71 protein-coding genes and 5 pseudogenes (1 of these 76 running past the window's edge) are annotated in these 115,343 nt (G+C 60.1%); 26 read left to right on the top strand and 50 right to left on the bottom strand.

Annotated elements, in window-relative coordinates; genetic code table 11:
• Positions 1 to 41: 41 nt before the first annotated feature.
• Positions 42 to 896 (top strand): helix-turn-helix transcriptional regulator, encoded by an 855-nt coding sequence (locus tag V476_RS24260; protein ID WP_024959052.1) that lies wholly within the window; start codon positions 42 to 44, stop codon positions 894 to 896.
• Positions 897 to 1,325: 429 nt separating this feature from the next.
• On the opposite strand, the gene V476_RS24255 is transcribed toward V476_RS24260, so the two are convergent.
• Positions 1,326 to 2,348: a zinc-dependent alcohol dehydrogenase family protein gene (locus tag V476_RS24255; RefSeq protein ID WP_024682903.1), complete on the bottom strand. Its 1,023-nt coding sequence runs from the start codon at positions 2,346 to 2,348 to the stop codon at positions 1,326 to 1,328.
• A gap of 235 nt (positions 2,349 to 2,583) precedes the next feature.
• A complete protein-coding gene (locus V476_RS24250) occupies positions 2,584 to 3,261 on the bottom strand; it encodes an RraA family protein (RefSeq protein ID WP_003346862.1) in 678 nt (225 codons plus the stop codon).
• A 245-nt stretch (positions 3,262 to 3,506) separates the two neighbouring features.
• Here V476_RS24250 and V476_RS24245 point away from each other — a divergent pair, with 245 nt between their 5' ends.
• Both V476_RS24245 and V476_RS24240 read left to right on the top strand, forming a co-directional pair.
• A complete protein-coding gene (locus V476_RS24245; protein ID WP_003318744.1) occupies positions 3,507 to 4,484 on the top strand; it encodes a hydroxyacid dehydrogenase in 978 nt (325 codons plus the stop codon).
• A gap of 78 nt (positions 4,485 to 4,562) precedes the next feature.
• Positions 4,563 to 5,897 carry an MFS transporter gene (locus tag V476_RS24240; protein ID WP_051128936.1) on the top strand — a complete coding sequence of 445 codons (1,335 nt, stop codon included), beginning with the start codon at positions 4,563 to 4,565 and terminating at the stop codon, positions 5,895 to 5,897.
• Positions 5,898 to 5,981: 84 nt separating this feature from the next.
• Here the strand turns inward: V476_RS24240 and V476_RS24235 are convergent, their stop codons facing one another.
• Positions 5,982 to 6,722, bottom strand: coding sequence for an IclR family transcriptional regulator (locus V476_RS24235; RefSeq protein ID WP_024960920.1), 741 nt, complete (start codon positions 6,720 to 6,722; stop codon positions 5,982 to 5,984).
• A gap of 418 nt (positions 6,723 to 7,140) precedes the next feature.
• Here V476_RS24235 and V476_RS24230 point away from each other — a divergent pair, with 418 nt between their 5' ends.
• The gene (locus V476_RS24230) at positions 7,141 to 8,259 is read left to right on the top strand and encodes a metallophosphoesterase (RefSeq protein WP_024960919.1); all 1,119 of its coding nucleotides are present in this window, start codon (positions 7,141 to 7,143) and stop codon (positions 8,257 to 8,259) included.
• Between the two features lie 25 nt (positions 8,260 to 8,284).
• On the opposite strand, the gene proA is transcribed toward V476_RS24230, so the two are convergent.
• On the bottom strand, positions 8,285 to 14,122 hold the full coding sequence (proA, locus tag V476_RS24225) for an anti-phage protein ProA (protein ID WP_024960918.1): 5,838 nt from the start codon (positions 14,120 to 14,122) through the stop codon (positions 8,285 to 8,287).
• Between the two features lie 183 nt (positions 14,123 to 14,305).
• On the opposite strand from proA, the pseudogene V476_RS24220 reads away from it, so the two are divergent.
• Positions 14,306 to 14,482 (top strand): annotated as a pseudogene (locus V476_RS24220) (IS66 family transposase); the annotation flags it as partial.
• A 157-nt stretch (positions 14,483 to 14,639) separates the two neighbouring features.
• On the opposite strand, the gene V476_RS24215 reads toward V476_RS24220, so the two are convergent.
• The 19 genes and pseudogenes from V476_RS24215 to V476_RS24130 all read right to left on the bottom strand — a co-directional run bounded on the left by V476_RS24215 (position 14,640) and on the right by V476_RS24130 (position 36,846).
• Complete coding sequence (locus tag V476_RS24215; protein WP_024960917.1) at positions 14,640 to 15,266, bottom strand: LysE family translocator; 627 nt, start codon at positions 15,264 to 15,266, stop codon at positions 14,640 to 14,642.
• Positions 15,267 to 15,465: 199 nt separating this feature from the next.
• Positions 15,466 to 15,894 (bottom strand): annotated as a pseudogene (locus tag V476_RS29500) (methyl-accepting chemotaxis protein); the annotation flags it as partial.
• A 111-nt stretch (positions 15,895 to 16,005) separates the two neighbouring features.
• Positions 16,006 to 16,728 (bottom strand): annotated as a pseudogene (locus V476_RS29495) (PAS domain-containing protein); the annotation flags it as partial.
• A 201-nt stretch (positions 16,729 to 16,929) separates the two neighbouring features.
• On the bottom strand, positions 16,930 to 17,574 hold the full coding sequence (locus V476_RS24205; protein ID WP_024960915.1) for an RraA family protein: 645 nt from the start codon (positions 17,572 to 17,574) through the stop codon (positions 16,930 to 16,932).
• On the bottom strand, positions 17,565 to 18,344 hold the full coding sequence (locus tag V476_RS24200) for an IucA/IucC family C-terminal-domain containing protein (protein WP_003420535.1): 780 nt from the start codon (positions 18,342 to 18,344) through the stop codon (positions 17,565 to 17,567). Before V476_RS24200 ends, V476_RS24205 begins: the two co-directional genes overlap by 10 nt.
• On the bottom strand, positions 18,341 to 19,132 hold the full coding sequence (locus V476_RS24195; RefSeq protein WP_024960914.1) for an ABC transporter ATP-binding protein: 792 nt from the start codon (positions 19,130 to 19,132) through the stop codon (positions 18,341 to 18,343). The genes V476_RS24200 and V476_RS24195 overlap by 4 nt, the downstream gene beginning before the upstream one ends.
• 10 nt (positions 19,133 to 19,142) lie before the next feature.
• On the bottom strand, positions 19,143 to 20,174 hold the full coding sequence (locus V476_RS24190) for a FecCD family ABC transporter permease (RefSeq protein WP_024960913.1): 1,032 nt from the start codon (positions 20,172 to 20,174) through the stop codon (positions 19,143 to 19,145).
• Positions 20,167 to 21,156, bottom strand: a complete 990-nt coding sequence (locus V476_RS24185) for a FecCD family ABC transporter permease (protein WP_024960912.1) — start codon at positions 21,154 to 21,156, stop codon at positions 20,167 to 20,169. Before V476_RS24185 ends, V476_RS24190 begins: the two co-directional genes overlap by 8 nt.
• The gene (locus V476_RS24180; RefSeq protein ID WP_016568151.1) at positions 21,153 to 22,058 is read right to left on the bottom strand and encodes an ABC transporter substrate-binding protein; all 906 of its coding nucleotides are present in this window, start codon (positions 22,056 to 22,058) and stop codon (positions 21,153 to 21,155) included. Before V476_RS24180 ends, V476_RS24185 begins: the two co-directional genes overlap by 4 nt.
• A complete protein-coding gene (locus tag V476_RS24175; RefSeq protein WP_024960911.1) occupies positions 22,048 to 23,931 on the bottom strand; it encodes an IucA/IucC family protein in 1,884 nt (627 codons plus the stop codon). The genes V476_RS24180 and V476_RS24175 overlap by 11 nt, the downstream gene beginning before the upstream one ends.
• Positions 23,932 to 23,934: 3 nt before the next feature.
• On the bottom strand, positions 23,935 to 24,708 hold the full coding sequence (locus tag V476_RS24170; RefSeq protein ID WP_024960910.1) for an HpcH/HpaI aldolase family protein: 774 nt from the start codon (positions 24,706 to 24,708) through the stop codon (positions 23,935 to 23,937).
• Complete coding sequence (locus V476_RS24165; RefSeq protein WP_024960909.1) at positions 24,708 to 26,567, bottom strand: IucA/IucC family protein; 1,860 nt, start codon at positions 26,565 to 26,567, stop codon at positions 24,708 to 24,710. Before V476_RS24165 ends, V476_RS24170 begins: the two co-directional genes overlap by 1 nt.
• Positions 26,568 to 26,588: 21 nt before the next feature.
• Entirely contained in the window at positions 26,589 to 27,995 is a 1,407-nt protein-coding gene (locus tag V476_RS24160) for a DHA2 family efflux MFS transporter permease subunit (RefSeq protein ID WP_004417748.1), read from the bottom strand.
• Positions 27,992 to 29,200 (bottom strand): type III PLP-dependent enzyme, encoded by a 1,209-nt coding sequence (locus V476_RS24155; protein ID WP_024960908.1) that lies wholly within the window; start codon positions 29,198 to 29,200, stop codon positions 27,992 to 27,994. The genes V476_RS24160 and V476_RS24155 overlap by 4 nt, the downstream gene beginning before the upstream one ends.
• Complete coding sequence (locus V476_RS24150) at positions 29,193 to 30,977, bottom strand: IucA/IucC family protein (protein WP_024960907.1); 1,785 nt, start codon at positions 30,975 to 30,977, stop codon at positions 29,193 to 29,195. The genes V476_RS24155 and V476_RS24150 overlap by 8 nt, the downstream gene beginning before the upstream one ends.
• A 197-nt stretch (positions 30,978 to 31,174) precedes the next feature.
• Positions 31,175 to 32,551 (bottom strand): diaminobutyrate--2-oxoglutarate transaminase, encoded by a 1,377-nt coding sequence (locus tag V476_RS24145; protein WP_016568145.1) that lies wholly within the window; start codon positions 32,549 to 32,551, stop codon positions 31,175 to 31,177.
• Positions 32,552 to 32,896: 345 nt separating this feature from the next.
• Complete coding sequence (locus V476_RS24140; RefSeq protein WP_024665123.1) at positions 32,897 to 35,305, bottom strand: TonB-dependent receptor; 2,409 nt, start codon at positions 35,303 to 35,305, stop codon at positions 32,897 to 32,899.
• Between the two features lie 69 nt (positions 35,306 to 35,374).
• A complete protein-coding gene (locus V476_RS24135; RefSeq protein ID WP_003318944.1) occupies positions 35,375 to 36,340 on the bottom strand; it encodes a FecR domain-containing protein in 966 nt (321 codons plus the stop codon).
• Complete coding sequence (locus V476_RS24130) at positions 36,337 to 36,846, bottom strand: sigma-70 family RNA polymerase sigma factor (protein WP_003318943.1); 510 nt, start codon at positions 36,844 to 36,846, stop codon at positions 36,337 to 36,339. Before V476_RS24130 ends, V476_RS24135 begins: the two co-directional genes overlap by 4 nt.
• A 952-nt stretch (positions 36,847 to 37,798) precedes the next feature.
• Here V476_RS24130 and V476_RS28390 point away from each other — a divergent pair.
• From V476_RS28390 to V476_RS24115, 3 genes are read left to right on the top strand one after another with little or no spacing between them, the layout of a single operon-like run.
• On the top strand, positions 37,799 to 39,019 hold the full coding sequence (locus V476_RS28390; protein WP_122220441.1) for a dTDP-4-dehydrorhamnose 3,5-epimerase family protein: 1,221 nt from the start codon (positions 37,799 to 37,801) through the stop codon (positions 39,017 to 39,019).
• Between the two features lie 47 nt (positions 39,020 to 39,066).
• Complete coding sequence (locus V476_RS24120; protein ID WP_010412379.1) at positions 39,067 to 39,342, top strand: hypothetical protein; 276 nt, start codon at positions 39,067 to 39,069, stop codon at positions 39,340 to 39,342.
• 22 nt (positions 39,343 to 39,364) lie between these two features.
• On the top strand, positions 39,365 to 40,618 hold the full coding sequence (locus tag V476_RS24115; protein WP_024661777.1) for an MFS transporter: 1,254 nt from the start codon (positions 39,365 to 39,367) through the stop codon (positions 40,616 to 40,618).
• 47 nt (positions 40,619 to 40,665) lie between these two features.
• Here V476_RS24115 and V476_RS24110 read toward each other — a convergent pair whose 3' ends face one another.
• The 7 genes and pseudogenes from V476_RS24110 to V476_RS24080 all read right to left on the bottom strand — a co-directional run bounded on the left by V476_RS24110 (position 40,666) and on the right by V476_RS24080 (position 47,626).
• On the bottom strand, positions 40,666 to 41,841 hold the full coding sequence (locus tag V476_RS24110) for an MFS transporter (RefSeq protein WP_024960905.1): 1,176 nt from the start codon (positions 41,839 to 41,841) through the stop codon (positions 40,666 to 40,668).
• Positions 41,842 to 41,863: 22 nt separating this feature from the next.
• Positions 41,864 to 42,484, bottom strand: coding sequence for a hypothetical protein (locus V476_RS24105; protein ID WP_024960904.1), 621 nt, complete (start codon positions 42,482 to 42,484; stop codon positions 41,864 to 41,866).
• Positions 42,485 to 42,494: 10 nt separating this feature from the next.
• Positions 42,495 to 43,976 carry an aspartate aminotransferase family protein gene (locus V476_RS24100; protein ID WP_024960903.1) on the bottom strand — a complete coding sequence of 494 codons (1,482 nt, stop codon included), beginning with the start codon at positions 43,974 to 43,976 and terminating at the stop codon, positions 42,495 to 42,497.
• On the bottom strand, positions 43,973 to 44,656 hold the full coding sequence (locus tag V476_RS24095; RefSeq protein WP_024665120.1) for a class II aldolase/adducin family protein: 684 nt from the start codon (positions 44,654 to 44,656) through the stop codon (positions 43,973 to 43,975). Before V476_RS24095 ends, V476_RS24100 begins: the two co-directional genes overlap by 4 nt.
• Positions 44,653 to 46,280 (bottom strand): annotated as a pseudogene (locus tag V476_RS24090) (xylulokinase). The gene V476_RS24095 and the pseudogene V476_RS24090 overlap by 4 nt, the downstream one beginning before the upstream one ends.
• A 10-nt stretch (positions 46,281 to 46,290) precedes the next feature.
• Entirely contained in the window at positions 46,291 to 47,172 is an 882-nt protein-coding gene (locus V476_RS24085; protein ID WP_024960902.1) for a TorF family putative porin, read from the bottom strand.
• Positions 47,173 to 47,200: 28 nt separating this feature from the next.
• Positions 47,201 to 47,626: a DUF2147 domain-containing protein gene (locus V476_RS24080; protein ID WP_004404540.1), complete on the bottom strand. Its 426-nt coding sequence runs from the start codon at positions 47,624 to 47,626 to the stop codon at positions 47,201 to 47,203.
• Between the two features lie 160 nt (positions 47,627 to 47,786).
• On the opposite strand from V476_RS24080, the gene V476_RS24075 reads away from it, so the two are divergent.
• The 3 genes from V476_RS24075 (at position 47,787) to V476_RS24065 (ending at position 51,119) form a co-directional block, all read left to right on the top strand.
• A complete protein-coding gene (locus V476_RS24075; RefSeq protein ID WP_024665117.1) occupies positions 47,787 to 48,470 on the top strand; it encodes a TetR/AcrR family transcriptional regulator in 684 nt (227 codons plus the stop codon).
• 186 nt (positions 48,471 to 48,656) lie between these two features.
• The gene (locus tag V476_RS24070) at positions 48,657 to 50,093 is read left to right on the top strand and encodes a coniferyl aldehyde dehydrogenase (protein ID WP_024960901.1); all 1,437 of its coding nucleotides are present in this window, start codon (positions 48,657 to 48,659) and stop codon (positions 50,091 to 50,093) included.
• Positions 50,094 to 50,450: 357 nt separating this feature from the next.
• A complete protein-coding gene (locus V476_RS24065) occupies positions 50,451 to 51,119 on the top strand; it encodes a helix-turn-helix transcriptional regulator (RefSeq protein WP_024648407.1) in 669 nt (222 codons plus the stop codon).
• Between the two features lie 117 nt (positions 51,120 to 51,236).
• Here V476_RS24065 and V476_RS24060 read toward each other — a convergent pair whose 3' ends face one another.
• Both V476_RS24060 and V476_RS24055 read right to left on the bottom strand, forming a co-directional pair.
• The gene (locus V476_RS24060; RefSeq protein WP_024960900.1) at positions 51,237 to 69,017 is read right to left on the bottom strand and encodes a non-ribosomal peptide synthetase; all 17,781 of its coding nucleotides are present in this window, start codon (positions 69,015 to 69,017) and stop codon (positions 51,237 to 51,239) included.
• The gene (locus V476_RS24055; protein WP_024960899.1) at positions 69,014 to 78,511 is read right to left on the bottom strand and encodes a non-ribosomal peptide synthetase; all 9,498 of its coding nucleotides are present in this window, start codon (positions 78,509 to 78,511) and stop codon (positions 69,014 to 69,016) included. Before V476_RS24055 ends, V476_RS24060 begins: the two co-directional genes overlap by 4 nt.
• A 289-nt stretch (positions 78,512 to 78,800) precedes the next feature.
• Between V476_RS24055 and V476_RS24050 the strand changes: the two genes are divergently transcribed.
• Complete coding sequence (locus V476_RS24050) at positions 78,801 to 79,574, top strand: helix-turn-helix transcriptional regulator (RefSeq protein WP_024960898.1); 774 nt, start codon at positions 78,801 to 78,803, stop codon at positions 79,572 to 79,574.
• Between the two features lie 88 nt (positions 79,575 to 79,662).
• Here V476_RS24050 and V476_RS24045 read toward each other — a convergent pair whose 3' ends face one another.
• The 3 genes from V476_RS24045 to rpiB all read right to left on the bottom strand — a co-directional run bounded on the left by V476_RS24045 (position 79,663) and on the right by rpiB (position 83,617).
• Entirely contained in the window at positions 79,663 to 82,038 is a 2,376-nt protein-coding gene (locus tag V476_RS24045) for a glucose/quinate/shikimate family membrane-bound PQQ-dependent dehydrogenase (RefSeq protein ID WP_024960897.1), read from the bottom strand.
• A 69-nt stretch (positions 82,039 to 82,107) separates the two neighbouring features.
• The gene (locus tag V476_RS24040; protein ID WP_024960896.1) at positions 82,108 to 83,088 is read right to left on the bottom strand and encodes a sugar-binding transcriptional regulator; all 981 of its coding nucleotides are present in this window, start codon (positions 83,086 to 83,088) and stop codon (positions 82,108 to 82,110) included.
• A gap of 67 nt (positions 83,089 to 83,155) precedes the next feature.
• Positions 83,156 to 83,617, bottom strand: a complete 462-nt coding sequence (gene rpiB / locus V476_RS24035; RefSeq protein ID WP_003317697.1) for a ribose 5-phosphate isomerase B — start codon at positions 83,615 to 83,617, stop codon at positions 83,156 to 83,158.
• 278 nt (positions 83,618 to 83,895) lie between these two features.
• On the opposite strand from rpiB, the gene V476_RS24030 reads away from it, so the two are divergent.
• The 8 genes and pseudogenes from V476_RS24030 to V476_RS27715 all read left to right on the top strand — a co-directional run.
• Positions 83,896 to 85,383, top strand: a complete 1,488-nt coding sequence (locus V476_RS24030) for a sugar ABC transporter ATP-binding protein (RefSeq protein ID WP_024960895.1) — start codon at positions 83,896 to 83,898, stop codon at positions 85,381 to 85,383.
• On the top strand, positions 85,380 to 86,357 hold the full coding sequence (locus V476_RS24025; protein ID WP_003317694.1) for an ABC transporter permease: 978 nt from the start codon (positions 85,380 to 85,382) through the stop codon (positions 86,355 to 86,357). The genes V476_RS24030 and V476_RS24025 overlap by 4 nt, the downstream gene beginning before the upstream one ends.
• Positions 86,358 to 86,400: 43 nt before the next feature.
• A complete protein-coding gene (locus V476_RS24020) occupies positions 86,401 to 87,411 on the top strand; it encodes a substrate-binding domain-containing protein (RefSeq protein ID WP_003317693.1) in 1,011 nt (336 codons plus the stop codon).
• A 208-nt stretch (positions 87,412 to 87,619) separates the two neighbouring features.
• Positions 87,620 to 88,375: an SDR family oxidoreductase gene (locus tag V476_RS24015; protein WP_024960894.1), complete on the top strand. Its 756-nt coding sequence runs from the start codon at positions 87,620 to 87,622 to the stop codon at positions 88,373 to 88,375.
• A gap of 29 nt (positions 88,376 to 88,404) precedes the next feature.
• Positions 88,405 to 89,520: an MDR/zinc-dependent alcohol dehydrogenase-like family protein gene (locus tag V476_RS24010; RefSeq protein WP_024960893.1), complete on the top strand. Its 1,116-nt coding sequence runs from the start codon at positions 88,405 to 88,407 to the stop codon at positions 89,518 to 89,520.
• A 40-nt stretch (positions 89,521 to 89,560) separates the two neighbouring features.
• Positions 89,561 to 90,562 (top strand): dihydroxyacetone kinase subunit DhaK, encoded by a 1,002-nt coding sequence (locus tag V476_RS24005; RefSeq protein WP_003402617.1) that lies wholly within the window; start codon positions 89,561 to 89,563, stop codon positions 90,560 to 90,562.
• Positions 90,563 to 90,565: 3 nt separating this feature from the next.
• Positions 90,566 to 91,228, top strand: coding sequence for a dihydroxyacetone kinase subunit DhaL (gene dhaL / locus V476_RS24000; protein ID WP_024960892.1), 663 nt, complete (start codon positions 90,566 to 90,568; stop codon positions 91,226 to 91,228).
• Positions 91,229 to 91,252: 24 nt separating this feature from the next.
• Positions 91,253 to 91,468 (top strand): annotated as a pseudogene (locus V476_RS27715) (fatty acid desaturase); the annotation flags it as partial.
• A 191-nt stretch (positions 91,469 to 91,659) separates the two neighbouring features.
• Here the strand turns inward: V476_RS27715 and V476_RS29565 are convergent.
• From V476_RS29565 to V476_RS23945, 12 genes are all read right to left on the bottom strand, one after another.
• A complete protein-coding gene (locus tag V476_RS29565) occupies positions 91,660 to 92,070 on the bottom strand; it encodes a metallophosphoesterase family protein (protein WP_258043934.1) in 411 nt (136 codons plus the stop codon).
• Positions 92,067 to 92,456 carry a metallophosphoesterase gene (locus V476_RS29560; protein ID WP_258043933.1) on the bottom strand — a complete coding sequence of 130 codons (390 nt, stop codon included), beginning with the start codon at positions 92,454 to 92,456 and terminating at the stop codon, positions 92,067 to 92,069. The genes V476_RS29565 and V476_RS29560 overlap by 4 nt, the downstream gene beginning before the upstream one ends.
• Before the next feature lie 104 nt (positions 92,457 to 92,560).
• Positions 92,561 to 93,148, bottom strand: a complete 588-nt coding sequence (locus V476_RS23990; RefSeq protein ID WP_003346746.1) for a peroxidase-related enzyme — start codon at positions 93,146 to 93,148, stop codon at positions 92,561 to 92,563.
• Positions 93,148 to 93,675 carry a CMD domain-containing protein gene (locus tag V476_RS23985; RefSeq protein ID WP_024960891.1) on the bottom strand — a complete coding sequence of 176 codons (528 nt, stop codon included), beginning with the start codon at positions 93,673 to 93,675 and terminating at the stop codon, positions 93,148 to 93,150. Before V476_RS23985 ends, V476_RS23990 begins: the two co-directional genes overlap by 1 nt.
• A 70-nt stretch (positions 93,676 to 93,745) precedes the next feature.
• Positions 93,746 to 95,311 (bottom strand): ABC transporter substrate-binding protein, encoded by a 1,566-nt coding sequence (locus V476_RS23980; RefSeq protein WP_024960890.1) that lies wholly within the window; start codon positions 95,309 to 95,311, stop codon positions 93,746 to 93,748.
• A 51-nt stretch (positions 95,312 to 95,362) separates the two neighbouring features.
• Positions 95,363 to 96,376 carry an ABC transporter ATP-binding protein gene (locus tag V476_RS23975; protein ID WP_024960889.1) on the bottom strand — a complete coding sequence of 338 codons (1,014 nt, stop codon included), beginning with the start codon at positions 96,374 to 96,376 and terminating at the stop codon, positions 95,363 to 95,365.
• Positions 96,366 to 97,379, bottom strand: a complete 1,014-nt coding sequence (locus V476_RS23970) for an ABC transporter ATP-binding protein (RefSeq protein WP_024960888.1) — start codon at positions 97,377 to 97,379, stop codon at positions 96,366 to 96,368. The genes V476_RS23975 and V476_RS23970 overlap by 11 nt, the downstream gene beginning before the upstream one ends.
• Positions 97,376 to 98,296, bottom strand: coding sequence for an ABC transporter permease (locus V476_RS23965; protein WP_024960887.1), 921 nt, complete (start codon positions 98,294 to 98,296; stop codon positions 97,376 to 97,378). The genes V476_RS23970 and V476_RS23965 overlap by 4 nt, the downstream gene beginning before the upstream one ends.
• The gene (locus V476_RS23960; protein WP_017279784.1) at positions 98,293 to 99,267 is read right to left on the bottom strand and encodes an ABC transporter permease; all 975 of its coding nucleotides are present in this window, start codon (positions 99,265 to 99,267) and stop codon (positions 98,293 to 98,295) included. The genes V476_RS23965 and V476_RS23960 overlap by 4 nt, the downstream gene beginning before the upstream one ends.
• Positions 99,264 to 100,724, bottom strand: coding sequence for an NAD(P)-binding domain-containing protein (locus V476_RS23955; RefSeq protein WP_024960886.1), 1,461 nt, complete (start codon positions 100,722 to 100,724; stop codon positions 99,264 to 99,266). Before V476_RS23955 ends, V476_RS23960 begins: the two co-directional genes overlap by 4 nt.
• 319 nt (positions 100,725 to 101,043) lie before the next feature.
• Positions 101,044 to 101,994: a LysR family transcriptional regulator gene (locus tag V476_RS23950; protein ID WP_003346732.1), complete on the bottom strand. Its 951-nt coding sequence runs from the start codon at positions 101,992 to 101,994 to the stop codon at positions 101,044 to 101,046.
• A gap of 107 nt (positions 101,995 to 102,101) precedes the next feature.
• Positions 102,102 to 103,157, bottom strand: a complete 1,056-nt coding sequence (locus V476_RS23945; protein WP_024960885.1) for a GGDEF domain-containing protein — start codon at positions 103,155 to 103,157, stop codon at positions 102,102 to 102,104.
• Between the two features lie 403 nt (positions 103,158 to 103,560).
• On the opposite strand from V476_RS23945, the gene yghX reads away from it, so the two are divergent.
• Positions 103,561 to 104,448 carry a YghX family hydrolase gene (gene yghX, locus V476_RS23940; protein ID WP_003346726.1) on the top strand — a complete coding sequence of 296 codons (888 nt, stop codon included), beginning with the start codon at positions 103,561 to 103,563 and terminating at the stop codon, positions 104,446 to 104,448.
• Positions 104,449 to 104,576: 128 nt separating this feature from the next.
• Here the strand turns inward: yghX and ydiJ are convergent, their stop codons facing one another.
• Positions 104,577 to 107,624: a D-2-hydroxyglutarate dehydrogenase YdiJ gene (gene ydiJ / locus V476_RS23935; RefSeq protein WP_024960884.1), complete on the bottom strand. Its 3,048-nt coding sequence runs from the start codon at positions 107,622 to 107,624 to the stop codon at positions 104,577 to 104,579.
• 150 nt (positions 107,625 to 107,774) lie between these two features.
• Here ydiJ and V476_RS23930 point away from each other — a divergent pair, with 150 nt between their 5' ends.
• The 4 genes from V476_RS23930 (at position 107,775) to V476_RS23915 (ending at position 112,371) form a co-directional block, all read left to right on the top strand.
• Entirely contained in the window at positions 107,775 to 108,680 is a 906-nt protein-coding gene (locus V476_RS23930) for a LysR substrate-binding domain-containing protein (protein ID WP_024960883.1), read from the top strand.
• A gap of 24 nt (positions 108,681 to 108,704) precedes the next feature.
• On the top strand, positions 108,705 to 109,616 hold the full coding sequence (locus V476_RS23925) for a LysR substrate-binding domain-containing protein (protein ID WP_024960882.1): 912 nt from the start codon (positions 108,705 to 108,707) through the stop codon (positions 109,614 to 109,616).
• 188 nt (positions 109,617 to 109,804) lie between these two features.
• Positions 109,805 to 111,115, top strand: a complete 1,311-nt coding sequence (locus V476_RS23920; RefSeq protein ID WP_024665519.1) for an MFS transporter — start codon at positions 109,805 to 109,807, stop codon at positions 111,113 to 111,115.
• Complete coding sequence (locus V476_RS23915; RefSeq protein ID WP_024960881.1) at positions 111,112 to 112,371, top strand: metal-dependent hydrolase family protein; 1,260 nt, start codon at positions 111,112 to 111,114, stop codon at positions 112,369 to 112,371. Before V476_RS23920 ends, V476_RS23915 begins: the two co-directional genes overlap by 4 nt.
• Before the next feature lie 20 nt (positions 112,372 to 112,391).
• On the opposite strand, the gene V476_RS23910 is transcribed toward V476_RS23915, so the two are convergent.
• Positions 112,392 to 113,294 carry a polysaccharide deacetylase family protein gene (locus V476_RS23910; protein ID WP_024960880.1) on the bottom strand — a complete coding sequence of 301 codons (903 nt, stop codon included), beginning with the start codon at positions 113,292 to 113,294 and terminating at the stop codon, positions 112,392 to 112,394.
• A complete protein-coding gene (locus V476_RS23905; protein ID WP_024960879.1) occupies positions 113,291 to 114,439 on the bottom strand; it encodes a GNAT family N-acetyltransferase/peptidase C39 family protein in 1,149 nt (382 codons plus the stop codon). Before V476_RS23905 ends, V476_RS23910 begins: the two co-directional genes overlap by 4 nt.
• A gap of 93 nt (positions 114,440 to 114,532) precedes the next feature.
• Here V476_RS23905 and V476_RS23900 point away from each other — a divergent pair, with 93 nt between their 5' ends.
• Positions 114,533 to 115,343, top strand: the 5' portion of a protein-coding gene (locus V476_RS23900; RefSeq protein WP_003420659.1) for a RimK family alpha-L-glutamate ligase. Its footprint extends 776 nt past the window's final position; 811 of the gene's 1,587 nt are visible here — the first part of the coding sequence; the start codon lies at positions 114,533 to 114,535; its stop codon lies off the right edge, out of view.

The following is a 115,343-nucleotide window of genomic DNA, read 5'->3' as shown; positions in this document are numbered from 1 at the left end:
CGCCTTGGCGTGTCTCTTTATAAACGGAAAAAGGAACCCCGATGAACATGCAACAGCTTTTCCCGCATCTCGGCAAAGTGATCTCCGGTATTGGAAGCCGTCAGTTCGCTCGCTTGCTCCACGAGATGATTACCGCTTCATTGCCCGTGGATGCGACCCATGTCATTCAGGGACTCAGTCGATCTACGAATGAAGTCACCGGCGCTCACGGCATAGGTGCATTTGGCGGAAACCTACGCCAGGTGCTCACTCCCGGGGTCGATAGCAGACGTCTGGAGCCTGTTCTGTTGAGCCCGACAGAGCTGGCAGATACGCGCATCGACAGATCCATCAGGTTCGAGTCGCCCACCTACAGCGCGCAAGAGAAGCCAGGTCATGTGCCCCCCTACGCTTCTCTCCCCCAAGTACACCTCGCTTACCCGGGAAAGGGGGAATATGTGCTGTCGGTTTATCGATCACCCTCTGCCAAGGCATTCACCAGTCAAGAGCGCGCCCGACTCAAAGACCTGTCCTGGGTCGTATTGCCCATCGTGAAGCAACACATTGCGACCGTGACACCTACCCTCGTTTCGACAAACCTCTTGCCTGTCACAAAAAGCCTGAAAAACAAAGATGCCATGGAAGGTCTGCGCCAGCGTTTCCTGGGCCGCCTCGAGGCATCGGCGCTAAGCCTGTCTTCGCGCGAAACCGAAGTGTGCGTCGGCCTGCTGGCTGGTCTCACGGTGCCTCAACTGGCAGAAAGGCTTGATCTGAAAGTCAGCACAGTGGAGAGCTACTTCAAGCGCGCGGCGGTAAAAATGGGCATCGCGGGTCGCAGTGCGCTACTTCGCTGGTTGCATGCAGAGCAGCGCATGCAGCATCCAATCCCAGTAGAGATGTTTCAGGCGGCTGTCTGAGCAGAGTGCGGTTTTATGGTCGTTCCACGTTAAATGATTCTTCCACCGTGCAGCGGTACGGTCTGTAGACCAGTTGACACCCGTCTCGACCGCGACCGCCGCGCCATCCGGCGTATGCCGGACGTCATTGCCGTCCCCTCGACTGATCAATGTCGAGGGTAAACGACAATACTGTGCAGGTTTATGCGTATAGCGCTATTCCTCTAGCGCATAAAAAAACCCGCCGAAGCGGGTCGTTTTTCTATCAATACCATTCCGACATCCTGTCAGTAGCCGTCCCGGCAATGGTGATCATCCTTGACCTCCGAAGCGCCTCCTGCGCAACGGTTGATGGATATAGATTGCTACTTCGCGAGCACGTCGTACAGGGCTGATCCACTCCAGCGCGTGTAAGCCTTTCGCTATAGGTTCAACTATGGCGCAGCGAGATCACCCCTGTTCAAACTCGATCAACACCTTGCCGATGTGCTGTGCTGCGGCGAAATACGCGTAGGCTTCGGGGGCCTCGGCGAATTTGAATGTCCTGGCGACTACCGTTTCAATTCCATTCGCTTCGATGGCTCGTATAAGGTCGACAAACATCTCGCGGCTGCCGTTGGCAATGCCTCTGATTGTGACGTTTTTGAGGATCAGCGACAGGTAGTCGGGAATCGGCGAGTGCTGACCTGGCGTCACGCCTATTACTGCAATACGTCCGTTGACGGCAGCCGCCGCGATCGATTGCCCCAGGGTGTCCTGGCCTCCTGTCTCGATAATAATGTCGGCACCTGCGTTATCACTGAGCGCCATGACTTGCGCTGCCCAGTCCGGGTGCGTGCGGTAATTGATCGTGATGTCGGCGCCAAGCTGACGCGCGATTTCAAGCTTCTCGTCACTCGATGAGGTGATCGCCACGCGTGCGCCGTGAAGCCTGGCCAGTTTCAACGCGGCCAGCGCCACTCCGCCGGTCCCCAGGCACAGAACGAGTTCACCCGGTTTGACCTTGCACACCTCCATCAGCGCGTTCCAGGCGGTCAGGCCTGCAGATGCCAGTGCGGCAACGTCCTTGTCAGCCAACGCGTCCGGTACGTGAATCAATGCAGCGGCGGGCAATACGACTTTTTCAGCCAGCCAGCCGTCATGGGTGACACCGACATCGTGGGCGAACACACTGCTGCGAAATTCGCCTTGCAGCCAGCTGGGAAAGTGACCGCAGATGACCCGGTCGCCCGGTTTGACCTGGCTGACGCCCTCGCCTACCGCGATGACTTCACCCACGCCTTCGGACATGGGAATGCGCTCTGGTAATTGTCTGGGACCGTACGTGCCACGCAGGATTTGCACATCCCGGCTGATGAGGCTCACCAGGCGCGGCGCCACTATGGCCTGCCCCGGCCCGGCGATCGGCTCGGGCCGAGTGGTCGCGGTCAAAGCGTCCAGGCCTTGTTGAGATCCGATCTGAAAAGCTTTCATGAACATAATCCTTGTGCAGTCAGCGCGAAGAGGTGTCTGTATCGCGCCTTGAAAAATATCGTGTGGCCCTTTTCAGAGCCGCGTGTTTTTCAATGTGTCGCCTACACGATACCTGCTCAACGCTGAGCATCAAGTCCGACACTCACATCCCGGCCGCCCTTTTCAACCGCCTGGCGTGGCGTAACGGCACGGCGCAGCGTTGCGCCACGCTCGTGCTTACGCCATGTGCACCAGGTTACTGCGGTAGCTGGCAGCCCTTTTTCTTCAAAGACTCCAGGACCCAGGAGCGATCGTTTTCTCCGCTGGCGATCTGTTCCAGTTGCTTTTGTTCGGCATGGTGTTTGGCTGAGGCGCGATCATAGACGTCGGCGACTTGGTCGTAGGGTACGCACAGCAAGCCATCCTCATCGCCTATGACCAGATCACCCGGTTCGATCACCATCCCGTCGATTGCAATGGCCACGTTGATCTCACCCGGTCCGTCCTTGTAGGGGCCACGGTGGGAAATGCCCGCCGCGAACATCGGGAATGTCCCGGCAGCAATGCTCCCTGCGTCCCGAATCGCGCCGTTGATGACGATGCCTGCCACGCCACGCTTCACCGCATAAGCCACCATCATCTCGCCGATGAGCGCGTTGCTCAGATCTCCCCCCGCATCCACCACGATCACATCGCCAGGCTCGGCGATATCAATGGCGTAATGGAGCATGAGGTTGTCACCGGGCCGCGCTTTCACAGTCAATGCCGGCCCCGCCAGCACACCTTCACGGTGCATCGGACGCAGGCGAGCGCCGCCTGCGGTCATTCGATTCATCGAATCGCTGACATTCGCGACGGGTACGTCGCGATAACGTGACACCCACTCGGCGCTGACTTTGCGGGCTGCTTCGAGGACTCGGAATCCTATCGTCATGGGGCATATCTCTCTTGAAATTATGGGGTGCCGCCGAAAAGCTGCGTAATGCTAATTTCAGAATCACATTTCATTTAGAATCAATCAAGCAGTAAAAAAGAATTCATAACCCTTTTTAGATCGATAAAAATCAATATAGTGAAATGGCATTTCATTATGGTAGGGTTTAGGCATCGGGCTGAAGTTGCTGCCCGGTCGCACACCAAACGCGAACGCGAACGCAAACAAGAACAAGGTACGCATCCATGACCCGCAAGATTCTGCTGACAGGCCCCGCCCTGGCACACGACGCGATGAGCTATGCGAATGATCTGGGCATTCAGATTTTCCCCTCCACCCCCTACCTGCCGGCTGAAGAGCTCACCTCGCTCATTCGCGACGTACAGCCCGACGCGATCATCGTCAGGCAAGGCAAGCTCACGCGAGAAATGATCGAAGCATCCCCCAGGCTCAAGGCGGTCGCCAAGCATGGGGTCGGCTACGACACCATCGATATTCAGGCGGCGGCAGAGAAAGGAGTCCCTGTCATGATCGCTCTCGGGGCGAATGCGCAATCCGTGGCCGAACATGCCTTTGCACTCATGTTCAGCGTGGCTCGACAAATTGCCTGGCTGGATGCCCGTACACGTCAGGGGCATTGGGACAAGGCCACCGCCAACGGCATCGAGCTGTTCGGCAAGACATTGGGGCTGGTTGGCTTGGGGGCGATCGGCAGCGTCCTGATGGATCTGGTTGCGCCTTTGCAGATGAAGGTCAAGGTCTTCGACCCTTACCTCAAAACGCTACCCGAACGTTCACACGTCGAGCGCGAAACCGACTTTGACCGCCTGATCGAATCCAGCGATATCATCAGCCTGCATTGCCCGCTGACCGACGAAAATCGCAACTTGATCAGTACCGCGCAACTGAACCGCATGCGCTCCAATTGCATCTTGATCAATACTGCTCGCGGCGAACTGGTCGATACTCAGGCGCTTATCCAGGCGCTGCAAACCAACAGGATCGCAGGCGCGGGGCTGGACACGTTCAATCCGGAGCCGCCTGCTGCCGACAGTCCGCTGTGGCAACTGCCGAATCTTGTTGCCACCCCGCATACGGGTGCCAATACCACCGAATCCCGTGATCGCGTGGGGCTGCTGGCTGTTCAACAGATCGTCAAAGTATGGGACGGCGACGCGCTTGATCCTCGCTGTATCGTGAATCGCCAATTGCTCGATAGCTGATCCAGCTTGCGCCCTGCTGCCGAGCTGGCGGGGCAAACATCTACCGTTTCTCCACAAAAATAAACACAGGAGAGCACCATGGCCCGCACCCAACCGACGCAACCGGTCACCGAACTCGAGCGCACCACCATGCGCCGAGTCGCATGGCGACTGCTTCCCTTCCTTATCCTCTGTTACCTGATAGCGATCATCGACCGGGGCAATATCGGCATGGCATCGCTGCAGATGAATCATGACCTTGGCCTTAGCCCGGCGATCTTCGGTTTCGCGAGCAGCCTGTTCTTTGTCTCGTACTTTTTGGTCGAGGTGCCGAGCAACCTGGCCCTGCAGAAATTCGGCGCGCGCATCTGGATTGCACGCATCATGATCACCTGGGGGCTGATTTCCGCAGGTACGGCTTTTGTGCAGGGCGCTAACTCGCTGTACGTCATGCGCTTTCTGCTGGGTGCTGCCGAAGCAGGTTTCTTCCCGGGCGTGCTGCTGTACATGACTTACTGGTTGCCGTCGGCCTATCGCGCACGCATGGTGGCGATCTTCATGGTCGCTATTCCAGGTGCAAACTTTCTGGGCTCCCCCCTTTCGGGTTACCTGCTGACACTGGACGGCTGGATGGGCATGAGGGGCTGGCATTGGCTGTTCATTCTTGAGGGTATCCCCGCCGTACTGCTGGGAATCGCCTGCCTTTTCATTTTGACGGATCGTCCCGCTCAGGCTCGTTGGCTGGATGACGAGCAGCGCACCTGGCTGGTCAACAAGCTGGACGAGGAGCGCAAGCTCAAGACCAACATCGGCTATATATCGCTGTGGAAGCTGCTCAAGCACAAGGACATATGGGTCATGGCGCTTATCTATTCAGGCGCTTCTGCAGCAGGCAGCACCATGAGCGTGTGGGCACCGCAGCTGTTGAAAAGCTTTGGCCTGAGCAATCTGGAGATCGGCTTCGTCAATGCCATCCCCTACGGTATTGCGTCGGTTGCGATGATCATCTGGGGGCGCAGTTCGGACCGCAGCAATGAACGTCGCTGGCACACCTCCGCCACCCTGTTTTTGATCACGGCGGGGCTGTTGCTGGCGCTGGTCACGTCCTCTCTACCCGCCACTGTCGTGATGCTGACCATGGTGCTGATCGGCGCCTACTCGATGAAAGGTCCGTTCTGGGCACTGGTGTCCAACTGGCTTTCGAGCAGCACGGCCGCCGCCGGACTGGCGGCTATCGGCGCCCTGGCGAATCTGATCGGTGGCGGGATCATGGTCAACGCTTATGGCGCTATCCATCAGGCCACGGGGAGTTATGCGATCGCTCTGCTGCCTCTGGCCGCGCTGTGCACGGCTGGTGCAATCGCCGTGGTTGTGATGGGCAGAAGCCGCAAGCGTGAGGCGCATGAGGACGCCAAATCTGTAGAGGTCAACTGAGAAACTGGCGATAACGGTTTGAAACGCTGCCTTGTGCAGCGCTTCAAGTCGGCTGTTTATGGAAACTCCGCGCTGCCTCCGGACTCAGACCGCTTCGTCAACTGCCGGCGCACGGTGTGCCACCTTCTCCTCGCCAAAGCTCTTCCCCCCAAGGCTGCGCGTCAGGTCGTCAGCCACCTCGATGAAGATGGAGCGGATCGCTTTTGCGTAGTCGGCGGTCAGCCGCATCGACGGGCCTGAAAGCACCAACGCTCCGATGTTTTCATGCAGCGGACCAAAAATGGGCAACGCCATTGAGGCCGCATGTGGATCCGTCGCACCGCTCGAGTAAAAAGGCTCCAGCCCATCCTTTGCACGTGCATACGGTGTACGCAATGCTTCGGCACTCGCCGCACCGTCCATGGGGCGCATGTCTCCAGGCTGCATGTGCAATCGCAGACGGTGAGGAGAGTTGACCCGGTACTGACACAACCGATAGGCACCGTGTTTCACATAAAAAGAGGCGGTCTCGCCGGTTTCTCCGCTCAGCTTGTGCAACCTTGGCAACACATGCCGCTCAAGATCCAGGGCATCCTGATAGACCGCATTGAGGCGCATGACTTCGCTCGCGAGCATGTAGCGACCGTCTGCAAGGCGATTGACGAAACCATAGGTTTCCAGGGAAACCATCAAACGCATGATCGTGCTTTTGATCAGTCCGGTGCGCTCTACCAGTTCCACAAGGCTCAAGGCCGAGTCTCCGATCTGAAACGAAGAAAGAACGGTGAGCACCCTATCCGCTGATGCGACTCCATTCACGGCGGGACGTGGACGCGTTTTGACCATCATTAACTCCTGTGCGGCAGATTGCAGCATGAACCTCGAACTCGCACATTATCCGTTAGCTGAAAACGGATAGCCATGAAACCCTTGGTATCAGCCACGCTGCCCAGGTCAAAAAAACGCCGCCGGCGCAACGTCAGGTCTACAGTTTCATGTCCAGCCATGGACAGAAGCACCTGGCATGCGGCATCGATGTCGGCGGCTACCGATATTCGCTACGTTCAAGCATGGCTCGACAAGCGCCGCCCATTACAAGAAACTTGGCATCACGGTTGTGCTTGTGTCGAAGTTCTGCCTCGGCACGAAGATCTTTGGCACCTCGGCCCGGCAACACGCTGCAGCATGACGAGGTCGACCTCATTACTGCCCGTGCCCTTGACGCAGTTATCCACCTCATCAATACGGCCAACGGAGCACGTTAATGTTTCATGTCATGTTCAGCATGCCCTGCCTGTACGTCATCGCCCGGTTCCTGTGGCCGATGCCTTGGGCGCTATCGGCGAAAATCGCCGTTGCCGTAGTGCTTGTCCTTGCCTCGCAATACCATTTGTATTGCCGGTTTTCTTCCGGCAGCGTGTTCTCGCCGGAGTTTCCTCGCTACGTCGTGATGCTGTTCAACTGGGCGTTCGGCGCAATCCTGTTGCTTGCGGTACTGCAAATCATCGTCGACATCGGCACATTGCTGACGATGTTGGTGCGCCGGCAGACGCTGAGCATTCCGGCCAATCTGCGTTACTTCATCGGTGTGGCAGCTCTACTGCTGGCAGCAGTCGGCGTCCAGCAGGCTGTGCGCGTGCCGCCGGTGAAAGACATCCAGATCGCGATTAAAAACCTGCCTCCGCAATTCGAGGGCTACCAAGTATTGCAACTGACCGACATGCACATCAGTCGCCTGTTCGATGCGCCTTGGACCCAGGCGGTGGTACAGCAGTCAAATGCGCTGGGGGTGAATCTGATCGTCATCACCGGCGATCTGATTGATGGATCGCTAAGCAACCGGAAACAGGATATCGAGGCCCTGCGCGATTTGCGTGCACCGGACGGCGTGTACGTCATCCCCGGCAACCACGAGTACTTTTTCGACAATCAGGCGTGGATGCAGCACTTCGTGTCTCTGGGAATGATCCCTCTCGCCAACAGCCACACGATGATCGAGCACGACGGTGCACGCATTGCTCTGGCCGGCGTCACCGACGTCACTGCGCCGAAAACCGGCTTCCCTGCGCCAGACCTGCAAAAAGCCATAGCAGGCATCGCGAAAGACACGCCGATCATCCTGCTCGACCACCAACCCAGAAACGCGAAGGAAACAGCTACCCACGGCGTAGCGCTGCAACTCTCCGGGCATACCCATGGCGGCATGATCTTCGGTCTTCACTGGTTGCTGGCCCTGGCCAACGGCGGATTTGTGTCAGGGCTTTATGATGTGGGCGGAATGCAACTGTACGTCAACAACGGCACCGCCCTCTGGCCCGGGTTTGCCATTCGCCTCGGCAAACCTTCGGAATTGACCCGGATTACGCTCCGGCGGGCGCATTAGCGCCCCATCAGTGGGGCGCTAGCTCTTATGTACTGAAGATTCGCCCCATCCGTTCACGCGCAGGTCCTGTGAGGCGCTTTATACCGAACAATCGAGCAACCTCCAGGGCCTTGTCTTCGGCATCGACACCCGTCGCCGCAATGCGCAATTCTTCAGCAGCAACCTCTTCTATGGCTCGTGTATCCTCGCTTGAGGCCGGAATCCGGTACGTCGTCCACCCGGCCACATCGCCTTCCGAGTGCCAGACGAATACCTCTTCAAACCCTGCTTGTTGAACATAATGGTGCTGCTCCGCCAATTCCAGCACTCTGTCTCTGATAAGCCGTCCTGATCGTTGGAAGCCATGTGCACGCGCAATACGCTGGATTAAAGCTGAGTCGCGAATCGGCGCTTCCTGGCGCAGCACTTCCTCAATGAGCTGACGAAGTACCGGAGTGTAACCAGGCAGGTGAAACTGGTCAGCCTGGATCAGTGGTGCGAGAGAAGAAAGGTCGGCTATGCGATAGATACCCTTCTGCCCCGCGGCGGCAGGTGTAAGGTCATGAGACAGCGCGATGCGGCTCTCACCCATCTCTGCTGGCAACTCACTGATGGAAGCAACCCGCTCATCAGGCGACTCTCCACTGATGCGGGGTACGGTGGAGAAGTCTATGACGATGGGCTCGGCCGTTGGCTGTTCGGTTATCTGTTGACCTGCTGTCTCCTCCCTGGATTGCACCAAAAGATCATTCAACGCTGCGTTCAGTCTCTGCAATGCACCTTCCTTGTCTACCCACCACTCAGTGGACCATAGCCGCACCAGGTTCCAGCCGAGGCCACTGAGAATTGCTCCGCGGACCTTGTCCCGATCCCGAGCGGTGGCGGCGCTGTGATAGGTAGCGCCATCGCATTCGACGCCGGCCAGATAGTCACCCGGGCGGTCAGGGTGAACGATTCCCAAGTCAATGCGGAAACGCGAAACACCAATCTGCGGCACCACTTGCCAACCGAGGCGCCGTAGCCCTTGAGCGACTGCCTCCTCGAACGGCGAGTCATAACCACCGACCGAGCCCTGTACCGCCTCGGCCAAAGCTTTTGGTCCGCGTTGGGCGAACTCTATGAAATGCTTCAGATCCCGGACTGCACGGGCATTGGTGCGGTTCAGGTCGATCATTGACGGATCAAAGGATGAGAACACCAACATTTCCCGGCGAGACCGTGTGATCGCGACGTTAAGCCTGCGCCAGCCGCCGTCTTTGTTGAGGGGGCCGAAGTTCATCGACATGACCTGCGAACCCGGCTCGGTTGGACCGTAGCCTATCCCGAGCATGATCAGATCGCGCTCATCACCCTGGACTGTTTCCAGACTCTTGACGACAACCGGCTCGGTCTGTGTGTCCTGAAAAAACGGCTCGATCTGCGGATACTGCTTGCGGGCGCTGTCCAACAGATCATTAATCAGTTTTTGCTGATCAGAGTTGAGCGTGATAATACCGATCGAGTGGCCAGCAGCCACGAACGCTGGATCGGTAAGGCGCTTGACTGTCTCGCTGACGATAGCTTCGGCTTCAGCCTGGTTGTAACGCCCTTTGCCCTTTGCATAAACACCGTCAACCCGGCGCCACTCCACAGCACTTGCACGGGTCTCTGCTGCCGGGAAGGTGATGAGATTACTGTCGTAGTAACGGTGATTGGAGAACGCAATCAGGCTTTCATGTCGACTCCGGTAGTGCCAGCTCAGACTGTGACTTGGCACCCCTGCTCCCAGGCATTCGTCCAGAATGCTTTCCATGTCTTCAGCGGTATCGTCGTCGCTGGCATTCGGGCCACGGTTGAAAAAGTTCGTCGGCGGCATTTGACGCGGGTCACCTGCGATAACGACTTGTCTGCCTCGAGCTATCGAACCGATTGCGTCCCATGGAGCAATCTGCGAAGCCTCGTCGAAGATGACCAGATCGAAGGGCGGTTGATCGGCGGGCAGGAATTGCGCAATCGACAGCGGACTCATCAGCATGCAGGGGGCCAGGCGATTGAGTGCGTCGCCCATTTCAACAGCCAGTTGCCTGACAGGTTTATGCCGGCGGGACTTCTGCAATTCATGTTTGAGAATGGCAAAGCCGCTGCTCTTGGGGATGTCATTTTTGGAGGGGATCAAGCCACACAGTTTAGCCCGGATGTAACGCACTGTCAGTTTGGCCATTTCGTCGTCCAGACGCACGAAAGCCGCGATATCACTCATGTGCTCGGCAGCCACGAAATTCCTCAACAGCGGTTCGCCGTCTATACCTTGCGTGGCGAACCAATGGGCATAGGCCGTGATGAAGGTTTCCTCGCTTGCTGCAGGTGACAGCCCCCCTGCTTCGAGCGCACGGGCCAGACTTGCCAAACCAGCCTCACCCGCCTGTTCGCGAACCCGGCACCAATCGCACCATGCCTTGAGTTGCTCCTCCTGTTGCTGGATCGACAGCGAAGTAGCCCGCAAGGCAGTAGCGCTCAGTTGTTTATCTGTACCGGCTACAGACAATTCGGCAAACAGTCGAGCGGCGTCTTCATAGCGTGACAAAGCCTGTTGCAAGGCTGATAACGCTACGCCGATTTGCCCGCCCGGCGCCAACATTTCATTTGCCTCAACGACCAGCCGCGCGACGGCGCCGCGCAATGAAACGAGGTGGTCCGGTGATTCGGCCAAGCCGCTCATCAGTCCGCGCAGGTTTTCAGCCATTGAGGCTGCACGAAATATCTGTGACACGTCACTGCTCAGGCCCTGCCAGCCCGGGATCGACTGCAGGCCAACGGCTAATGTATCCAGTTCGTTCAGTTGCGCGAGCAGGCGCTCGAAAATCGCCAGGTCGCCAAGCGTGTCCGGCAGGCCTGCTGCGCCACCTGAAGAGGCCAGTTTCTTCGCGACCTTTTTCTTGGCGAAAGTCGCCAGGAACCAGAACTTTCCTTCGGCATCTCGCCATTCGCTGCGCATCGCCTCAACGGGAACGCGACGGCAGGCTTCGTCTGCATAATCCAGCGACAGACCTTCCTCAAGCTCTCGATAGCTTTCGATTAACTGGCACGCGCGCCGGGCTGCTTCGATACGCGCGACAGCATCGGGTACAAAAGCGAATGAGAGGTTCAGTCCATAGGACTCCACGACCAGAGTCGCCAATTCGTTAAGGTGCTGAACCTGCGCCGGTTCAGATACAGGCAAGTCAAGGTGCGTCAGGCCAAGAAGTCTTTCACTCGTGGCACTCAGCGCGTCAAGGGCCTGGGGCAGCTCACGTGAGGCATTTGCAATTTGTGCCTGCCAGGCGTTCGACCACTGGGTCTGCGCCAGAGCGCCGAACTTGCCTGACAGATTACGTGCGGCATCACCGTTCAAGCCTAAGCGACGCGCAAGATCGAGCAACTGGCTGTACTCGGCGGCATCATGTTGCGTGTCTGATGGCCAGGTCAGCCTGGGTGTTTGAGGGCCATGATCACGAACCACACGACCGATCGCCTGATGCAAGGAGAGCCCGTTGCTCCAGCGTCGGTGCAGTACCTCGACCAGTTCGTTGAGTCGCGAGCGCAGCGTCTGCAAACGAGTGGCTTCACGTTCCCACGCCTCCGGGCTCAACGCATCGCTGACATCCCAGGCGCGGTCCAGTTGTTTGAGTACTTCAACTTTAGAGGCCTTGCTTGAATGCAGTTCCAGGCAAAACTCGCCAAGCCCCTTCTCTGCCAGGCGACGGTAAACGACGTCCAGGGCTGCGCGCTTCTCTGCCACGAACAGCACGCGACGTCCCAGAGCAAGGTTGTGAGCAATCATGTTGGCAATGGTTTGCGACTTGCCGGTTCCCGGTGGCCCGTCCATGACAAAGCTGTGAGTACCTGCAGATGCCACCACGGCAGATAACTGCGAGGAGTCGGCGGGCAACGGGGTAAAAAGCTCAGCGGGTGTTATCGACGAGTCCAAACGTTCAGGTCGGGGAAACTCGTCTGAACCGGAGAACCCTTCACGGGCGCCACCGGGTTCCAGTAAATGTTTGACCAAAGGGCTTTGCAATAGCTGCGCGGCGTTGGCATTCAGGTCTTTCCACATGAGGTATTTGGCAAATGAGAATGTACCCAACACAAGTTCGGTGCTCACCTCGAAACCCGGTACGTCACGCACTGCTCGCCGCACTACGTTCCAGATACCCGTCACATCAATGCCACTTTCATCACTGGGTAGTTCGCCGTCCAGTCCGGGAATCACCAACTCGAAATCATGGCGCAGCAATTCAAGCAGCGTCAGATTGAAACGCGGTTCTTCATCAAGAAGGCTTAGCGTCACCCCGGACAAAGCACTTTTACGTTCAAGTTTTACTGGCAGCAAAATCAGGGGCGCGGAGTAGGTTTTCGGGTCGTCGGCAGTTTTCTTCCACTTGAGAAAGCCGATGGCCAGAAACAGTGTATTTGCACCGCCCTCTTCCAGATCGCTACGCGCCTTTCGGAACAAATCGATCAGGGTTGCTTCAAGTTTCACCTTCTCCAGACTGGCGAGCACTTCACCTCGAGCCAGCGCCTGACGAGCAACTTCGTCGACCAGGTTCTCATTATTCTGCTGCTCGTACAGGGCCACATCCCGGCCACTGCTTTTCAAGTCAGGTACTGACAGGATGCGAATGCGCTGGCCACTGGAAAGCAGATCTTCAAGCACGGCCGGATCCGGGCATATCAGGCGCACGCCCTTTGCGCTGTCCGGAAGGTGCAGGAGACGATTGCGAGTCGTCAGATCCAGAAGTTTGCGTTGCCACAACGTCAGTTTTCCGGCTGGACCTTCGCTATCCGTATTTAATTCGACATCGAACCCCGGGAGTGCCGGAGCCTCCTCCAGCCCTTCAATAGTGGGTGGAGCATCGGCTGTCTCATCCGATCCCTCGGTTACTGAGACGAGCGCCATCGGACGAATCTTCTGCATTCGGGCGCGGTGCAAATCGATGGCCATGATGAACTGCTCATCATCTAGCTGACGCTCGGCGACTGTAATCGCCTGGGAGAAGCCCGGCGCAGGTGTCTGTGTGGCAAGCGTGGTTTCGAATACCACCATTTCCTTCAGATCCAGACGTTTGCGTACTGCCGACGCCTCATCGGTCAACAATTGAGAAAACTCTTGAGGCTGCAACCATACGCCTGCAAATGCGTGTCCCTTAGTCATGATAAGCAGGGCATTCAAGCCCGCCTGCTCCAAAGCTGCAGCAAACAGCAATGCAGTATCCAGGCAGGTCGCCACGCCGTTTTCCAGAACCACACTCGGAGGCCGGACCTTCTGCCCCTGTTGCTCAAAACTGGCCGGGGGCAATGCATAGCTCAACTGAAAGCTGCACACTCCGGACCAAATAGCAGAGGCAAGCTCCCAGGTTCGCGTGCGCGACTTGCTTTCATAGCCGTCGATGCCATCTTTCTTGCCTGCGCGCCGCAAAACCTGTGAGGCCGCTTTGAGTACCCGATCTACTGCGGGATCATTGGGCATGCAAAAAGCCGCAAGCAACTCCGGCATGGCGCTCAAGCCGCCCCACTCTGTGCGCGCCAGCAGTTCTGTCGGGAAGCGTTGCTCGACGAGTACGTCATCGCCCTGGGACAGGCGCATCACCACCTCAGCGCTGAGGCTTTCAGTCAGCCCGGACAAATAACCTGCGTTAAGCTTGATATCACGCTCGGAAATGTTGAGGCGATCACCTGCATGAATGCGGTCTATACGCCAAGTGCGGCTCTCTACGAAATCCGGGTCGGTGCTTAAAGTCAGGGTCAGGTTTTCAAAATCGCTTTCTTCCTGGTTCCAGATACTCAATTCACGTACGAGCGGTACGGCGTTCTGGTGGGAGGCGAAACCGATCTTCCGGGCGATCAGTGCCTCAATCTTGATGTTCATTCACGGGCTCCTGCAGATGCGAGCGCTTGCCTCAGAGAGGCAGCCAAATGGGCATATAGTCCATGAGTCATCGACAATAAGGAATGCTTATATCTGAATCAGGCACCTTACCCCGCCGATGGATTCCACTCGGCCGCCTTGGAGACCTGATCTGGGCGCGGTGCTTCGGTGGCAGCGCAACACGTTGTACCGGTCAAACGCTGTGGTAAACGCAAAACCCTGTTGGCTGAATTGCTACGTATCGAAGTCATCCACGAACTACCCGAGCACGAACTGACCTGCGGTTGCCGCAAGCATTTCATTGGCAAGCAGTTGGACATCGTGCGGATGCAAATCCGTGTGATCAAAAACATCCGCAAAGCCTAAGGGGGCCGGGGTTGCGATGGGTATCTGGTTTACGGCCGGGGCCCTATGGAATTTCTATACATAAAATGGCGGTACTGATTTTTATCCATTCACACCTGAGGTGCAGCAGCCGACAGCTAATGCCGACTATTAGCCACTGTCCATCGTGCGATCATTGTGGGCGAAAGCGAAGAAGCAGAACACCGAAGCCTGCAAAGAGCACCCCGGTAAAATGATCGAACGCTCGGCGCATAGCAGGGCGAGTTAAATATCGGCGGAGTTGAGTTCCGCCTAGCGCATACGCCATGTACCAGAACATCTCGCACGCAGCAAAAGTCAGAACCAGAATAATGAGCTGGGTCATTTGCGGCTGGCTGGGAGCAATGAACTGAGGCAGGAATGCAGCTGCGAAGAGCAGGAGTTTAGGGTTTCCAAATCCTACAATGAGTCCGTTGATGAACACGCGCCAGCTCGACACCGCTGGGCCAGACACAGGTGCGTCTTGTGGTGATTGCGCTGAACCGCGCCATGCCTTGTAGCCCAGCCAGAAAAGGTAAGCTACGCCGAGATAACGTAGCGCTTCAAATGCCCTTGGGGATGCGGCAAGCAGCGCGCCAAGGCCGGCAGCCGAAATACTGAGTACCGCAACAACAGCAACCAGGCAGCCGATCATCGCGGGAATACTTCTTGCGAAACCTAACGAAACGGCTCTGGAAAGCACATGCAACATATTAGGCCCCGGCGTCCCTGACAGCAGGAAAACAGTAACCGCAAATACCCACCACGTGTGCCAGTTCATAGCGTCTCTCTTACGTGCCACGAAGTGTTCAAAGAGTGTTTTCTAATAGCTCCTCTGTCTCGGCCAGATTGTTGATTCTGGCCAAGGCTGCCATTCATCCTACCTGATAGCTCAGTTGGAGGTCGCGGAAAAATTTCGTCCTCCTGTCGCGACCTCCGATTCAAACGCCTCGCCTGAGTCGACTCGACTGCTCACGCACTTAGCTGGAGCGCTGGTTCACAAATCGGCTGACGGCCCGCACTACAGTGTTTGCGCCGTGCTGGATTTCCTGAATCACACGGTCTGCGTCGTTGGCCAATACCAGCGCCTCGGACGCCTGTTCGGTACTGCGCACAATCACGCCCACTGCATCTGAGGCCAGGCTTTGGTTGGTCTTCACGACGCTTACAATTTCTTCCGCCGCTTTTGTTGTGCGAGAGGCCAACTGGCGCACCTCATCGGCCACCACTGCGAAGCCCCTGCCCTGTTCGCCGGCCCTGGCGGCCTCAATCGCTGCGTTCAACGCGAGCAGGTTGGTTTGTTCGGCGATGCCGCTGATGGTTTTGATGATTGTTCCAATCACCTGACTTTGTGAGTCCAGTGCTTCGATGCCTCGTGTGGCTTCTTCCATTGAAATAGTCAGTTGGCCGAGCATCTGCAGCGTGTCCTTGATGACTTTGCGGCCTTGCTGTGCGCTGCTGTCAGTATCGATAGAAGTTTGATACGCCATTTCAGATGCTTCAGCGACGGCTTTCTCGCGCTCAACCTGTTCAGTGATAACCGTTGCGAACTTGGCAATTTTATAGAGTTTGCCGTTGGCGTCGGTAATAGGGTTGTAAGACGCTTCCAGCCATACATCACGACCGCCTTTGTCAATTCGGCGGAAACGATCGACGATAAACTCCCCCCGACGCAGTCTTTCCCAGAATCGGGTATATGCGTCAGAGGCAGACTCTTCAGGCACGCAAAACATCTTGTGATGTTTGCCCTTTATCTGATTCAACTCGTACCCCATCGCCCTCAGAAAGTTGTCATTGGCGCCGATGACAATGCCATCGAGGGTGAAATCGATAACGGCGGTGGAGCGTTGCAGTGCATTGACCAGCGCCTCGTTCTCGCGAGAGGCTTCAATCGTTCGCGTCAGAACACTCGAGTACAGGGTGATCTGTTCGACGCCGCCGGTTTCATTTTTATAGGGTACGACCACGGTTCTCAGCCACACCCTGGACCCGGTCTTGCTGACCAGGCGCAACGTACCGCTGAAGTGCTTGCCGTCTCGAATCGCGGTCAATGCGCGCTTCTGGTGAACGTCACCGTTCAGTTCCGGCGGGCTCAGATCAGACAGGTTACGTCCGACGAGTTCTGCTTGTGCGTAGCTCATCTCCGTCTCGAACAACGCGTTGACGGTCTGTATTTTGCCCGTGCCATCCAGCACGACGGCAACTGTCTCCAGATTGAGGATTTGCCCTGCTTGCTCAAGCATGGCGAGGCGGCGCTCCAATGCCTTATTGGTGTTTTTCAAATGCGAATTGAACATTGCGGCTATCCGGGACAGTTTGGGTTTCCAATCTGCATCGGTCATGGAATCGCAATCTTGAGCAGGGCTAGCAAACTTAATACATAAAAGACGCGCCTATTGTCTAATTGTGGATATAGGATCCAAATATTAAACATCGTGTCAATGTTAACTTCCGATTTCCGGCTGGCGCCCATTCAGTCTGTCGATAAGTTCTTCCCTTCTTTTTCGGTCCGCACTCTCCTTGCCCAGCAACTCGGGTAACAGTTCGTTCGCCTGCTGCGGACTCAGGATAAATACGCCGTCATCATCCCCGACTGCAATGTCCCCTGGCCTCACCTCCACGCCGCCTATATGGATCAGTCCATTGAGCTCGCCGCTTTCCCCGAGACTGCGCGTTGTCATTGCGCTGACTCCCCGGCTGAACACGGGAAGACGATGTTCGCGCAAGGCGGCAACGTCGGTGACTGCGCCCGAGACGATGACGCCGGCAAGCCCCTTGATGAGCCCGGCCAGGGTGCGCAGTTCGCCCCAGCAGGCGCAATGCTCGTCGCCGACACATTCGATCACCAGTACATCGCCTGGCAGGCTGTTCAGCAGTGCATCGCGCAAAATGCTGCCGTCGGGCAGTTGCAGTTTGACCGTGACAACGTTGCCAACCAGTCTGGCACCCTCGAACAGCGGTCTGATCCCGCGCAGATAAACCGCGTCGTTCAGGTGGCCGATGGTTGACGCGGCAATGTCACGGTATTGCTCTATGACGGCGTCGCTGAGTTGTTGCTGGCGGTGTGCAATCTGCTTGTTCATCGACATTTTTTGGGCCTCAGTAACGGACAGGTCGAGCAATACTCGACGGGGTTGCTGGCGTCGTAATAGAAGCAGCAGGTGCGCCGAAAACGGATGCTTTTGCCTTCGGCTTCCAGCACAACCGGCGGACGGCGGAAGTGTTTGAGCGGGTTGTAGGTCAGGCCGAACAGCGTGGGATCGGCCTGGTGCAGCAGCCAGTCGAAATCGGCTTCACAGCGCTGCCGGATCGCCGGGTCTTCAACCTTGTCCATGCGCTTGTCGTACAGCGAATACACGCGTACTGCGGTGTTTTCCCACAGAATGCGTCGGGAAATGCCTGTGACACGGTTGAAAGTTTCCCACAGCGGCTGAAGCAGGTCGCGGAACAAAGTGGTGGCGATCTGATCACGCCATGCTTCGCGAGCGCCCGGCTCATAACCCACTGGCGTTGTATCGAGCAAAGGCATTGACGAGGTCCAAAGGCCGTCATCATGCGCGTATTCGATCACGCTGTTGTCCAGCGACAGGGTCAGGCCCTTGTCGTAGACCGACATCGCGTACAGGCAGGCACCGGTACTCAAGAAAGAAATGCGCTTGGCCAGCAGTGATGCGGTGATTGCCTGTGTCGGAGAACCGATCACCGGCCCCAACACGCCAAGCAATTGCTCGCAGACTGCGTCGTCCAGCAGCGCGCGGGCCGATAGCGAGCGCGGATCGTGCTCACCTGCCGGCCTGAGCCGCAGCGCCTCGGACAGCAACGCCCATTCAGATTCGCTGAACGCCTGCGCCAGACTCATTGCGGCAGTTCCCTGCCAAAGGGGATGCACAGCGGCGTACCAAAGAATGGATCGGCGATGATCCGGCAGTTGAGGCCGAAGACCTGCTTGACCAGCGCCTCGCTGAGGATATCGGCCGGACGCCCTTGCGCAAAGGCGCTGCGTTCGTGGACGGCAACCATGTGATCGGCGTAACGGCAGGCCAGATTCAGGTCATGCAGGACCATCACGATGGTCTTGCCCTCTTGCCGATTCAGGTCGCGCAACAGATCCAGCACTTCGATCTGATGAGCCAGATCGAGAAAGGTCGTCGGTTCGTCCAGCAATACAATGTCGGTATCCTGCGCCAGGGTCATGGCGATCCATGCGCGCTGACGCTGGCCGCCTGACAGGGCATCGACGGGTCTGTCGGCCAGGCCCTGCATGCCGGTTTGCGCCAGAGCCCGTGCGACCATGGCTTCATCCTCGGCGGACCATTGCTGCATCCAGTTCTGATACGGATAACGCCCCAGCGCCACCAGTTGCCGCACGCTTATGCCTTCCGGTGCGCTGGGCATTTGCGGCAGAATCGCCAGTTCACGCGCGACGGTCGCAGTGGACTTCTGATGGATATCGGCACCGTTGAGCACGACGGTGCCCTGTTGGGGTTTGAGCAGGCGCGCCAAGGATTTGAGCAAGGTGCTTTTGCCGCAACCGTTACTGCCGATCAGCACGGTCACCTGGCCTGCGGGTAACTGCAGATCAAGACTGTCGATGATCACCTGCCGCTGGTAACTCAGGGTCAGGTCGTGGGTTGCGATTGACGCCATCCGTAATTCCTTAGTGCCGCTGGTTGATCAATAGGTACAGAAAAAAGGGTGTGCCCAGCACCGCGACAAAAATCCCTGCGGGCAGATCCAGCGGCAGGAACAGCGTGCGTCCGGCCAGATCGGCAAGCATCACCAGATTGGCACCGATCAACGCCGCCATCAGCGCCTGAGCGACGAACCCCGGCGACATCAGGCGTTTGGCGATATGAGGCGCAATCAGCCCGACAAAGGCAATCGCCCCACCCCAGGCGACCGCCAGCCCGGCCAGCGCGACGCTTACCAGCAGCAACCCCGCGCGCAGCCATTGCACGCGCACGCCGATGCCCTGGGCCAGCGCGTCATCCAGTTGCTGCATGCGCACCTGACGTGCCAGCAGCGCCAGCAGCGGCAACGTCAACAATAGCCAGCCGGCCAGTGCGCGGGGCTCCGGCCAACTGGCACCATACACGCTCCCGGTCAGCCAGACATAAGCCGACAAGGTGGTGGTCAACGGGCTGAACACCAGAATGAACGTGGTCACCGCAGCCAGCAGAGCCGACACCCCTACCCCGATTAACACCATGCGCAAGGGTGAAGCGCCCTGATTCCAGGCCAGCAGATAAATGACCAGTGCCGCGAGGCCTGCGCCAGAGATCGCCGCCAGGGGTAGAAACTGCGCACCCAGTGCAACTGAGAAGAATGACAGATACAACACGGCGGCGGCGCTGGCACCGCTGGTGATGCCTAACAGATCCGGTGAGGCCAGCGGGTTGCGAATGATGCTTTGCAGGATCAGTCCGGACACCGCCAGGGCCGCGCCGACCAGGGCGGCCAGGGCCAGCCGGGGCATGCGCAGTTGTTCGACGATAAAGACCAGGCTGGCATCCGCCTGACCGGTAAAAACACTCAGCAGGGTCGCTGGCGTCAGATTGATCTTGCCCAAGGCCAGCGAGCTCAGTGCGACCAGCAGCGTCAGCGCCAGGCCCGTCAGCAAGCGCGTCAATGCTGTCAGGCTGAACTGCCGGGAAAAGCTCCTGTAGCGCACGGTGAAATGCTTATCCATAGCGTGCGCCCCGCCGAACCAGTGCAATGAAGAACGGCGCACCGAACAGCGCAGTCATCACACCCACCGGGACTTCCTGAGGGACAATCACGACTCTCGCCAGCGTGTCGGCCAGCAGCAGCAGGGTCGCGCCCAGCACTGCGCAGCCGGGTAGCAGCCAGCGATGGTCGATGGACAGCGTCTTGCGCACCATGTGTGGCACCAGCAGACCGATGAAGCCGATACTGCCCGCCAGCGCCACGGCGCTGCCTGCCAGGGCAATGATCACCACGCTCATCATCAGGCGAATCAGCCCCGTACGCTGGCCCAGCGCCGTCGCGATGGCTTCCCCGGTGTTGAGTACGTTGACCTGCCCCGCCAGCACCAGCGCGCCGACAAGCCCCATGACCACGCAGACGAGCAATGGCGCGGCGGTGCTCAGTTCGCGCTCCGACAACGAGCCGGCCAGCCAGAACAGCACGGTGTCCAGACCGTCCTGATTGACCACCAGCAAGGCCTGACTGAATGCAGTAAACAAGGCAGTGATCGCTGCGCCGGCCAACACGATGCGCAATGGATTGAGGCTGCCCTGCCCCCGGTTGCCGATGACCCAGACAATCGTGCCCGCCACCGCAGCTCCGATGAACGCGCACCACAGCCATTGGCTCATGGACGACAGTGCAAGCAGCGACGAACAGGCGATGATGGCAAACGTCGCGCCGGCATTGATGCCGAACAGGCCAGGCGACGCCAGCGGATTGCGCGTCAGCGCCTGCATCAGCGCCCCGGCAACCGCCAGACTAGAGCCCACTGCGACGGCCATCAGGGTGCGTGTCAGCCGTGTGTCGAGCAGCACGTGCTCGATAGCGCTCAGCGCATCAGCCTGCCAGACGCTTCGCACAATGGCAGCGGGCGATATCCAGGTGGCCCCGGTGGCCAGACTCAATCCCATGCACGCTACCAGCATCAACAGCCCCAGGCCCAGTTTTACCGCAGCCGTCATGAGGCGCTATCCGCCAGGGCCACGCGGGCGATCTCATCGAGCATGCGATTGGCGCCCAGAATGCCGCCGGACAAACTCCAGGCCACGGCATCAACGCGCCATACCTGGTGGTCCCGTACTGCACGCAACTGTTGCCAGAACGGGTTCTGTACCAGCTTGTCGTAGGTGTGCTGCGCGGCGTTGCTGTCCGCGCGCTGAAAGACGAAGAACAGGTCGGCATCGACCACAGGCAAACTCTCTTTACTGCTGAGTTTAAGGGACACGCCCGTGGCTTCGCGGGCCGCGGGCGTCCAAGCAAAGCCCAGTTCACTGAGCACCGAGCCGGCAAAGCTGGCGGGCAGATAGCTACGGATATGGTCTTCGCGAATGTCGAGCACCGACACGGTGATCGGCCAGCGTCCGGCGAACTTCGCCTGCAACTGGCCACGCAGCGCTGCCACACGCTGTTGCCATTGCCCGAGCAGGTCCATGGCCAGCTGTTGACGTTGCAGGGCCGCGCCCATCATTGCCAGGGTGCGCTTGAACTCGAACACCTCTTCGAGCATCAGCACCGTGCCGATCTGCTCCAGCAACGGCGCGATGCGTTGATGGCGAAAGCGTGAGGCGACGATCAGGTCCGGCTTGAGCAGCACGATATCTTCCAGGCTCGGCTGGGTTTCCAGGCCCACATGCGGTACCGCCGCCAGCGCCGGGCGCAGGTAGCGATACATTGGTTTTTCGCTCCATGAATCCACCACGCCGCAAGGCGTTACGCCAAGGGCTACGGCAGTGTCGGACGCCCCCTGAAACAGGGTGATAACGCGTAGCGGCGCTGCCCGGGCAATGCCAGGCAGCGCCAGTAACCCCAGCGAAAGGCGCAACACTGTGCGCCGCGAAGGATGCAGGGTTCGGTCAGGTTGCACGGCGCAACCTGTGGAACGGGTTGACCACTTCACCCTTGCCGAACGGCATGCTGCCCGGACCGCCCGCGCGCTCGATCATAGGCGTCAGCAGAAGTTTCTGCGGCCAGTTGGGGGCTTCGAACAGTTGTTGCCTGATCATGCCACGCGCCTCGTCGTCAAATTCGATGGTTGTGATCAGATTATCCAGAACATCGCGCAATACGGTCCACAGCGCAGTGACCGGTACGTCATACACTTGCGCCAGAGTATCCATGATTGCCCGCACGTTTACCTGAATACCCAGCGTCTGCAGCCAGAACAGCAAGTCCTCGGGGCGGTCATGATAAAGCGTATTGGCATGCCCTTTCTTGATTCGATACTCCGGGTCGTGCATGCCGTTGCGCTCCAGCCAGGGCACGAAAATACGCAACGAGTCGTGGTCACGCAACAGCAGCCCTTGAGCCTGTCCGGCTTTCCAGACCATGACCGCGTTCTGACCATGCACTTCGCCGAGCATTCCCAGGCGGAACATACGCAGGTTGATGTCAAAGAAACTGTGGCTCAACTCGCGAAACAGTGTCAGTACCGAAGCCTGATTGCGCGGCAGGTCGCGGTAGTCCATCCACTCGTCGAAGAAATGCCGATTACTCCCCGGTAGCGGTGTACCCAGCGCCGCCATGGGCAGCAGGCGGCACTCCGGATCATCGAGCAACGCGGCCGGATAGCCGCGCACCATGGCCGAAAGATGCCGAGGTCCTTCGTCGAACAGCGTGGCTTGTGGCGGCATGAATGCCCACCATTTGCGTTCGTCGCACAAGTGCAGCGAACGGCTCAGGGTTTTATCTTTGTCGACCACCTGACGCAGCAGTTTTTCGCTCAGCCCGCCGTTGATCATTTTGACCGCTGGCAGATAGCGCGAAGCGCCGAGCGAATAAATCGCCATGGGCAGCTTCAGGTAGTCAGCGCTGTTGAAGCACGGTGTCATCGAACGCAGCGACGAAGTGGCATGCACCTGCGCCTGATTGAAATCAAGCCGCTGGCAATCGCCCTTGGCGAACGCATCGCCCAGCTGGACCTGCAAGACATGCTCGAACTGCCACGGGTGAACCGGCAGCGCAACATGGCTGCCGGCAATGCCACGCGCCTGCATCTCCCGGTCAAGCTCTGCTTGCAGGTTCTCGGGCAGCAGATAGCGTGCCGGAAAGGATGCATTCAAGTCCTCCACGCCGTCGCCGCATTGCAGCAAGGTCTTGTCGACGGCCACCCAGTTCAGCGCTACCGGCCGGGCGAACTCGGCCTGGTACTGTAGGTATTCCTGTTCGTTCAAGCCTTGTTTGGCCTTGGCTAGCGGGTGATAAGGGCGATCACGCAGCGACGCCCACTGCTCCATGGTTCTGAAGAAGGTTGCGCCGTCCTGAGCCATCAGGTTCTGCTCGTCGACCTTGTGGTCCAGCGACAGCGCGGTCTGCCAGACACTGATGCGCAACACATCGAGAAACAGCGCGATACCCTTTTCGTTGTCCTGACGCTCGCTGTCCTGAAGCAGCGTCGCCTTGCCGGCGAACACCCACTTCATGAAGTCTTCCGGCGACAACTGCGTCCAGCGCTCGTCCTGTCGGCCCAGTACCGGGGTGCCGGGCACTTTTTCCCATTGCTGGGTGATGCCGGGGCGCAACGCGATGCTGATGAAGCGTTGCTCCGAATCATCGCAGCACCACTCCCAGATTTGCTGCGCGCTGCCCTGCTCTACCAGTTGCGGAGCCTGCGGGTGGCGCAGCTGCCATTGGCTGCTGTCCTGCAGGCGCAATGGCTCGCGACCAAAGAAGTCCTCAGCCAGCAGGCAATCGACCAAATCCTGCATGACCAGGTCAGCGGCGAGTGAAGTGAAGTTCATGGTTTATTTTCCTTCTGCTGAATGTTGAGCCAGGCGGGCCTGAAGCGCGCGAAAGGCAATGCCGCGCTCATCCCCGAGGACAAAGGTGTTGACCCCGCGAGCCTGCCAGCGGGCGGCGTCACCGGGTTGACGAGGGATCGCGCAATAGGCGACGCCCGCCGCGTGGGTGGCTTGCCAAGTCGCAAGCAGCGCGTTTTGTACATCTGGTTGATCGATCTGCCAGGGCATGCCCAGTGACTGCGACAGGTCTGCCGCGCCTTCAAGAATCATGTCCAGCCCCGGCACGCTGGCGATCTCGGCGGCACGGCGTACGCCTTCGGCGCTTTCGATCATCGCCACCACCATGATCTGTTGATTGGCGGCCTCCACGTACTGCGCCAGGCTGTGCTTGCCGAACGAGCCGGGACGTCCGGCATTGAGGCTGCGACGACCCAGCGGGTGGTATTTGCAGGCGGCAATCGCATCCGCCAGTTGCTCGGGACTCTCTATCATCGGCAAGACAATGCCCTGCGCGCCGCCATCGAGCAGGCGCAGCAGGGTTTTCGGGTTGAGATCGGCGACCCGCACCAGTGGTGTGAGGTCGTAGCTCTCTGCCACACGGATCATGTTTTCCACGGTTTCCGGGTTGATCAGGACGTGTTCCATGTCGATGATCACGAAGTCGAACCCGGCTTCAGCGATCAACTCGATAGCGGCCGGGGCCGGGATCGAACTGATCACCCCGTGTGCAGGCTGTCCGTCGGCAATTCTGCTTTTGAGCGCATTGGTCCTCAGCATCATTGCGGCCTGTAGGTGTGCAGTGGGTTAGGAACCGAGCGGAAGCGCCGCTCGCCATCCCCCAGCAGGCGGCGCTTGGTCAGTTCTTCCACTTCGTACAAGGGCGCAAACACGTCAAACAGCCCGAAACGGTCGCGATGCTGCGGGTGAGCACGCTGATAGTCGAGAATGACCTCGGCGGTCATCTGCCAGAACAGTGCCTCGTCCAACTGGTATTGCTGACGCAGGAAAATCGCCATTTCAGCCAGGCAGATGAAGAAGAAACAGTCACAGGAGAAATCGCGCACCGCGTTGACGTCATCGGTGATGATGAACGAGTTGCGGTTGAGCTTCGCGTGGCTGGCGGGCAGCGGAACCAGCTCCGGGCACAGTTCGGGACGTCCGAGGTGCGCAGGTGAATAACGCACGCCGTCATGGAAGTCCTTGAGGGCGATGCGCTGCGGCCAGCCCTGCTTGACGATCAGCACGATGTTCTGGCCGTGGGACTCCATGCCGATGCCTTCGGCATAGAGCATATGAATGATCGGCGGCACCGTGACCTGCAGCAGTTGGCGGGTCCATTCCTTGAGCCCGTACTGGTTGACCCATGCATCTATGAATGGCGTCTGCTGGCCATCACCGTAACGGTTTTCTACATGGCTGAGGCCGTTGAACGGCACCGCCTGCTCGTCGTCCCGGAGGTATTGATGCAGGCTTTCCCGCCATATGGCGCCCAGCGTGCCGTAGGTCTGCGCCGAACGTGATTCCGGCAGATGGCGGTAATCAAAGCTCACCCCCGCCACCTCACCGAGAATCACGAAATCCAGCGCTTGAGCGGTGCTGTCGGTTGCGATCAACTGGTGCAGCCAATCAGTGATGATCGGGCCGTTCAACACCGTGTGGCGCGCCAGGATGCGTGTGCTGGAGGTATTGGTCATGCTCATCGCCAGCTTGACGTAAGGGCGCTGTGGCTGACTGGCGTTGGCCAGCGTGCGAATGGACTGCTGAGCCTTGTAGCTATCGGTCGAAGTTCCCAGGTAAATCAGCTCGCCGCTGGCCAGTTCCGGGTAGAAGGTCGACACCGTGACGTTATCCCACTGCCACGGATGCACCGGCATCAGTTGATAGTCGTCGATCGACTTGCCCTGCTCGGCCAGTTCTCGGGTTATTTCGTGCCAGCGTTGTATGCCCAGTTCCTGACGAATGAACGCCTGAAAATCCATGCTCCGCGAGTGGCCGACCGAGGCGCTCGATTTCGCCACGGCCAGCCAGACCACCGCGAAAGGCGTGGCAAATTCTGGTCCGTAGTGGCGGTTGTCAGCCAGGGAAAAGCCGATCCGCGACTTGTAACATGGGTGGTAGCTGTGGGCATCCATGAAATGCTGCTCAAGCGCGTCGACATCCAGCTGATGCGCAGGCCTGGCGGGCTGATAACCCTGATTACGCGCCTGCAGGTCCTTGAGCTGGGTCTGTTCGATTTCCTGGATGAAGCGCGTCAGGTGCGGGCTGTCCTTGAACGGGCTGAGCAGCTCGGTCAACGCCAGATGCAGATCCGGCACGCTGCGTTCGCCGGCACTGTCCACCCGCTCAAGCGTGGCGTGATCCAGGCGGATCAGCTCGAAGCTGGTGCTCAGCAGACCGTCGCAGCGGTATTCCACACCGTCGCTGACGGCCACGACAAAACGATGCCGATGATCATCCAGCGGCTCACAGCGGTAAGGCAGCGCCGCCTCGTACAGCAAGGTTTGCAGCAGTTGGCCGATCACTCGGCGTTGCACTTGCTGATAGCGCTCGGCGCTGACGTGGGCCAGCCAGGCACCAGTACCCGTCGTTGTCGTTGTCGAAGCGGCGTTACGTTGCAGCGGTAAAGGGGTAGCCATGTTCATACCTCGAACGAAAAATTATCGGGGTTCGACCGCGTCGGGCTGGGCCTCGGCGCGCTCGTCGTTAAGGGGGAAACGCCAGGCACAGGGCAGTGCCAGCAGGATCAGCAGGCCGGTGGCGATGAACACCTCACTGATGGCAGAGGGCGTGGCGGCCGGTCCCGCGGTGTTGAGGCGAAACTCCAGCCACAGCGATGCGATGACGATGGCAAGCGACGCGACCAGACGCCGGGAAATGTTGTTCATCGCAGCGCCCTGAGTGACCATCGGCTCGGGCAAGGCATTGAGCCCCGCCGTGGTCACTGGCATGTAGGAGAGCCCGAGGCCGGCGCCACGAATCATCATCAGCACGAACACCACGCCGATCGCGGCATCGGCCTTGAGCATGCCCAGCGCCAGGGTCGAAACGCCGGTCAACAGCAGTCCGACGGCGACGACGGTGCGCGGGCCATGGCGGTCCAGTGCCTTGCCGCCCCACTGGCCGAACAGGCTCGCGAAGCTGGCGGTACACAGCAGCGCCAGGCCGGTCCAGATCGGGTTGTAGCCCAGCACGCTCTGCACCAGCAGCGGCAACAGCACCAGACACTCGAACATGCCGACCGATTGCACCACGGCGATGATCACGCTCAGGCGATAACCGCGCAGGTTGAACAGGCGCAGATTCAGCAGCGGTGCCTGTCGACTCAACTCGACACGTACGAACGCCACCAGACAAGCCACCGCGACCAGCACCATGGCCTGATTGACCGGATCGAGCAGCGCCTGGGCATGGTGCATGCGGCTGATGGCGATCATCAGCAAGCCGATGCCCGACGCCACCAGCAGGTAGCCGATCAGGTCGAACGGCTTGCGCTCGGCAGGTTCGGAGTCCGGCAGCACGCCGACGCCCAGCAGCAGTGCCAGCAGGCCGATGGGTACATTCATCAGGAACAGCGAGCGCCAGCTGAACCACTCCAGCATCAGGCTGCCACACAGCGGACCAAGCGCCGGTGCGAGCATCACTGCTGCGCTCCAAAGCCCGGTCACTCTGCCCCGTTCGTGCTTTTCATACACCGAGAAGATGATCGCCAGCGACAACGGGATCATCAGCCCGCTGGCAATGCCCTGTACCACCCGTGCGGTGATCACCAGTGCGATGGAGTCGGCCAGCGCGCCCAACAGCGAACCGCCGATGAACAGTGCCACCCCCCACAGGTACAAGCGTTTGCGTCCGATGCGCTGACTGAGGAAACTGGTCAGCGGCATGGTCATGCCCATGCTGGTCATGAACCCGGCGACAATCCAGGTGGCCAGCAGCGGGCCGATCCTGAATGCGTCCATGAAGGTCGGCAGCGCCGGGTTGAGCGAGCTGTTGCTCAGGCTGACCGTCAGCGTACCGAGCAGCACGTTGAACACCACCCAGCGGCGTGGGACGTTGAAACTCATTGGCGAACCCGTTCGCCGTTGCGCACGAAGTGCTGTGACGGTCGTGGATGGCAGAGAAAGTCGGCGTGGGAGATGTTGTAGCCATACGCCCCCGCCAAAGGCAGGACCAGCAGATCACCAATGTTCACACCTTTGAGTGGCTGGCGACGGCTCAGTACGTCCTTGGGCGTGCACAGCTGCCCGACAATGGTGTAAGCCTGCTCTGGCGACTCAGTGGTCTGCAGTGCATTCGGCAGGTGGATAACCGGATGGTCATGGCTTTGCGCGACCGGCAGGCGAAACTGGTGAGTTCCGCCTCGGCAGACCAGAAAATGCTCGCCGTGGCTGGTTTTGCTGTCCAGCACCTCAATGGCGTAATAACCACAGTAGGCGCTGATGAAGCGTCCCGGCTCAAAGCGCAGGATCGGCGCATCGTGCTGCTCGCCCAGGCGTTTTTCCAGATAACGGCACAGCCGCTGCCAGTCGAATTGCTGACTGTTGAGGTAATCGACGCCAATGCCACCGCCGACGTTGAAATGGGTGAGCTGGCTTGGGTCGCGGGCCAGAGCCTTCCATTCCTGCCAGCGCTGCAGGTAGAAATCGAGCAACTGCTCATGACGTTCGACCGACATCTGATGCGACATGGCGTGTACGTGGAAGCCCTTGAGCATCAGGTGACTGGCGTTGTCCACGCGTCTGACCGCCTCGGCCAGGTCGGCTTCGTCAATGCCGAACGGTGTCGCGGTCCCGGCCATCGCCAGCCTGCTCGACTGCGCAGCGGGCAGTTGCGGGTTGATGCGCAGGAATACCGGCTGCACGCGCCCAGCTTGTTCGGCGAGCTGCTGCAGACGCGCGATTTCGTTGAGGCTCTCCAGGTGGATGGCTTCAACCTTGTTCAGCAAGGCCGAACGCAGATCGGAATCGAGTTTGCCTGGGCCCGAGAACACGTAGGGCTTGCGTGTCGGACAGGCCATCACTCGCTCGATCTCGCCCCCAGAGGAAATTTCAAAGCCACTGACCAGCGGGGCCAGGGTTTCCAGCATCAGCGCCTCGCTGTTGGCCTTGATCGCGTAATACAGCTCGACACCTGCAGGCAGCGCCGCCATGACTTCACTGACATGCTGCTGCAGCGCGTCCAGATCGTAGACAAAGGCCGCCAGCGGATCGGTTTCCAGCGCCCGAGCCTCTTTGATGGCCGCCAGTACGGTTTCCGGCACCTTATGCATAACGTGCCTCCTTGGCCCACGGCGACGCAAGACGCACATAGTTGGCTTCGCGGTCAGCCTTGGCGGCAAGCCGGACCTTGAGGTTCGTCTTGCAGGCAATCGACTGGCCAGCGATCAGCGCGTCCAGCTCGGGTGCAGGCAGCATCAGTTCGTCACGAATACGCTGCAATTGTCGCTCGACGCGCTGCCACATCAGTGGTGCCAGGTGCGGACGCTCCCAGCTCAAGGCCAATACCGCCTCGGACAGGTTGTTGATCAGCAGGCAATAGGTAATGCGGTTCCAGCCCTGTTCGCGGGTGTAGAGCAACGACTGGCGAATTCTCGGGTGCAGCCCCACCTGAATCGCCTTGATGCCCAGCTCTTCGGTGAGCTTGACGCCTTCGAAGTCGCGCAACAGCAGTTGTTGCGGGCGTCCGTTGTCGTGAATCAGCACCGCATTCTGCAAATGCGGCTCCATCACGATGCCATGATTGAAGAACAGCGCCATGACCGGGCTCAGCAGCAAGGACTGGTACTCTTCGAACCAGTCCAGCAGGTGCTGATCCTCGAGTTCCCGACCATTGAAGCGCTCGAGGAAGTCGTGCACCAGTGGGCGTGAACGCAGATCACGGGCGAACAGTGTTCCCGCCATCACGCTGCAATCGGCGCCAGAGCGGCGGCAGAAGTTTTCCCGCAGAATGGCGCCGGTCTGCTCGCGAAACCAGAGACCGTCCGCCTCACTCACGCCTTTGGGAGCCCAGCTCATCGAGCCGGGTTCGGCGACTGTCGACAGCCCGCCGAGGGTTTCCGGGCGGGTTTGCTGCAGGCGCTGGAACAATTCGTCGATGATCAGTGTGCTTTCCAGCTCATACCACGCGTTTTTCCTCACGCAATTGGTGATGCGCACATTCAGCGAGCCCTTGATGAAGTAGTCGTGCCCCTCGATGTACCAGGTGCGCATCGACGCCGTTGGGCTGGCCAACAGGCCACTGGCGCCCATATCCGAGATATCCCCCAGTTCGAGCAGACGTTGCACGCGACGGTCCTGCATGAACAATTGCGCCTGTACCGGATGCATGCAGATCAGCGCATGCCCGGGTCGGGCCCGCGACTGGTCAGCGAAGCCTGCCATCACCTCTGAATCGCTCAAGCCGTTGGAGGTGATTCGCAGCCCTTCCAGCGGCACTTCGAACAGATGCAGCGCAGTCTGCGCCTGAAACTCCGGGGCATAGGTCTCCTGGGCCAGATGCTCAGGCCACAGGCGCGCCTTGGGCGCCGGATGGTTGGGATGGCCGAACCACAAACCCTGCTCACTGGCCAGATAGCCGCTGAGTGGCTCCGGGTGTTGACCTGTCATGTTATGGGCAACGATGGCGGCAGTCAGGTGCTGGCTCTGCAGGACCTGATCCAGCAGTTCGTCATTGCTGGCACGGGTCATGTGCTCACAGGCTGTCAACAGTTGTCGGGCGAATTCGGCAAACGCAAGGCAGCGCCAAGTGCTCTGCCCCTGACGTGCGTAGACATCGGAAAGGTAGCGATGGCTGCCCAAATGGTCGCGGCGGTCCACCAGGACAAAGAACTGCTGCTGATTGGGCAGGCTGATGGTGAGCGGAATGCCCTTCCATTGCCCACCATCCACGAAACTGCCCGGCGCTATGCCTTGCATGCCTTCAGGCCAGGTGTAATGCAGGCACTCTTCCGGCAGTGCGAATTCCTTGATCAGGCAATTGAGTAACGCGCGAGTGGTTGCCAACTCGCTCACCATGTTTGATAAGACGGTGCGATCGGTATTAGTCATGTCTGCTCCACAGTCGCCTTTACGCTGACCGTTTAAATGACGTCGCAACAAACGTTGATTTATCGCTTGCGGCACAACAATCGAGCTGTCGAGGTCCGATAAGTTCGCCCAGCCAAACGTTGTATGCGGGTAGTGTTTCAGTCGTGATGTCAGTGTCACGGATAACTTACTGTTTATCCCTGCTTATCACCTGAGTTTCATTGGCGCAGCTGGGACAGTGCCGCCTTGAGCGCTTGTTCGAAACGCTGGATCACTAATTGGCATTGCTCTTCGGTAATGATCAATGGCGGCAATAAGCGAATGACGTTGCCATTGCGACCACCCCGTTCAAGTAACAACCCCTGTTTGAAACAATGCTGTTGAATGGCAACAGCCAGGTCCGGGTCCATCGGCAGGCTGCCGAGGCGGTCCGCCGGTTTGCGCTCGTCCACTATCTCGATGCCCAGCATCAGACCGCGGCCGCGCACATTGCCAATCGCCGGATAGCGTTGCTGCAACAGACCGAGCTGTTCTTTGAGCCAGTCGCCACGTTTTGCGGCCTGGCCGGCGAGGTTCTGTCGTTGCAGCACTTCAAGGGTCGCCAGGCCGGTCGCCATGGCCATCTGGTTGCCACGAAAGGTGCCGGCATGATTGCCTGGAGACCAGGCGTCGAACTCGCGTTTGAAACCCAGTACTGCCAACGGCAGACCGCCGCCGACCGCCTTGGACATGACGATGACGTCGGGTTCGATCTCCGCGTGTTCGAAGGCAAACATCTTGCCGGTGCGGCCAAAGCCAGCCTGCACTTCATCCAGAATCAGCAGAATGCCGTGCTTGCGGGTGACTTCGCGAATCTGGCGCAGCCATGCTGCAGGTGCCGGATTGACACCGCCCTCGCCCTGCACCGCTTCCAGAATCACCGCCGCCGGCAGCGACACACCGCTTTCCACGTCTTCGATGAACTGGGTGAAGTAGTAACTTAGCGCTTCGGTACCGGCCTCGCCGCCAATGCCCAGCGGGCAGCGGTATTCATGGGGGTACGGCAGGAACTGCACACCGGGCATCAGATTAGCGACGGCGTTTTTTGGCCCTGTGTTGCCGGTCAGCGCCAGGGCACCGTGGGTCATGCCGTGATAGGCGCCGGAAAAGCTGATGATGTTATGGCGACCGGTGGCGGTCTTGGCCAGCTTGATCGCGGCTTCGACGGCGTCTGCCCCGGATGGACCGCAGAATTGCAGGCAGTAATCACGTCCCTGTCCTGGCAGCAGACTCAGCAGCGTTTCGCTGAAGGCGTCCTTGACCGCAGTGGTCAGATCAAGGGTGTGCATCGGCATGCCCGAGGTCAGAAAGCTGTCGAGACTGGCCATGATGGCTTCGTGATTGTGGCCCAATGCCAATGTTCCGGCGCCGGCCAGGCAGTCCAGATAAGTGGTCCCTTCAACATCCGTGACCCACACGCCATGTGCCTTGGCGATCGCCAATGGCAACTTGCGTGGGTAACTCCTTACATTCGATTCAAACTTGCTCTGCCTGTCCAGATAGTTGGCATTGGTTTTCTGCGACGTAGTTGAGTGCAATAAGCCATTATTCAACATCTGTAAGTCCTCACTGGATTTCCGGATGCAAACTATTATCATTTACCTGAAAGTGCAACCCATTGTTGCGAAAAACAAGATGAAATTTAAATAAACTTTTTGCGTGCCTGATAATGAACAAGGCACACAGTTATGCCGACAGGATTAATCGGTATAACTCAATGTGCCACTATTGAAGGTGGCTATTGTTATTTTGGCGTTATGACAAAACAGCCTATCTAAATAACAAACTGTTGTGTCGCCGTTGAGGTTGATTATTTAATGCTACACACAGTTTATCCCTCGATGAGGACTACCGGTCGTTCGCTATACACGTGAGCCCTTCCCTGGGCGTCACGTATCGACTCAGAAACCGACGGTGGCCGATAACAGATAGGTGCGCGGCGTCGACAGGGTCAGCCCCGGCTCACTGTCATCCGACGCGCCGGCCGAGCTCCAGTAGTACTTGTTCATCACGTTCTCGACATTGGCCCGCAGCGTGATGTCCTTCTGATCGACCTTGAAGGCATAACGCGCCCCCACGTCGAAACGCTCTGATGAGTCGATGCTTTTGCTGTTGGCCTGATCCAGATACTGCGAACCGGTATAGATACCTCGGCCGGTCAGGGTCAGGCCGTTGACGCCAGGGACGTCCCATTCGGCGCCCAGATTGACGTTGTACTTGGGGGTGGCGGGTGCGCGGTTGCCGTCGAATGTGCCGTTGACGGTATTGGTCAGTTCGCTGTCGATGTACATCACCCCGCCCAGCAGACGGAAGCCCTTCATTGGCTCACCGAACATGGTCAGTTCGACACCGTCGTTACGGCGCTTGCCATTCGGGCCGAATACACGCGAGGTGGTATTGGTATCGTAGGCTGGTTGTTTGATACGGAATACGCTGGCGGTGAAGGCGAATGACCCCAGGTCATACTTGGCGCCGACCTCGACCTGACGACTGACGAACGGCGGGAAGATCTGGTCTTCGTTCACCGAGGTCGACGGAGCGATCTTGCCCTGACTCAGGCCTTCCATGTAATTGGCGTACACCGAAAAATCATCGGTGACCTTGTACAGAATGCCGCCTGACGGTGAGACCTTTTCCTCGTCGTACGCGGTGTCGCCCTTCACGTCATCGGTCCAGTCATCAACCTTGACCCGCTGCCAGCGAGCGCCGAGTGTCAGCAGCAGACGGTCCTCGAAGAAGCCCAACGTGTCGGTCAGCGCCACACCGCTGAAGCGGTTCTCGGTGTAAACCTTGGAGTCGGTACGCGTTGGGTTGGAGGGAGTCGGCGTATCGACAGGGTTGTAGAGATTGCTTGGTGCGGCTGCATAGCGCGCACCACCGTTTTCGAAGTCCATGTAGAAATAGCTGGCAGCCAGATTGACCTCGTGGCTGACCGGCCCGGTAGTGAACCAGCTGCGTGCACCGGCAGTGGCTGTGCGCACATTTTCGTCGCGGGTGAAATCGCGCGGCTGAACGCTGAAGTCACCCGCGTCGTTGGTGACCGATACCGCATGGCGCAGGAAATCATGGTTACTTTTGCGCGCGCCGACACCGCCGTACAGCATGACCGAGTCGCTGAGGTCATATTCGGCATTCACTGCACCGAAAGTATCCTTGGTGCGCGCCTTGCTCCAGGACTGCGCATAGTTGTCGCGCACATCGTTGGCGTTAGGCACCTTCGCGTTGGCACCGACCTGCACACGTTCCTGCGGCGCATCAGTGTCGCGTTCGGTGTGACCTATGTCCGTGGACAGACGCAGGCGATCACCGCGGAAATCCAGACCCAGCACGGCCATGTCGCGATCGACGCTCTGGTGATCCCATTCAGTGTCACCGGACTGCTTCACGCCGTTGAAACGGATCCCGAACTTGTCGTCTTCGCCAAAGCGACGGGCTACGTCGACCGCAGCACCCACCTGCCCCTTGGAGGCATAGCTGGTGGTGAGCTCGGTGATCGGCTTATCCGTCGCGCGCTTGGGGACCACGTTGATCCCGCCGCCGACACTGCCTCGCGGTGAAATGCCGTTGATCAACTGGCTTGGCCCCTTGAGGATATCCACTCGTTCGGCCATTTCCATGTCGATCGTGTAAGTGGGCAGGATGCCATACAGACCGTTGTAGGAGACGTCACTGTTGAACAGGCTCAAGCCGCGAATAGTGAACTGCTCGTAACGCCCACCTGCAGGGTTGGTGGCGCGTACCGACGGGTCACTGGCGATCAGATCGCCAAGGGTTCGGGCCTGCTGGTTTTTCACCGCGTCCTTGGTGTAGGTGGTCATGCTGAATGGCGTTTCCATGAAGTCCCGGGAACCCAGCATGCCCTGCGAGCCTTTGCGCGCCACCTGACCGCCCGCGTATTCCTGACCGTCCGTAACTCCGCTGTCACCAACGATCGACGTGGGCGCGAGTTGCAAACCTGCGCTGGCGCTTTCAGGTGCCGGGATCAGCGTGTAAGCCTGCTCCCCGACGGGCATCAGCTGCAGGCCGGAACCTTGCAGCAGGCGCGCAAACCCTTCCTCGACCGCAAACTCGCCGGACAACCCCGAACTGTTACGGCCATTCACCAGCGCAGGGTCTACCGACAGATTGACCCCGGCCTGCCCGGCAAAACGGGTGAGCGCGGCGCTCAGGCTGCCGGCCGGTACCTCATAGGCGCGTCTACCCGAGGTGTCGGCCCAACTGGTCGAGATGAACAACGGACTGGAACTCAACGTCAGCAACAGGCTGAAATGCAAAAGCGGACGCAAACGGTAGGAAGACACTGCGGACATAGAGGGAAGCTCTCGTATTTTTTGTGCACTTACCTGGAATGACCAGCGAGACAAAAAAAAGGGACAGCGTTACGCACTATTTTTTGTCGAAATATTTTTTCGAGGCGCCAGGGTCACCCAGTAACGGGTGCGCATCTGCACCTCCACCGGCAGACTGGCCGCCAGCAAAGACAGTACGCGGTCAGTATTGTCGAGCCTGAAGCTGCCCGTCACTCGAAGGTTTTCCAGCGCCGGCTCCCAGCGCAGCAGGCCTGGGCGGTAGCGACCCAGTTCGCGCAGGAAGTCGCCCAGCGGCTGGTTCTGCGCGCTCAGCACATCGTCGCGCCAGCCAGGCAGCAAGGCGTCGAAGGCACTGACAGCACCGATGCCGCTCTGCTTCAGAGTGACCTGCTGCTGCGCATTCAAGGCCAGCACAGGCCCGTGCAGGGGATAAAGCTGCACCGTGCCACTGACGACCGAAACCCGGCAGTCGCTATTATTGAGACGCACACAGACTTCACTCCGACCGACCACGATGCGGCCATAAGGACCGTTGATGGTCAGCGGCACGCTGCCAGGCACCTTGAGGGCTATTTCGCCCCGCACCAGCGTGATTGCCCGGGCGCCCATATCCACGTTCACCGCACTGTCGGTATTCAGTTGCAAGGTGCTGCCATCGGCCAGCGACAGGCGCTTGTGCTCGCCGACTGCGGTTTGCAGGTCGGCACGCCAGACATCCAGCGGCAATTGACGCCCCAGCAGCCAGACGGTGGGGACCAGCGCAACGGCCCCAAGCGCCCTTTTCAGCGTTGCGCGTCTGGCCTTGTCAGGACGATCCAGCGTCGCCATGGCCAGGTTGGCAGGCAGACCGAAAAAACGCTGACGCAGCTGTTGGGCCTTTTGCCAGGCGCGCTCATGGCTGGCGGAGCTGTCACGCCAGTGTTGCAGCATGGCGTGATCTTCATCGCTGGCACCGCCGGACTCGAGAAGCGCCAGCCACTGCGCCGCTTTGCGTACGACCTCGCGTTCTTCGTTCGAAGGTGCCGGGCGAATCACCAGTCCACCAACAGACAATGCTCGTAGGCTTGCGCCATATAGCGTTTGACGGTGCGTTCAGAAACGCTCAGGCGTTCAGCGATTTCCCGATAGCCCAGCCCCTCGAGCTGACTCCAGAGAAACGCTCGGCGCACCACTGCCGACAGGCCATCGAGCAGCTCGTCCAGCGCCTGCAGGGTTTCCAGAAGCAACCAGCGCTGCTCCGGCGACGGCACGCTTTCTTCGGGCAACTGCGCCAGCGCTTCCAGATAAGCCTGTTCAAGGCTGCGGCGAGTGTAGAAATTACTCAGCAGGCGCTTGCCCACGGTCAGCAGGTAGGCACGCGGCTCCTGCATATCGGCGATCTGCTGGGAGCTGGAGAGCACGCGCAGGAACGTATCCTGACTCAGGTCAGCCGCATCCCAGGCATTGCCCATGCGTCTGCGCAGCCAGCTTTCCAGCCAGCCATGATGATCGCGGTACAGGGAATGCAAGGTCTGCTGTGATAGCGTCGCTGCTTGAGTCATGTCAAAAGCCTTGAGCGATGGGATGCGCCAAATGAGACTGATTCTAATTAGTGTTATATCCCGAGTCCACGCTCTTTTTTTCAAAAAGCCCATCGCCGCTGCGTGAAATCGGGGCTGTCAGCCCGCAACACGTTGATCCGCGCTGCATCCGGGCGATTCACCCGGACGACAAATGAGCGCTGAAAAAGCGTCCTGCGTGTCCTGTTTGTACGTTTTCCGAGACAAAGCCTGCCAAGGATTGATCAGCCGCCCATTCAAGCTAGTGCACTCAGCGCCGCGCGATCAAGATATAGGTCTACGCCAAGCTCCGTCGTGAATGCTGACCGGGCGCGTGAAAGTGCCATGTTTGAGTTAACGCCGGGTGATCATAAGCGTCGGCCCACCGGTTAACGCACGGGCATTCTGTTAAAAGACCGCGCCGATTCAACAATTAAAAGTGCGGTCCTAATAATGCAGCGGTTAGGCGAGCTAGAAGCGTCAAGCTATCAGTCAAACACTATCTATAGCTTTTTTAAATAAATAAAGCTTGGATGTGGTCTTGATGACCTCAACCTCCACCTAAGAGAGAGAGTACTTGGGGCGGGCAATCCAGCGACATGTATTAACAAGGGCGCACTGTCTCGGAGCACGCGCAAAAAATGAGTGATACCTAAATAGATTGCTCGTGCTTTTATCGCATGGCCCCTGCGGTAATCCCTGAGTAGACATGATAATTTTCAAAAAACCCTTCTTGCACCACTTTGGAAAGCCAGGCACAAAAATAGAGCGCCCTAGTTCAAAAAAATAATAAAAAAAATATTGACTTCGAATAATTCGCTACTCAATATTTAAGTCGCAAGGTGAGTACTCAACTGATACCCGAAAATGTTCGCGGTCTCTAGCGCTCACGCAGCCAAGGCAGGCAAGCTCTTGAACAATAAAGTTTTCAAGTGCCCAAATATGCGAGGGATCTATGTTCAAAAAAGTTGATGATGGCAGCCTTTCCTTAGCCTTTTCTATTGAAGGCTTACAGTTTGAGCCTAATCTCACATCGTTAGCTAAATCACCCACTAGTTTTTGCCATAAGAAGCTTATTTCCAGTCCCGGCCCTCTCATTTCAGACTTTGTAACTCACGAGAAAAATTTTCATTATTCTACTTATGGAATTCACGTCGGACAAGATGACCGACTCACGTTCATGGGAGATCCGATCGTTGAAATTGATGGTTTTTTCGTGGATTGTAGAGAAGGCAGTGCTACGCTTCATCGTATAGTTCGCTTGCGCTTTAAGCCCTCTTTAGAAAGACGATTGGTCATCCCCCGAGGCGTGGCGCATACATTTGATAATCTCGAAAGCATCGTGACACGCGATGAGCCTGTATGGTATGTGGATCACGACAATCCCGCATGGAATCTGGACAATGATCTGGTTTCAGTTCCTCGCTCTTCAGCGCTAGACGAGTTTCCCATCATCAGACCAAACCGGTATACATTGCCTGATGAGGCTCATCTTTTTTTGTCAAAGATATCCCAATCACTTCTTGAAAATCCGAAGTCGTACCTCGCACGTTTTTCCGTGCAAATTGCTGGCGCCAAGAAATTTGTAATGCTTGAGCCCAAGCAATGGGCAAACGATGACCGTTCATTGGCGGCGGTTGTAGAAAAAGCTAAAATCCCAGGTGTTGAAGTCAGGCGCAATCGTTACGCATTGACAGGGGGTAAATCATTTACCCTCGTACCAAACACTAATGCTTGTGTTTCAGATGTTTTGCTGCTCAAGTCAGATTACGCAGAATCCGCTGCTTACCACTGGCATGCACGCACCAGAAAAATATACACCTTCCTAAATAATGAAGGTGCTGAAATCACTCTAAGCTTTATTGACCTGAGAGAGAACTCTGAAACATTTGGACAGATGACAAACCACACAATTATTTCTGACCCCAGGATAAATATAAGAATAGAGCAAGGTATCGCTTACCGTATAACAAGCACCCAAGACATATTGATTCGTTGCGAGCATGAGGTATTCGTTGACAAGAACGAGCCTAGAACGGACATCCCTATGTTTGGACAGGACCTTGTTCCATTATCAGATACTCTTCCTTACCCGAGAATTTCGCTCCCTACGCTACAGTGCCCGCACAGCGTAGTATACAAGATGGCAAAATTTGAACAGCATAACTTTACCTGATGGGGGTGTGCACACACTTGCTTTTCTCATAACGATGGAGATTCACTATGCAAGAAGTTATCACAACACACAGCATGTCGTGGAAAACCGAACTTGCCGCGTTGGTGGCCTCAGCCAAGGATGAAACGGAATGCGTTGCGCTGGAAGCGTTTCAAAAAGCACTGACTCCTTATTTAGATACACCTGACTCACTTCGAACGTTGCTTGGGAAAATTCAAATGTTGGCGCCCGCTGCTGAAGCGCTTGATTTGAAGAGTAATTTCGCAAGCCTCGATGAATTAAAGAGTGCGATACCTGAACACTTTGAAATCATAGCAGCCTGATGCGTTAACGCAAAAATAACGGATGGACACTGTGCACACCCTTCCCTATTCAAACAAAAAGGTACTCTATATATTTGCTTCGGTGGGCGTGCTGATTGCGCTCTCCGAAGCGGTATACGACTTGGCATTTGCCAACCTGGCCTACACGTTGACGGGCTCAACCCTGTCCGTCATGACGACGTATGCAATAGGTTACAGCGCTGAAATACTGGTCACCCTGCTAGGGGCGGGGTTTATTGATCGATTTGATAAATGGAAGCTGTTCATCGCCACGCAGATCATAAATATCATTGTTTTTACGGTGGCTGTGACGACCCTTTCGACGCCAGGCAGTTCTGTCGAACAGGTATGGTTATTTGCTTTCCTGGTTGACCTCGTACATCAGTACGTCCGGCTTATCATGTTTTCCTTTATTCCTTTCCTCTTTTCAAGGGAGGAGATAATACGGGTCAATGGCTTTCTTGCAATTATCAACGGCGTCGCCAGAGCGGTAGGGCCTGCCATTGGTGCGCTGGTGATTTTCCAGGTCGGCTTGTCCATGGCTCTTACTGCCTCAATCGTCTTCATGATGGGCGCTTTGTTTCTTGCGCTCAGTCTGTGGTCAGTGGCCGCAGGCACGAGTGTTACCCGCCCAGATGTCGAGTCTTCATCATTCAAAGCGCGTTTCCAGGAAAGCGTGACCGGCGCTTCGATGGCAACCGTGAACCTTCTAAGGTCCTCGCAGTGGCGTAATTTCCTTGCGTCTTACTCTACCTGCGTTCTGGTGATAAGCGTGCTGGCGCTCTTATGGATTCCTTTTCTCCGAGATTTCCATGCATTTTCTCCCGAGCAAACAGGTTATCTTTATGCGCTCGGAACCACTGGCGCAGTGCTGGGAGGATTTACGATGTCGTCTTTCCAGGACAAAAGCCTAATCACCACCATACTGTCCGCCCACGCGTTAATGTTCACCGGTATCGCAATGACCCTGTGGTTCCGAGGAAGTTTCTTATGGGTGGCTGTCGGTATGTTTCTATTCCAGTTTGGTACCACTGTATACTTTCGCAGTACAGCTAGCGCCATTCAGCTTACGTTACCCAAGGAGATCATTGGAAGCTGGTACGGCGCCATTGATTTCATGAGTCGTTTTGCAGGGCTGGTGGGCGTTATTCTGGCCGGTTGGTCATACGATTGGATCGGCGCGTACTGGGTGTATTCCGTGTTGTTGGGGCTCCTTGTCCTAAGCGGACTGGCATGGAAGGCAGGAAATCAGGTCGCCTGGTTGAGCCCTTCCTGAATGAGGCTCCCGGGTTGTTCGCTCTGTAATCGCACCCAGGCGACCAATCAAACCCCGCCCACAACCCCAACCCTTCTATCAACTGCCCGCCGGTGCAGCAGCGCTATCAGGCACAAAGCCGATACCGACAGCCAGACGCTGACCAGCAGCACCGGTTGAGCGTTGTCGCCCGATACCCACTGCGACGCAAGCAGCGGTCCGAATGCGCAGCCCAGCAATTGCATGCCGGGAATGAGCCCTGCGATGCGTCCCGATGGATCGATCTGCAGCGCAATGCGCACCTGAAACGGCGTCAACATCAGGTAGATCAGGGCAAACAACGCGCACAGGCCCAGAAATACGTTAATCCCCTGATCGGCCGTTATGTACATGCCCAATGCAATGCCGGCCAGGAGAAACGCTGCGATGGCCAACATCGAGTAATCAGGCACCCTGCGTACCAGCAGAATGCCCAGGCAGCCGCCCAACACCTGCATGAATAACATCGCGGACACCAGCAATTGCGCCGCATGAGCGCGCAGCCCCGCGTGAATGCCCAGCGGTTCAAGATACGCCCACAGCCCGCCGACAGCCGAGAGTTGCATGAACACCAGCGTCAACAGCAGCACCTGCTTCAGATTCCATTTGAATCCTGTCGTATCCGGCTGCCTGTCAGGCTGCTGCGGCAAGCGTCCGGGTAGCCAGACAATGAACAGCACTGAGCCTGCGGTGAGCACTCCCAGAAACACGAACCCTGCATGCACGCTACGATCAGGCAGTATCAGGTACGCAAGCGCGGCGGCCATCAGTGCCTGAGCCAGGGTCTGGACGACCATGAATGCGCCAGCCACCCGGTCTGGCGCAGGCCCCTGAACGATAAGGCTGACGGCGCCCCATAACAGTAGGCCCTCGGCCAGCCCTGCTAGCGCACGTGCAGCGGTCAACGGCCCGTCGCCGGTGACATTGGCGGTGACCAGATCCATTCCGGCAGCGCAGAGGATGGCGATGACCGTCAGCAGGCGCAGGTTGAGCATCGACCGCAGCAGATCGCCCAGCACCACACCGAGCCCCAGCGCGACGATTTCACCCATCGCGACCAGCCCGACACCTTCCAGTGATACGTGGTCTTGCGCCAGTAACTCGCCAAGAAGCAATGGTTGCAGCCCTACCATCAGCACTGCGACAGAGCCCAGTGCCAAGGCGGCACTCAGGTGTCTGCGAGTTACAGCGGACGACGTTTGCATGGCATGCGCCTCTTCGGAAGTTTCAGTAACCGCGGGTTTCGGGCGGAATCCGGCCTTCGGCAAAACACTGTGCCGCCCGCTTCTCGTCTTTCATTAGCCTTCCGTTGGCCACCAGCACCACCCACCAGGGCAGTAGCGTAAGGTGCGTGCCGCATGCCTTGGCCAGCGTGTAGGCCTTGGCGCATTTCTCGAACAACTCTGCATTGAGGACCATCCGCGCCCCTGTAGTGCCCATCACCACCGGGGTGCTGTCGATCACCGCAGCATTGCCCCCCCGCTTCAACAGACGCGCCAGCGGTTGTTCGGAACTGGCGGGCGTAGCCATGTGGCCTATATGGCGTGCCTGCTCATCAAATAGAATCGGCAGGACTCCGCCAAAATCCACCAGGCTTTTGGCAAAGGCACCGCCGCCGAGCAGCACGGCGCCGACGTCAGCTCGGGCCCGGTAGATCGCCGCGTGCGTCTGGCCGTCGTCCGCTGCCGAGTCGTTGCAATCAACTACCTGCGGCGCCAGGTCATCGAGTTTGCCCAGCCACATGCTCTGTTCGCCCGGCAATCGCAACGAAACACTGCTGTGCGAGTCCACCTGACCCATCAGGCGTTCACGCAGATCAAACCACTGCTGTCGAAGTGAATCGCGCATGCTGCTCACCTCACACCAGTTGAAAGACAGCGTCGAAGCGTTCAAGCGCGTCGTCGATGACATCGTCGGTGTCAGCCAGGCTGGTGTACAAACGGCTGCCGGCCAACGTGATCAGGCCGTGAGCGGTATACGCGGCGCCCATCTCTTCCATCATGTGCTTGCGGGTCTTGGCTTCATTGCGCGCCCTCAGCAGCTTGAGCGGGTTGCCGGTATCGAGCAGCAGGACGCCGGACGTCTGCAGGTGAACAATGGAACCCATGTTGTACGCCACATAGGGCAAGCCGCGCCGTTTGATGATCTCCTCCAGGCCTGCACGCATACGGTCGCCCGCCCTTCCCGCCAGCGCTGGCGCGTTCAGGCGGCGGGCTTCGACCAGTGCGTAATAACCAGCGACGCATGACAACGGATTAGCCGACAGCGTGCCGCCGACGAACGCCCGTCGCGAGGATGTGCCAATGCCACCGGCAAGCAGTTGCATCACGTCCCGGCGCCCGCCAATGGCACCGGCCATGGGATAGCCCCCGGTCAGGCATTTGCCCAATACCGTGATGTCCGGCATGACATTGAAGTAAGCCTGCGCGCCGCCCAGACCGGCGCGGAACCCGGTGACCACTTCGTCGAAGATCAGCAGGGCATCGAATTCGTTGCACAGCGCCCGCAGCTGTCGGTTGAAGTCGGCGTGCACCGGACGCGTGCCGCTTTCCGGACCAAAAGGTTCGACCATAATGGCTGCGGTGCCACCACGCAGACGGTTGATTTGCAGCCTGCGGCGCAAAGCGTCGAGATTATTCGGCGGGCTTTCCTGAGTGTTCGCGGTGGCGCCTCGCGGGATCCCCACCGCTTCCATGCGCCCGGTGCCCGGCAAGCGCATGCCATAGACCAACTGGTCGCTCCAGCCGTGGTAGGCGCCGCCGATCTTGATCACCCATTTCTTGCGGGTATAGGCGCGGGCCAGGCGAACAGCGGCCATGACCGCTTCGGTGCCCGAGCCCAACAAGCGCAGCATGTCGACACCCGGCATCGATTCGCAGACCAGTTCAGCCAGTTTGACCTCGTATTCATGCAGCAGGCCGGTTACCGGCCCGCACTCATCGAGAATCCGGTCAACCTGTTTGCGAATGGCCGGGTGATTGGAGCCCAGCAACGTCGGGCCACCTGCCTGCAGGAAGTCGGTGTAGCGATTGCCATCCACGTCGGTCAGGTGCGCACCGTGGGCCTGGGCGAAGGCCAGTGGGAACGGATAGTTGAACGCCAGGTTGTGTTGCACGCCCCCCGGTATGACCTTTTTGGCGGCCTCGGAAAGGCGCTTCGATCCTTGGCAGCGCTCGTCGAAATAGCCCATGATTTTGTTCATCGCGTCGCGCTTGATCGGGCGAATCGGCTGTTTCACCAGCTCGTCGAAGCGGCGATAGAGTGAGTCGACATCGGGCCATTGCGACACGGCCGATGCCGGAATGTCAGGGATATTGGCGGGATCGAGAGGTCTGTTCATGATTGAGTCTCTGAAAAAGGCTGAGGGCTGAGGGCGTGCGTGCCGGCGCTGGTCAGGGCGTCGATCAGGCGTGCTATTGCGACGCGCGATTCGGGTTTGCCACGGCTGTTGGCTTTGATCTGGTTGAGAAGATGGTCACGACAGAATGTTTCCAGGTCCTCCAGGCGTTTCAGGGTGGTTTCTATGTCCGGGCCACAGCACAGAACGCCGTGATTGCGCATCAGGTAGGCGTTTTGGTCAGGCCGGATGGTCTTTTCCAGCTTGCCTGCCAGCCAGCCGGAACCGGACGGCGCATAACCCACCAGCTGAATCCTCCGCCCCAGCGATTGCCATAGCGGCGGGTAAGGTACGTCCAGCGATTTGCCGAACAATGTGCAGGCGCTGGCCAGTGGCTGATGGGTATGAATGCTGCAATTGACGTCCGGGCGACTGCGCAGGACTTTCGCGTGCAGCTCGCTTTCAACCGAGGGCGAACGTTCGCCCGACAGCTGCTTGAGGTCCGTGAGTCGCAATACGCAGACGTCCTCTGGCCGCATGCTGAAGTAGTCGGTGGCCGACGGAGTGACCGCGATGTGCAATGCGTCGATACGCAGCGCAAGGTTGCCGCCGGTTGCGGCAAAGAAGCCGCGGCGTGACAGATGCCGCGACAGGTCGACGATCTGCTGTTGAACATTGCTCATGGTGCCGTCTCCTGCGATGGGTTCAACCTGCGATAGAGCGGCGCCAGACGTTTGCGGACTTCCTTGAACGTGGCGAAGCGGTCGTCATACAGGTTTCGGGTTGATTCGGAGGGTTCGTACAGCCGATGCGGCCGTTGCAGGGCCGGCAGATCGTTGAACTGCAGTTTTTCGAGCGCTACTGCAGCAATGAAGGCCGCACCGCGTGCGTTGGTCTGAATCGGTTATGCGGCTGCTGAATGACCCGCCCGCAGACATCGGCCATGATCTGGCACCACACATCCGACTGCGCTCCGCCCCCCGTGGCGACGATGACTCCGCGCGACTGGCCGATAAACTGCGAGAACGGCTCCAGCATCCAGCGCGTGTTGTGCGCGACGCCCTCCATGAAGGCCCGGATGATGTCTTCCCGCGAATGCTCCAGTTTCAGGTTGATCAGGCCGGCACGCAGGCTCGGATCACCTACCGGAGAGCGCTCGCCACACAGCCAGGGCGTGTAGATCAGCCCCCGCGAACCCGCTGGCACTCGGGCGGCGATACGGTCCAGCAAGGCGGACACGTCCGGCTGCTGCTCATCGCTCAACAACTCGTCCGGGTGATACAGCACCTTGTCGCGCAGAAACGACAGATTGGCACCTGCCGCCGATTGCATCGCCATCGCCAGATACCGGCCTTTGACCGCACTGGGTACTGCAGCGATGTGATGGCGTACGCTGGATTTCTTGAACGGCACGTGAGCGCCGACCCACGACGAGGTGCCCAGGTAAAGATGCGGAGCGAAGTCACGCACGGTGGCGCCAACGGCCACGGCCGAGGTGTCCACGGCACCCGCCACCACGGGTGTGGATCGAAGCAGCCCCAGGGCATCGGCGAGCTCGGGCTTCAAGGTGCCGATGACTTCCGTCGAGCCCACCAGCTCCGGCAGTTTGCCGGCGTCGATACCCAGTGCCCTGATCAGGCTAGCGTCGTAACGGATGTGATGAGGATCGCGATTGTCGGTCACCCAGGCGGTCAGCATCGAGTCACCTGTGGCGCAGAAGCGCCCCGACAGGCGCATGTTCATGTAGTCGAGCACATTCAGAAACTTGTGCGTCTTGTCATACCTTGCCGGGTCGTGGTCAAGGATGTAGGCCATGTGCCCGGCCGAGTCCATGCCCGACAGTGACGCCACCCCGCCGGTCAGTCGCAGCGATTTCCAGAGCTTGAGCGGCCCGTAGCCACCCAGATTGCACCAGCCTCCGCCCATGCGTCGTTTGATCGAGCCGGCGCCGCGTTTGTCCAGCCACAGCAGCGCCCGGCCAATCGCGGTCCCCTCGCGATCGACACAGACCGTGCCTTCGCTTTGCGTCGAGCAACACACGGCCACCACCTGACGACGCCTGAGCGGGTCGGCTGCCAGCAATTCGTGGGCACCGAGCAGAAACGCGTTCCACCAGTCCTCGGGTTCCTGCTCGGCACTCAGGCCACTGACGTGCAGCGGCACGCCGTGAAACGCCCAGGCGCGGATGTCTCCCTCCATGGATACCAGCGCGCACTTGCAGCCGGACGTTCCCAGGTCGATCGCGAGGACGAGTTGCTCCAGGCCGGTAGCCGCCTCAGGCGTCCGGGAAATGAAAAGCGAAGTCATAAAGGTCTACTCAGAATGTGCGGGAAATCGACGCTACCCAGCGACTGCCGTCCGTGGTGCGCACATGTCCGTCGTCCTCGGCCATATACAGCTCGCGCGCCCTGGTCTTGGTCGTCACCCAGTCAAGCCCCCAGTCGAAGCCCCACCAGTGGTGGGCCAGACCTGCGCCATAATCGGCAAAGTCAGCCTCCGGGAAGTTTTCGATCTGTTGGTAGCCAGCGTGCAGCTTCAGGTTGGTGTTGATGCCCAGCGCGTACTTGTAGTCGAGGTCATAGAGCATGCTGCCCCGGGAGTTGCGATCACCCTTGGCATAGCAATCGAGGCCTTTGGTCGGGTCATCGCGGAACTGCAATTGCGCGCCACACACCCCGCCGCTGTTGGCGCCCCGGTAGTTTTTCGAGAGCACCCGGGCGATTCGTCCTTCGAACGCGCCGTAACCGATTTCAAGCACGGCGAACTGGCTGTTGTAATTGGTCGAGTGCTCTTCACCTGGCGTGAACGTTTCGAAATCGAACCGGTTCGGTGCCTTGAACTGAGCCCCTGGAAACATCTCGGCCGCAAGCCCGACGCCATAGTGCCAGGCATCCGGATCGCCGAAGCGATAACCGCCAGCCAGCAATACACCTGCGCCGTCGCCATCGAGAAACTGTTTCTTGCTGACCGTGGTAAATTCGGCCAGCGCCACCAGGCCTGTTTCATGGGCGACCTGAATGGTCACTTTGGCCCCGGGCCGATTCAGCGAATCGGAAATCCCGCGGGTACGAATGTCCGAGCTGACCTTGGCGGTAACATCCACTGCGTAGCTTGATATTTCATCGGCGATGGCCAGCGTCGGGCCTGCTGCGGAGCACAGGGCTGCAGCCATTACATAACGGGTTGTATAAGTGCGCATGATTCTCTCCCACGCTAAAGTGCCGGATTTACGATTTGCAAACCGGGGCAGGAGGCAGTGTTGCGATTCGCTCGAATTGCTCGGTCTTGCCGAGAACTTCGGTACCGACAAAAGCCCTTACATTGAGGCGTCCGTCCTTGACTCGAACGGCGCCCTTATATTTTTTCTGGTCACGCGGGTCGTACACCCAGCCATCGCGCCAGGCATCCTGGTCGTAGCGGGTCAGCTGCAGAATCTGTACGCCGCAATCACTCGACGTCGAGGCCGCATCCTTGACCCAGACAATCTGCCCGCAGATAGCGCCGGCCTTGTCTGCGCAGTCGTCAAGTCTGACCACCGCGTCCTTTTCAGCCGTCAACCAAAGGCCCTTGGCCTCAAGCGGACCGGCAGCAGCATGAAGGCCGGTGGAGCACATCAGAACCGAAGAGAGGAAAAGCCACTGCCGTACGTTCATAGCGTCACCTTTTTTATTTTTTTGTTTTGACAGATCGTCACAATAACGACGCTTCAGTTATGATAGTCATCGCTACACGATAGTTATAGCTATCATTTTATCGTGCAGCAACTGTTTTTTGATCCTCATGCTGGCGCCCCACTTTTCTTGACAGGTATTTATGGCCAGGCTGAAAACCGAAATCCCTCCCGAGCAAATCGTCGGGAAAAGCGTTGAACGCAAGAAGCTGCCCGCGCAGCAGCGTGCTACCGAAACCTACGAGCGCATCCTGGTCGCCACGGCAAACACCCTGTGCGAGGTCGGCATAGAACGCCTGTCGACCAATCTGGTATGCGAACGGGCCGGCCTCACGCCGCCCGCGCTGTATCGCTATTTCCCGAACAAGTACGCGCTGCTGACGGTTCTGGGTGAGCGCCTGCTCGAAAAACAGAACGAGCGGATCGATCACTGGATCACCCCCGAGCTGATCGCAGGCACGCCGCAGGCGCTGGAACAGGCGCTCGCCGAGCTGATTCTGGATACGTACCGGGTCACTGACGCCACACTGGGCGGTATGTGGACGCTCAAGGCACTGAGGGCGGTTCCCGCTCTGGAGCATGTGCGGCTCGACTCACACCGCAGGGTTTCCCAGGCTCAGGCTGCGATCATTGGCAGTGCTTTTCCAGACGCGGATCCCGAGCGCATCGCCATGGTTGCCCGCGTCGCGGTGGAAATGATTCACGCGACCATTGAGTTGTTGTTCGATGAGCCGTTGGAGCCCGCGAAAACCTGCGCGATGGTGGCGGCGATGATCGTCAGTCATCTGGATCGCCTGGCGCCCGAACCCGGGCATGGCAAGCGATGAGCGGCATGCAGGTTAGCCGGTTGGCCCCTTTAACCGGCCGGATCGTTCCTCCATCAGCCTGTCGGGGTGCTAAACGATTACGTGAGCCAGGAAATACACACTACTGCTGACGCCTCCGTACTAGCGGCAGGTTCCATCGCCGTCATGCAGCCCCTATAAAAACCACGCAGCCACAGGAGCAGCGTCATGAATCAATCCGCCAGGGTTTCGCCAGACACGACGTTTCACGCTTCCGGGCTAACCGAGCTGTTCGAGGCGCAGCAGGCCGCATTTCGCGCTCAGGGTGCGCCTTCCTTCGATCAACGAATCGCAGACCTCAACGCCGTTCTGCGTATGGTCAGCGATAATCAGAACAGGTTGCTCGAGGCGGTCAGCGCAGACTTCGGCAACCGCTCGTTCGACGAAACCCGGCTCGGTGAGTTGATGCCGGTGGTCAACGGCATCAAGCACATCCGCTCGCACCTCAAGGCATGGATGCGCCCCTCACGGCGCAAGGCGGGTATTGTTTTCAGGCCCGCCACAGCACGGGTGGTTTATCAGCCGCTGGGCGTCGTCGGCATCCTGGCTCCGTGGAACTATCCGCTGACGCTGACACTGGTGCCGTTGATAGAGGCGCTGGCTGCGGGTAACCGGGTAATGATCAAACCTTCGGAACTGACACCCCGAACCTCCGAGCTGCTCAAGCAACTGCTGGGCAAAGCGTTCCCTGCCGAGCAGGTTGTCGTGATCACTGGCGACGCCACGCTGGCGGGCCAGTTCAGTGAGTTGCCTTTCGACCATGTGCTGTTTACCGGCTCAACCCACGTGGGCCGCCAGGTCATGGCGGCGGCCGCACGCAATCTGACACCGGTCACACTGGAGCTGGGCGGCAAGTCGCCAGTGGTGGTCTGCGACGACTTTTCGATCACCAAAGCTGCGCGGATGATCGCTATCGGCAAACTGTTCAATGCCGGTCAGACCTGCGTAGCACCTGACTATGTGCTCGTCCCGCGCGAACAGGTGGACAGATTTGCCAGCGAGTGGCTCGCTGTAGCGAAAAAACTGTACCCGACCCTCGATGGCAATCCTGACTACACCTCGATTATTTCCCAGCGCCACTACGACCGGCTTATGGCGATGGCCAGTCAGGCCGTCGCGACAGGTGCCAAGGCATGGCAACACAATGCGCCCGCAACGGCGGGCGAACGCAAAATCGCACCGATGGCACTCACTCAGGTGTCCCTGCAAGCAGATGTCATGGGCGAAGAGATTTTCGGGCCGCTGCTGCCGATCCTCGCGTATGAGTCGCTGGATGAAGCCATCGCCTTTATCAACGCGCGTCCGGCACCGCTGGCGCTTTATTGCTTTTCCAACGATCAGGTATCTGTAAACCGGGTGCTGAACCGCACGCAGTCCGGCGGCGTGACCATCAATGGCACTATGCTGCACGCGACTCAGGATGACCTGCCTTTTGGCGGTGTCGGCGACAGTGGCACCGGGGCCTATCATGGCTACGAAGGCTTCGTACGTCTGTCCCACGCCCGCGGTGTTCTCAAGCTCGGTCGTTTCAACATGTCCGACAAGGTCTCGGCACCTTACGGACGGCTTACGCGTCTGGTGACCCGATTCATGATCGGTAAATAGACGCTTGCCAAACGGTATGTCCCCGTCATGTCGCGACGTTAAGTGCACATTCGCGGGGATCTTTTCCACTCCCTACTTCCCGTAACAAGAGCAGGAAACACCCGCTAGCGCTAGTTCGCCTGAGCGCTTTCTGCGGCCTCCTTACGCGCCGTCCGACCGATGATCATCACTCTTTCTGATAGTGAAGTATTTAGGTAACCTCAGGGCGATACGCTTTGCTGTACTTCACTCCAGATGCTCTAGCGGGCATCTAACGCTGATTTCGTGGCGGAAACACCAACGGCCAAGTTGATGTGACTGCGCCATGCTTACAGCGTCTATACCATTGTCAGCAGCTTTAAACTCATGGATGACTACATGCCTAACACACTACTTCCGCAGATTGGCAGGGCCATAGCCAGCATCGGTAGCGGGAATTTTTCCAGCATGTTCCACAAGCTGATCGACACTCAGCTTGCGGTAGATGCCACGCACCTCTCCTCCCTGCCACAGCCCTGGCAAACGCCACCCGCCTCTGCACCGACGGTCTTTAACGAGACCGTGACGTCATCACGAGGCACGCTGTTGCTCAGTGACTCGATTCATCTTTACCCTGATCAGGCCTCGGAAAACTTTAGCTGTAAAATAACCGTATTTCGGGCGCTTCCCGCGCATGAATTTTCAGAAAAGGAACGCCGGCAACTAGGCGACATTTCTCCTCTGCTGTTTTCGATACTTGAAAAACATGTCAATGCCCTGCAATCAGCAATGCCCGGCATCGAGCATAAAAAGCCCGAAAGCATTGAAAAACGCTTCCAGGAACGACTGCGCGAAACGGGACTGACGTTGTCCGAACGCGAAACCCAAGTGTGCCTGGGGCTGCTCGCCGGCCATACCGCGCTTGAGCAGGCCGAGCGGCTCGCACTCAAGGTCAATACCGTGGGCAGTTACCAGCGCCGCGCGGCGATCAAGCTGGGCATCAGCGGTCGCAATTCCCTGATGCGCTGGATGTATGGCTCATCAGCGGGCGTTTTTTCAACCTGCTGACCGCCAGTTGATGCAAAGGACGGGGCGATACCGATCGCCCCTCCCGGATCCACCCTCACCGCCTCCGATGCAAGACCTCCTTGCGCCTGCAATCACGCTTTATCAATACCCACCAAGTCATTGCGTTTCCCCCACACCCACTGCCAATCCGTCGTACCACCAGGCCGCCAGGCTATAGACGTCCGGCGCTTTCAGGACGCTGAAGTGGTTGCCCGGCCCGTGCCAGAGTGAAAGCTGCGGTAGCAGGTGCTGCCATTGGCTCGCGCAAGCGGCATGCTCAAGTTGATTATCCAGCGCATCCAGTTGCGGATCGTCCACTAATACCAGACTCGCCCTGCCGCTGTAGCCTCCTGGCTCAGGTCGATAGACCGTGCGCAAGGCGCTGGCGAACGTGCGAACAATCCCTTGCAGGGCCTGTGCCGCAAGACGTGGCGGCAATAGTCCGACGCGCACCATGGCTTGCTGAAGCAGGTGCATTTGCGTGACGGTATCGCTGCCGGCAAACGTCAGCGGGTCGAGCTCGAGGCTTCTCCCGCTGGACAACTGCAGCGCCTCGATCAGGCGTTCCAGCACGGCTGTGGCGGTATAAGGTTTACCGTCCAGACCCTCGCCGCCAGGCGCTTCGCTGTCGATCAGGGTCAACGAGACAACCTCGCGGCCACGGGCCTGCAGCTTGACAGCCATCGCGTGCGCCGCCCACCCGCCGAACGAATGCCCGACCAAATGCAGGGGGCCTTTCGGATACAGCGCTTCGATGGCCTGCACATGGCTCTGCGCTGCAGCTTCCACGCGGCTGTGCGGAACACTGCGACCGTCCAGACCGCGCGGTTGCAGGCCGTGGATCGGCCAGTCCGGACCCAGTGCCTCGGCCAGGCCAATGAAGCTGGTGACGCTGTCCCCGGCGCCCGGTACGCAAAACACTGGCGCATGCCCGTCACGCCCGCTCTGGATGGCCAGCAGTGACTGATGAGCCGGCGGTGGCGGTGGCGTGGCAGGCGCGCTGTGCAGCGCCTGAACGATGCTCAGACCAAGCACCGCGACGTGCGGTGCCTGCATCATCGTCATGTGGTCCCCCGGGACATCGACGCACCGCAGTAGATCTGCGGAGAGAATCTCCCCCCAGCCCAAGGTCGAACTGCTTCCAATCGGCGCCATTGGGCGCTGTTCGGCGCGGAACAGGTGAATCGGCAGGCTGAGTGACTCCAGCTGGTAATGCGCCAGGGCCTGACCATGCGCCACTTCACGGTCCAGGTAATGGTGCAATTGCTGATCGCTCGCCAGCGCCAGCTCCTCGTACAACAGGCCTTCGTCACGGCACAGTTGCAACAGCGTGGCGAAGTCCGGCAGCGGCGCTTGCTCGCTCAATGAGTTCAGACGCGCCAACTTCGCAGCGCCCTCACCCGCCTGGGCTTGCCAGTGCGCAGTGCAATGCGAGAGCAATTGCCGCTCAAGCAAATCAGGCCCCTGCCAGCGCGCCTTGCCCTGATCGGTCAGGCGTGGCACATAGCTGTCGATCAGGCCGAGGAATGTCACGGCCTCGTCCATGCCCAGCAGTTGCGTGGCCACTTCGTAGGCCAGCACCCCGCCAAACGACCAGCCGGCCAACCGATACGGGCCGCGCGGATGGACCTGACGAATGCGCTCCACCATCCGCGCAGCCAGACACTCCATGGTGCGTAATTGCTGCTGCCCAAGACCAATGCCCGGCAAGCCGTAAATCGGAAAGTCACCCTGCAGATGTTGCCCAAGCACCGGGAAATAAGCATCCAGCCCGGTGAAATCGTGCAGCAGAAACAAGGGTGACTCGCTGCCACCGGCGCGCACTGTGATCACCTCCCGAGCCTCGTCCGGCGATCCTGGACGCTGATCGAGCAATCCGGCCAGCGCTGCAACGCTAGGGTGCTGGAACAGCTCGGCCAGCGTCAGTGACACACCTGCTTTTTGCAGCAGGCTGACCAGGCGGATGGCCGACAGCGAATGGCCGCCCAGTTCAAAGAAACTGTCGTGCCTGCCGATTTTTCCGACTTCAAGAACCTCGGCCCACAAGTCCGCCAGGCGCTCTTCCAGAGCCGTTGAAGGCGCCTGGTAAGCGAGGTTCGCCAGTGCCGCCAGGTCGGGCGCAGGCAACGCCTTGCGGTCGACTTTGCCGTTCTGGGTCAATGGCAGCGCATCAAGGCTTACAAACACCGCAGGCACCATGTACTCCGGGAGTTGACCCAACAGATGCGCGCGCAAGGCGGCACTGTCGAGCGACGCATCACGACGGGTGAAGTAACCCACCAGACGCAACGTGCCATCGTCCAGACGCTGGGTGGTCACCACCGCTTCGCCGACGCCCGGGCATTGCGCCAGGTGCTGTTCGATCTCGCCTGGCTCGATACGCACGCCACGAATCTTCACCTGATCATCGTTACGGCCCAGGTATTCAAGCGTCCCGTCTGACAGCCAGCGCACAAGATCGCCGGAGCGATACATGCGCGCGCCGGATCTGTCGCTGAACGGATCGTCGAGGAAGCGTTCTGCGGTCAGGTCCGCTCGGTTCAGATAGCCACGAGCAACGCCAGCGCCGCCGATGTACAACTCGCCGGGCACCCCGAGTGGCACGGGCTGGCCACGCGAATCCAGTACGTACAGTCGGGCATGGGTAACCGGCTTGCCGATGTGCAACACCTCGCCAGGCTGCATCCGGCCAGAGCTGGCCACCACCGTGGTCTCTGTCGGGCCGTAGTTGTTGACCACGGCAAAACCGGGATCACGGTTGAAATGGCGCAAGCGATCACCGCCAATCAACAGAGTTTGCAGCGTCGGATGGTGTAATTCACGGCTGAAGGCGTATTCGGCCACGGGGGTCGGCAGAAACGCCACCTGCAGCGGCTGGGCCAGCCACCAGTCGAGCAGCACATCGAGCTGTTCGTTGCCAATCTCCGCAGGCGGCAGGTGCAGCACCGCACCGGCACACAGCGCAGGCCAGACTTCCCAGGCCATGGCGTCGAAACCGAACCCGGCAACGCTGGCGGTATGACTGCCGGCACGCAGGTTGAAGGCTTCACAGTGCCAATCCACCAGATTGTTCAGCGTGCGGTGCTCGACCATCACGCCCTTGGGCAGCCCGGTGGACCCCGAGGTGTAAATCACGTAAGCCAGATGTTGCGTGGTCATTTCCGGCACGGACGGGTTGTCGGTGCGCTGTGACCAGTCCGGGCGATCAAGCGCGATCACCGGCACCTGCAGTTCGGGCAGACGTGTCAGCAGGTCGAATTGAGCCAACACCACCACAGGTTCGCTGTTCTCCAGCAGGTAGTTGATGCGTTCATCCGGGTGGCCCGGATCGACCGGTACGTAGCACGCCCCGGCTTTCAGCACTGCCAGCAGACCGGCCAGGGTCTCCAGACCCCGCCGCGCGACCACCGCCACCCGGTCGTCAGGACGTACGCCCAGCCCGATCAGGTGATGGGCCAGTGCGTTGGCACGGGCGTTCAACTCGCCATAGCTCAAATGCTGGTCGCCCGCCTTTGCGGCCATGGCGTTCGGTTGTTCCAGCGCCTGCTGTTCGATACGCAGATGAACGGGCAGCGGGCACTCCGCCGTAAGGCGATCGGCATTGAAGCCATCGAGTAGCTCGTTTCGTTCGGCGCCGGGCAGAATATTCAGTGCCTGAATCGGTTCCGAAGGTGCCTGTTCAAGCGCGTCGACCAGTCCCTCCACGGCGCAGGCAAGATATGCACAAACACGTCGGGCATCGATGCCTTTCGAGGTCAGCGCAGTCAGGTCGAACGCCTCGCCCAGATCATCGACGCTGAGCGTCAACGGATAGCTGCTGCGCTCGCCAGACTGTAGCAGCTCGATGCCCTTCCAGGCCTTGCCGGCAGCCTCGTTTGCCTCACCGGGTGCAGCGCTGTGGCGGTAGTTCAACAGTGCACTGAACAACGGCGCACCTGCAGGCAAGGCGCTGCAACGCTGCGCGATTGCCAGAGAAGCCTGTTCGTGGGCAAGCAATCCGGTCAGGCGGCGGTGGGTTTGGGACAGAGCATCGCGTGCACTCTGATCGGCCAGGTCGATGCGCAACGGCAAGGTGTTGATGAACACCCCGAGTGTGCGTTCGGCGCCCTCGCTGCCGTTCAAGCGACCCAACAGTACGGTGCCGAACACCACGCTGTCACGCCCGGACAATCGGCCCAGTACCTGAGCCCAGGCCAGGTGCATCAGGCTGGCAGGACTGACACCCAGCTGCCGCACTTGATGACGTAACCGCCTGCTCAGGTCCATATCCAGACGCAGTCGGGCCTCGCCTGCAACGTCCGGCCCTGGCAACCAGGTCTGGGCGTACGCCAGGGTCGGCTCATCCAGATCGCCCAATTGCTCGCGGAAGAACGTCTCATGCGCGTCGTCACCGGCCCCCAGCAAGGTCTGCGCGATGTAGTTGCGATAAGGCACTGGCGCGGGCAGTTGCGCTGCCTGATCGAGCAGCACCGCCTGCAACTCCTGGCTCAGCAGGTCCAGGGCAACGTGGTCCATGATCAAATGATGGAACAGCAGGACCGCGACGATACGCCCGCTGTCCGGGTCATCGGCGTGAATCAGCCGCAGCAGCGGTGCACGTACAAGTTCCAGCGGCTCGGGATTATCCAGCGCCGCCAGCGGCACCTCGATCACCGGCAGATCGGCATGTCGCCAGACCACTTGCACAGGCGTTTCCAGGCCGTCCCAGCACAGTGAAGTGCGCAACACGTCGTTGCGGGCGATGACCTGTTGCAGCGCCTGGCTGAAGGCCTCCAGTCGCGAGCGGTCGGCAAAGGCGAAGCGTGCCTGCAAGCGATAGGGATCATCCTCGGCGGCGGACAGGTAGTGATAGAAAATACCCGCCTGCAGAGGCCCCAGCGGGTAGATGTCCTGAATATTGCTCGCACCACCGGTAACGCTGGCGACAACGCGATCGATCCCTGCCTGGTCCAGTTTCACCAGCGGCAACAGGTCCGGGGTTATTGACGTGCAATCCGCACCGATCAGGTTGGCCGGAATCTTCACCTGAGCGCCGCTGCCAACGGCGCGTGCCAAGGCGGCCAGGGTCGGCTGGGCAAACAACACGCGGATATCGGCATCCATGCCACGGCGACGCATGCGTGCGATCAGAGTAACGGCGAGCAGCGAATGGCCGCCGAGCTCGAAGAAGTGATCGTTGCGCCCTACTTGCTCGACTTGCAGCAAATCGCTCCAGATATCGGCCAGGGCCATTTCCAGCTCGCCTTGCGGCGGCTCGTATTCACGCCCTGGCATGGCCTCGCGATCCGGCACCGGCAAGGCACGTCGATCGACCTTGCCGTTGGCGGTCAATGGCCAGGCATCGAGGCGCACGAACGCACTCGGCACCATGTAGCCCGGCAGGCGGTCCAGCATGTCGGCACGCAGCCTGGCGATATCAAGCGCCGAGCGCGGGCCTTGCTCAATGAAGTACGCCACCAGACGTGACTGTCCAGGTTCGTCCTCGCGCGCCACCACCAGCGATTCCTCGATACCCGGCAACGAGGTCAGTTGCGCCTCGATTTCGCCCAGTTCGATACGCATACCGCGGATTTTCACCTGATCGTCGTTACGCCCCAGATAGTCCAGCGTGCCGCCTGCATTCCAGCGAGCCAGATCACCGGTGCGGTACATACGCGCCTGCGGGTGCTCGCAGAACGGATCGCTGAGGAAGCGTTCGGCAGTGAGTTGCGGCTGATTCAGATAACCTCGTGCCACGCCTTCACCGCCGATGTACAACTCGCCGGCAACACCGGTCGGCACCAGTTGCTGCTGCTCGTCGAGCAGGTACACGCGGGTGTTGGCGATCGGTTTGCCGATGTCGAGGCTGCCGTCAGGCAACAGACGACCGGAGGTGGCGACCACCGTGGTTTCGGTCGGGCCATAGTTGTTGATCACGGCAAACCCCGGCTCACGGTGGAACTGCCGCAGGCGATCGCCGCCGATCAGCAGCGTCTGCAGCGTCGAGTGATACAGCTCGCGGCTGAACGCATATTCGGCCACCGGTGTCGGCAAAAACGCCACCTGTAGCGGCTGGGCCAGCCACCAGTCGAGCAGCACATCAAGCTGTTCATTACTGATTTCGGCTGGCGGGATATGCAGCGTTGCCCCTGCACACAGGGCCGGCCAGACTTCCCAGGCCATCGCGTCAAAACCGAAGCCGGCCACAGTGGCAGTATGGCTACCGGCGTGCAAAGCGAATGCCTGGCAATGCCAGTGAACGAGATTGGCCAGCGTGCGGTGTTCGACCATCACGCCTTTCGGTTGTCCGGTCGAGCCAGAAGTGTAAATCACATACGCCAGATCGCCGGGCGTCTGGCCCGACAACAGCGGATTTGCCGGTTGCTCAGGCCATTGAGGGCGATCGAGCGCGAGCAGTGGCACCGTCAGTGCAGGGAGGCGCGCCATGAAAGCCTGTTCAGCGAGCACCACCACTGGCGCGCTGTCGGTCAGCAGATAGTTTATGCGCTCATCGGGGTGCGCCGGATCCACCGGCACATAGCAGGCACCGGACTTGAGCACGGCCAGCAGACTCACCAGCGTGTCCAGCCCACGGCGCGCGACGACCGCGACGCGATCATCCGGGCGCACGCCCAGGCTGATCAGATGATGGGCAAGGCTGTTGGCCTGACGGTTCATCTGCGCGTAGCTCAGTGACTGCTGGCCGCCCCTGGCGGCAACGGCTTCGGGCATGCCCTCGGCGCGTGCCTCTATCAGGGCATGAATGGTCTGACCTTGCGGCAGGCTCACCGCGCTGGCGTTAAGAGTGTCGAGCAGATACTCGCGCTCCTGCGGGCCCACCAGCGGAATATCAGCGAGCACTGCCTGCTGGTTACTCACCAGCGTGCGCAGCAACTGTTCGAAATAACCGCAATAGCGCTGCACCGTTGCCTCATCGAACAGCGCAGTGGCGTAGTCCAGCGTGCCGAACAACGCATCACCCTGTTCGCCGAGGTTAAGCGACAGATCGAACTTGGAGACCTGACTCTGCTGTTCGACCGTTGCCAGCGACAGCCCGTCCATCTCCGGTAAGGTAGTTTCCCCGGCCAGCCAGTTAAGCGTTGTCTGGAATAACGGGCCATGGGCCAGGCTGCGTGTCGGGCGGACGATTTCAACCACCTGCTCGAACGGCAGGTCTTGGTGGTCCTGAGCCTCCAGTACTCGCGTCCTGACCTGTGCCAGCAGCGCCTCACCGGTGGCTGCCGATGCTGTGTCGATGCGTATGGCCAGCGTGTTGACGAACAGGCCGATCAGCCCTTCCAGCTCGGCGCGACCACGGCCCGCGATCGGGCTGCCGACGACCACCTCGGCCTGACCGGACAGACGCGCCAGCAGTGCGCCCCACGCAGTCAGCAAGGTCATGTACAGCGTAACGCCTTGCCGCTGAGCCAGCGCACGCAGGCCGGCAGTCAGTTGCCCATCCAGCCGTACGTTCAGGCTGGCACCGGCGAAATCCTGCTGCGCCGGACGCGGCCGGTCGACAGGCAGGGTCAGCAGTGTCGGCGCGCCTTCCAGCACCTGCCGCCAATAGGCAGCCTGGTGTTGCAGACGTTCACCGCTCATCCAGCCCTGCTGCCAGACCGCATAGTCGGCGTACTGGATGCTCAGCGCTGGCAGTGGATCGGTCTCGCCGCGACGCAGCGCCGGATACAACGCAAGCAATTCGCGGGTCAGAACGCCCATCGACCAGCCGTCGGAGACGATGTGGTGCACGGTCAGCAACAATACGTGCCGCGCGTCTTCCACCTGCAGCAGGCAGCCACGGATCAGCGGCCCCCGTGTCAGATCGAACGCTGCGGTAGCCTCTGCTGCGACGCGTTCGGCCAGGGTTTGCGGGTTTTGACGCAGGTCTTCGATGTGCAGGAACGACATGGCCGCCGGAGCTGTGAACACGACTTCAGCCCCCTCCTCACGGGCAATGAAGCGGCTGCGCAGGGTTTCGTGGCGCTCGACGATTCGCCCAAGCGCGGCTGTCAACGCGGCGACATCCAGCGATCCTTGCAGACTGAGGGCCAGCGGGATGTTGTAAGCCTGATTACCGCCTTCCATCTGTGCCAGAAACCACAAACGCTGCTGGGCAAACGACAGCGGTAGCGACTGATCACGCGGCGCAGGCAGGATCAGTGACAGTTCACTGCGTCCCGCACCAGCCAGCGCACTGGCCACGGCTGCCAGTTCGCCCAGCGCGAAGAGTTCGCCCAATGGCAATTCCATGCCCATCTGCTGACGCACCTGCGACACCATGCGCATGGCCAGCAGGGAATGCCCGCCCAAGTCGAAAAAGTGATCGTGGCGACCGACCCGCTCGAGCTGCAGCACTTCAGCCCAGATCTGCGCCAGAGCGATTTCAATCTCGCCCTGCGGTGGCTCGTAGGCCAGCCCCAACAGCGACGAATGATCCGGTTTGGGCAGTGCACGGCTGTCCAGCTTGCCGTTGGCGGTCAACGGCAGAACGGTCAGCTCGACAAAGGCCCCAGGTACCATGTATTCCGGCAGGTTAGCCTGCAGGTGAGCACGCATTTGCTCCGGTGCAGGCGCCTCGGCGTCCAGCCGGCTGGTGAAGTAGGCAACCAGACGCACATGGCCCGGCTCATCCTCGCGCGCCAGAACCACAGCTTCCCTGATGCCCGGCAACTGATGTAGACAATTGACGATCTCGCCCAGCTCGATACGGAAACCACGGATTTTCACCTGGTCATCGTTGCGCCCCAGGCACTCCAGCTGGCCATCCTCCAGCCAGCGGCCCAGATCGCCGGTGCGGTACATCATCGCGCCGGGCTGATCGCTGAACGGGTCGGCGATAAACTTCTCTGCGGTCAGGTCCGGGCGATTCAGATAACCCAGCGCCACACCGTCGCCACCAATGTAAAGCTCGCCAATCGCCCCCAACGGTGTCAGGTGCTGATGAGCGTCGAGCACGTAGACCGTCGTATTGCCGATAGGTGTACCGATCGGTACCGACTCGGCGTGATCGGCCAGTGTTCTTACATCACTGGCCGTAGCGAAGGTAGTCGTTTCAGTGGGGCCGTACGCGTTCAACAGGTGCAGGCCCGGAGCCTGGGCAAGCAGCGTGCGGAAGCTCGCCGGATCGGCGCGCTCACCGCCGGAAAGCAACAGCCGAAGACCGCTGAGTGCCTCGGGGATCAGTTGCACGTACTGGTTGAACAGTGCGCTGGTCAAGAACAGCACACTGACATTGCCCTGACGCAGAGCCGCGCTGAAACGCATCGGGTCGATCAGCGTGGTGTGCTCGATCACCAACAGCTGCCCACCGTTGAGCAAGGCACCCCAGACTTCCATGGTGCTGGCATCGAATGCAGGGTTGGAGGCAAAGGCGATGCTGTCCTGCTCGTTGAAGTCGGCATAACCGTTGTTCAACACCAGCCTGGCAATGCCGCGATGGGCCACACGGACGCCTTTCGGGGCTCCCGTCGAGCCAGAGGTGTACATGACGTAAGCTGCTGTGTCGGATGCCTGTGGCAGGCCCGGGTCATGCGCAGGCTGGTCGTCAAGGTTCAACTGGTCCAGATTGATGCGTTGCACCGTCGAGCCCATCGAGGTGGCGCTCTGCGTCAGCACACATTTCGCCTGGCAATCATCGAGCATGTAATGCTGGCGTTCGGCAGGCGCATTGACGTCCAGTGGCACGTAGGTCGCTGCGCATTTGCCGACCGCCAACTGGCTGATCAGCAGTTCCAGTGAGCGCGGTAGCAAAATCGCCACATGCTCGTTGGGCCGCACACCTTGCCCCAGCAGGTAGTGAGCCAAGTGGTTGGCGCGCTCGTTCAACTCACCATAAGTGAGTGAGCGACGGCCATGCACGGCCGCCACTGCATGCGGATGAAGCGCAGCGCGGCGCTCGAACAGACGGTGCACGGGCTGCCCGCGTGGGTAGTCACGCCGGGTATCGTTGAACGTTACCGACATCTGCTCGCGTTCTGCCTCCGGCACCACTGACGATTCAATCAGGGCTGCTGCCGACTGCTGCTCCAGGGCCTGCACCAGATGGACAACGGCTTGTTGCACGTAGGCGCAAATCCGTTGCGGATCAATACCCGGCGCAGCCTGGGCTGTCAGGCTGAAACTATCGCCGAAGTCATCGATACTCAAGGTCAGCGGGTAGTTACTGCGCTCCTCTGCGTGCACGACCTCAATCCCTTGCCATGCCGTGTTGTTCGCCTGGTCATCGACCTCAGGCACAGCGCTGTGGCGGTAATTGAGCAGCGTATTGAACAGTGGTGCGCCAGCCGGCAAGGCGCTACAGCGCTGGGTCAAAGCCAACTGAGCGTGCTCATGGGCGAGCATCCCGACCAGACGACCATGGAGGTCGAGCACTGCACTGCGCGCGCAGTGCCCGACCAGATCCATGCGCAATGGCAAGGTATTGATGAACACCCCCAAGGCGCGCTCGCCCCCCTCACCGCCGCGCAACCGTCCAAGCAGCACGGTGCCGAATACCACGCTGTCACGCCCGGACAACTGGCCGAGCACCTTCGCCCAGGCGAGGTGCATCAACGTGGCGGCGCTGACACTCAACTGCCGTGCCTGATCGCGGATCTGCCGGCACAGGTCGCTGTCCAGCGTGAGTCGGGCCTCGCCAGGAATCTGCTCTGCGGATGCCATGGCCAGACCATAAGGCAAGGTCGGCTCATCGATATCGCCCAACTGCTCGCGGAAGAACGCTTCATGGGCGTCCTCTCCAGGCCCTTGCACAACGTGGGCAATGTAGTTTCGATAAGGCACAGGCGCTGCAAGCTGAGCTTCGTTGTCCAGCAGGATGGCCTGCAACTCATGGCTCAATATATCGAGGGCGATGTGGTCCATGATCACATGGTGGTAGCGCAGCACCGCTGCGATCCTTTGGTTGGCCGGATCATGGGCATAAACCAGCTGCAACAGCGGCGCCTGCGTCAGGTCCATGCGCGGCGCATTAAACAGGTCTTGCAAGGCTGCCTCTTCAACCCGCAGAGGCGCCTGGCGCCAGACCACTTGTACCGGTGCTTGCAAACCTTCCCAGAACAACCCGGTGCGCAGAATATCGTTGCGCTCGATCACTCGCTGCAAGGCATTGCAAAAAGCCTCAAGACGCGAGGCGTCGGCGAAGGCGAACTGCGGCTGCAACAGATAAGGATCGCGGTCCCCGGCGGTCAGGTGGTGGTAAAGAATACCGGTCTGCAACGGGCCCAGCGGGTAGATATCCTGCACATTAGCGGCACCGCCCGGCACCCGCGCCACGATACGCTCAATGGCGGGCTGGTCCAGCGCTACCAAGGGCAGCAGTTCAGGGGTGATGCGCTGGCAGTACGCATCGATCAGGTTGGCTGGCACATCGATTTCAGTGTCGCCACCGACGGCCTCGGCCAGCGCCGCCAGCGTTGGCTGGACAAACAGAACGCGAATGTCCGCACGCATGTCCAGACGACGCATGCGCGCAATCAGGGTCACGGCCAGCAACGAGTGGCCGCCCAGTTCAAAGAAATTATCCTGACGACCGACCTGCTCCACATGCAGCAGCTCGGCCCACAAGCTTGCCAGGGCGATTTCGATCGGTCCTTGCGGCGCTTCATAGGCCCGGCTGGCGATGCTGTCGCGGTCCGGTGCCGGCAGGCTTTTGCGGTCCAGTTTGCCGTTCGCCGTCACCGGCAGGCTGGCCAGCCGTACATAGGCCGCAGGCACCATGTATTCGGGCAGCAGGCCCGACAGCCAGGCACGCAACTGTTCGATATCCAGCCCGGCTTTATCTTCAGCCGAGGTGTAATAGCCAACCAGTCGTTTGTCACCCGGCACATCCTCGCGCGCCACAACCACAGCGTCGAGAACATCTGGATGATCGTTCAGGCGCGCTGCGATCTCACCCAGTTCGATACGGAAACCGCGAATCTTGACCTGTTCGTCATTACGGCCCATGTATTCCAGGCTGCCATCGGCCAGCCAGCGGCCCAGGTCACCGGTACGGTACATCCGCGCATTCGCTACGTGGCTGAACGGGTTGTCGAGAAAGCGTTCAGCCGTCAGTGCTTCACGGTGCAGATAGCCCCGCGCCACACCGGCACCGCCGACATACAGCTCGCCAACCACACCCATCGGCACGGGCTCGCCGCGCGCATCGAGAACATAAAGCTGCAAATCGGGAATGCGTCTGCCGATCGGGCTGGCGCCAAGGCGCTGGGCGTCTTCGGGCTGCAACGGGTAATAGGTCACATGCACCGTGGTTTCGGTGATGCCGTACATGTTCACCAGTTGTGTGCCGGCGTTCACGTTGCGGGCATACCACGGCTTGAGTATCACGGTGTCCAGCGCTTCACCGCCGAAGATCACCTTGCGCAACGAATGCGCCTGGCCGTTCTCGCCCTGTGCAGCAATGAGCTGACGGAACGCACTCGGCGTCTGGTTGAGCACCGTCACCCCGGTGCTGCACAGCAGTGTGTAGAAGTCTTCGGGCGAGCGGCTGACCAGCTGCGGCACGATTACCAAATGCCCGCCATGCAGCAACGCGCCCCAGATTTCCCAGACCGAAAAGTCGAAGGCGAACGAATGGAACAGCGCCCAGACATCCTGCTGGTTGAAACCGAACCATTCTTCGGTGGCCGAGAACAGTCTCGCGACGTTGCGATGTTCGATCATCACGCCTTTGGGCTTACCGGTGGACCCGGAGGTGTAGATCACATAAGCCAGGTTGCCGGGCGTTACCGGCACCTGCGGATTACAGACGGATTCGTCCTGCAAGTCGTCGTCGAGACAGATCACCGGCACTTCCGAGACCGGCAAGGTGCCCTGCACTGACCGCTGACTCAACAACGCCACCGGTGCGCTGTCGTCGAGGGTGTAAGCCAGACGTTCAATAGGATAAGCCGGGTCCAGCGGCACGTAGGCGGCACCGGCTTTGAGAATCCCCAGCAGGCCCGCGATCATCTGCAGGCCGCGAGGCGTGCAGATGGCGACTCGGTCGTCCGCACCGATGCCCATGCCAATCAGGCGATGTGCGATCCTGTTGGCCTGGGCGTTAAGTGTTGCGTAGCTCCACGACTCCTCTTCATAGCTGACGGCAATCGCATCCGGCGTGCGCTGCGCTTGCGCTTCAAACTGACTGTGCAGCGTCTGCTCTTGCGGATACACCGCATCGGGTGCATTGAAGCCCTCGGTCAACTGCCGACGCTCGGCCTCCGACAACAGCCGAATGTGGCTCACCACCGTCTGGCTGTCAGCCACCATGGCGCGCAGTATCGCTTCCAGATACCCCAGGTGGCGTTCGACGGTGCCATGGTCAAACAGCGCTGTGGCGTATTCCACGACGCAGCGGAAATGATCGGCGCCATCGCTGACGCTCAACGCCAGGTCGAATTTCGCGAAAGCGGCCTGTTCATCCAGCGGCTCGAGCTGCATATCGCCCAGTTGCAATTCCAGCCCCTGGCTGCCGTCCCAGGTCAGTGATGCCTGGAATAACGGGCTGTGCGCGAGGCTGCGTGGCGGCCGCAGGCGCTCCACCACTTGTTCGAAAGGCAGGTCCTGATGATCCTGCGCTTCCACCACGCGGGCCTTGATGCGCTCCAGCAGCGTCACCACATCCGGCTCGCCCGACGTATCGACACGCACGGCCAGGGTATTGACGAACAAACCGATCAAGCCTTCGATTTCGGCATGACGGCGGTTGGCAACCGGCATGCCGACGACCACCTCTTCCTGTCCGGACAGCCGCGCCAGCAAAACAGCCCAGGCGCCCATGAACAGCATGAATGGTGTCACCGACTGCGTCTGGCAGAAGGCTCTGAGGTCGTTGCTCAAACGCGGGTCGAGATCCAGCGCGACGCTGGCCCCGGTGTAGTCCTGATGCGCGGGACGTGGACGGTCTGTGGGCAAGGTCAGCAATACCGGCGCACCCGTCAGGGTCTGCTGCCAGTAATCGGCCTGATGACTCAATCGTTCGTCGTCCAGCCAGTTGCGTTGCCACACGGCGTAATCGCCATACTGCAGGGCCAGCGAGGGCAAGGGATCCTCCTGCCCTTGACTGAACGCCTGGTAGAGCGCGGTCAGTTCGCGGGTCAGCACGCCCAGCGACCAGCCGTCGGCAACGATGTGATGCACGGTCAGCAGCAAGACGTGACGGTCTTCAGCCAGACACAGCAAACGGCCACGGATCGGCAAGTCGCGCTGCAAGTCGAAGGGCTGCGCGGCCTCTTCCCTGATCACGGCCTGCAGCGCTTGCGGGTCCTGATCGCGTAAATCCTGCCAGCAGATGCCCGGTACCTCAGTCACAGGCGCTGCCTGTACCCAGGCGATGTCGTCTTCCTGACTGAAGCGGCTGCGCAGGCTGTCGTGGCGGGCCACGATGCGTTCCAGTGCACGCGTCAAGGCACGGCTGTCCAGTGGACCGTTCAGTTTCAGGCCCAACGAGATGTTATAGGCACTATTGGCATCTTCCATTTGCGCCATGAACCAGATGCGCTGCTGAGCGGAAGACAAGGGTACCGGGCCGTTGAGTGGCTGAACGTCGATGACCGGCAACTGACTGCGCGCGGCAGCGCTCAGGCAGTGTGCGACCGCGATCAGCGAACTGTCGGCAAACAGGTCGCCAAGGGCCAGTTCCAGTGACAGGCGCTGACGTACCTGAGAAACCATGCGCATGGCCAGCAACGAATGACCGCCCAGCTCAAAGAAACGGTCATGACGCCCTACGCGCTCGACCTGCAGCAATTCGCTCCAGATCAGGGCCAGCGCGGTCTCAAGCTCGCCTTGCGGGGCCTGGTATTCGCCGGTCGACAGCGCGGTGCGGTCGGGCACCGGCAAGGCACGGCGGTCGACCTTGCCATTGGCCGTCAGTGGCCAGCTATCCAGGCGCACCAATGCGCCGGGCACCATATAACCCGGCAGGCGGGCCAGCAGTGCGGTACGCAATTGCTCCACTGTGCTGGAGGCAGCGCCGGCACGCTCAGTGAAATAGCCCACCAGCCGCGCTTGCCCCGGTTCATCTTCGCGAGCCAGGACCAGTGCCTCCTCGATACCCGGCAATTGGCTGAACTGGTTTTCGATTTCTCCCAGCTCGATGCGCACCCCGCGAATTTTCACCTGATCGTCATTACGACCCAGGTACTCCAGCGTGCCATCGGCATTCCAGCGTGCCAGATCGCCGGTGCGGTACATGCGCGCCTGTGGTTGCCCGGCGAACGGATCATGCACAAAGCGTTCGGCAGTCAGTTGCGGCTGATTCAGGTAACCGCGGGCCACACTGTCGCCACCGATATACAGCTCGCCCGGCACCCCGAGCGGGACCAGCTGTTGCCGCTCATCAAGCAGGTAAATCGAGGTGTTGGCGACCGGTTTGCCGATGTCCAGGCTGCCGTCGGGTAATAAACGACCGGAGGTGGCGACCACCGTGGTTTCGGTGGGGCCATAATTATTGATCACCGCAAAGCCCGGATCGCGATGGAACTGGCGTAGCCGGTCACCGCCGATCAGCAGCGTGCGCAGGGTTGGATGACGCAGATTGCGACTGAAGGCGTATTCGGCCACCGGCGTGGGCAGAAAAGCGACCTGCAACGGCTGGGCGATCCACCAGTCAAGCAGCGCATCAAGCTGCTCATTGCCGATCTCGGCCGGCGGCAGGTGCAGCGTCGCCCCGGCGCACAAGGCCGGCCAGACTTCCCAGGCCATGGCGTCGAAACCGAAACCCGCCACACTGGCGGTATGACTGCCCGCACGCAGATCGAAGGCCTCACGGTGCCAGTCGATCAGATTGTTCAGCGAGCGGTGCTCGACCATCACGCCCTTGGGCTGGCCGGTCGAGCCCGAGGTGTAGATCACGTAGGCGAGATGGGTCGAGTCGAGCGTGTCGACGTGAGGGTTGTCTTGCTGCTCGGGCCAGTTTGCCAGGTCCAGTTCGATCAGTGGGGTGTTCAATCCCGGCAAGCCCAACCCTTGCAGGCGTTCGACAAAGACTGGTTGAGCCAATACCGCAACCGGCGCGCTGTCGCCGAGCAGATAGGCAATGCGCTCGTCCGGGTGCGCCGGATCGACCGGCACATAGCCCGCACCGGCCTTGAGCACTGCCAGCAAGCCGACCAGCGTCTCAAGGCTGCGCCGCGCCACCACCGCCACGCGGTCATCGGGTTGTACCCCAAGACTGATCAAATGATGGGCGAGCGCATTGGCGCGTGCGTTCAGCTCGCGGTAGCTCAGGTGTTGTGTGCCCACCTGTGCGGCAATAGCGTCAGGCTGCTGCTCTGCCAGCAGCTCAATACGCTGATGAGTCGTCAGCCTGCGTTCGTAGTCGGCACGTCGGTCATTGAAATCCAGCAGCAGCTGCGCTCGCTCGCTGGCGGGCACGATATCAAGCTGATCGACCGACATCTGCGGCGTCTGCTCCAGCGCATCGACCACACTTTCCATGGTCCATTGCATATAAGCGCAAATGCTTTGCGGGTCGATGCCTGCGGCGGTTTGTGCCGTCAAGCCAAAGGCTTCACCCAGATCATCGACGCTCAGCACCAGCGGATAATTGCTGCGCTCCTGAGCCTGCAGCACTTCAATGCCTTGCCATGTTTCACCGGACGCTTGCGCCGGTGCACTGTGGCGGTAGTTGAGCAATGCGTTGAACAACGGCGTCGGCGCCTTTACCCCACTGCAGCGCTGCGCCAGTGCCAGCGGTGCGTGTTCGTGGCGCATCAGCGCGGTCAGGCGCTGGTGAGTGGCGCGCACTGCGGCTTGCACGCCTTGCTCGTCCAGATCGAGGCGCAGCGGCAATGTGTTGATGAAGATGCCCAGCGCCCGTTCTGTAGCCTCGGCACCCAGCAGGCGCCCCATCAGCACGGTACCGAATACTACCCGCGACTGCCCGGCGAGGCCCGCCAGCACCCGTGCCCAGCCCAGATGAAACAGGCTGGCGACACTGATGCCCAGGGTTCGCGCCTGGGCGCGCAGGCGCAGACACAGCGGCTGATTGAGCGTGACGCTGTGCTCTTCGATCGCATCACCCTCGCCGCTCAGATCCTGCAGGCCGTAGGCCAGTGTCGGTTCGTCGAGATCACCCAGCATCTCGCGGAAAAACGCTTCGTGCTGAGCTTCGCTGATGCCCAGCAGTGCTTGCCCGACATAGTTGCGAAACGGTACCGGTACGCCCAGCATTTCGGCTTGCCCCGACAGACAGGCCTGTATTTCATGGCGCACCACCTCAAGGGCACTGTGGTCCATGGCAATGTGGTGGAACAGCAACGTAGCCTCGACCCGCTGACCTGCCACGGGTGCATGGCAGATCAGACGCATCAGCGGTGCCTGGCCCAGGTCCATCGTCAGGTCTGCCGCGAGCGGCGAGCTGTCGACCTTCAGTTCAGCGTGGCGCCAGACCACCTGTAACGGGGTTTCCAGCCCCTTCCAGTGTATTGAGGTGCGCAGAATGTCATGCCGGGTGATGACGCTTTGCAGCGCCTCGGCGAACGCGTCCCGACGCGCCTGATCAGAAAAGGCGAATTGCACCTGCATGACATAGGGATCGCCTTGGGTGGCGGTGACGTGGTGATAAAGAATGCCCTGCTGCAGCGGTGCCAGCGGGTAAATGTCCTGGACATTCGCGGCACCTCCCGGTATCGCGTCCATCAACAGGTCGATAGCCGCCTGATCGAGCTTTACCAGCGTCAACATTTCGGGAGTGATTCGCTCGCAACCCTGCTCGATGCCGTTGGCTGGCAATGCCGGTGCGCCGCGCTTGCCGTTCTGATAATCGCCCTGTTCGATGAGCTCGATCAGCGCCGGCTTATGCTCGCGCAGATGTTCCAGCAGCCCGTTCTCGGTCAAGGCACGGCGATTGCCCTGCACCACCAGTTGACCGTCCTTGACCGTCAGGTGGATTTCGTGAGCTTTGAGTGTCGCCAAGAGTTCGTTGATGCTCACAGGGTAATCTCCATGTTCTCTGTGATGGCTGCGTAGCCCGCCAGCGTAGGTTGTTCGAAAAGCGCCCGGACATCGGCCTCGATGCCTTCCTGGCGCAGGCGCGCAGTCAGGCTCACCGCCAGCAGCGAATGACCGCCCAGCTCGAAAAAGTTGTCGTGACGGCCTACCTTTTCGACCCCTAGCAGTTCGCTCCAGAGCCTGGCCAGCAAGGCTTCGGTTTCGCCTTGCGGTGCTTCATAAGGGCGGGTCAGGAGCGCATCTTGCCCGGGCGCAGGCAGCGCCTTGCGATCCAGCTTGCCGTTGGGGCTCAGGGGCATTTCATCCAGATGCACGAACAGTGCGGGCACCATGTAATCCGGCAACTGCGCACGCAGCACCTCACGCAAGGTCTCGACCGACAGCTGTGTGCCGGTGTAATAGGCCACCAGCCGCTGCCCGCCTGGTTGCTCGTCGCGCACCAGCACGACCGCCTGTTCGATACCCGGATGGCTGATCAGGCAGGCCTGAATGTCGCCCGGTTCGATACGCAACCCGTGGATCTTCACCTGATCGTCATTGCGGCCAAGGAACTCCAGGTTGCCGTCTGCCCGCTGGCGTACCAGATCGCCACTGCGGTACAGGCGGTCGCCTGCTACGAAAGGGCTGTCGATAAACCGTTCGGCATCGGTCTTTGGCAGGTTCAGGTAGCCACGCGTCACCCCGGCACCGCCGATATGCAGCTGGCCGATAACCCCCTGCGGTACGGGCTGGTCATGGGCATCGAGCACGTAAAGCCGCGTGTTGCTGATCGGACGCCCGATAGGCAACGCACTGTCCGGCACGGCTTCGTCGGGTCGCAGCGTCCAGACACTGCAATCGACTGTGGTTTCGGTCGGGCCATACACGTTGTGCAGGCGTACCTCTGGCAAACGTTTGCGCAGCTGTGCGGCCATATCCACGGTCAGCTCACCGCCCCCGCAGACAACGTCGGTCAGGCTGCTGCACGCGCTGCTCTGCGGCAGATCGAGGAACTGCTGCAACAACGCAGGAACAAACTGCACCACGCTGACCTGGCGCTCCTGAATCACTTGTGCCAGGTAGGCCGGATCACGCTGGCCATCAGGACGCGCCAGCACCAGTGTAATACCGCTGCTCAGTGGCCAGAAAAGCTCCCAGACCGAGGCGTCGAAGCTGATCGGGGTCTTTTGCAGCATGACAGTGCCCGAGGTCGGTGGGCACAACACCGAGCTCCACTGCACCAGGTTGCTGACGTTGCGGTGCTCGACCATCACCCCTTTCGGCGTACCGGTGGAGCCCGAGGTATAAATCACATACGCCAGATGCTCCGCCGTCAAACCGGGAACGCGCGGATTCTGATCACGCTGGGCGTCCCAGGTCACGCTGTCCAGATCGATCCGCAGCGCGTGCTCGTCGTCAAGCAGATCGCGAGTGCCGGCCTGTACCAGCAAGGCGACCGGCGTGCTGTCCTTGACCATGTACTGCAAACGTTCGCGCGGGTAGCTCGGGTCCAGGGGTACGTAAGCGCCACCTGCCTTGAGGATCGCCAGCAGACCGATCACCATCGACAGGCCGCGCTCGACACAGATCGCAACCCGCTGATCAGGCCGCACGCCCAGATCGATCAGGTGATGCGCCAGGCAGTTGGCCTGTTCGTTGAGCTGGCGATAGCTCAATTGTGCACGCCCGGCGCGCAGGGCTATAGCCTGCGGCGTACGCACCGCCTGGGCTTCGAACAGCCCGTGCAAGGTTTGCTGAAGATCGTGATGGATCGCCGTGGCGTTGAACTCGACCAGCGAGCGATGCCGCTCTTCAGCGCCGAGTACCGACAGATGCTGCACCGGCAGATCCGGCTGGCCTTCAAGGGCGTCAAGCATGGCCGTCAGCGTCTGCTGCACATAAGCACAGATACGTTGCGCCCCTACCCGAGGTGGCACGGTAACGCTCAGGCGCAGGCTGTCGCCCAGATCGTCAACGTTGAGGCTCAACGGGTAGTTGGTGTGCTTCTCGCTGGTCAGAATCTCCAGGCCTTGCCATGCGTCGAGCTGCGCATCCTGTCGCGCCTGGCCTGCGGCGTGTCGATAGTTGAGAATTGCACTGAACAACGGCAATGGTGCTGCCACCCCGCTCCAGCGCTGTGCCTGAGCCAGGGATGCGTGCTCATGGCCAAGCAGTGCTGCCAGTCGGGCATGCGTGGCGCGTGCGCCGTCGCGCACGCTGAGGTTGCCCAGATCGACCCGCAACGGCAGCGTATTGATGAACATGCCCATACCACGGTCGGCACCCGCACCGCCCTGCAGGCGACCCAGCAGCACAGTGCCGAATACCACGCGGTCATTGCCGGTGGCCGCGCCCAGCACCCGCGCCCATGCCAGATGCAACAGGCTGGCGACGCTGACACCCAGTTGTCGCGCCTGACTGCGCAGGCGCTGTAGCAACGCATCGGGCAGCACCTGCTGGGCTTCCTCAATGCAACGGCCGTCACCCTGCACATCGCGCAGATCGAATGGCAACGTCGGCTCGTCTATATCGCCCAGTTGTTCGCGAAAATATGCCTCATGTTCCGCTTCGCTGACACCCAGACGTGCCTGGGCCACATAGTTGCGATACGGCACGGCGGGCTGAGTCGGGCCCGGCTCGCCGCGTAGATCGGCGAGCATTTCCTCACGCATGATTTCGAGCGCGGTGGCGTCTACCACGATGTGATGGAAGCGCAGTATTGCCGACAGGCCTGGGCCGGTCGGGTCCGGGCAGTAGGCCAGACGAATCAGCGGCGCACAGTTCAAGTCCATGCGTGCCGCGCCCGCCGGGGCGTCGATTTGCGCCAGTGTCACCCGTTCGACAAGCAGATCCGCCTGGCGCCAGACCACCTGTTGCGGCGTTTCCAGCCCTTCCCGGACGATCGCCGTGCGCAGACTGTCGTGCCGCCCGATGACCTTGCGCAAGGCAGCGGCCACTGCCTCCAAACGCTCCGGACTGTCGACGTTCATGCGCAATTGCAGCAAGTACGGGTCGCCCTGTTCGGCAGTCAGGTGGTGATAGAGGATGCCTTCCTGCAGGGGCGCCAACGGGTAGATTTCCTGAACATTGGCCGCTCCGCCAGGCACCGTGGCGACAATGCGCTCGATGGTCGTCTGGTCGAGCTGTGACAGGCTCAGCAGGTCCGGCGTGATGTGTGTACAACCGGCCGGAACGCGATTGAGCGGCGTCGGGATTTCACGCCCTTTGCCCACCGATGCGGCCAGCGCGGCGACGGTCGGCTGACCGAGCAGGACGCGTACATCGACGCTGAGCCCGGCATTGCGCAGGCGCTCGACCAGACTGACCGCCAGCAGCGAATGGCCGCCCAGTTCAAAGAAATTGTCATGACGACCGACATGTTCCAGGCCAAGTACATGCGCCCATAAATCAGCCATGAGGATCTCTGTTTCACCCACGGGGGCCTCGTAGGCCTGACTGGTCAGCGCTTCCAGCTCCGGGTCCGGCAAGGCACGGCGGTCAAGCTTGCCATGGCTGGTCAGCGGCAGCGCGTACAGGCGTGTGAAGGCCAGCGGCACCATGTGCGCGGGAAGGCGTGCACGCAACGCCTCGCGCAGCGCTTCGGGTTCGACGGGAGCGTTTTCGGTGAACCAGGCCAGCAAACGTTCACCGCGCACCAGCACCACAGCGTCCTGCACCTCGGCCTGACTGGCCAGAACCGACTCGATTTCGCCCAGCTCGATGCGCATGCCGCGAATTTTCACCTGATCGTCGTTGCGTCCCAGGTAGTCGAGGCTGCCATCGGCATTCCAGCTCACCAGATCGCCGCTGCGATACAGGCGCGCCTGCGTTGCAGCACTGAACGGGTCGGCGATAAAACGCTCTTCGGTCATTTGCGGACGATTCAGATAGCCACGGGCAACCCCCGCACCACCGATGTACAACTCGCCGACAACACCTATGGGCACCGGCTGCAACTGCTCGTCCAGCACATACACGCGAGTGTTGGCGATCGGGGCGCCGATATGCAAAGGCCCGCCCGGCTGCACGGCACCAGAGGTCGCCACCACGGTGGTTTCAGTCGGGCCGTAGTTGTTGATCACGGCGAAGCCAGGGTCGCTGTCGAACTGGCGCAAGCGGTCGCCGCCGATCAGCAGCGTGCGCAGCGTCGGGTGTTGGCGCGGGCGTCTGAAGGCCTGTTCGGCCACCGGGGTCGGCAGGAAACCGACCTGAAGTGGCTGTTCCAGCCACCAGTCGAGCAACTCATCGACGTGCTCGTTGCCGACCTCGGCCGGTGGTAGATGCAGTACCGCACCGGCACACAGCGCCGGCCACACTTCCCAGGCCATGGCGTCGAAGCCGAAACCGGCGACGCTCGCCGTGTGACTGCCAGCCTGCAGAGCGAACGCCTGGCAATGCCAGTGCACCAGATTGACCAGCGTGCAGTGCTCGACCATGACGCCCTTGGGCTGGCCGGTGGAGCCGGAGGTGTAGATGACGTACGCCAGTTTTTGCGCATCAAGGTCCGCAACGCAGGGGTTATTCCCGCAAGAGCCCAGCCAGTCAGCCTGCTCGATGTTCACCCGGGCAGTATCGCCGGCCAGATCATGGGTCGAGTTTTCAGTCAGAACCACGCGGGGCGCGCTGTCCTGCAGCAGGTAGGCGATACGCTCGACCGGATAGACCGGGTCGACCGGCACGTAGGCCGCACCGGCCTTGAGCACCGCCAACATGGCAACCAGGCGTTCGGGCCCACGGTGCAGGCACAGGGCGATGCGCTCATCGGTTTTGACGCCCAGGTCAATCAGATAGTGAGCCAGGCGATTGGCGCGCTCGTTGAGCTGAGCGTAGGTCAGTACATGACCACCCTGAATCACCGCAGGGCTGTGCGGCTGGCTGGCGGCCTGCGCTTCGATCAACACATTGACGGTGCGGCCCTGCGGGAATGGCTGCTCGCTGCCGTTGAAATCGAGCAACAGATGGTTGCGCTCTGCCGCGTCGAGAATCGCTACGTTTTCCAGCCGCAGCGGCAGCGCCTGTTCCAGAGTGTCCAGCAGATGCTCCAGCGTGTTGAGCACCCAGCCAGCGATACGCTCGGCTCCCATACCCTGCTGCGCCAGCATATGCAGGTCGAAACCTTCGCCCAGATCGTCCACACAGAGTGTCAACGGATAGTTGCTGCGTACATCACCACCGAGCACCCGCACGCCTTGCCAGAGCCCTTCACCGTCCTGCGGTTTCACCTCCCCGCTGTGGCGATAATTGAGCAAGGCACTGAACAACGGGGAACCCGATGCCACCGCACTGCAGCCCTGAGCGAGTACCAGCGAAGCCTGCTCGTGAGCGATCAGCGCAGACAGCTTAGCGTGGACCGCCTTGACGGCTGGACGAGTGTCCTGCGCCGTATCCACGCGCAGCGGCAAGGTATTGATAAATACACCGAGCGCCCGATCGGCGCCCTCACCGCCCATGCGGCCCAGCAACACAGTGCCGAACACCACGTCGCGACGATTGGCGAGCACGCCCAGAACCCGCGCCCAGACCACGTGGATCAGACTTGCAGCGCTCACTCCAAGCTGGCGTGCCTGCTCGCGCAGGCGCAGGGCCAGTTCGGGGTCGAGTGCCCGTCGCGCCTCCTCGATGCCACTGCCGTCGGCATGCACGTCCTGTATGCCAAAAGGCAGGGTGGGCTCATCGACATCACCGAGCATTTCAGTGAAAAACGTTGTGTGGCTTGCGTCGTCATTGGCCAGGCGTACTTGCGCAACGTAGTTGCGATACGGCACCGGCGCCTTCAAGTCATAGCGGTGGCCGAACAGCAAAGCCTGCATCTCGCGGCTGACGATCTCCATCGCCGTGTTGTCCAGTACCAGATGGTGAAAGAGCAAAATGGCGACGGTTTCGCCGTTCGACGATTGCTGGGCATGCACCAGACGCATCAAGGGTGCCTGGGTCAGATCCAGTCGATGATGACGGGCGTCAAACTGGCGTTGCAGGCGATCGATTACAGCCGATTCGGGGTCTTCGGCCTCGAACTCGATGGCCTGAACCGTCAGCTCGGCATTGCGCCAGACCACCTGTTGCGGACTTTCCAGACCCTGCCACGCCACCGAGGTGCGCAGGATATCGTGACGGTCAATGACTTCCTGCAAGGCCGCGGCCCAGCTGTACAGACGCTCTGGCGTATCGAACGCCAGACGCCATTGCAGAAGATAGGGGTCGCCCTGTTCCGCGGTCAGGTGGTGATAGAGAATACCTTCCTGCAACGGTGCCAGCGGGTAGATCTCCTGCACATTGGCAGCACCACCCGGCACGCTGGCGACGATGCGATCAATGGCTGACTGTTCGAGCGCCACCAGACTCAACATGCCCGGAGTGATCTGTTTGCAGCCTGCCGGAATAAGGTTTGCCGGCACTTTGAAGGCGCTGACGTCCGTCTGACATGCCGCCAGAGCAGCCAGTGTCGGCTGGCTGAGCAGCACATGCACATCCGCCTTGAGTCCGGCCTTGCGCAGTTGCTCGACCAGGCTGACGGCCAGCAAGGAATGGCCGCCCAGTTCAAAGAAGTTGTCATGCCGTCCTACGCGCCCGATGCCCAGCACTTCTGCCCAGATGACTGCCATGGCGATTTCCACTTCGCCCTGCGGTGCTTCGTAAGCGTTGCCAAGCAGGTACGCCGGGTCCGGATCGGGCAGCGCACGGCGGTCAAGTTTGCCGTTGGCCGTCAATGGCAGCGAGGTCAGCCGGGTAAACGCGCGCGGCACCATGTAGCCCGGCAGGCGTGCACGCATTGCCGGTGCCAGCGTGTCGGTGTCGACCGTGGTGGTTTCAGTGAACCAGGCCAGCAGATGCAGATCGCGAATCAGCACAACCGCGTCTTTCACACCCTCCAGAGTGGCCAGCACCGACTCGATTTCGCCCAGCTCGATGCGCATGCCACGAATCTTCACCTGATCGTCGTTACGGCCCAGGTAATCCAGAGTTCCATCACCATTCCAGCGCACCAGATCGCCGCTGCGGTACATGCGTGCCTGCGCGACATCGCTGAACGGGTCGGCAACAAAGCGCTCCTCGGTGAGTTGCGGCTGGTTCAGATAACCCCGTGCGACACCCCCACCACCAATGTAAAGCTCACCGGGCACACCGACGGGCATCGCTTGCAAGTGCTTGTCGAGGACGTAGACACGGGTGTTGGCGATGGGGCCGCCAATGTGCAGCAAGCCGGTGGCCAGCACCTGACCGGAGGTGGCAACAACGGTGGTTTCGGTCGGACCATAGTTGTTGACCACGGCATAACGGCGGTTGTGGGTGAACTGCCGCAGGCGATCGCCGCCGATCAGCAGCGTACGCAACGTCGGATGATCCTGATCCTGGCTGAAGGCGTACTCAGCCACCGGGGTGGGAAGAAAGCTCACGTCCAGCGGTTGCGCGCGCCACCAGTCGAGCATGGCTTCAATGTCCTCGCCCCCTTCCTGGACCGGTGCCACATGCAGGGTTGCGCCAGCGCACAGGGTCGGCCAGACCTCCCAGGCCATCGCATCGAAACCAAAGCCGGCCAGGCAGGAGGTATGACTGCCCGCCTTCACATCGAACGCCTGGCAGTGCCAGTCAACCAGATTGGCCAGGGTTCGGTGCTCCACCATCACGCCTTTGGGCTGGCCAGTGGAGCCGGAGGTATAAATGACGTAGACCAGATTATCGCTGCCCAGCCCCGCTACCTGCGGATTGTTCTCGGCGCCCTGGCCGTCGATGCAATGGTCCAGCTCGATCAGCGGCACTGCCAGCGGCGGCAGCCGCTCGATCAGCGAAGACAGGGTCAGCACCACCACCGGCGCGCTGTCACTGAGCAGATAGTGCAGGCGTTCGCGCGGGTGCGACGGGTCGATGGGCACATAAGCCGCCCCCGCCTTGAGAACGGCCAGCAGCCCTATCAGGGTTTCCAGGCCACGGCGCGAAACGATTGCCACGCGATCGTCAGGACATACGCCTTGGTAGATCAGACGCTGAGCCAGAGCATTGGCCTGACGGTTGAGTTGCGCGTAGGTCAGGTGTTGCCCCTGAAAAATCGCCGCCACGGCATAGGGGCGAGTACGGGCCTGCTGTTCGATGCGTCGATGAATCAGTTGCTCGTCGCCCGCAACGCTTTCAGTCTGATTCCAGACCTGCAGTTGCAATTGCTCGGCAGGTGCAGACAGCTGGAAGTCCTGAATTTTAAGCGCCGGGTTTTCCAGCCCTTGCTCCAGAATGTGCAGCAAACGCCCGGCAATCGCCGAAGCCTCGTCATCTTCGATCCAGGCACGGTGATGAACCAAGTGCAGCGAGGCATCGTCGTTGCAACTGTTGCTGCGCAAGTGCACGGCCAGCGGCGTCGCTTCGTAGCCATTGGACACTTTTACCGTCTGTGCCTGCGCATCGGTGTAGCAGTAACCATGGTCTTCCAGCTCGTAGGACACCGACACTTCAAACAGCTGCGCCCTTCCCTCACGTGACAATTCGAGGGTGCGATTGAGTTCGCTCAAGGGGAAGCGCTGGTGACGGAAGTCACGTTTCAGTGCGTCGCGCACCTCGACCACCAAGGCACCGAAGTCCAGCTCTTCGGCAAAGGCCATGCGCACGGCGCTGACCTGAGCAAAGTGACCCAATGTCGCCTTGAAGCGCGCACCACTGCGATTGAGCAGCGGCAGCCCTACGATCCACTCGTCGCGTTGCGCAGTGCGCGTGAAATAGACATGCAGAACCGCCAGCAGCACATGAAACGCCGACGCATTGTGGCGCTCGGCAAATTGTTTCATACGCGCATGCAAGGTACCGGGAAGCGGCTGTACCCAGGCGTGGGATGGCGCCGGGTCAGTCGCACGACGGTTGTGATAGCGCGACACCAGCAACGGCTCCGGCAAATCACGGTATTTTTCCAGCCAATAGGCCCTGTCCAGCGAGTAGCGTTGCGACGCCTGATACCTTGCGTCGTCGGCAATGAATGCGCTGTACCCCGGTGCTAGCAGTTCGAGGTCTTTACCTGCGATCAATGCGCTGTAAAGCTCGCCGAGGGACTTGAACAGCTGCGCAAACCCCCAGCCATCGATAATCAGATGGTGGGCCTGGCCTGCCAGCCAGTGTTGGTCATCAGTCAGACGGATTAGACAGAAGTCGAGCAATGGGCTGCCATCCAGCACGTACGGGCGGCGCATGTTGTCATTGATCAGTGCTCGCGCTGCCTGTTCAGGCTCGAAGTGACCGCTGACGTCGTGCAACGGCAAGGACACCGGCAGGCAAGGCGCGTACGACTGAAGCGGCATGCCGTCCGCTCCGGCACCGGGCATCAGGACCGTGCGCAGCACTTCATGTGCGCAAACCAGTTGCTCCAGCGCCTTGTGCAGGGTCGCCGGGTCGACCGCTCCAGACAGTTGCAGGTAGCCGCCGATGTTATAAAGCGGGGACTCACCGCGACTGATCTGATCAAGCCAGACGTCGCGCTGAGCAGCGGTCAATGGGTAGGTTGCGGCGCTGGAGACAAGCATGGCTCAAGATCCTTCTTGGCGGGTAGGCAGCGGATTAAGCACTGCCGTCCCACATGTGTATGGCCCCTTTAACCCGGACAGTGCCGTACGGCCAAATGCCACCGCAGATCCACTTTCAGCGGATTGCAATCCTGTCCCTGTTTTTTGTTACAGACGCAGGATGAAAGGTTAGGCTGAATACCCGGAGACCAAGTGCCATCATCAGGCTTATCAGTAAGTGCAATCAGTAGTTGCCGCGCAGCAGTCGACATGGTCCGTTTTTGCGCGGTCGGAATCAGGAAAGCTCAAGATGAACACGGCGCAACATTTCGAGTACCACGACGACCCACGCTTTTATCTGCAACTGGCCAAACTGGTGTCCAGTACGGGCGACGACACCTTTGCCGGGCATATGCTGCAGTTGGTGGATTCACTGGTGCCCATTCACGGGCTTGGCCTCAGTGAATGGACGCTGGACCTGCGCGAGAGCAGCATCAGTCGTATCAATCCGCTGGGCAGTGCGGGCCTGAAGCATGACCCTCCCGGCAGCGAGACCACCGGCCATCCTCTGCTACCCAGCATTCTGCACATGCAGGACCCGTTGCTGATTCAGCTCAAGACCCCGCTGAGCGCGCAACATCCTCAGCACAACACCCACCAGTGCAATCTGGTGTCCAGCCACGGCGAACGTCGGCTGATCATCTGCTTTTATCGGCTGACTGCGTTGCGGGCGTTTTCGCTGACAGAACTGTCCTTGCTCAAAAGCCTCTCCGATACGCTGTTGCCGCTGGTCGAGCACCACGCGCAGAGCCTCGCTCAGTCCAGCAACAACGCCACCCGCGTCGAACCTGAGCCTGGCTCGCTGGATCAGGCATTCACTGGCAGGCTTGCACAGGACTCGGTCACACTTTCAGCACGCGAGCAGGAAGTCTGCCTGGGCTTGCTGACCGGTGGCACCGTGGCTGAAATGGCGCAGCGCCTCAAGGTCAAGAACAGTTCGGTGGAGACCTACCTCAAGCGCGCTACCGCCAAACTGGGCGTCAGCGGACGACATGGCCTGGCACGCTGGATGGCAGGTGATTGAAGCGCGTATGCCCTGGTGAATGAACTGCAGCGATACGCACCCGGAAAAAAGGGCCACTAAAGGCCCTTTCGCACAGACGCTCCTGTTTTCAATCAACCCGGAAGGCAATCACGCTGTCGCCCAGCGTCGTACCAAGCGATCCGTGACCGCCAGCAGCGATGACCACGTACTGTTTGCCGTCGTTGCCGGTATACGTCGAAGGAATCGATTGGCCACCCGCGGGTAACTCGTATTCCCAGAGCACTTTGCCGCTATTGACGTCGTAGGCGCGGAAAAAGTTATCCGCCGTCGCGCCGTGAAAGGCCAGTCCGCCTGCCGTCACCATCGGACCGCCATGGGCGACCATGCCCATGGGAAAGCCAACCGGGAAACGTCCCTGCATGAAGCTGGTTTTGAGGTTTTTGGTGGTGCCGACCCGACGCATCCATTGGGTCTTGCCAGTTGTCAGGTCGACCCCGGCCATGGTCCCCCACGGTGGCGCTGTGCACGGGATGGCAAGGCTTGAGGCGAATCTGGAAATACGAATGGCGGAGTCACCGTCGAAGTTCTCGTTCCAGTAGGGCTTGCCCTCCTGAGTGAACAGGCGTTTTTCCTGGGCCTGCGCGGGGCGCTTGATCAGGTTGTAGACATACGCCAGGCGCACCGGTGCGGCGATCAGCAATTGGCGGTCAGGGTCCACGGCCACCGAACCCCAGTTGAACACGCCTATATTGCCGGGATAGATCAGCGAGCCTGACTCGGTGGCCGGTGTCCAGGGGTTACCGTCATAACGAAGTGTGTTGTAAGCGATCCGGCAAGCCATCTGGTCAAACGGCGTAACGCCCCACATGGACTTCTCGGTCAACACCGGCGGGATGAAGTTAAGTCGCGAGACCGGCTGGGTGGGTGCAAAGCGCTCGCCTTCGACACCGCCATCGGTGCGCACACTGACCTGATCGACAGGCACGATCGGCTCCCCCGTCAGTCGGTTAAGCACGAAAATGTTGCCGACCTTGGTCGGCAATACCACGGCAGGCTGGCGGTTGCCGTCCTTTCCCAGATCCAGCAGTGAGGGCTGCGAGGGGTTGTCGCGATCCCAGAGGTCATTGTTCGAGGTCTGGAATTTCCAGCGTAGCGCGCCGGTCTTCAGGTCGAGTGCCACCAGCGCATCGCGAAACTGCTCGGTGTTGCTGTCGGGGTTACGCCGGGTGCCGTTTTCGTCGGGCGAAGCGTTGCCAAACGGGACGTACACCAGACCGTTTTTAACATCGGCGCTCAGGGTTGCCCAAGCGACCGGCGTATCTTGCGGATAGTTCTGGTCAGCCGCTATGGGTTGCGTGTTGTCCGGGTTTTGCGGATCGAAGTTCCATACCAGCCGGCCGGCGATGACGTCGTAGGCGCGAATCACACCCGACGGGTTGCCATCGTTATAGCCGTTATCCATGATCGAGCTGCCGATCACGATCAGTTCACCGGCAATCAGTGGCGCGGAGGTCTGCATCAGCGCGTGCGGGCGGATGGTGCCCATGTTGACGCTCAAGTCGATCACCCCGCCGCTGCCGAAGTCGCTGCACAGGTTGCCGGTGTCGGCATCAAGCGCTACCAGTCTGGCGTCTGCAGTCGCGGTGATGATGCGTTTGGCACACTGAGCCGGCTGTTGTGGCTGACCCGTCGAGCTGGAGGCCGCGGAATAATAGCTGACGCCACGGCAGGTCTGATGCTGTTGCAGGTACGAGCGTTTTTTTTCGGGGGTGTATTTCCAGGCCAGTTGCCCGGTCTGCGGGTTCAGTGCATGCACTTCGTTATGAGGCGTGCACACGTACACCCGGTCGTTGATCTTGAGGGGCGTCGCTTCAAAGGTGTACTCGCCAGCGTCCTTGTCCTCATCACGCAGGTCGCCGGTGTGGTATTCCCAAGCGACTGACAGCTTGCCGACGTTGTCCGGGTTGATCTGATCGAGGCTGGAGAAGCGCTGGCCCGCGTTGCTACCGCCATATGCAGCCCAGTCACGGCCTGCCGACTCGGCGCTGCGGGTGGTCGCCACGTTGTCGATCCACCCCTGCTGCGGGTACGGATCGTGAAACATCAGCGCAATCACGATCAGCAGCATTGCGCCAAGCGTACCGCCCAGCAACGGATGAAAACGACGCTTATCGCTACTCGAGCAAGCCTGATAAAGCGGCCGCACTACCCAAGGCATGGCCAGCCACAGGCCAATCAGTGCAAACAGATCGCCGCGAGGGATCCACTGCCATCTGTCGAGGCCGGCTTCGTAGATGATCCAGATCAGGATCGCCCACATCATCAAGGCATACAGGGTAAGTGCCGATTTCCTTTTCAGGAATACCAGGGTTGCTGTGGCCAGCAAACCCAGGGCAATCACCGAGTAGGCCGGTGAACCGCCGGCAGCCACCAGTTGCGCACCCATGAACAGCAGAATGAGGCTGAGTATCGCGATGACGATACCGGTCACTTTGAGAATCATCTTCCTTGCCCTTTATTGTTATCCGATCTTGCGCAGCGACGCTTTCGACCACGGATTTCGCCCGTAGTGTCAGTTTTTGCGTGTCGCGTCATCCAGGGCAAGGATGGTATGGGCGTTGGTGACGGTGGTTGCCAGGGTGTTGATCACGCCTGAGCGCAAGGCACCCAGCGTGGCGGCGGCCTTGGTGTTTTCACTGGCGATGGCCACTACATCCGGGATACGAAACAATTCCTGCACGGTCAGGCCGATCACCCGGCCCTGTATGGCATTCACCGCAGGCTTGCCATGAATGTCGATGAAGTCATAGCCCATCATGTCGCCCACCGTGCCGGACAGCCTGGCCTGGGCGATTTCCTGCGGGGAGAACCAGCCCATGCGCACCATATTGCTGTTCTCGCTCATGTCACCGATACCGATCAGCGCCATGTCGGCACGCCGCGCACGGTCAAGCGTCGAGCGCACGGTGTCGTTGCTGATCAGAACACTGCGCAGTTCGGGGTTGGCGACCAGCGCCGGGGCGTACAGGCTCTCGCTTTCGCCACCGAAGCGCAGCGCCAGACGGCGGCAGATGTGGTCGGGGTTCATGTACTCGCCCGCCTTGAGCGAACCGCCGATGGCACAGACAAATGTGCAGTTGCGCGTCACCGGCAGGAAGACGTTGTCCGCAACCGCACCCACATTGCGGCCCATGCCTACCGCGACGATCATGCCGTCGCCGAGGGTCTTGTTCAGGTAATTGGCAACCAGGCTGGCGACCGCCGAGCGCTGGGTGTCCGGGTCGCTGTGGTCGACTGCAATCAACGCCCTGTCCAGTTGAAAGCGCTCGACCAGCGCCAGTTCCAGCTCGTTGTTCATCGCCGGGTGCTGCAGCACCCGTACTTCGACAATCCCTTCATCACGTGCGCGTTTGAGCAGTCGGCTGACTTTTGCGCGCGACAGGTCAAAGCGTTTGGCGATGGCCTCCTGAGTGACGTTCTCAAGGTAATAGAGCATAGCGACTTCAGTCATCAGGTCGATGTCGCTGGCCATGCGCTGGGTACTGTCACTCATGTGAACGGGCTTCCGTTTCGGCGTCAAAGGCACATTCTCCCTACTCCCGCCCTGTCCCGTCCACTGACTATTGATGTCCGTCACGCTCTATCGCATTGATGCGTTCGACCTTGGCGCCGGAGCGCGCGGCTTCGAACTCAGACTCCAGAAACGATTTGACGATGCTTTTCGCCAGTTCCGTGCCGATCACCCGTGCACCGATAGAAAGAATTTGCGCATCGTTGCTCTTGCGCGCTCGCTCTGCCGAATAGGTGTCGTGAGCCTGGGCCGCACGAATGCCGAAGACCTTGTTGGCGGAGATGGCCATGCCTATTCCGGTCCCACAGACCAGCACGCCAAGCCGCTGCTGCCCGGCGTTGATGGCTGTGGCCACGGCCAGGGCGATGTCCGGGTAAAGCACCGGGGCCGTGGAATGAGTACCGAAATCGGTCACCGGATAACCCAGCGACTCGATATGGCGCTTCAACAATTCCTTGAGTTCATAACCCGCTTCATCACATCCGATAGCCACCGCGAAAGGTGTGTTCATGGCATCAGGCTCCGCTGCCGAGGTCTTATCATCTGACCAAATGTTCAATCGGTGAAATTCCAATCAGCCATTTCTCGAACATTAGCTCTGTTCTGTCAAGCAAGTTTTCCAGCGAACACTCAATAAAAGCTCCTAATCGCCGCAGCACTGCCTCTCAGGCGGCACTTCAAAACTTTTATATGAAACAGATTGACTGATCAGAATTTCATTTGGTACACATATGCTCACTGAGCAACGCATCAGCACCTAATAAGAATTCACAGCACGAGGACACGCCAATGGCCATGCCATTACTGCTCCAGGCTGAACACGTCACCAAGGCTTACGCTGGCATCCCCGCCCTGCGTGACGGGCGTCTCTCATTGCGAGCCGGAAGCGTGCACGCCCTGTGCGGCGGCAATGGCGCCGGCAAGTCCACTTTTCTGAGCATTCTGATGGGCATCACCCAACGTGATGCCGGGACCATCCTGCTCAACGGCGAGCCGGTGCAGTTCAATCGTCCCGGCGATGCTCTGGCAGCCGGGATTGCGATGATCACCCAAGAGCTGGAACCCATCCCCTTCATGACCGTCGCCGAGAACATCTGGCTGGGCCGCGAGCCACGTCGGGCCGGGTGCATTGTTGACAGCAAGGAACTGAACCGACGCACCCGCGCACTGCTGGACGAGCTGGAATTCGACGTCGACGCCACCAGCCCCATGCATTTGCTGAGTGTGGCGCAGATACAACTGGTGGAAATTGCCAAGGCCTTCAGCCATGACTGCTCAGTGATGATCATGGACGAGCCCACCTCGGCCATTGGCGAGCGTGAGGCGCAAATCCTGTTCAAGGCCATCCGCCGGCTTGCCGCCCGGGGCGCGGGCATCATCTATGTTTCCCACCGCCTCAGCGAGCTGGCACAGATTGCCGACGATTACAGCATCTTTCGCGACGGCGCCTTTGTCGAAAGCGGACGCATGGCCGATATCGACCGGGCACACCTTGTGCGCGGTATTGTCGGTCAGGAGTTGGCGCGTATCGATCACAAGGTCGGCCGCGAATGCGCAGCCGAGTGCTGCCTGAAGGTCGAGGGCCTGAGCCGCAACGGCGAGTTCGAAGACATCAGCCTGCACGTGCGTCACGGCGAAATTCTCGGCATTTATGGGCTGATGGGCTCGGGTCGCAGCGAGTTCCTCAATTGTCTCTATGGCCTGACCACACCGGACGCCGGCAGCGTGACCCTGCAAGGCAAGCCACTGCCGGTCGGTATGCCCAAGGCGACCATTCGCGCGGGCGTTTCACTGGTCACCGAAGACCGCAAGGACAGCGGTCTGGTGCTCAGTGGCAGCATCCTGTCCAACATCGCGCTGTCGGCTTACCGCCGGCTGTCGAACTGGTCGCTGATCGATGCCCGCAAGGAGCACAGGCTGGCCGAAGACATGGTCAAGCGCCTGCAGATCAAGACGACGTCGCTGGATCTGACCGTCGCGTCGATGAGCGGCGGCAACCAACAGAAGGTCGTCCTCGCCAAATGCCTCTCCACCGAACCGGTGTGCCTGCTCTGCGACGAGCCGACCCGGGGCATCGACGAGGGTGCCAAGCAGGAAATCTATCACCTGCTGGATCAGTTCGTACGCGCTGGCGGGGCTGCCATCGTGGTCTCTTCGGAGGCGCCGGAGCTGCTGCGCCTCAGTGACCGAATCGCCGTGTTCAAAGGTGGCAAGCTGGTGACCATCAGCAGCGATGCCGATCTTTCCCAGGAAGTCCTGTTGAGTCTTGCCTCATGAATGCCAAAACCATCATCGCACCAGCCTCCACGTCTCCACGCAGCCGCCTGCGTCTGTCTCTCGACCGTTTCGGCCTGCCGCTGGTGTTCATTCTGTTGTGCCTGGTACTGGCTTTTGCCAGCGAATATTTCATGACCTGGCGCAACTGGATGGACATCCTGCGCCAGACCTCGATCAACGGCATTCTCGCGGTCGGCATGACCTACGTGATCCTGACCAAGGGCATCGACCTTTCCGTCGGCTCGATTCTGGCGTTCGCCGGATTGTGCAGCGCACTGGTGGCGACACAGGGCTATGGCCTGCTGGCGGCAGTCAGCGCAGGCATGTTTGCCGGTGCCATGCTCGGCGTGGTCAATGGCTTCATGGTCGCCAATCTTTCGATTCCACCGTTCGTCGCCACCCTGGGCATGCTCAGCATCGCCCGCGGCATGACCTTCATCCTCAACGACGGCAGCCCGGTGACTGACCTGCCCGAAGAATACCTGGCGTTGGGTATCGGCCGGATCGGCCCGATTGGTGTGCCGATCATTATCTTCGCGGTGGTTGCGCTGATTTTCTGGATGGTCCTGCGCTACACCACCTACGGCCGTTACGTGTACGCCGTCGGCGGTAACGAAAAGAGCGCACGCACCTCCGGTATCGGCGTACGCAAGGTGATGTTTTCGGTGTACGTGGTTTCCGGGCTGCTCGCCGGACTGGCAGGCGTAGTGCTGTCCGCCAGAACCACCTCCGCCCTGCCCCAGGCCGGCATGTCCTACGAACTGGACGCTATCGCAGCAGTGGTCATCGGCGGCACCAGTCTGTCGGGAGGCACCGGCAGCATTGTCGGCACGCTGTTTGGTGCGCTACTGATCGGCGTGATCAACAACGGCCTTAACCTGCTCGGCGTGTCCTCCTATTACCAGCAGGTCGCCAAGGGCCTGATCATCGTGTTCGCAGTGTTGATTGATGTGTGGCGCAAGAAAAAACGCTAAACCGGCATGAACGACTGACTACAACAATAACGAGGTTCTTATCATGAAATTCGGTACATCCCTGGCCGCTGTCGCGGCGTTCTCCCTGCTCGCCAGCAGTATCTCCATGGCCGCCGATGGCAAGACTTACAAGATCGGCGCGGCGGTGTATGGCCTCAAGGGGCAGTTCATGCAGAACTGGGTGCGAGAGCTCAAGGAGCATCCGGCGGTCAAGGACGGCACCGTGAAAATCACCGTGTTCGACGGTAACTACGATGCGCTGACCCAGAACAATCAGATAGAGACCATGATCACTCAGCACTACGATGCGATCATTTTCGTGCCCATCGACACCAAGGCCGGCGTCGGCACGGTGGCCAGGGCGATGGAAAACGACATACCGGTCATCGCATCGAACACCCGGGTTGCTGGCAACAAGGTGCCTTACGTCGGCAACGACGATGTCGAGGGTGGTCGCCTGCAGGCACAGGCCATGGTCGACAAACTCAAGGGCAAAGGCAATGTGGTGATCATCCAGGGGCCGATTGGCCAGTCGGCGCAAATTGATCGGGAAAAAGGTGAACTGGAAGTCCTGAGCAAACACCCGGACATCAAGATCATCGAGAAGAAGACCGCCAATTGGTCCCGGGCCGAAGCCCAGACCCTGACTGAAGACTGGCTCAACGCGCATCAGAACGGCGGCATCTCCGGGATCATTTCGCAGAACGACGACATGGCTCTCGGTGCCCTGCAAGCGGTGATATCACGCAACCTGAAGCCTGCCGATGTGCCGATCACCTCCATCGACGGCATGCCTGACGCCATCCAGGCGGCGAAGAAAAATGAAATCACGACCTTCCTGCAGGACGCCCAGGCCCAATCGCAGGGCGCCCTCGATGTCGCCCTTCGCACCCTGGCCGGCAAGGATTACAAGCCGCAGTCGGTGATCTGGGAGCGCTATGCCAAAGACGTCAAATGGGGCGACGGCACCGACAAGAACTACATCCTGCCCTGGGTGCCGGTCACCGATGCCAACGCCGATGCACTGTACAAACAGGTCAGCGGCGGCAAGTAAGCGGTCTGAGATTCCCGCTTCTGCCCGAAGGGCGTGGGAGCGAACCGGGCGACGCTTCGCTTGTTCGCGAAGACAGTATTTCAAACGACGCATTTTCGGCGGTCATACCGGCCTCTTCGCGAACAAGTTCGCTCCCACGGCCTTCGGCCAGAATCAAAAGCTAACGTGTTTGAATCTTCAAAAAAACAGCGCTACAGGAGTCATCTTCATGTCTGAATTCTGGAACAAGGCGTTCGATCTCAATGGCCGTTGTGCGGTCATCACCGGCGGAGCAGCCGGGATTGGCCTTGCCTGTGCCAGCCTGCTGGTCGCACGCGGGGCGCGGGTCGCACTGCTGGACCGTGACCCGGCAGTGGCCGAGGTTGCCGCCAGCCTGGGCAGCGGGCACATTGGTATTGCGGTCGACCTGCGCAGCGTCGATCAGGTCAACAGCACCATCGACAGCGTCTTCGAGCATTTCAAGCGTATTGATTACCTGATCAACAGTGCCGGGGTTGCCGTGCTGGACAAGGCTGTCGACGTCAGCGAAGAGGCCTGGGACACGACGCTGGAGATCAACCTCAAGGCCAGTTTCTTCGTCGCCCAGGCCTGCGCGCGACACATGCTCGGCCAAGGCAGCGGACGCATCGTCAACCTTGCCTCGCAGGCCGCAGTCATTGGCCTGGACAGGCACGTCGCGTACTGCGCGAGCAAGGCCGCAGTGGTCGGCATGACCAAAGTACTGGCCATGGAGTGGGCACCGCACATCAACGTCAACGCCATATCGCCCACCATCGTCGAGACTGCGCTGGGCAAAAAGGCCTGGGCGGGCGAAGTCGGAGAACGGGCCAAAACACAGATCCCGGCAGGCCGCTTCGCTCAGCCGGAGGAAATAGCCGGGCTGGCCCTGTACCTGCTCAGCGACGCAGCCAGCATGATCACCGGCGAAAACGTAGTGATCGACGGCGGCTACAGCATCCAGTAATTCATTTTTCTGTCGTGAGGTTCATCGTCATGTCCACCGTCACCGAACGCACTGCCGAACAACTTTCACCGGTCATACCGAAAACCATGCAGGCCGTGGTCTGCCACGGTCCGGAAGACTACCGGCTGGAAACCGTGGATGTGCCGACTCCCGGCCCCGACGAAATCCTCACCAAGGTCGAGCTGTGTGGCATCTGCATGGGCGACATCAAGACCTATCGCGGCGCGCCCTCGTTCTGGGGCGATGCCGAGCAGCCTCGCTACGTCAAACCACCGATGATTCCCGGCCATGAATTCGTCTGTCGCGTGGTGGCGCTCGGCCCTGGTGCCGAAAAGCGTGGCGTGCAGATCGGCGACCGGGTGATCTCCGAGCAGATCGTGCCGTGCTGGGGCTGCCGCTTCTGCAACCACGGACAGTACTGGATGTGCCAGAAGCACGACCTTTACGGCTTCCAGAACAACGTGCAGGGCGCCATGGCCCAGTACATGATTTTTACCAAGGAAGGCATCATTCACAAGGTGCCCGACTCGATTGCCGCGGACGAAGCCATTCTCATCGAGCCGCTGGCCTGCTCGCTGCACGCAGCCGAACGGGCCGATGTCGATTTCGACGACATTGTGGTCGTCGCCGGGGCCGGCACACTGGGCCTCGGGATCATTGGCGCGGTTCGCATGCGTAACCCGAAAAAACTCATCGTTCTCGACATGAAGCCCGAGCGCGCCGCCCTCGCCCTGCGCATGGGTGCCGACGAGGTGTGGAACCCGGCCGAGGTCGATGTGCTGGCGAAGATCCGTGAGATAACCGACGGCTACGGTTGCGACATCTATATAGAAGCCACCGGACACCATAAGGCGGTCAATCAGGGCCTGGCGATGCTGCGCAAACTCGGACGCTTTGTGGAGTTCAGCGTATTCAACGATGAGGCCACAGTGGACTGGTCGATCATCGGTGACCGCAAGGAGCTGGACGTGCTCGGTTCTCACCTTGGTCCCTACATGTACCCGCGCGCCATCGACTTTATCGGCAACCGCAAGATCGACATGCGCGACGTCGTCACGCACAAATTCCCCCTGGCGGAGTTCAAGGAGGCGTTTGCCGTCATGGAGCGAGGTGATAAATCATTGAAGGTGGTTCTGGAACCCTGATCCGCCCGATCCTTATAAAAAGAACACAGGAAATCGCGTTATGAACCGAGTGATAAACGATCCGGACCAGGTGGTCGAGGACATGCTGCGCGGCATTCTGGTAGCGCACCCCGAACTGTCGCAAAGTGAAGGTAACCCGCGGGTCATCAGCAAAACCCGCCCTTCAGAGCAAGGGCACGTAGGGATCGTCACCGGCGGCGGTTCCGGTCATGAACCGGCCTTTCTTGGTTATGTCGGTCCCGGGCTGGTGGATGCAGTAGCGGTCGGCGAGATTTTTTCCTCGCCCACGGCCAAGAGCTTTTTCGACGCCTTCCGCGCGGCCGATCACGGTGCAGGCATCGCCTGCCTGTACGGCAACTACGCGGGCGACAACATGAACGTGAAGCTGGCGATGAAAATGGCCGCCAGCAAAGACCTGCAAGTGCGCACGGTGGTGGCCAACGACGATGTGGCCTCGGCACCGAAATCCGATATCGCCAAGCGACGCGGAGTGGCCGGGGAAATTTTCATGTGGAAGGTCGGCGGCGCCGCGGCTGCACACGGTTACGATCTGGACGGCGTGATCCGCGTCGCGCAGAAGGCCGTGGATCAATGCCGATCCATCGGTATCGGCCTGACGCCCTGCACCATCGCGGCGGTCGGCAAGCCCAACTTTCAGATCCCCGACGGCAAAATGGAGCTGGGCATCGGCCACCATGGCGAACCGGGTATCGAAGTCATCGACATCGAGTCTGCGGCGGCCATGGCAGAACGCATGCTGGCGCCGATTCTGGCCGATCGGGATTTCAGCGTGGACGACAGCGTAGTCGTGCTGGTTTCAGGCCTCGGAGCAACGCCGGTGATGGAGCTCTACGTGTTCTACGCCGAAGTGGAGCGCCTGCTCAAGGCCCGAGGCTTGAAAATCCATCGCTGCTACGTGGGCAATTACTTTACGTCGCTGGAGATGATGGGGGTAACCCTGACGCTGCTGGGCCTGGACGCCGAGCTGAAAAAGCTGATCGACCACCCTTGCCGTTCCATCGGCATGACCCAGGCGGAGTGAACCATGAGCGAGCATTTTTCTACGTATCTCCCTGCGCAGCAGGGCACTCCGATCGTTGCCGACCTGGTGAGCGTGATCGTCGCCAATCGCGAATACCTCAGCGAAGTGGATGGCGCGATCGGTGACGGCGACCATGGCATCAACATGGCCAAGGGCTTCGCCCACTGCGGTCGTACCATCGAAGGCCGCCAGCTGAGCCTCGCCGAGGCGCTGGATGAGCTGACCCTGAGTCTGATGGAAGGCATCGGCGGCTCCATGGGCCCGCTGTACGGCAGCCTGTTTATCGGCATGGCCGATCAGGTACGCGGCTGCGAGCAGATCGATGCCGCTGCCTTCGCCAGTCTGCTTCGCGGCGGCCTCACCTCACTGCAGGACATCACCGAAGCCGGGGTCGGCGACAAATGCTTGATGGATACCTTGATTCCGGCCGTCGAAGCCTTCGAGCAGGCCCACGCCCGGGGGGAATCATTCAGTGCAGCGCTCGATACAATGAAAAGCGCTGCATCACAAGGGCGCGATTCCACCCGTGATCTGGTCGCGAAGATAGGCCGGGCGAGCCGCCTCGGCGAACGGTCGCTCGGCGTGCTGGATGCAGGCGCGGTGTCGTGCTGCCTGATACTGACGCAACTGGCGGATTCAGTGCAGCCGAGGCTGAAAGACCGTTAAAGCACAGCGCGATCAAAGCTCGAATCGCCCGGCCAGGGAGATTGGACCTACGCCTGGCGCGTCGGCTGGCTGGGACGATTGTTCATCTGGCCCTACCACATCAACCTGCACTTGCAGCACCACCGAACTGCGAGCATACCGTGGCATGCCCTGCCCTCTGCAGTTCGAGCCGGGGAACAGCTCATGGCATCCCGCTCGCTTGCATCGCTGATGTGGTCGAGGCTCAAGCAGAAATACTAATGCCTGCGCGATCCGACACAGAGTAGTCATTCACTATTATTGGCCACGCGGCGGTCAACGACCTTGCCCCGTTGCTGGAAGCATTGCGTTATCGGTGATTGATCAAATGACAGAAACTCGCAACCTGGCGAGCTCCAGTCTGGCCAAGGAGCAGGCGACCTGACAGCCTGCGCTGTCAGGGTCATCCCGGGTCAGGCGAAGTCAAAGGGACCTTCGAAACGACCTATCGGCACCCAATGGGTGATCAGGCCCGTGTCGGCTTTCCAGTGATGCAGCAGCAATGCAGGCGGTTCGACATAGGAAGCGTCGGCAGCCTCGGGGTGCAGTCGCAAGGCGATGGCCGTCGTCGTGCTCGGCGCCGTACACATCAGCGTCCCGCCGAAGCGCAGTTGCATGAAGCGATGAATATGCCCACAGACTATGCGCTCGATGGCCGGGTATCTGCAGACCACCTCTGCCAGCCGCTCGCCCCTTTCACAACGGTACGCATCGATGTAGGGGATGCCGCTGGAAAACGGAGGCTGGTGCATCATGATCAGCGTTGGTTTGTCCGGCTCCAGCGCCAGTGTGCGATCCAGCCACTGGGTCGCAGTGTCGGTCATATCGCCGTGATGCTGATCCGGGACGCTGATATCCAGACCAATGATGCGCACCGGCGCAGAACCCGAGTAGACGAAACTGCAATCCTGGTCATTGATGAAGTAGTCGTCTCGGGAAAAGCGTCGCGCAGGTTCTGCCGGTGATCATGGTTGCCCGGTATCATCAGCAGCTTTTGCCGCAGCGGCTGCAGCAATTCCCGGGCCATCGCGTACTCTTCGGGCCGCCCCTCGTCCACCAGATCACCGCTGAATACAATCAGATCGGGTGGTGGGTCTAGGGCATTTATCGTGTCGACGGCGGCGGCCAGCATTGCGTTGGAGTCCACCACGCCTTGATAGAGTTGCCCTCTGGGCCGTACATGTGTGTCCGAAATGTGTGCTATCAGCATTCCATTACCTCAATCGTGTCCGGGTCGCGTGTTCACTTATGCAGTGAACTTGCAACGACCGGGCCAGACTGCACCTCAAGCACTGGGACTGGCCGCTGCTACCCTCACGCCTCGGGAAACACCGGCTCCCCCAGGTTGAGCATGAGCCGGTTGGCCCAGGCAAATATCGAGATGGCGTGAATCAGGTCCAGCACCTGTGTCTCGTCCAGCCCCTGTTCGTATAGCGCCTGGATATGGCCGGCGTTGAGCGAAGCCGGTTCAAGCGTCAGGTCGATGGCGAACTGCACGATCGCTTTTTCACGTGCCGTCGTGCCGGCCGTTGCGGGGTCGGCAAACACCTGGGCGATGACGTCATTGCGCTTGGCCAGTTGTTCGAAGCGTTGCGCATGCACCGACGCGCAATACACGCAGCGGTTAATGCGCGACACCACTGTGCTCGCCAGCTCTCGCTCGGCGCGCGACAGGCCGCCGGGTGCGTACATGATTGCGTTGAACGCCTGAGAGCGCTGGCGAAGAATGTCCGGATGATGGGCCAGTGTCAGGTAGTAATCCGAGGTCTTGGCTTGCGGGTGGCTTTCTTCAAGCACAGCGACCTGCTCGGCGCTCGCGCTGTCGAGGTCCACGGTGGGCAACCAGGCTTTCCAGCCCAGCACCTGATTGGTGAAACCTTCAATTTCTATGAGTTCGCTCATCAGGCTGCTCCGGCAGACTTTAAAGCACCCAGCCCTGCGGCCAGACGCACCTGGTAGGACAGAAAGGCGATCAGTTGTGCCAGCACCACAATTTCAGCGGTGCTCAGCCCCTGATGTTGTAGCGCCTGCAATGCGCTTTGATCGCCGTGTACCGGAGACTCGATCAAGGTCCTGGTAAAGCGCAGGATCGCCGCCAGGCGTTGATCCTCCAGCAGATCGATTTGGCTGGCGTCCACATCGGCTAGCACGTTAGCCTCGGCGCCTGCCGCCTGCAATTGCGACAGGTAATACCCGCTCAGGATCGGCTGCGCGCTCAGCAGCGTTGCGTAATAAGCCACCCAGAGGCGCTCGTTCAGCGACAGGTTGTGCGCCAGCGCCGGGTCGAAAAACAAGTCCTGACTGCCCTGGGTTGCCAGGGCCACCTTGTCCCGCGCATGGCGAACCGCGTGCAGCGGGCTGCCCGGTGCGATGCCCAGCAGGCTGTCGAGCACGTCCGGTATCGTTGAATATTCAGTGGTCGATGTCATGAAAGGTCCTGCGATGCTGTGGTTGCATTCGCGCAACCGCTCGCAAAAGCGGCGCGTCAATGGAAGATAATCAAGGCTGCTCGGTGACCATGGTCGCTGCAGTGCGATCGCTGACCAGTGGTTCGACCTTGAGGCCTTTGCGCGCTGCCCAGATGTTCTGGTAATGGAACAGCGGGATGATGCCGACGTCGTCGCTGACAATCTGCACCGAGTCCTGGAGAATCTTGCGCCGCTTGGCCTCGTCGAATTCGGCGGTTGAGTCAGCCAGGGCTTTGTCCACCAGCGGATTGCTGTAATGGCCCCAGTTGGAAGCGCCCTGCCCTTTGCTGTTATCGACCGTGGTCAGAATATTGGTCAGGGCATACGCCGCTTCGCCGGTGCCATTGCCCCAGGCAATCACGCTGATCGCCAGTTCATTCTTGTTGGCCTTGCCCGCGTACACCGCCCACGGCAATACCTCCAGCTGAACCTTGATGCCAATCCGTGTCCAGAACTGCGCCACCGCCTGCATGACCTCCGGTGCCTGCGGATAACGGTCGCCCGGCACATGCACAGTCAGTTGGAAGCCTTCAGGAAAGCCTGCCTGCGCCAGCAGATCCTTGGCCTGCTTGACGTCATAGGGGATATTCTTGATCTGCGGGTTGTAACCGAACGTGTTGGCCGGCATCCATTGATTGGCTTCGGTGACGGTGCCTTGCATGATGCGTTCGTTGATGGCCGGACGATTGATCGCCAGGGACAGCGCCTTGCGCACACGTACATCCAGCAGCGGGTTTTCGGCCAGCGGCTTGCCCGCATTGTCGCGAATGAACTCGTTCGGGCCAGCACGGAAACTCGGCTGAATGATCAGCGCACGCAATCCCTGATAAGCGAAGACATTGACGTTCGGCGTTTTGCGCAGGCGCGCCACATCGGTAGGCGATACCTTGTCGATCACATCGACATCGCCCGCCAGCAAAGCCGCGGTACGGTTGGCGGCGTTGGCGATAAAACGGAAATAAACCTTGTCCCAGGTCGGTCTGCCACCCCAGTAATTTTCATTGCGAGCGAATATCGTGCGATCGCCCGGCACGAACGAGACAAACCGGTAAGGCCCGGTGCCGATCATCGCCTTGCCCGAGTTGTAATCGGCGCTGCTGGCTGCCGCACCGGCGTGGCGACTGACGATATAGATCGAGTCGATGTCCGGCAGCAGATTGGCATTGGGCGAACGGGTCTTGATGATCAGCGTGTGATCGTCCTTGGCCTTGATCGATTCAACGGTACGCATGGCGCCTGCGTAAGAAGCCACGCTGCCAGGTACGCTGCGTGCACGCTCGAAGGAGAAGACCAGGTCATCAGCCGTCAGCGGCGTGCCATCCTGCCATTTGACGTCATCACGCAGGGCGAACTCCCAGGTGGTGTCGTCCACGACCTTCCAGCTCTTGGCCAGACCTGGCAAGGTCTTGTCATCACGGCGGCTGACCAGCGACTCGAAGGCATGCAAGGCTACCGAGCGGTCTCCGGCATAGTTATTGAGCTGTGGATCGAGGGACGAGACCGGGTCGGCGTAACCGATGCGCAAGTCCTGTGCAGTGACACTGCCGGCGGCCAGCAAGAGGGCCGACGCCAGCAACGAACGAACGAGTGGTTTCATGGGTAATTCCTTGTACGCAATGGCAGAGGGTGACGGGCTTGAGCTGCCCGTTCAGCGTTGGTCATTCAGGTGACAGGCGCTCTGGTGATTCGGCGAAACCTCCCGCAGCGCTGGAACTTCCTCGCGACAGCGCGCCATGGCGTGCGGGCAGCGAGGGTGGAAATGACACCCTGCAGGCGGGTTAAGCGGGCTGGGGATTTCCCCTTGGATCGCGTCATAACGGGTACTGCGAATATCGAAGCGCGGGATCTGCGCCAGCAAAGCCTGGGTGTACGGGTGATTGGCCCGCGCGAACAGGTCATCGACCGAAGCGGTCTCGACCACACGGCCCAGATACATCACGATGACCCGGTCGCAGAGGTGCTCGACGACGCCCAGGTCATGGCTGATAAACAGATAGGTCAGGCCCAGCTCGTCGCGCAGGTCCATGAACAGGTTGAGGATCTGCGCCTGAATCGACACGTCCAGCGCCGCCACCGACTCGTCGCACACCAGCAGTTCCGGTTGCACCGCCAGCGCACGGGCAATCCCGATGCGCTGGCGCTGGCCACCGCTGAACTGATGCGGATAGCGCTGGCGCAATTGCGGGCTGAGCCCGGCACGCTGCAATTGCGCACTGACGTAATCATCTGCGCCCTTGCGGTCGGTCAGGCCGTGCAACAGTGCACCTTCGCCGACGATCCGGTCGACCCGCAGGCGCGGATTCAAACTCGATGATGGGTCCTGAAAAATCATCTGCACTTTCAGGCGCAGCGCCTTGCGCTCCTGCGGGGTCAGGCTCTCCAGCGGTTTGCCGTCCACCAGTGTAGTGCCTGAAGAGACCGGCAGCAGACCGGCAACCATGCGCCCCAGGGTCGATTTGCCACAGCCTGACTCGCCCACCAGCCCGACCACTTCACCGCGCGCAATGCGCAGATCGACACGATCCACGGCATGGGTCACCGGTTTTGCACGGGTAAGGTGCAGCCGTTGCAGGAGCCCCTGAACGGAGCGCTCATCCACGGGCTTGCCGAAGGTCTTGCTGACCTGATGCAGCTCGATGAGGGGAATCTGATCACTGGGCATCGGCCGCTCCTGGATGAAAACAGCGAACCGTCTGGCCCGGTCGCGCCTCGTGGGGTTGAGGCTCCTGTGCACAAATCTGCGAGGCTCTGGGGCAGCGCGCCGCGAAAGCACAACCGACCGGCATCGACAGCAGGTCGGGTGCCATGCCCGGGATCTGCCGCAGGCGCTGGCCGCGCTGGTTGCGACTTGGCAGGCTGTCGATCAGCCCCTGTGTATAGGGATGCTGCGGACGATCCAGGACATCGGCGACCGGCCCCTGCTCGACGATGCGTCCGGCGTACATCACCGCCACATCGTCAGCCAGCCCTGCGATCACGGAAAGATCATGGGTGATCCAGATCAGTGAAGTGCCCTGCTCGCGCACCAGCTTCTGCACTTCACTGAGAATCTGCGCCTGAATGGTCACGTCCAGCGCGGTGGTCGGCTCATCAGCGATGATCAGGTCCGGTGCATGCAGCAGTGCAATGGCAATCGCCACCCGCTGGCGCATGCCGCCGGACAACTGATGCGGATAGGCGCGCAAACGTTCTTCCGGGCTGGCGATGCCCATCAGCGCCAGCGTGCGGCTGGCATGTTCGCGGGCCTCGCGCTTGCGCAGCGGGCTGTGGGCTCGTACGGCCTCGATCATTTGCGTATCGACCCGCAGCACCGGATTGAGGGTCATCATCGGGTCCTGAAAGATCATCGCTACCCGGTTGCCCTGAATGCTACGCAGTTGCGAGGCGGACAGTCTGGTCAGATCGCTGCCCTTGAACAGCACCTGGCCACCGCTGATGCGCCCAGGCTCATCGACCAGGCCGAGGATCGAAAAGCCGGTGACCGACTTGCCCGAACCGGACTCACCGACCAGGCCGAGAATGCGTCCCGGCTCCACGCGCAGCGACACATCGCGCACCGCCGGCAACACCCCGGCGCGGGTATGAAACGAAGTGCACAGGTTGCGCACATCCAGGGTCGGCTGTTGGACTGCGTGAGGCACAGACGACATTTCAGGCAGGCTCATCGCTGTAACCTCGGGTTCAGGACATCGCGCAAACGGTCACCGACCAGATTGATCGCAACGATCGTGATCAACAGCGCCAGGCCTGGGAACAGGCTGATCCAGTATTCATTGCTGAGCATGTATTGAAAGCCATTGGCAATCAGCAGCCCCAGCGACGGCTCGGTGACCGGCACGCCCAGGCCGAGAAACGACAAGGTTGCTTCCAGCGTGATAGCGCGGGCGATCTGCAAGGCGCCGATCACGATCAGCGGTGGCAGGCAGTTAGGCAGAATGTGACCCACCACAATACGCAGCGGCCCCACGCCCTGCCCGCGCGCCGCATCGACGTATTCACGGCGGCTTTCGGTCAGCGCCTGACCGCGTGCGGTGCGCGCGTAATAGGCCCATTCGAGCAAGATCAGGGTCAGCATCACGTTGCCGACACCCTTGCCCAGCCAGGCAAGAATCATCAGCGCCATGAGAATCACCGGAAACGACAGCAGCAGGTCGACCAGACGCATCAGCAAGGCATCGAGCCAGCCGCCTACATACGCAGACACCAGCCCGAGCAGCGTACCGAGTACTGCCGCAATCAACGCCGAGCCAATGCCGACCCACAGGCTGATGCGCAGGCCATAGATAATCGCCGAGACCAGATCGCGGCCCTGCCCGTCAGTGCCCAGCCAATAGGTGTAACCGCTGTCCCCATTGAGGCTGCCAGGCGGCATGCGCGCGTCCATGACGTTGAGCTGCATCAGGTCGTAGGGGTTCTGCACCACAATCCACGGCGCCAAGGCTGCAACCAGCACAATGATCAGCAGGACTACCAGGCCCGTCACCGCCGTGGGCGAGCTGAAGAACTCGGTCAGCACTCGTCGCCAGGGCGACTGGGCCTGCAGCAGCGTGCTGCCGATCGGGGCTTTTTCAATGACATTCATCGGGATGCCTCGATGCGCACGCGTGGGTCCAGCAAGTAATACAAGCCGTCGACGATCAGGTTGAGCACCACGAAAATCACTACGACCACCATCAGGTAAGCGACCACCACCGGGCGATCAAGCATGTTGATGCTGTCGAGAATCAGCTTGCCAGCACCCGGCCAGGCGAAAATGCTTTCAGTCACGACGGCATAGGCGATGGTCGAGCCCAGTTCCATGGCCAGCACCGTCACCACCGGAATCATGGTGTTGCGCATGACGTGCATGCACATCACGCGCATCGGTGACAGCCCCTTGGCCCGGGCGAATTTGACGAATTCCTGGGGCAGCACTTCTCGTACGCCTGCACGGGTCAGGCGCAGCACCAGGGAAATCTTGAACAACGCCAGGTTCAGCGCTGGTAATAACAGGTGCTGCAAACCGTCCAGCGTCAGCCATGACCATTGCACACCCAGCCACTCACGGGTTTCGCCGCGGCCGCTGGCCGGCAGCCAGCCGAGAGTGATGGAGAACAGCATGATCATCATCAAGGCCACCCAGAAGGCTGGCAGCGAGAAGCCGACAATGCTGGCGGCCATCATCAGCCGGGACAGCGGATGCTCGGGGTACATGCCGGCAAACATGCCCAGCGGCACACCGATGACCACCGCCAGAAACAGAGCACTGAACGCCAGCTCGAAGGTTGCGGGCAAGCGCTGCAGAATCAGGCGCATGGCATCCTCGTGATACACGAAGCTTTGCCCCAGATTGCCGTGAACCGCGCCCTTGAGAAAAATCAGGTACTGCTGCCACAGCGGCTGGTCCAGTCCCAAATGCGCGATGGCCTGCAGACGCTCGGCCTGATTGAGGTCTTCACCGACCAGAATGTCCATCGGGTTGCCGATGGCATTGAGGCCAACGAACACCACCAGCGTCATCAACAGAACGACCAGCAACGATTGAGTCAGCCGACGCAGCGCCCAGCCGATCATTGGCGCAGCTCTGCAGTGCTTGGCTGGCTGACCACCCACTCATCGCCCAGCAGCTCCGGCTCTGCGTAATCGAGCATGGTGTCGAAATGCAGGTCGATGTCCTCGTTGAACAACTGCCCGACCAGGGCATGCGCCAGACGTTTGGAACCCTCGCTGATGGCAGGAATGTCTCCGGACACCGCGCCATAGCTCAACGCGGCCGGATAACTGAAGCAGTGAATGTGGTTCAGCCCCGGGCAGGCGCCTGGGGTCTTTTCCTGAAATTCAAAGCAGTTGCCCAGATCCGGCAGCACAGCCAGCTCAGCATCGGTTTCGCCGCTTGGTGCTTCGAAGCGATCCTGCCAGACACGGATCTGCGCAGAGAATGGTGCAAACTCCGGGCGCTGCCGGAAGTCGGTGCGAAACCCGGTGGCAAATACCACGAAATCTGCCTCGATACGTGCCTTCGGCGTATGCAGCCAGACGCCTCCGGCAGCGCTCTCTTCGACGAAAAGCACCGGGCTGTCGAGCATGAACCGCGCCTTGCCGGAAGCGGACACTCTGAGCGTACTGCCGCGCGGTGGTGGCACTTGCTGGGTATTGAGGTAATGGCGAATGCGCCATTTCCAGATGTCCGGCAGGCGCCAGTAGCCATGCACCATGCCGGGATTACCGACGCCCTTGCCTTTGTTGATACGCGGCAGCTCGGCGCGCCGGATCAGCAGATCGACCCGCGTTGCACCAGCCTCCAGCGCCGTGGCGGCGCTATCCATCGCCGATGCGCCACCGCCAATGACCGCAACGCGTTTGCCGGCGAACCAGCTGTCCTGCAAACCCGCCGCCGAATGCGTCCACAAGTGCTCCGACAACTGCCAGGCAAAGTCCGGCACCCAAGGACCGCCCAGACCGTCACGACCCGTAGCGAGCACCACATGGCGGGCCAGCAGGAATCGCGTCTGTACCGGCGTGACGACGTCCAGTTCAATCAGACCGTCCGCTCTGGGCGCTACCCGGCTAATGCGGTGCTCATTGCGTATGTCCAGTGCCAGCACCTTGCGATACCAGCGCAGGTACTCGGCCCATTGCAAACGTGGAATCTTGTCCAGCAACGCCCAGCCATCGACACCAAATTGCGCTTCGTACCAAGCGCGAAACGTCAGCGCCGGCAAGCCCAGCGCCGGCCCGGTCAACTGCTTTGGCGAGCGCAGGGTTTGCATACGCGCCGTAGTGGCCCAAGGGCCTTCGAAACCTGCTGGGGATTGATCGAAAATGACCGCTGCTACGCCGAGATTGCGCAGCTCTGCGGACAGGGCAAGACCGGCCATGCCTCCACCGATAATCGCCACGTCGAGCACGGCCTGCCCTGCGCTGATCCTGGGCTTGACCCATGGCTTGGCGGGCAGATCCAGCCAGGCCAGATCCTGCTGCAAGCGAGCTTCCAAAGCGGCCAGGCCAGCGGGTGCGTTTACATCGGACATTGATCGGTACTCGAAAAAATGATCGGGCCACGAGCCCGAGCCTTGATTCAAAGCACTTCAAGAATCATTCCAATAGTGTGATAAATGAATTCTTAAAGCCCTTGAATGCTTAATTCGAATAGTAAAAGCCGTTTTTTATTCTAGCAACGCGCAAAAAAGCATATTTATATTCCCAAATGGAATGTAAGAGCGCTTTGCGTACCATGAAACGAAGCGTTACGAAGAATGTTGACGGACGCGCTGCGCCGATTTTCAGTCTTGCGCGTTTAATGACAGGCGTTCCCGCAGCAAGGGCCTGAATGCAACCCGTATTTTCCTCTCACTCGGCATATATGCTCTGTAACAGGGCATCATGCGCGCTGGCTTCGTGCATGATCATTTCCGGTAAGAGGATTTTTGCGCTGTCGGCAATTTCATCGATCATCGCGCTCGCCACATCCGACAACGGGCTGGCGAAGGCTGAAATCAGCCCGAAGAAAAACGGAATGTTGCAGGCGATCGGTCTGACGACCACGCCTTGCACCGGCACGCCCATCGCTGTGAACGGATCGACCAGCGCAATGCCCAGCCCGACCCTGGCCATCTGCATGGCAATCAACGACGTATTGGTGTCCAGCATGCGCGGCGGCTGACCACCCGCCTCCTGAAACGCCTTGTCGATGCGTCGACGAAAGCGATACGGGTTGGCCATGGTGATCAACGTTTGCTGACGCAGCAGCTCCATCGACAGCACCTCATGAGCGGCCAGCGCCGAATCGGCGGGCAATACCGCCACACAAGGCGCCTCGCCGATCCAGTGGATTTCCAGACCGCGATGCTCCAGGGGCAGGCTGACCGCTCCCAGGTCCATGGTTTTCGACAGGACAGCCTGAACCACGTTCTCCGGAGACATGCTCTGCAGCTGAATCTGTTGCGGACGCAGATGCTCGGGCAGGCGCGACAAGGCCGCAGGCAGCAGACCGGCTGCCAGGGCCGAGATCGCCACCAGCTTGATCTGGTGGTTCTCCTCCTGGGCAATGTGCTGCGCACGCTGGCGGATGTTGCGCACCCCCAGCAGCGCGCTTTCCACTTCGCCATACATCATGAACGCCTTGTGGGTAGGCGTGACCTTCGGCCCGCTGCGTTCGAACAACGCAAAGCCCAGTTCCTGCTCGAGTTCCTGGATGGCCCGGGTGACCGAGGGCTGAGACCGGCCGAGCATTTTCCCTGCCGCCGTGACACTGCCTGCCGACATGACCGCCGCGAAGGCTTCGAGCTGACGCAAATCCATAAGCATGCCTTGATCGATACATCGCCGATGAGGAAGCACGACACAGTGCTCCCCGGTTCAAAGCGCGAAAGTCTACACGCTGGTAGCGCCTGGCGTGAGCAAGCACCTCAACCAGCGATCATTACCCGATTCCGGCCCTGCTGTTTGCCCATGTACAGCGACGTGTCGGCGCGATTGAGGGCCAGCTGGAACGCCTCGCCTGTGCCGATGGTCGCCACAGCAACCGTGGCGCTGACGGCAATGATGCGCTCATTGATCCGCCCGGCCTCTTCGGCGATACGCCGCCAGATACGTTCGGCCGCGCGCAGCGCATCTTCGGGCGTGGTGTCCGGCATGAGCACCAGAAACTCCTCGCCGCCCCAGCGCGCCGCCATATCGCTGCTGCGCACGCTTGAACCGATGATCTCGGCGACCCGTTGCAGAACCAAATCACCGGTTTCATGCCCGTGGATATCATTGATCTGTTTGAAATGATCGATGTCCAGCAGGATCAACGAAGCCGACAGCCCCTGCCGCCTGGCTTCCAGTTCGCGTATCCGATGCAGTACTCGTCTGCGCGTGTAGAGATTGGTCAGGCTGTCGCGGTTGGCGATATGAAACAGGCTCAGTTGCATCGACGAGGTGAAACGCACCGACAATGCAGTGGCGTAAATCGACAGAGTGGTCGCTGTGAGTACGTTGACGATACCGAACGCATCGAGCACGTTCTGGCTTAGACCGGATCCCTGCCCCGTATATCGACGAAAGGCGAAGCAGCCCACTAGCGACATCAAGATCGCAACGCTGTAGACAATTCGTCTGACGACGTTCAGTTGGAAGGTGAAGGCAATGACGGGAATCACGCAGAATATGTAAAAGCTGAAGTTGCTTTCCCAGCCCAGTTGCCACGTCGCGAGCACGGCATGGCCAATGATCTCCAGGGACATCAGTTGTCCGGCTTGGCGATGCCGCCCCCTGCGGATCAGGTAGATGCAGCTGACGTAAACCAGCGTGCTGACGATGTTCGCGATCCACATGATCTTCATGCCCAGCCCCAGGAACACCGTCAGCAACACACAGTGAATGCCCAGAGCGACATAAACGATCGGGGTGATGTGTTTCCAGAACTGGGTAGCCGTGTCCTTGAACAGCTGGGTGCGGTCTTCCGCCGGAAGGCTCATCATCACGTCATCTCGAAATGCAGGTGGAATATGACCATCAGCGTAGGTGAGATCATGATGTATTGTGGGGCTGAACCGACGCCGCGTTATACAGCGACTGGATAATATGTTGGTCTGCAGCGCCCGAACCCCGTGACATGCTGCAGGAGTGAGCATGGACCTCATCGAGCACCGGTAGTGCAATCCGAAGCCTGACTTTTTCGCATGCCGCTGACCGTAGGCAGCGACCGACAACCTGTTGTGCGTTTGCAGCCACTGGCAACGGATGGCGGTTTTTCGTCGTTTTACAGTAGCGATCCTGATTCACCGGAAATACTATCGGGAGCGGATATTGTATTGATCATGTATTGCTCGTCAGCCCGCCAAGATGCAGGCCGCCCTGAATGATTCGGAAGGAAGCATACCGATGGAACGTCTTACTGCAAAAGACTTTGCGCCTGAACTGCTTGAGCTTTATGACTACTACGCACACGGCAGGATCAACCGGCGCGAGTTTCTCGATCGTGCAGCGCTGTTCACCTTTGGCGGCCTCACCGCCAGCGCGCTGCTTGCCTCGTTGAGCCCCAACTACGCGCTGGCCGAACAGGTGGAATTTACCGACCCGGACATTATTGCCGAGTATGTTTCCTACCCTTCGCCCAAGGGGCATGGTCAGGTTCGCGGCTATCTGGTACGTCCGGCCAAAGCGGCCGAAAAAGTACCGGCAGTGGTTGTCGCACATGAGAATCGCGGCTTGAACCCGTACATCGAAGACGTGGCGCGCCGCGTTGCCAAAGCCGGTTTCATTGCGCTGGCGCCTGACGGGCTGTCCTCGGTCGGCGGCTATCCGGGCAACGATGACAAGGGTCGTGAACTGCAGCAGACGGTCAATCCGGAAAAGCTCATGAACGACTTCTTTGCCGCCATCGAGTGGCTGATGAAGCATGACGCGACCACCGGCAAGGTCGGCATCACCGGTTTCTGCTACGGGGGCGGTGTGGCCAATGCCGCGGCGGTCGCGTATCCGGAGCTGGGCGCTGCGGTGTCGTTCTACGGGCGTCAACCCAATGCCGAAGACGTGGTGAAGATCAAGGCGCCGGTGATGATTCACTACGGCGAACTGGATACTCGTATCAACGAAGGCTGGCCAGCCTATGAAAAAGCCTTGAAAGCGGCGGGCAAGACGTACGAAACGTACATTTATCCGGGCGCCAATCACGGTTTCCACAACGACTCCACGCCACGTTACGACGAAGCAGCGGCCAAACTGGCCTGGGACCGTACATTGGGGTGGTTCAACAAGTACCTGGTTTAAGTTCTGATTGAGCGGCGCGGCACAGATCTGTGACGCGCAGCGTCACGCAAGGCATTCCCACGCTGGAAAAAACCACTATCGTGCGACGCTCCGCGTCGTCATGCCGTTCTAGACGCTCCGCGTCCTCTCTATAGCGCCCTCACCCGCTCCAGCAGTACTTGCAAGGGATGCTTCACCACTTTGCCATCCTGGCGTTTGACCTGGCTGCGGCATGAGTAGCCATCGGCGACCAGTCGATCTTCAGCACCATGCCTGGCCACCAGCGGCTGCCAGGACTGACGGTAAATGGTGTCGCTGGTTTTCGCGTTTCGGGTTTCATGCCCATAGGTGCCGGACATGCCGCAGCAACCGCTGGCCAGTACCTCCAGTTTGAGCCCGGCGCGGGCGAAGGCTTTCTGCCAGAGGCCGACACTGGCGGGCTCGTTGGTCTTTTCAGTGCAATGCGGCAGGAAGTAGTACGTTTCTGCCGACGCACCATCACGACCTTCCTCGACCGTGGACGCCAGCCACTCCTGCGGCAGCATGACCTCGGGTACATTCTCGCTGCCCAGCGTCTTGCTGTACTCCTGGCGATAAACCAGGGTCATGGCCGGGTCCAGACCGATCAGCGGGATGCCGTACCCGGCCAGCTTGCCCAGCGACTGACTGTTGAAAGCGGCAGCCTTCTCGAACGCCTGCAGAAAACCCTGCACCTGCAGCGGCTTGCCATTGGGCGCAAAGGGTGCGAGGTAGACCTGATAACCGAGGCGCGAAATCAGCTCCAGCCAGTCTGCCGCCAGCGGGGTCTCGAAATATCGGGTGAATGCATCCTGAACCAGCACCACCGTGCGCTTGCGCTCCTGCTCGCTCAACGCGGCCAGACGCTGCGGCGTGGCGATGCCCACATTCCAGCGAGCGCACGCCGCGCGGAAGTCGGTCAGGCTCAATAACGGGCTATCGACCATGCCGGCTGCATGCTCAAGCAGGTAACGCACCGGCCTTGCGCCCATGATCGCGTTGTACAGCTTCGGAAAGCGCGCCAGGTGCGGGATGCTGAACTCCAGCGAGCCAATCAGGTAATCCTTGATCGGGCGCAGGTAACGGCTGTGGTACAGCTCGAGAAAACGCGAACGGAATTCGGGCACGTTGACCTTCACCGGGCACTGCCCCGCGCAGGACTTGCAGGCCAGGCAACCGGCCATGGCGTCGTAGACTTCGTGGGAGAAATCCTTCTGCCCCGCCACCCTGGCGACGCTGTTGACGGTTCGCTCGGCAAGGCTTTTCAGCACATTGGCACTGCGCGCCCTGGCGCTGGCGGTGAGGACATTGACGTCCTGCTCGCCTTGCAGGCGCAGCCATTCCCTGACCAGCGAAGCGCGGCCCTTGGGTGAGTGAATGCGGTCACGGGTGGCTTTCCACGACGGGCACATGGCGTCGTCGGTGTCATAGTTGTAACAGGCGCCATTGCCATTGCAGTGCAATGCGCTGTCGTAGCTTTGCCAGACCCGTTCATCGATCGTGCGATCCAGATCACCGCGCAACATCACTTCATCCACTAGCGTCAGGCGCGATTCCGGCACTGTGGCAGGCGTGGCGATTTTGCCGGGGTTGAGCTGGTTGAACGGGTCGCAGGCGGCCTTGAGAGCCTGCAATGCGGGATACAACTCGCCGAAATATTCAGGCACGTATTGCGAACGCAAGCCCTTGCCATGCTCGCCCCAGAGCAGCCCGCCGTAGCGCTTTGTCAGCGCGGCGACGGCGTCGGAGATTGGCCGAATCAGCGCCGCCTGCGCGGGGTCCTTCATGTCCAGAATCGGTCGCACGTGCAGCACACCGGCATCCACGTGGCCAAACATGCCGTATTGCAGCCCGTAGCTGTCCAGCAGCGCACGGAACTCCTGAATGTAGTCGGCGAGATTTTCCGGCGGCACGGCAGTGTCTTCGACAAACGGCTGCGGCCTGGCTTCACCCTTGACGTTGCCAAGCAGCCCCACCGAGCGCTTGCGCATGGTGTAGACGCGGTTCACCGCTGCGCTGCCAGCCGCCAGCGTATGGCCCAGGCGCAGCACCGACGTGTCAGTCTGCAAATGCGCAACGAACGCATGAACGCGCTGTTCCACCTCACTCAATTCATCGCCGCTGAATTCGATCAGGTTGATGCCCAGCGTCGGCGTCGCAGGGTCCTGGGGGAAATACTCGGCGACGCCATGCCAGACGATATCCTGCATGGCCAGCATCAGCACCTTGGAGTCCACCGTCTCGATGGACAGCGGCTTGTGCGCCATCAAGGCCTTGGCGTCCCGCAGAGCGTCCATGAAACCGGCATAGCGAACGTTGACCAGAATCGAATGTTTGGGGATCGGCAGGACGTTGAGTCGAGCCTCGACGATAAAACCCAGCGAGCCTTCAGAACCGCAGAGTACGCTGTTGAGGTTGAAACGCCCGTCTTCCTCGCGCAGGTGCGCCAGATCGTAGCCAGTCAGGCAGCGGTTAAGCGGTGGAAAGACATCCTTGATCAATTGGGCCTGCGTATCGGCAATCTGCTGCGCGCAGCGATAAACGTCACCTGCGCGGTCGATACGTGCCTGTTCGCTGGCCAGTTGCTCGGCAGCCAATGCATGGCTGCTGACGTACGAACCGCCCAGCAACACCGTGGACAGTTCAAGAACGTGGTCACGGGTCTTGCCGTAGGTGCAACTGCCCTGCCCGCTGGCATCGGTGTTGATCATGCCGCCAATCGTGGCACGGTTGGATGTCGACAGTTCCGGTGCGAAAAACAGCCCGTGCGGCTTGAGCGCGGCATTGAGCTGGTCCTTGACCACACCGGTCTGCACGCGCACCCAGCGTTCTTCGACGTTGATCTCGAGAATAGCGTTCATGTGCCGCGACAGGTCGACCACCACACCGTCGGTCAGCGATTGTCCGTTGGTCCCGGTGCCGCCGCCGCGCGGGGTCAACACCACCTGTTGGTGCTCGGGCCGCGCCGCCAGACGGGCGACGATTGCGACGTCATGGCTGTCCATAGGGAACACGGCAGCCTGTGGCAGGCGCTGGTAGATGGAGTTGTCAGTGGCCAGCACTGTGCGCGAACCGTGGTCACGGGCTATTTCGCCACGAAAGCTGGCCTCCGCCAGGGCATTGAGGAAACGGTCATAGTGACCGATCTGCTCAGAGGTCGGTTTCAACAGCGCAATCATGGTGGTCTTCCTCGCTAGGCGTTTTATATGCAAAGCACGTATGCTTCGAAACGCTCGAATGCATGGCGTTATCAACGGTTAGCGTGATTCTCCGGTGTGTCATGCCTCAGTGCAAACGTAAAACCTGCCGTTTTTCCATGAGCTTTATGAATGAACACCCGAAGACTGACGCCCTCCATGTCGCTGCTGCTCGCCTTCGAGGCCGCCGCGCGGCATGGCAGCTTCACCAAGGCCGCAGACGAACTGGCCCTGACCCAGAGCGCCGTCAGCCGGCAGGTGCAGGCGCTGGAGGCACAACTGGAAGTCGAACTGTTCAAGCGTGATGGCAGACGCATCGAGCTGACCACCGCAGGCGCGCTGTATCAGCATGAGCTGGCTGCCGCGCTGGGCCGCATCCGCAGTGCGACCCTGCAAACCATCGCGCACAAGGCCGAAGGCGGCACACTGCATCTGGCCGTGCTGCCGACCTTCGGCTCGAAGTGGCTGCTGCCACGCATGAATGACTTTTACACCCGCCATCCGGGCTATGTGGTGCATATCCATTCACGCATCGTGCATGCCGACCTGACGCCCGCCGCCAGCGAAATGAACGCGATCATCTGTGCCGGCAACGGCAACTGGCCCGGTTATATCGCCCATCCGCTGGTCAGTGAAAAACTGGTGGTCATTGCCAGCCCGGCTGCCCTTGCCGGCTACCAGTCGATGACCCCGACGCAGGTGGCCCAGCATGCGTTGCTGAGCGTGGTGTCGCGGCCCAATGCCTGGTCGGACTGGTTCGACAGTAATCGGCTGGACCACCACATCATGCGCCCCGGTCCGAGCTTCGAACTGACTTCGCACCTGATCCAGGCCGTCGCGGCCGGCATTGGTATCGCACTGGTCCCGCGCATTCTGGTGCAGGACGAAATCCACAGCGGCGAACTGGTCACCCTGTTCGAGCCTCTGGACAGCGGACGAAATTATTACCTGGCTTACGCCACGCGTTTTCAGAACCTGCCATCGCTGTGTGTGTTCAGGGAATGGCTGCTGTCGACGCCGTTTCCCGACCCTTTGTAAAACCTGCCCGCAACAGGAGCCACTGTGCGTATCGAGCCCCTTCCGCCGCTGCCGAACCTGATCGCTTTCGAAGCTGCCGTCCGGCATGGCAGCTTCACGCGTGCAGCCACCGAACTGAACCTGACCCAAAGCGCGATCAGCCGTCAGGTCGCGCAACTGGAGGAATTTCTCGGTCGCGCGCTGTTTCGTCGCGAACACAAGCGCATTCATTTGACGGTCGCCGGGCAGATTTATGCCGAGCAGATCCAGCGCGTACTGACCCTGTGCGCCGAGGCTACCGCTCAGGTGATCACTCACAGCGGCGATCAGCAACTGACTCTGGCATGCTCCAGCGGCGTGGCAGCCTTGTGGCTGGGGCCTTTGCTGGGACGTTATCGCGACGCCTTCCCGGCCGTGGATATCCGCCTGCGCGTGGTCGATGGGCTGGATTCGCTGATTCGCGCCGAATTCGATCTGGCGCTGTATTTTCTGCGCGAAGTCTCACCGGCGGGTCTCGACGGCCGTCTGCTGTTCGCCGAATCGGTCAACGCCTACTGCTCGCCCGATTATCTGGGCAGGCGCCTGCTGGAGCCCGCGCAACTGCTGGATCATTGCCTGCTGATGCTCGAAGACGGCCAGCGTCAATGGTTGTCATGGGGTGACTGGTTCGGCCGCCAGGGTGTCGATGCCTCGCTGATCCGTAAGCGCATGACTGTCAATCTGTATCCTGTGCTGGTCGATCTGGCGGTCGCCGGGCACGGCATCGTGCTCGGCTGGCAGCCGATGATCGACCGCCATGTGCAGTCCGGCGCGCTGGTGCCCGCCTGCCGCAAGAGCGTCGGCGCGGTAGGTGGCTATTACCTGCTGACACCCAGCGGCAAGACGCCTCGACGTGCGGCACGCGCCTTCGAAAAATGGCTGGCAGACGAAATAACCACCCTGGCACCATCGCCCTGAAACCTGCATGCGTCTAGCGCATGCAAATCTGCGTAATAAGCGTTTTCTTAAAATCGGCCCAGCGCCTACTCTCGACTGAAACGGGCAAAAAGACCTGACTCAGCCGCACTCGTACCTACCCTGCCCCTCAACCAATGCAGCCTATGCAGGGGGCTTCCCTGCGTGTATCGCATGCAGGAGCCTATCCAGTGAGCACACCACAATCCCCTGCTTCACGCACTCACGAACAAAAGGCACGCCGCGCGGTGGTCGCCACGGTGATCGGCAATGGCCTTGAATGGTTTGACTTCACGGTCTACAGCTTCTTCTCGGTGATCATCGCCAAGGTGTTCTTCCCCACTGGCAGCGAACTGACGTCTTACCTGCTGGCGCTGGCGACCTTCGGGGTGGGCTTTTTCATGCGTCCGGTGGGCGGCATTGTGCTGGGCATCTACAGCGACAAGCGCGGGCGCAAGGCGGCATTGTCGCTGACCATCCTGCTGATGGCGCTGGGTACGCTGATCATCGGGCTGACCCCCGGCTTCGCGCAGATCGGCTATCTGGCACCGCTGCTGATTGTCCTGGCGCGCCTGCTGCAAGGGTTCTCTGCCGGTGGCGAGATGGGCAGCGCCACGGCGTTTCTGACCGAGCATGCGCCTGAGGGCAAAAAAGCCTTCTATTCCAGCTGGATTCAGGCCAGCATCGGCGTCGCGGTGCTACTGGGTTCCGCGCTGGGCGCGGCGCTGTCCAGTTACCTGACCCAGGCACAGCTCGAAAGCTGGGGCTGGAGGGTGCCGTTTCTGATCGGCACGCTGATCGGACCGGTCGGTTTCTATATTCGCAGCCGGGTTGACGAGACACCTGCCTACAAGGCTGCAAAACCGGTCGAATCGCCGCTGCGCGAAGTGATCAAGACCTACCCGCGACAAACCCTGATCAGCTTTTCGCTGGTCGTGCTGTGGACCGTCTGCACCTATGCCATCCTGTTTTATATCCCCTCCTATGCCCAGCGCGTGCTCGGCCTGCCGTCATGGATGGGCTTCAGCGCTGGCATGATGGGCGGCGCGGTACTGATCGTCGCCACACCGATTGTCGGCGCTATGGCCGACCGCAGCGGGCATCGCCCCTGGCTGCTGGGCTCGGCCATTGCCATCTTCCTCAGCGCCTACCCGATGTTTCTGTTCATCAACCAGATGCCGGGGCTGTTTTCACTGTTGATCTTCGAACTGGTGCTCGGTCTGCTGATTTCCGGTTACATCGGCTCGATCCTCGCAGCCTTCGGTGAATTGCTGCCAACCCACGTGCTGTCCACCGGGCTTTCGGTGGCCTACAACTTCGCCGTCACGATCTTCGGCGGTTTTGCCACCTTCACTATCACCTGGCTGATTGCCTCGACCGGCAGCAACCTGGCGCCGGCCTTCTACATCATGTTCGCCGCCATCGTCAGCGGTATTGGCGCACTGCTTTATCACGACCGTGCGCCCGCGGCACACCAACCCTTGTCTGGAGCTTACCAATGAGTACCACTGAAGCCACACACCTGATCCTGCGCAACGGCCGCCTGCTGGACGTGCAACAAGGACAATTGATTTCAGGCCAGGAGGTTGTGATTGAGGGTGAGCGCATTGTCGCGGTGCGCGCCGAGGGTGAACCGGCCCCGTCCGGCGCTCAGGTCATCGATCTGGGTGGCAGAACACTGATGCCCGGCCTGATCGACTGCCATGTGCACGTGCTGGCTTCTAACGCCAACCTGGGCATGAACGCCCTGCAACCCAACGCAATCATCATGTACCGCGCCTTGCCGATTCTGGCGGCGATGCTCGACCGTGGTTTTACCACCGTGCGCGATGCCGGGGGTGCTGACTGGGCGTTGGCCCGTTCGATTCAGATGGGGCTGATTCCCGGCCCGCGCATCTTCGCATCGGGCAAGGCACTGTCGCAGACCGGTGGCCATGGCGACATGCGCGCACGTGGCGAACTGCTGCTCAACGAGCCCTGCTCCTGCTGCTTCCGCGCCGGGGCCATCGCCCGCGTGGTGGATGGCGTCGACAACGTGCGTCTGGCAGTACGCGAAGAGCTGCAGCAAGGCGCCAACCAGATCAAGATCATGGCCTCGGGCGGTGTGTCCTCGCCAACCGACCCGATTGCCAACACCCAATACAGCGAAGCTGAAATTCGCGCCATCGTCGATGAGGCTGCCGCGGCGAACACCTACGTCATGGCCCACGCCTACACCGCTCGGGCGATTCGCCGTGCCATCGAATGCGGCGTCAGGACCATCGAACATGGCAATCTGGTCGATGCCGACACCGCGCGGCTGATGGCTGAGAAAGGCGCATTTGCGGTACCTACCCAAGTCACTTACGAAATGCTCGCCGAATATGGCGAACGCTTTGGGCTGCCGGCTGACTCGGTCGCGAAGATCGAGGATGTACGCCAGGCCGGGCGCAATGCCCTGTTACTGTTCGCCGAAGCGGGCGTTCCGATGGGCTATGGCTCGGATTTGCTGGGTGAAATGCATGAGTACCAGACTCATGAATTGAAGATTCGCGCAGAACTGCTGGGTAATCTGGCAGCGCTGCGCAGTGCGACAAGTGTGGCGGCGCAGATCCTTCAGCGTGAAGGCGAACTGGGCTGCATCGCCGCCGGTGCGATAGCCGATCTGCTGGTGGTGGATGGCGACCCGCTGAGCGATATCAGTTGCCTGGTCGGTCAGGGCGAGCACCTGGCGATGATTGTTCAGGGCGGTCATGTGCGCAAGAACACCCTGGTCTGACGCCTGGTCAGTGCGTGTCGTCAGTGCGCGTTGTGGTCCCAGATCCAGCTCCACGCACCGGGCAAGCTGACAGGCTCGCCCGCCGCCTTGACCGTGCGGGCCAGTGCCGCGCGCTGCAACTGCGCGCTGTCGTCATAGAACGGCTTGTCGGCGAGCCGCACGCCGGTCTGCCCGGCACTGTCGACCAGAATCTGCAGGTACTCCCGCGCATGCCGCGCGGTGTAGCGGTTCAGGTCATGGAAGGTCACCACCACCGGAATCACGCCATCCACCGCAGGCAGCTCGCCGGCGGCAATGCGCTCGCGCACCTGCGAGAGCTGGCTGACCATGTTGGAACGGCGGCGCAGGCTGAAGTTATAGCCCCAGATCTTGCCGTCATTGGCACTCAGGTCAGTGAGCAGTACCTGAAGATGGTGGCGCTGATAGGCGCTGAACGTGCGTTTGTCGTAGTTCCAGAACGGCGGACGCAGCAAGGTGGTCGGCACTCCGGTGATCGAGGCAATGATCGCGCAGCCCTGGGTCAGGGATTGCTCCAGTTCCTCATCGCTCAGCGAACGGTGGTTGGTGTGGTGCGGCGTTGCGGTGTGAAAGCCCAGCAGGTGCCCTTCTTCATGCTGACGACGCATGATCGCCCGGCCCTGATCACTGTTACCCGCACCGGTTGCGCCGGTCTGCACGAAGAACACCGCCTTGATGCCTGGCTGCAGCGGATTGTCGGCCAGGCTGTCGAGCACGGTGATGCTGGGGTTGTAGAACGTCGAAGCACTCGGACCATCGTCAAAGGTCAGCAGAAATCGAACCGGTGGCTGTTGCTGCAGCTGCGCGGCGGTTTTCGCGGTCAGCGGGATCGGCGCGCTGATGCAGGCCGACAGGCTCGCAGCGATGGTCAGTACGCAAAACGCCTTGAGCACGAACTTAATCACGGTAGGGAATCCTGTGGCCGGTCTGCTGAAGCGCACGCATGATCATCCACAGGCGCGGCAAACACAATCACTGCCGCCCGAAGTTTATCGGCACCGAAACAACTCATGCGATTGAAGTCGGCATGGCTTACCGGCAAATGCTGGCAGTCGATGGCCTGCCGATGCAGGCTGTGATCAATATCGGGATCGTGCAGGTAGACAAAATCGCTGTCGCAATCGGTGACCATCACCCAGTGCGGTGCCTTGGAACGGGTCAGGCGGTAACTGCTGATCAGCACCAGCGGCTTGCCGCCGTCGGCCAGCAGGCCTGGCAGATTCAACGAGCGATTGGGCAGTGTCTGCACTCCTGCGGTTTGCAGCGCATCACAGAATTGCTCGTGAACCAGGCGAATCACCTGTTTCTTGTTGTCACTGCGCACACCGCCCAGAAACAACGGGCCCGAAACCGATACCAGCAGCTTCACCGCGAAGCCCCGTTGAAGAGCCGCCAGCGCAAGCCCCTGAGGGCTGCAACCGCCGTGGCCGGAGGTCATGAACACCGTGGTCGCCTCGCGCCAGATCTGCAATTCTTCGCCACGGCCCATCGAGCGCGCAGGTTGCAGGGCTTTCATGGCCATCAACAGACAGGCCGGGCCACAGGTGAACTCCAGGGTCTGCTGGTAGTAAGGCACTGAGCGACTGTACAGCCGGGCGTGTTCAACGATGCGTTTTTCGTAGCGCAAGGCCGGGGCATGGTCTTGATAATAGTCGTCGACCTGGGCGAAACGCCGATAACCGCTGCGCTCGTAAAGCGCGATGGCAGCGCCGTTATCGGGGCGCACCTCAAGGCGCAGGTAAGCGCAGTCGCGGCCCACGGCCTGCTGCTCGGCACGTTGCAACAACTGTCTGCCCAGCCCCTTGCCTCGCGCTGCATCGGCAATCGCCAGCGAATACAAGCGCCCCAACGAGGTGCCGCGATGAAACAGCACCAGTGCATAGCCGGTGAGCTGTCCGGCCTGCTCGGCGACGATCAGGCTGGCATTGGCGCGGCGGATCATCCAGTGGAAGCTGCGCGCGGTCAGACGGTCGCCGTCAAAACACTGGTTCTCCAGAAGCAGCAAGTCGTCGACATCGGTTTCAACTGCATCTCGAAATATAAAGTCCATCTGCACCGCCGTAAAAGTTGTGTAACGAAACGGGACATTTCAAAAAGCACATGCTTAATAGAAAGGACTTGTTTCCCATCGGATCGATTACACATGTCAGCGGCACAGGTGAAGATGAACGAAGTATCTGCGCAACTTGCGCTTTCAGCAACAACCCGACGTGCAGACCCCACAACACTCTTTGCAGCGCAGAGGCAACTGGTGATTATTGTCGAACGCCTCGAAGACTGGGCATCGTACTTTCCCAGCGAAGACTTGATCAGCGCCCAGGACTACCTGGAAAAACCGCTGAAAGCCACGGCAGGCAGGCGTGTGCAAGTCATCAACCTGTGCCGCAGCTACAAATACCTGGGCCACGGTTATTACTGTTCCCTGCTGGCCGAAGCGCGCCAGCACAATGTCATTCCCTCGGTAAAGACCATCAGCGAGTTGACCCGCAAGTCACTCTACGGCCTGGCCCTCGATGACCTGGACAAGTTGCTGGAGACCGCACTTGAGGATCACCCTTATGACGACACCGAAGGGTTTACCCTGACACTGTACTTTGGCCAGACCACACTTGAGCCGTTGAAGGATCTTGCCCGTCAGTTGTTTGAAGTCTTCCCCTGCCCGATCCTGATGGTGGAGTTTCGCAAGCGCGACAATTGGCATATTGCGGGTATCAAGGCCGGCGCTCTGCCGCGTTTGCGCGAAGATCAGCAGGATGAGTTCGCCACGGCGCTGGAAGGCTTCAGCCGCAACGTCTGGCGCCAGCCCAGTTCCCGGCGCATGGCCCGCTACGACCTGGCGATTCTGCATGACCCGCAGGAACAGCTGCCGCCGTCCAACCCTGAGGCGCTGGCCAATTTCATCCGCGTCGGTCAGCGCCTGGGCATCGATGTCGAGCTGATCGAAAAGAAAGACT

It is taken from the genome of Pseudomonas syringae KCTC 12500 (assembly GCF_000507185.2).
Classification (GTDB): Bacteria; Pseudomonadota; Gammaproteobacteria; order Pseudomonadales; family Pseudomonadaceae; genus Aquipseudomonas; species Aquipseudomonas syringae.
Note: the sequence above shows the minus strand (reverse complement) of the source record. Positions and strands in the feature narration are given on the sequence as shown.

Excerpts from the sequence above, each read along its gene's own strand:
- V476_RS24260 (WP_024959052.1), top strand. The coding sequence starts at position 42 with ATGAACATGCAACAGCTTTTCCCGCATCTCGGCAAAGTGATCTCCGGT.
- V476_RS24255 (WP_024682903.1), bottom strand. The coding sequence starts at position 2,348 with ATGAAAGCTTTTCAGATCGGATCTCAACAAGGCCTGGACGCTTTGACC.
- V476_RS24250 (WP_003346862.1), bottom strand. The coding sequence starts at position 3,261 with ATGACGATAGGATTCCGAGTCCTCGAAGCAGCCCGCAAAGTCAGCGCC.
- V476_RS24245 (WP_003318744.1), top strand. The coding sequence starts at position 3,507 with ATGACCCGCAAGATTCTGCTGACAGGCCCCGCCCTGGCACACGACGCG.
- V476_RS24240 (WP_051128936.1), top strand. The coding sequence starts at position 4,563 with ATGGCCCGCACCCAACCGACGCAACCGGTCACCGAACTCGAGCGCACC.
- V476_RS24235 (WP_024960920.1), bottom strand. The coding sequence starts at position 6,722 with ATGGTCAAAACGCGTCCACGTCCCGCCGTGAATGGAGTCGCATCAGCG.
- V476_RS24230 (WP_024960919.1), top strand. The coding sequence starts at position 7,141 with ATGTTTCATGTCATGTTCAGCATGCCCTGCCTGTACGTCATCGCCCGG.
- proA (WP_024960918.1), bottom strand. The coding sequence starts at position 14,122 with ATGAACATCAAGATTGAGGCACTGATCGCCCGGAAGATCGGTTTCGCC.
- V476_RS24215 (WP_024960917.1), bottom strand. The coding sequence starts at position 15,266 with ATGAACTGGCACACGTGGTGGGTATTTGCGGTTACTGTTTTCCTGCTG.
- V476_RS24205 (WP_024960915.1), bottom strand. The coding sequence starts at position 17,574 with ATGTCGATGAACAAGCAGATTGCACACCGCCAGCAACAACTCAGCGAC.
- V476_RS24200 (WP_003420535.1), bottom strand. The coding sequence starts at position 18,344 with ATGAGTCTGGCGCAGGCGTTCAGCGAATCTGAATGGGCGTTGCTGTCC.
- V476_RS24195 (WP_024960914.1), bottom strand. The coding sequence starts at position 19,132 with ATGGCGTCAATCGCAACCCACGACCTGACCCTGAGTTACCAGCGGCAG.
- V476_RS24190 (WP_024960913.1), bottom strand. The coding sequence starts at position 20,174 with ATGGATAAGCATTTCACCGTGCGCTACAGGAGCTTTTCCCGGCAGTTC.
- V476_RS24185 (WP_024960912.1), bottom strand. The coding sequence starts at position 21,156 with ATGACGGCTGCGGTAAAACTGGGCCTGGGGCTGTTGATGCTGGTAGCG.
- V476_RS24175 (WP_024960911.1), bottom strand. The coding sequence starts at position 23,931 with ATGAACTTCACTTCACTCGCCGCTGACCTGGTCATGCAGGATTTGGTC.
- V476_RS24170 (WP_024960910.1), bottom strand. The coding sequence starts at position 24,708 with ATGCTGAGGACCAATGCGCTCAAAAGCAGAATTGCCGACGGACAGCCT.
- V476_RS24165 (WP_024960909.1), bottom strand. The coding sequence starts at position 26,567 with ATGGCTACCCCTTTACCGCTGCAACGTAACGCCGCTTCGACAACGACA.
- V476_RS24160 (WP_004417748.1), bottom strand. The coding sequence starts at position 27,995 with ATGAGTTTCAACGTCCCACGCCGCTGGGTGGTGTTCAACGTGCTGCTC.
- V476_RS24155 (WP_024960908.1), bottom strand. The coding sequence starts at position 29,200 with ATGCATAAGGTGCCGGAAACCGTACTGGCGGCCATCAAAGAGGCTCGG.
- V476_RS24150 (WP_024960907.1), bottom strand. The coding sequence starts at position 30,977 with ATGACTAATACCGATCGCACCGTCTTATCAAACATGGTGAGCGAGTTG.
- V476_RS24145 (WP_016568145.1), bottom strand. The coding sequence starts at position 32,551 with ATGTTGAATAATGGCTTATTGCACTCAACTACGTCGCAGAAAACCAAT.
- V476_RS24140 (WP_024665123.1), bottom strand. The coding sequence starts at position 35,305 with ATGTCCGCAGTGTCTTCCTACCGTTTGCGTCCGCTTTTGCATTTCAGC.
- V476_RS24130 (WP_003318943.1), bottom strand. The coding sequence starts at position 36,846 with ATGACTCAAGCAGCGACGCTATCACAGCAGACCTTGCATTCCCTGTAC.
- V476_RS28390 (WP_122220441.1), top strand. The coding sequence starts at position 37,799 with ATGTTCAAAAAAGTTGATGATGGCAGCCTTTCCTTAGCCTTTTCTATT.
- V476_RS24120 (WP_010412379.1), top strand. The coding sequence starts at position 39,067 with ATGCAAGAAGTTATCACAACACACAGCATGTCGTGGAAAACCGAACTT.
- V476_RS24115 (WP_024661777.1), top strand. The coding sequence starts at position 39,365 with ATGGACACTGTGCACACCCTTCCCTATTCAAACAAAAAGGTACTCTAT.
- V476_RS24110 (WP_024960905.1), bottom strand. The coding sequence starts at position 41,841 with ATGCAAACGTCGTCCGCTGTAACTCGCAGACACCTGAGTGCCGCCTTG.
- V476_RS24105 (WP_024960904.1), bottom strand. The coding sequence starts at position 42,484 with ATGCGCGATTCACTTCGACAGCAGTGGTTTGATCTGCGTGAACGCCTG.
- V476_RS24100 (WP_024960903.1), bottom strand. The coding sequence starts at position 43,976 with ATGAACAGACCTCTCGATCCCGCCAATATCCCTGACATTCCGGCATCG.
- V476_RS24095 (WP_024665120.1), bottom strand. The coding sequence starts at position 44,656 with ATGAGCAATGTTCAACAGCAGATCGTCGACCTGTCGCGGCATCTGTCA.
- V476_RS24085 (WP_024960902.1), bottom strand. The coding sequence starts at position 47,172 with ATGCGCACTTATACAACCCGTTATGTAATGGCTGCAGCCCTGTGCTCC.
- V476_RS24080 (WP_004404540.1), bottom strand. The coding sequence starts at position 47,626 with ATGAACGTACGGCAGTGGCTTTTCCTCTCTTCGGTTCTGATGTGCTCC.
- V476_RS24075 (WP_024665117.1), top strand. The coding sequence starts at position 47,787 with ATGGCCAGGCTGAAAACCGAAATCCCTCCCGAGCAAATCGTCGGGAAA.
- V476_RS24070 (WP_024960901.1), top strand. The coding sequence starts at position 48,657 with ATGAATCAATCCGCCAGGGTTTCGCCAGACACGACGTTTCACGCTTCC.
- V476_RS24065 (WP_024648407.1), top strand. The coding sequence starts at position 50,451 with ATGCCTAACACACTACTTCCGCAGATTGGCAGGGCCATAGCCAGCATC.
- V476_RS24055 (WP_024960899.1), bottom strand. The coding sequence starts at position 78,511 with ATGCTTGTCTCCAGCGCCGCAACCTACCCATTGACCGCTGCTCAGCGC.
- V476_RS24050 (WP_024960898.1), top strand. The coding sequence starts at position 78,801 with ATGAACACGGCGCAACATTTCGAGTACCACGACGACCCACGCTTTTAT.
- V476_RS24045 (WP_024960897.1), bottom strand. The coding sequence starts at position 82,038 with ATGATTCTCAAAGTGACCGGTATCGTCATCGCGATACTCAGCCTCATT.
- V476_RS24040 (WP_024960896.1), bottom strand. The coding sequence starts at position 83,088 with ATGAGTGACAGTACCCAGCGCATGGCCAGCGACATCGACCTGATGACT.
- rpiB (WP_003317697.1), bottom strand. The coding sequence starts at position 83,617 with ATGAACACACCTTTCGCGGTGGCTATCGGATGTGATGAAGCGGGTTAT.
- V476_RS24030 (WP_024960895.1), top strand. The coding sequence starts at position 83,896 with ATGGCCATGCCATTACTGCTCCAGGCTGAACACGTCACCAAGGCTTAC.
- V476_RS24025 (WP_003317694.1), top strand. The coding sequence starts at position 85,380 with ATGAATGCCAAAACCATCATCGCACCAGCCTCCACGTCTCCACGCAGC.
- V476_RS24020 (WP_003317693.1), top strand. The coding sequence starts at position 86,401 with ATGAAATTCGGTACATCCCTGGCCGCTGTCGCGGCGTTCTCCCTGCTC.
- V476_RS24015 (WP_024960894.1), top strand. The coding sequence starts at position 87,620 with ATGTCTGAATTCTGGAACAAGGCGTTCGATCTCAATGGCCGTTGTGCG.
- V476_RS24010 (WP_024960893.1), top strand. The coding sequence starts at position 88,405 with ATGTCCACCGTCACCGAACGCACTGCCGAACAACTTTCACCGGTCATA.
- V476_RS24005 (WP_003402617.1), top strand. The coding sequence starts at position 89,561 with ATGAACCGAGTGATAAACGATCCGGACCAGGTGGTCGAGGACATGCTG.
- dhaL (WP_024960892.1), top strand. The coding sequence starts at position 90,566 with ATGAGCGAGCATTTTTCTACGTATCTCCCTGCGCAGCAGGGCACTCCG.
- V476_RS29565 (WP_258043934.1), bottom strand. The coding sequence starts at position 92,070 with ATGACCGACACTGCGACCCAGTGGCTGGATCGCACACTGGCGCTGGAG.
- V476_RS29560 (WP_258043933.1), bottom strand. The coding sequence starts at position 92,456 with ATGCTGATAGCACACATTTCGGACACACATGTACGGCCCAGAGGGCAA.
- V476_RS23990 (WP_003346746.1), bottom strand. The coding sequence starts at position 93,148 with ATGAGCGAACTCATAGAAATTGAAGGTTTCACCAATCAGGTGCTGGGC.
- V476_RS23985 (WP_024960891.1), bottom strand. The coding sequence starts at position 93,675 with ATGACATCGACCACTGAATATTCAACGATACCGGACGTGCTCGACAGC.
- V476_RS23980 (WP_024960890.1), bottom strand. The coding sequence starts at position 95,311 with ATGAAACCACTCGTTCGTTCGTTGCTGGCGTCGGCCCTCTTGCTGGCC.
- V476_RS23975 (WP_024960889.1), bottom strand. The coding sequence starts at position 96,376 with ATGCCCAGTGATCAGATTCCCCTCATCGAGCTGCATCAGGTCAGCAAG.
- V476_RS23970 (WP_024960888.1), bottom strand. The coding sequence starts at position 97,379 with ATGAGCCTGCCTGAAATGTCGTCTGTGCCTCACGCAGTCCAACAGCCG.
- V476_RS23965 (WP_024960887.1), bottom strand. The coding sequence starts at position 98,296 with ATGAATGTCATTGAAAAAGCCCCGATCGGCAGCACGCTGCTGCAGGCC.
- V476_RS23960 (WP_017279784.1), bottom strand. The coding sequence starts at position 99,267 with ATGATCGGCTGGGCGCTGCGTCGGCTGACTCAATCGTTGCTGGTCGTT.
- V476_RS23955 (WP_024960886.1), bottom strand. The coding sequence starts at position 100,724 with ATGTCCGATGTAAACGCACCCGCTGGCCTGGCCGCTTTGGAAGCTCGC.
- V476_RS23950 (WP_003346732.1), bottom strand. The coding sequence starts at position 101,994 with ATGGATTTGCGTCAGCTCGAAGCCTTCGCGGCGGTCATGTCGGCAGGC.
- V476_RS23945 (WP_024960885.1), bottom strand. The coding sequence starts at position 103,157 with ATGATGAGCCTTCCGGCGGAAGACCGCACCCAGCTGTTCAAGGACACG.
- yghX (WP_003346726.1), top strand. The coding sequence starts at position 103,561 with ATGGAACGTCTTACTGCAAAAGACTTTGCGCCTGAACTGCTTGAGCTT.
- ydiJ (WP_024960884.1), bottom strand. The coding sequence starts at position 107,624 with ATGATTGCGCTGTTGAAACCGACCTCTGAGCAGATCGGTCACTATGAC.
- V476_RS23930 (WP_024960883.1), top strand. The coding sequence starts at position 107,775 with ATGAACACCCGAAGACTGACGCCCTCCATGTCGCTGCTGCTCGCCTTC.
- V476_RS23915 (WP_024960881.1), top strand. The coding sequence starts at position 111,112 with ATGAGTACCACTGAAGCCACACACCTGATCCTGCGCAACGGCCGCCTG.
- V476_RS23905 (WP_024960879.1), bottom strand. The coding sequence starts at position 114,439 with ATGGACTTTATATTTCGAGATGCAGTTGAAACCGATGTCGACGACTTG.